Origin of the sequence: Rhizobium sp. R86522 (genome assembly GCF_042466255.1) — a bacterium.
Taxonomy (GTDB): domain Bacteria; phylum Pseudomonadota; class Alphaproteobacteria; order Rhizobiales; family Rhizobiaceae; genus Allorhizobium.
In genome coordinates, this window is the sequence record NZ_JAXHBX010000001.1 from 1,017,554 (window position 1) to 1,130,135 (window position 112,582).

The window sequence follows — 112,582 nt, forward strand, 5'->3', positions numbered from 1 at the left end:
GCCGGTCTTGTCGTTCGGGTAGCGCTGCTTGATATCCTCAGGCACGAGACCCGGAACCGTGTCGAGCAGGTAGGACTGCAGCATCGATTCCGAATGGATGATCTGCATGGCGCGGCCGCCGAGCACGTAAGACGGGCGCACGACCAGCGGGAAGCCAATTTCGGAGGCGACGAGGCGTGCCTGCTCGACCGAGTAGGCGATGCCGTTGTTCGGCTGGTTGAGGTCGAGCTTCATCAGGAGCTTCTGGAAGCGGTCGCGGTCTTCGGCGAGGTCGATCATGTCGGGCGCGGTGCCGAGGATCGGGATACCATTCTTTTCCAGCGCTTCGGCAAGCTTCAGCGGGGTCTGGCCACCGAACTGGACGATGACGCCAACGACTTCACCCTTTTCCTGCTCTGCGCGCAGGATCTCGATCACGTCTTCGGCCGTCAGCGGCTCGAAATAGAGGCGATCGGATGTGTCGTAGTCGGTCGACACGGTTTCCGGGTTGCAGTTTATCATGATTGCTTCAAAGCCGGCATCCTTCAGCGCGAAGGCGGCATGGCAGCAGCAATAGTCGAACTCGATGCCCTGGCCGATACGGTTCGGGCCGCCGCCGAGGATGACGACCTTCTTGCGGTCGGAAACCTCTGCTTCCGAGCGAAGGGCGCCGACGAAGGGCGTCTCGTAGGTCGAATACATATAGGCGGTCGGCGAGGCGAATTCGGCCGCACAGGTGTCGATGCGCTTGAAGACCGGGCGCACGCCGAGACCGTTGCGGAGTTCCGCGACTTCTTTCGGACGCTTCCCGGAGAGCGAGGCGAGGCGGGCATCGGAGAAACCCATGGCCTTCAGCATGCGCAGGTTTTCGGCATCTTCCGGCAGGCCATGCTCGCGCAAGCGGGCTTCCATGTCGGTGATTGCCTTGAACTGGGCGATGAACCAGGGATCGATCTTGCAGCCTTCGTGGACTTCTGCCTCGGTCATGCCGAGGCGGAGCGCCTGGGCGACCATCCGCAGGCGGTCGGGCGTCGGCGTGCCGATGGCGGCGCGGATGGCGTTCTTGTCGTCGGCGCTGCTGCCATTGGCGCCAAGGCCGGGGATCTCGATTTCGTCAAGGCCGGTGAGGCCCGTTTCGAGACCGCGCAGCGCCTTCTGCAGGGATTCCGCAAAGGTACGGCCGATCGCCATGACTTCGCCGACGGATTTCATCGCGGTGGTCAGGACAGGTGAGGCGCCGGGGAATTTCTCGAAGGCAAAGCGCGGGATCTTGGTGACGACGTAGTCGATCGAGGGCTCAAACGAGGCGGGCGTTGCGCCGCCGGTGATGTCGTTTTCGAGTTCGTCGAGCGTATAACCAATAGCCAGCTTGGCGGCGACCTTGGCGATCGGGAAGCCGGTCGCCTTCGAAGCGAGAGCGGACGAACGCGAGACGCGCGGGTTCATTTCGATGACGACCAGGCGGCCATCGGCCGGGTTGACGGCGAACTGGACGTTCGAGCCGCCGGTTTCAACGCCGATCTCGCGCAGAACCGCGAGCGAGGCGTTGCGCATGATCTGGTATTCCTTGTCCGTCAGCGTCAGCGCCGGGGCAACCGTGATGCTATCACCAGTGTGGACGCCCATCGGATCGATGTTCTCGATCGAGCAGACGATGATGCAGTTGTCCGCCTTGTCGCGGACGACCTCCATTTCATACTCCTTCCAGCCGAGGACCGATTCTTCGATCAGCACTTCGGTGGTGGGAGAGGCGTCGAGGCCGGAATTGATGATCTCGTAGAATTCCGAGCGGTTATAGGCGATGCCGCCGCCGGTGCCGCCCATGGTGAAGGACGGGCGGATGATGGCGGGCAGGCCGACATGGTCGAGCGCCTGGGCGGCAATCGCCATGGCATGACCCATGTAGCGCTGCTTGCGGTCGGTCTCGCCAAGGTTCCACTGGTTCTCGAGCTCGTCGAGGGCCTTGTCGAGCTCGGCGCCCGACAGCTTTGCCTTCAGCTCGTTGCGGGCGGCTTCATGCGTCTTGCGGTCGGCATCCTTGATCTCGGTCGCGTTGGCGAGCATCGACTTCGGGGTTTCGAGCCCGATGCGGGTCATGGCTTCGCGGAAGAGGGCGCGGTCTTCTGCCATGTCGATGGCAGCGGGCTTGGCGCCGATCATCTCGACATTGTACCGGTCGAGAACGCCCATGCGCTTCAAGGAGAGCGCGGTGTTCAGCGCCGTCTGGCCGCCCATGGTGGGCAGCAGCGCATCGGGGCGCTCCTTGGCGATGATCTTGGCGACGACTTCAGGCGTGATCGGCTCGACGTAAGTGGCGTCGGCGAGACCCGGATCGGTCATGATCGTGGCCGGGTTGGAATTCACCAGGATGACCCGGTATCCTTCTTCCTTCAGCGCCTTGACGGCCTGGGTGCCGGAATAGTCGAACTCGCATGCCTGGCCGATGACAATCGGCCCCGCGCCGATGATGAGGATGGACTTGATGTCTTGGCGCTTGGGCATGGGCTCTATCCGTTCTTTGACCTGCGCGAAAAACCGGCCTGGGTGAGGGAGGTCACCGGCCGGGCGCAGAGAGATGGTCTTTTCAGGCTAGAAGCGGCTTATAGGGAAATGTTGGCCGGGAAGGAACCCTATATTTGCACCGTCCGACAGGAAAGTTGGGGAGGGATCGAGAGACGGTGTCAGCCGCACTGTCAACGCCCTCGTCCCTCGATATCTATGTGACCTGATCCGCCGGTTGGGCCTCGGTCTGCTGTCGAATGATCGGCGCGCTTACTTCAGCCAGTCTTCTCACGAACCAGAGTGCCGCAACTGCAAGGATCGCTCCGGCGATCACATCGACAAGATAATGACCGCCATGAGTTAGAGTTGAAACCACCATGCCTGTGTTCAGGACCAATATTGGGTATCGCAACCAGGGTATGGTCCACAGGCTGACGGCGCAGATGACGGCAGTTGCTGTGTGCACAGATGGAAAAGTCAGAATGCCCTGGGCCTTGTCCAGTGAGAATACGAAGTGCATTTCGTCTCGAACTGCGTGGAACTGCTCAAGAAATGCAAAACCAAACTGGGGGTTGATTGCCTGCAACATCGTTCCATCGATCCCGTAGGTTACATTTGCGGCAACCGCCGGGAACCAGATCGATATCAAGCATGCAGCAAAACAGACCAGAGCGTAGCTGAGTACGAGGCCGAAACCGCGTGCTGCCTGCCCGCACATGACGAGGATCAGGGGCAACAAGATCAGCTGGAATGCAAAGGAGGCATAAGCCTGCATAAGCAGCCACGCCATCCAAGGGTGAGTGTCGATCCATAGGATAAATGCTGCCCCGTCAAAACCCAAAGCTTGATCTGCAGAGGCCAGGAGTTCATCGGCGAGCGGCAAGCTAAGCGATGTAGCTAGGTAAGAGGCAATAAGTCCGAGGATCGAAAGGGCCACGCCGATGGACAGGATTTCCATGACCAAAGACCATCGTGTGAAACCCCGCTTTGCACATATGATCGCGGTCACGATCAGGATGCCGAGACTTATTGCTGTTGGCCGGAATGAGCTGTAATCCAACACTATCTTGGACTGAGATAAGAGCGCCGCAACTGCAAGGCTGCTCGCCAGCATGACGAGCAACAGCCATCCACGAAGGTTCGCTGTCTCGCGCGTGAACATAGCCTGCCTCCGTGGCTCCAAAGGCGTACAGTGTGTGCGGAGAAAATCTTAAGATTGCGTTGGCGACATAGCGTCGGCCCGGGAAACGGTGCTGTCGTCACATCAAGTTCATGACCCATTGGTATCTGACGGCGCTTTCAACCGAGGTTATTCAACTTGCGCGCCGATCTCTCCTCTTTCCCCGCATATCTTCATTTCGCATCGCTCAGCCATAGTCCCGACCCTACCCCCCATCTCGGGCAACGCTACGACACCGCCGGCACCTTCCTTCGCGAACGCGGCAACACCGTCGTGTGCCACCTCGTCGAGGGGTCCGAAGCGGCGGCTGCGATCACCGATGCACGTTCGCGGTTCACGCAGATGCCCGGCGCCGACAAGCTCGCCTTCACGGCCGCCTCCAGCCTGCACATGACCCTCTTTCAGGGGATCATCGAGACGCGGCGGGCGCTGCCCTACTGGCCGTCAGACGTGCCGGTGGAAACGCCAGTCGACGACATGACGGGGCTCTTCATCGATCGCCTGGCGCGCTTCGAGCCAGGTGACACCTTCGCCGTGGAGGTGACGCATGCCACCCCGAATGGCCTGACGCTTGATGGTGTGACGGAACGCGACCGGGCAATCCTGAAAGACTGGCGGAACCGCCTGGCGGATCTGCTCGGCTACCGGCATCCGGATCACGAGACCTATGTCTTCCACATCACCTTCGCCTACATGATCGAGCGCTTCGACGATCAGACCATGGCGGCCTGGGTGACGTTTCTCGACGAAGTCACAACGGAGATCCGTCGGCGTGCGCCGGTGATCGAGCTTCGGGCACCGGCATTCTGTGCCTTCGACGACATGAACCACTTCGAAGAGCTTCTCGTCTTCGAGCCGAAGTGAACCGCAAAGCGGAAACGAAAATGGCGGGCCGGAGCCCGCCATCCCTTGCATCAGGACGAGCCTGCGCGATCAAAATTCTTCCCACTCGGCGCCACTCGGGGCGGGCTTCGCGCCCATGGCCGAGGCGATCTTTCCGGCCAGCGCACGCGCCGGGGATGTTACCGGACGGGCGGCTTCGCTGACAGGCGACGGACGGGCAGGAGGCGCTGAGCGGGTGTGGATCGAAGCCGGCGCGCTGTGGGGCCGTAGCGCATGAGTTGCTGCCGATGCGTGCGGGGTGGAGCCGAGATTGAACTGGGCGAGGCGGGCCGAAAGGGCCTGCACTTCCGACACGAGGGTGTGGGACGCGGCATTGGTTTCCTCGACCATGGCGGCGTTTTTCTGGGTGCCCTGGTCCATGATGTTGACGGCCGAGTTGATCTCGTGAAGGCCGGTCGACTGTTCGCGTGCGGCCTCGACGATCGCATGGACGTTGGTGTTGATCTGCTGCACTTCGGCGACGATGGCCGAGAGGGCTTCGCCGGTCTGGTCGACAAGCGAGACGCCGTGCTTGACCTGTTCGCCGGAGGCCGTGATCAGGGTCTTGATTTCCTTTGCGGCATTGGCGGAGCGTTGCGCAAGCTCGCGGACTTCCTGGGCAACGACGGCAAAACCCTTGCCGGCTTCGCCTGCGCGAGCTGCCTCGACGCCTGCATTGAGCGCCAGCAGGTTGGTCTGGAAGGCGATCTCGTCGATCACGCCGATAATGTTGGAGATCGACTGTGACGACTGTTCGATGGCGCTCATCGCATCGACCGCGGAGCGCACGACCTCACCGGAGCGTTCGGCGCTTTCCTTGGTGCGGCTGACCTGCTGGCCGGCTTCTTCGGCGCGCTGGGTCGATTCCTTGACGGAGCGGGTGATCTGCGAAAGGGCCGCGGACGTCTCCTCGACGGAAGCCGCCTGCTGTTCGGTGCGGCGCGCCAGATCGTCGGCTGCCGAGCGGATTTCGTTCGAGCCGTTCTCGATGGTGGTCGCGTTGTCGCGGAACGAGATCATCGCGGCGCGCAGCTTCTCGATCGAATCGTTGAAGTTGCCCCTGATTTCGTCGAGCGCCGGCGAGAAGGCCTTGTCGAGCCGAACCGTCATGTCGCCATCCGACAGGCGAGCGAGCCCGGCGCGCAGTTCGTCGACGACGAAGCGGATTTCCTCTTCGCGGGCCTTGTGCCCCTTGGAGCGTTCGACGCGTTCGACTTCTTCGAGCTCGTAGCGGGCTTCCGCCTCCTTCTCGAGCGCGACCTTCTTGCGATTGCTCTCCAGGAGGACGGCGAGCGAGCGGGAGAGATCCCCCAACTCGTCCTGACGGTCCTTGTCGGTCAGTTCGACGTCGAGGCGGCCGGCAGCAATGTCGGTGGTCTGGCCGATGACGCGATTGATGCGACCGATGAAGCGGCGGGCGAGCAGCCAGCCGACAACAATGAGGATGGTGGTTGCGCCGGCTATGATGAGAGCGGAGGTCCAGAGGGTCTCCGTCAGGACACCGAGCACGGTTGCGCTCGGGACGGCGACCACGACGTTCCAGATGGCGCCGGGGAAGGGTTCAATCGGGACTGCAATGGCCATGCGCTCGATGCCGTCCTTGTCGATCATGGTGCCGACCGAACCCGGTGACTTCAGCAGGCTCTCCCATGCGGTTGCGTTCAGACCGCTGTCCTTCAGCGCCTTGCCCATGGCCGCCTTGTCCGGATGGCTTACAAAGGCGTTGGCGGACGACAAGAGGGCGATGTAGCCGTCGCCAAGAGGGCGCTTTGCCCCGAGATCGGCAGCCGTCTTGTCGAGGTCGATATCGGCGCCGACATAGCCGAGTGCCTTGCCGTTCTCCATCACCGGGATCGAGATCGTGGTCATCAGGACGTCCTTGCCGTCGACCGGGTAGACGTAGGGTTCGAGCAGAACCGTTTTTCCTGTCGTAACGGGCAGGATGTAGTAGTCGCCGGCGCCTGGCTTGTCATAATCGACGAGCACGTCGCTCTTGATCGTTCCACCCGACCTGTAGATGTAGGGCATGAAGCGGCCGGTCTGATCGTGGGCCGCTTTGCCGACGAAGTCTGCATCCTTCCCGTCGAAGGCGTTCGGTTCCCAGCCGCTCGAAACGCCGATGGCGCCGGGGAAGCCTTCCAAGGTGGTCGTCATGACGGCCATGGCTGTGTCGCGGTCGGCCAGTCCCTTGGCACGCAGGGCGGCAATCGAGGCTTCCATGCCAACGACCATCTGGTGTGCGACGCTGAGCGTCTTGTTCACCTCTGCTGCGGCCTCTGACGCAGCTGTCTGCATCTTGTCGATACCGGCGCCACGGATCGTACCATAGCTGACGCCCACCACTGTCGCGGCAACGCCGATGGTCGTCACGACGCCGAGTGCCACCGTCGAGAAGATGTTCCTGCTGGTTGCAGATTTGAATAACATGGGCCGTTCCCTCATGAGCCTATGACTTCGTTGCGGCAAACAGCGTCCACCGCGCCGGTGTTGTTCCGGCCTTTCAGGGTGAGATTACCCCTGCATGGTTAAGTAGGTGTTTATATTCGGGTGGGCCGCTAGATCCGATCTTGCTTGATCGGCGTGTGGTTTGACCGGAAGGTGAGGGCCATCAAACGAGTCGGCAGTGGGGGAGTGAAAGTGTTCAGGGAGTATGCTGACTTCGACGGATTGGCGCTGGCCGACCTGATCAAGCGCAAAGAGGTTTCGGCTGGCGAGGTGCTTGAGGCGGCGGTAACGCGGATCGAGACGGTCAATCCGGAGCTGAATGCGGTTGTCCGACCGCTTTTCGATCGGGCGCGGCAGCGGGTCGCGAAGGGATTGCCGGACGGCCCGTTTTCCGGTGTTCCGTTTCTGGTGAAGGACCTCCTGGCGCAGATTGACGGTGTGCCGACGGGCAATGGCAATCGGCTCTGGGCAACGCGGGTCGCAGAGGGCAATAGCGAATTGGTGAGCCGATGGGAGACGGCCGGCCTCGTCATCGCCGGGCGCACCAACACGCCTGAGTTTGGCCTGACACCCTATACCGAACCAGGCGCCAATGGCCCGACACGCAATCCCTGGGATCTCACGCGCACCCCAGGCGGCTCATCGGGCGGATCGGGTGCGGCGGTAGCCTCCGGCATGGTGCCGATTGCGTCGGGTGGCGACGGGGGCGGGTCTATCCGCATCCCGGCGTCTGCCTGTGGCGTCTTCGGCATGAAGCCGACGCGCGGACGAACACCGGCCGGACCCTTCATCGGCGAGGCCTGGTCCGGTTTTGCCATCGAGCATGTGCTGACGCGCTCGGTGCGCGACAGCGCCGCTGTCCTTGACGCGACGCATGGAGCGGATCGCGGTTCGCCTCATCCGCTGCCGCCGCAGGAAGGCACATTCCTTGACGCCTGCCAGCGCGCGCCCGGAAAGCTGAAGATCGCGGTGTCGCGCCAGTCGATGCTCGGCAAGGCCGTGGCGCCGGAGGTGGTGGCTGCCTTCAATGATACGGTGAAGCTTCTGGCTGATCTCGGTCACGAGGTGATCGAGGCGGCGCCTCCTGTGGAGCGCGACGCCTTTTCCATGGCCTTCCTGACGGCTCTTGCCGGGGAGCTGCGCGCCGACATCGAGTTCACGGCGAAGACCTTCGGGGTAAAGATCCGTCCCGGCGACTACGATGCATCCTCCTTTGGCACGGGGCTCCTGGGCGAGGGTTTCACCGCGTCCGACCTGATCACCGCGCATCGCTATCTCACGCTGTCGGCCCGCTCCATCCTCGGTTTCTTCGAGGATTTCGATGTGCTGATGACGCCGGTGCTTTCGACCTTGCCGGTCAAGATCGGCGCCCTGCAGCCGAGCGCCATCGAGAAGAAGCTCTTGACGGTACTCGGATATGTCGGCGGCGGCAGGCTGTTGAAGAAGCTCGGGATTGCCGAGCAGCTGGCTGCCCAGACCTTCGAGTTTATTCCCTGGACACCTGTCTTCAACGTCACCGGCCAGCCGGCCATGTCGGTTCCAACAGGCTGGTCGCCCGAGGGCTTGCCGATCGGGATGCAGTTCGTCGGTCGTTTCGCCGACGAAGGCACGCTGTTTGCGCTTGCCGGCCAGCTCGAGCAGGCGGCACCCTGGAAGGACAGACGCCCGCCGCTCTGACCGCCCCGCTTACAGGCCGGGCACGACGAGCACCTTGACCTCGCCCGGTTGCGGCGGATTGCTGACCACATCGGGCGCATCGTCGAGCGAGACCTTGCGCGAGATCAGCTTCTCGACCTCGATTTTGCCCGAGGCGATCAGGTCGGCTGCGCGGCGGTGGGTGAAGGGGTTCAAGAAGGAGGTGACCAGCTTGACCTCGCGGAAGAGCAGGTCGAAGGGCTCGATCGCCACTTTTTCCCCTTGCGCCATCACACCGAGGATGACGGCGGTGCCCCCCGGACGGACGAGCTTCGTCGCCTGAATGACCGTTTCGCCGACGCCTGCGCATTCGAGGACAACGTCCACGCCGCCGGGAACGAGACCGGTCTCGCCGGAGATCTGCATGACGACATCGCCTGCGGCAGGGTCGACGCTGGCGGTTGCGCCGAGCTCTTCGGCGAGCTTGCGGCGGGCGGCCTGACGGGTCACGAGGATGACCGTGGCTGCGCCTGCCAAGCGGGCGAGCTGTACCGTGAGGAGGCCGATGACGCCACCGCCGAGCACGACAACAGAAGAGCCGGCCTTGATCTCGGCGAGATCGATGCCGTGCAGGCAGCATGCAAGCGGTTCACAAAAGGCGCCGTGCATCGGGTCGAGGTCTGGCGGCAGGAGAAAGGCCTGACGGTGTGGAACGACCACATAGTCGGCGAAACCGCCGTCGCGGTGAATGCCGATGGCTCTGAGGTTCCGGCAGAGATTTACCCGGCCGTTGACGCAGTGGCTGCAGCGACCGCAGGCGATGTTCGGGTCCCCCGTGATGCGATCACCGAGTTTGAAGCCGGTGACGGCGCTGCCGATCTCTTCGACAATGCCGCTGAATTCGTGGCCGAGGGTGACCGGTGGCGTGCAGGGGAATTCACCGTGGTAGAGATGCCGGTCGGTGCCGCAGACGCCGCAGGCTTCGACGCGCACCAAGATATCGTCCGGTCCGGCCTTTGGCTTTTCCACCTCCCGTGTGAAAAGCTGGCCCGTCGCCTCCAGTCGCATCGCCTTCATCAGTCACTCCTCCCAAAGCATTGTCTGCCTTTGCAGATTTGCATGCAGGATCAGGGCTGCCAAGCCGTCAGCGCGTGCGATCTGTCTTCCCATCACCGACAAAGTTGAGCTGTCAGCCTCGACGGCGGTCGGGCTGGTCGCTAGACAGTTCAAGCAACGACAATCAAAGGGCCGTCTCTGATGATCACCGTCCACTATCTCGACAACTCGCGCGCCCACCGCATTCTCTGGCTGCTCGAGGAGCTTGGCCTCGACTATCAGGTCAAGGTCTATCATCGGACGAAGGAATACCTCGCGCCGAAGGAGCTGAAGGCGGTGCATCCGCTCGGCAAGTCGCCGGTCATCGAGGATGGGGGGCGCGTTGTCGCGGAAAGCGGTGCGATCATGGAATATCTGATCGAGACCTATGGCGGGGAGGGGTTGCGGCCTGCCGCCGGCACCGAGGAGCGGCTGCGCTATCGATACTGGATGCATTATGCCGAAGGATCGGCCATGCCGCTTCTGGTGATGAAGCTGATCTTTGCGCGCATTCCGGGGCAGGTGCCCTTCTTCATCCGGCCTGTGGCCAAAATGATCAGCCAGGGCGTGTCGCGCAAACTGCTCGACCCGCAGCTCTCCGACCATCTAGACCTCTGGATCAACGAAGTCGGCAAGGACGGCTGGTTCGCGGGTCGGGAATTTTCGGCCGCTGATATCGCCATGAGCTTTCCGGTCGAGGCCGGTCTGACCCGAATCGCCGGGGGCAAGGATGTGAGCGTGCTGAAAGGCTGGATCGAGCGGATCCGCGCGCGACCTGCCTATCAACGCGCGCTGTCGCGGGGTGGGGACTACGGTTACGCCAAGAGCTGAAACGGCTCAGGTTCCGCCGAAACGCTTGCGTACCCTTTCGGCGAAGCTGCGGCTGACAGGCACCGTGGCGCCAGAGGTCAACCGCAGGAAAAGACGGCTGCCGTCTCTTTTCAGGCCGATGACATGGTTCGCCGCGACCCAATGGGATCGATGGGTTTGAACGCCATCGGTCGTGCCGATTTCGCGCAAGGCATCGGAAAAGCGCAAGAGAAGAAGCTGCCGGCCACGGGTTGTCGTGACGACGGTGTAGTGATCCTCCACGGTCAAATGCAGAAGCGGACCGCGCATTTCCGGCTTGAGGCGAGCAGTCAGCGGCGCTGGCTCGGCCGCGTCATTCGGCGGTTTGAGCGCAGCCGTTGCGTCGCTACCTGATTTTGGTTCGGGAGTGGTGGCCGACAGCGTCAGATGCGTGAGGAGACTGAAGAGCACCGAGAGTGGAAGGCAGACGACGAGCTGGTGGCCATAGGCTGGAAGGCTTGGCGCAGAGCCTAGCCATGACCAACGGATCAGCTCCACCGCAGCAGCGACGAAGGGTGCGGCGATCAGGGCATTGATGGCGAGCAGCTGGGGGGTGCTGTGCAGTCGTCCGGCAAACGAAATCTCCGCCAGCGTGATGACCACAATCGCGATCGTCCATGCGGCTCCATGCAACAGCGTCCAGAAGGCGGCGCGTTCGAGGACGCCCATGTCCTCCATCGTGCCCGATGGGCCGATCGCCACGAAGACCGAAACCACGATGGCGAATGTTGCCCAGAGGCGCGGCGCGCTGATGAGCATGGTCCATTCACGAAGCGCAGACTGCAGGGTGGTGCTGTTCACGAATTTCTCTCGACATCGACGGCAAAGCATTTGTCTCGCGGCGCCTTGCGAACGAACAGCGGGACACGAACCATTGAAACCGCGATCTTCTCCAAGGCAAGCCCCATGTCGATTTCTCTGCTGACGCAGTCTTCCCTCGCTATCCCGATCCATGTCGCCTCAGCCGTCTTTGCCCTTCTCCTGGGCGCTACCCTGCTGGTCGGCCGCAAGGGAACTGGCCCGCACCGGCTTCTCGGCCGGATCTGGATCGGGATGATGGTGATCACTGCACTCTCCAGCTTCTTCATTCAGTCACTGCGGCTCTATTTTGGCTTCAGTCCCATCCACATCTTGTCTGTCTTCACACTGATCGGCAGCTGGCAGGCGGTGGCGGCAGCACGTGCGGGGCGCATCGCCGAACACCGCCGGCATGTGGGCAACCTCTACAGTTTTGCACTGCTGACAGCCGGGGCCTTCACTCTGCTTCCCGGACGGCTGATGCACAAGTTGTTGTTCGGCGAAGGACAAGGGCAGGGGCATCTGTTTGCGATCGGTTTGCTACTCTTCCTCGTGGCGGCGCTTCAGTGGTGGTTGCGCAAGTCCCCCCGGCATTTCAGGCCGGGAACCTGAAACACGCGACTTGCCGCTGGTGTCGTGGAACAGTTCGGCTATCTTCTCATTGTCAGGGGCAGATGCGTGGAGGGACAACATCATGGAATGGCGAGGCCGGCGACAGTCGAACAATGTCGAGGACCGGCGTGGGCAGTCCTCCGGTGGCCTTGGCCGCAACCCGTTCGGGCGCTCCGGCATTCAACTCCCGATGGGCGGGCGGCGCGGCGGTGGCTTGAGCTTCGGCACCATCATTTTCCTTGTTGTCATCTACTTCGTGTTGAAGGCCATGGGCATCGACATGCTGCAGGTTCTTGGTGAGGGCAATGTCGGGGGCGCCGGATCGGGTTACGAGCAATCGATCGGCCAGGGTCCTCAGGGGCAGTCCAGTGATGACACCACGGCCTTCGTGCGGACGGTTCTGGCGGAGACCGAGACCACCTGGAATGCAATCTTTACGGCCTCCGGCGAACGCTATCGGGAGCCGACCCTTGTGCTCTTTGCTGGCTCGACGTCATCACCCTGCGGCCAGGCGTCCTCAGCCACCGGTCCGTTTTATTGCCCTGCCGATAGCAAGGTCTATCTCGACACGGAGTTCTTCGACCAGCTTGAGCAGCAGTTCGATGCGGCCGGCGACTTCGCCCAGGCTTATGTGATCGCGCATGAGGTCGGGCATCATGTGCAGAACCTCACCGGTGTTCTGCCGGAGTTCAACCGCCAGCGCCGCTCGATGGGGCAGCGCGAGGCAAACCAGATGTCGGTGCGGGTCGAGCTGCAGGCCGATTGCTATGCCGGGATCTGGGCCAAATCCGCCGACAAGGAGGGCATCCTTTCGGACGGCGATCTCGAGGAGGCGCTGAATGCCGCACAGCAGATCGGCGACGATACACTGCAGAAGCGCAGCCAGGGCTATGTCGTGCCCGACGCCTTCAATCACGGCACGTCTGCGCAGCGGATGAAGTGGTTCAAGCGTGGCTATGACAGCGGCAATGTCGGTGCCTGCGACACCTTCTCCGGCGCGATCTGACGCGCCGGTTCTTTCAGCGGATCAGCAGTGCGGTCAGCCACAGGCCGAGACCGAAGGCGGTATGGGCCAAGAGATTGAGGGCGCGGACCTTGTTCGGGTTCGGCGTCTTCGAGGCGGCCCAGCCGAGCCCAAGGCCCGGCTGCAGCAGGAACCAGCCGGCCGCAACAGTGGCAATCGCCCAGATCCAGGCCGGCAGCAGGGTTGGTCCGGCAAGCCAGCTTGAGCCGAGCGCGAGGACGAGGATGATCCCGTAGGCAATGCCGACGGCATAATGCGCGATCCAGCCAAGTGCCTGTTCGTGGCGGTAGGGTGCAGCATCTGCGATCGTTTGATGAAACACCGTGCCGAATTTAAGGTGATAGAACCAACGTCCGACGGGAGCCCAGTTGGCCTTCGGCTGGCGGAAGGCGAGCGTCAGAAACATGGCCCAGAGGTCCATGGCAAGTGTTGCGCCGATCCCGATGATGGAGCCGCGCCAGATCAGTTCCCACATGCTTCATCCGTCCTGGTGATCGAGAAATAGAGAGTTGACCCTATGGGCGGTTTGCGGCCGTAAGAAAGGCCGTTTTGCGCGGCAACAGGCAGGTTCCCCTGTTTTTCGAGAGGATTTCGGTTCGGATCTGATGTTTAAGCCCTGATTTTCATCAATCTTGCTGATGTATCGCGCAATAATTTTGCAGGTTGTCGATTTCACCTTGCTGGATTGCAGGTTGCCGCTTATCCCGATGTGACATGCCGCTCACCAGTACGCTCTGGAAGCGGCTTTTTTCGTTGGAATAAAGCCATGCACACCGATGCTGTCACGATCGAAACCTCAAGCCATGCGCCTGTCGGCGCCGGCTCCTGGATGTCGCATATCCGGGCGACACTGTCGCTCGGTATTCCCCTGATCGGCGCGCAGCTGGCGCAACTTGGCATTCACACCACGGATGTGGTCATCGTCGGTCAGCTTGGAGCGGTACCGCTTGCAGCCATGGTGCTGGCCGGGCAGTTCTTCTTCACGATCTTCATCTTCGGATCCGGTTTCTCCATGGCTGTCATGCCCATGGTCGCTCAGGCCTATGGACGCGGTGACGTCGTCTCTGTCCGTCGCTCGATCCGCATGGGCATGTGGGTCTCTATCCTCTACGTGATCCTGACGATGCCGCTGTTCTTCAATGCGGAGGCGATCCTGCTCGCTTTGGGGCAAAAGCCCGAGGTGGCAAGCCTTGCTGCAAACTATGTCTTCATCATCCAGCTCGGCCTGCTTCCGGCCCTGCTCTTTGCCGTCTTGCGTGCGCTGGTCAGTGCGACGGGCCGGGCCCGGATCGTGCTGTGGGTGACGCTCGGCATCCTGGTCCTCAATGCGATCCTCGCCTATGCGCTGGTGCTCGGGCACTTCGGGCTGCCGGCGCTCGGCATGACCGGGGCGGCGATCGTTGCGGTCATCGTGCAGTGGGTGAGCTTCGTCGCCATGGTGATCTACATCCAGACCCGGGACGAGACGCGGCGTTACGAGCTCTTCGTGCGCTTCTGGCGGCCGGACTGGCAGGCGTTTCGCGAAGTGCTGCATCTCGGGATGCCGATCAGCGTCACAGTGCTTGCGGAAGTCAGCCTGTTCAGCGCTGCCTCGCTTTTGATGGGGCGGATCGGCACGATCGAACTGGCCGCCCATGGCATCGCACTGCAGCTCGCCTCGATCGCCTTCATGCTGCCGCTTGGATTGGCGCAAGCCGCAACCGTTCGGATCGGCCTTGCGCATGGACGGGGCAATTATCCGGAGCTGGTGCGGGCATCGATCACGGTGCTTGGCATTGCCGGTCTGATGTCCCTTTCGGGCGCAATCCTGTTCCTGCTCGTGCCAAATCAACTGTCTGCCGCGTTTATCAACGAGAATGCCCCGGCCGCCGCCGAGGTGCTGGCCTATGCGGGGCCGCTCGTCATGGTCGCGGGGCTTTTCCAGCTGGTCGACGGGTTGCAGGCAATTGCGGCTGGGCTCTTGCGCGGGCTGAAAGATGCGCGCGTACCGATGATCCTGGCGCTCGTTTCCTACTGGCCGATCGGCTTCTTCCTCGCCTGGCTCATGGCCTTCCCGCTCGGGATTGGTGGTATCGGCATCTGGTACGGCTTCTGCCTTGGGCTTGCGAGCGCTGCCGTCATGCTGAGCCTTCGTTTCTACCTGAAGGTCCGGCATGAAATGCAAACGGCCCGGGCATGAACCCGGGCCGCCAATATCCAGTCTGATTGAAGCGTCTCAGCGTTCGGCGAGTGCCGGTTCGCCCTTCGTTTCGCGCACCATGTTGATGAAGCGGCGGAAAAGGTAGTGGCTGTCCTGCGGGCCGGGTGAGGCTTCCGGGTGGTGCTGCACGGAGAAGACCGGCTTGCCCTTGAGGCGCAGGCCGCAATTGGTGCCGTCAAACAGCGAAACGTGAGTTTCTTCAACGCTTTCCGGCAGCGACTTCGAGTCGACCGCGAAGCCGTGGTTCATCGAGACGATTTCGACCTTGCCGGTGGTGAAGTCCTTCACCGGATGGTTTGCGCCGTGATGGCCCTGGTGCATCTTCTCGGTCTGGCCGCCGAGTGCCAGACCCAGCATCTGGTGGCCGAGGCAGATGCCGAAGACCGGCTTGTCGGTCTTGATGAGTTTCTGGATGACAGGCACGGCATATTCGCCGGTTGCTGCCGGATCTCCCGGACCATTCGACAGGAAGACGCCATCCGGGTTCAGCGCCATGATGTCTTCGGCCGAGGTGGTGGCGGGCACGACCGTGACCTTGCAGTCGAGGCCGGCGAAGAGACGCAGGATGTTGCGCTTCACGCCGAAGTCGACGCAGACGATGTGGTACTTGGCGTCGTCCGCATCGAGAGTTGTGTGGCCTTCGGTCCAGGACCAGACTTTCTCGTTCCAGACGGAGGACTGGCCGGAGGTCGCAACCTTGGCGAGATCGAGGCCTTCGAGACCGCTCCAGGCCTTGGCTTCGGCCTTCAGCGCCTCGATGTCGAAGACGCCGTTCGGGTCATGGGCGATGACGGCATTCGGGGCGCCATTCTCACGGATCCAGGCGGTGAGGGCGCGGGTGTCGATGCCCGAGAGGCCGATGATGCCGCGGGCCTTCAGCCAGGCGTCGAGATGGCTTGCGGCACGATAATTTGAAGGCTCCGTGATATCGGCCTTGAAGATCGTGCCGACCGCGCCGTGGCGGGCTGCCGGCGTCAGGTCTTCGATGTCTTCGTCATTGGTGCCGACATTGCCGATATGCGGGAAGGTAAAGGTGACGATCTGGCCGAGATAGGAGGGATCGGTGAGGATTTCCTCGTATCCGGTGAGTGCCGTGTTGAAGCAGACCTCGGCCTGGACCTTGCCGGTCGCGCCGATTCCGTGGCCTTCGATGACGGTGCCGTCGGCGAGAACGAGGAGGGCGGTCGGCTTGCGGGTCGTCCAGGGGGCTGTCGCGGTCATGGTTGTTCCTTGTTCGCCCGCGTACCGGCCCCTTGTCGGAGCGGTTTCGCAGGACCATTTATGTTGTAGATCGAGGGCGCGCGAAGTCGCGCGTTTTCGGCCCTGATGACAATTTGCGTGCAGGTGCCGAGCAATAGACGCATCGCAGGGAGAGGTCAATTCCGGAGTTGTTTCCGGGACGGATTTCTCCCAAGCCGTTTCAAGGGTTTGCTCAATTCGTTTGCGCCGCAGCAAATGTCTGGCTATGAGAACCACTCAACAAACACGGAAAAGCCACAATCACTGCGGGTGAGGCGGCCTTTCCCCGGAGAAGAAAATGATACGCGACACGCTCGCCAACTCGCTGAAAGAAGCCCTGAAGGCCAAGGATGTCCGTCGGACGTCGACCGTGCGTCTGATCCAGACCGCGATCAAGGACCGGGACATTGCGCATCGCGGTGCCGGCAAGGATCCGGTCAGCGACGACGAGATCATGCAGATCCTGATGAAGATGATCAAGCAGCGTGACGAATCCGCCAAGATCTATGCCGACAACGACCGCCCGGAACTCGCTGCCCAGGAGCGCGAGGAAATCGTCATCATCAAGTCCTTCATGCCCGAGCAGCTCTCGGAAGAGAAAGTGCGTGAACTCTGCGCTGCGGTGATCAACGAAACCGGGGCGCAAGGCCTGCGCGACATGGGCAAGTGCATCAATGCGCTTAAGGAACGTTATGCCGGCCAGATGGATTTCGGCAAGGCCTCGGGCGTGGTCAAGGACCTCCTGAAGTAACTGCCTGGCCTCATTCACGGATGTTCGACGCCGCCTCCGGGCGGCGTCTTGCATTTCAGGGTTTCGAGCGCTTCTGCTCGTCGACGAAGTGGCGCAGGACCGCGTTGATGCGGGTCTGGTAGCCCTTTCCGGTCGCCTGGAAGAAATCGATGATGTCGGGATCGAGGCGGATCGAGATCGGCTTCTTCTTGTCCGGGATCACCATCCTGGCCTTGGACCAGTCGATGTCCATGTGATCCTTCCAGTCCGGATCATCGCGCATGGCGCGCTCGATATCCTCATCGGTCATGGCATCGACGCGGGCCCAGTCGGTCTGGCTTTTTTCACCCCGCGCCCGTTTTTCCAGAATCTCAGAGATGGTAGTGCGCGTGATATTCTCTTCGCTCATTTCTTCTCGCAACGCGGGCGGATATGATCCGACAGACGTTTCCTCTCATGGTGTAGACGGCGGTAATCAATCGGCCGCTTTCCGGGCAAGTCGCAAGAATCCGCAATTCACCGTTGGTCAGGGTCTGTGTTTCAAGGCGAGGTTCGGCCAGTGCCAAGACAACGTCATCGAAGTCGATTCCATGCTTGTGGCGATTGCTGATCCGTTTAACCTCGTCCCACTCGAAGGCCCATTCTTCCTGCGGAATGTCGTCCAGGCTTCGCATGGCAGCGGCTCTCGTATCCGTCGGCTACAAGTGTATATACAAACGTCATGATGTTCAACCTCTGTGAATAACGGGCACTCCGCGCGAAAGCCTTGGCGCTCTGGCCAGTGGGTGCCTATATGGAGGATCAGCTTCCCAAGGACACCGATGCGTTTTTCCAGCGACTTCCTCGACGAGATCCGTGACCGCGTGCCGATTTCGGCCGTGGTGGGCCGCCGCGTGACCTGGGATCGCAAGAAGACCAATGTGTCGCGGCAGGACTACTGGGCGTGCTGCCCCTTCCATGGCGAGAAGAGCCCAAGCTTTCACTGCGAAGATCGCAAGGGCCGCTATCATTGCTTCGGCTGCGGCGTGTCCGGCGATCACTTCCGTTTCCTGACAGATCTTGAAGGACTGAGCTTCGTTGAGGCGGTGCAGCAGGTGGCCGATATGGCCGGGATTGCGATGCCGCAGCCAGATCCGCAAGCGGAGCGGCGAGAGCGGGAACGCACGACGCTGCAGGACGTCATGGAGATGGCGACGCAGTTCTTCCAGGACCAGTTGCAGACGGCGAGTGGCGCGCGAGCGAGGGCTTACTTACGAGAGCGTGGTCTCTCGGGGCGGACCATCGAGACGTTCAGGCTCGGCTACGCGCCGGAAAGCCGCAATGCGCTGAAGGAGTATCTGGCCGCCAAGGGGGTGCCGAAGGAGCAGATCGAAGCCTGCGGGCTCGTCGTGCATGGCCCTGATATCCCGGTCTCCTATGATCGCTTCCGCGATCGTATCATGTTCCCGATCCTGTCGTCGCGTGACAAGGTCATCGCCTTTGGCGGTCGCGCCATGGCGGCGGATGCTATGGCGAAATATCTCAATTCCAATGAGACCGAGCTCTTTCACAAGGGCAATGTTCTCTACAATTTCTCCCGCGCTCGGCGGGCGATGCAGGGAGCGGATGGCGCCGATACCCTGATTGCTGTCGAAGGCTACATGGACGTGATCGCCCTGTATCAGGCCGGGATCGAAAATGCTGTCGCGCCGCTCGGCACGGCGCTGACCGAAAACCAGTTGCAGCTGATGTGGAAGACGACCCCGGTGCCGGTCCTCTGCTTCGATGGTGACGGCGCGGGCCAGCGGGCAGCGTTTCGCGCCGTCGATCTGGCTTTGCCACACATCAAGCCGGGCCAGTCGCTCCGGTTTGCAATGCTTCCCGACGGCAAGGATCCGGATGATCTCGTCAAGCGCGACGGGCGCCAGCCGTTCGACCGTGTGCTGACGGAGGCGCGGCCGCTCGCCGAAATGGTCTGGATACGCGAAACGCAGGCCGGTGGCTTCGATACACCGGAAAAGCGCGCCGAACTTGAAGCGAAGCTCAAGCAGATCGTCAACGTCATTGCCGACGAAAACGTCCGTCGCCACTATCAGCAGGATGTGCGTGACCGCCTCTACGGCTTCTTCCAGGGCAGTCAGCCCGGCCGCGGAGAGCGTGGCAATTTCCAGGGCGGCAGCCGCGGGCAGGGGCAGGGTGCCCGAAATGGCGGCGGGCGTCCTCCCGGTCCCGTTGCCTCAAGCCGTGGCACGATTTCGGACCGTTTGGCGCGATCCGGCCTCGTGCGCGGTGCGCTGGATCAGCCGACGCTCAGGGAAAGCGTGCTGGCGCTGACCATCGTCAATCATCCCCAGCTTCTCGAGGGCGAGTATGATGAGGTCGCCGCGATCGATTACGAGCATGCGGGATTGCAGAAACTGTGGTCGTCGCTGCTGACGGCCGTCGCGGAAGCCGGTCCGTTGCTCAGCCGCGAAATCCTGATCCAGAAGCTTGAGGCCCATGGTCACGGCACGCTGCTGCGTAGTCTCGACCAGCAGATCCGCAATGCGCGGCTCTGGATCGCCACGGAAATTGCTGCGTCCGAGGATGCCCGTGAGGGCTATCGCCAGGCGCTCGCGCTTTACAAGCGGGCAAGGGCCTTGAAACGTCAGCGCATGGAGTTGGAGCGGGAGATTGCGGAAGCGACCGAAACTGACGATGGCGCGCGCATCGAGCAGGTGATCAGCGCCTTGCATGAGGTGCAGCTCGAGGTGACGCGCATGGAAAACCAGGAAGCGATCATCGATGGCTTTGGCGTGATGTCTGGACGCGTCAAGGGGCCGGCGACCGGACACGGCTGATGTAATCGTTTGCATAAACCTGTTGCACGGCGGCGGCAAATGGGGGATTCAGGTCCTGTTCCATTGTTACCGGAAACAAGAGTGGCGCAGCACGAGTTCGATTTCATAGCCCGCAACGGGCGCAAGCTCCGCTCGTTCTGGCGCCTGCCGAATGCCGTCTGGTGGGTGGCAAGGATCGGAACCGCCGGTTATCCGCCGCGTATTCGTCGCAGGCTCGCCGTCACCAACATCATCGCAGCGATGGTCAGCTTGATGACCATTCCCTACGTGCTGCTCTACGTGGCCTATGACTGGTATGGCCTTCTGCCGGCGATCATCGCCTTTTCTCCGCAGGTGATCTTCTACGCGCTGACCCCCTATTTTCACCGCTACGGACCGATTTCTGGGGCGCTTTACCTGTGCACGATCTGGCTGATCTTCGGGATCGGCTACTGCATGTTCTTCGGCCGGGACTCGGGGCTGCATTTCTATTTTCTGCCCGGCGCGGCGGCTTCCATGCTCGTTTTCGGGGCAGAGCGGCTATTGCTTTCCGCCTTTGTCACCATTGTCGGACTGGCTGCCTTCCTTGCGACCGAAATCCTCTTCGTAGCGCCGCTCGACTTCATCCGGGTCGAGCCGATTTTTCTGAATACGCTCTACTACCTGACGGTCCCCTTTGCCTTCCTGCTGATCTTTACCACCTCCTTCTTTGCCTTCAAGGAAGCCGCCCAGGCGGAGATGGCGCTGGAATCAGAACACGAATTCTCGGAGAGGCTGCTGCAGAATATTCTGCCGCAGGCAGTGGCAAGTCGGCTTCGCGATCATCGGACGCAGGTTGTGGCCGACCAGATCCCGTCCGCCACCATCCTGTTTGCCGATATCGTCGACTTCACACCACGGGCGGCACGCTGGCAGCCGCAACAGGTCATTGCCTTCCTCGGGCGTGTCTTCTCGCAATTCGATGCGATTGCCAACGCGCATGGCCTGGAGAAAATCAAGACGATTGGCGATGCCTACATGGTGGCCGGCGGTCTTCCCGAACCGAAGCCGGATCACGAGACAGCCGTCGCCCTGATGGCGCTCGATATCATCGCCTGCTGCCGCAAGATTTCGGAGCAGGTGGGAGAGGTGGTGGAGGTTCGCATCGGCCTTGATGCGGGGCCGGTGGTGGCCGGCGTGATCGGGACTAACAAGCTTCTCTACGATGTCTGGGGCGATACGGTGAATACGGCGGCGCATATGGAATCCCATGGCGTTGCCGGTCGTATCCAGGTTGCCGACTGCCTGAAGCAGCGCCTGGAGAGCCGTTTCGATTTCGAGCTGCGTGGTGAGGTCGATGTCAAGGGCAAGGGGTTGATGCGGGTCTGGTTCTTGACGGGTGTCAAGAGTGAGTCTCTCACCGCGACATGACTCGGCTCTTGCGGGTTTTGCCTCTTGTTTCTCGGGCGTGACGTCCTACATCTGCGAAGATCGGTGATAAAGACGCCGTTGAACGGCTTGTTTTGTTGATTTTCCCTGTCGAGCCGCCGGAAAGGCTTGACGTCAGGAAAAATTGTGGGAATCACCAATCCAAGCACACAAGGGTGAAGTGGGTTCGGACGGATCTCTGGTATGGTGACCGGTCATGCAGACAAACGAGTTTTCGGCGCTGCGACCGCAATGCCCATAGTTAAGCAGGAATTAAGCAACACTCCGTTAGGTCAGTGACAGCTATCCGCCCGGGTGAGTGGTTCGTCTCCCATTCCTCCGGCGGCAAGCCGCATGATCAGACGTCAGGGAAAGCGACAAGATAAATGGCATCGAAAGTCAAAGAAAACGAAGAAGCCGACAGCGAACGCGACGGCGCGCCGGACGGTCCGCTTCTCGATCTTTCCGATGACGCGGTCAAAAAGATGATCAAGGCCGCGAAAAAACGCGGCTATGTGACCATGGACGAGTTGAACTCGGTTCTGCCGTCGGAGGAAGTGACCTCCGAGCAGATCGAGGACACCATGGCCATGCTTTCCGACATGGGCATCAACGTCATCGAAGACGAAGACGTCGATGAAGCCCAGAGTGGGGAAGACGACGCCGAGGAAGAAGGCGAGAGCGAAGGCGGCGAACTGGCCCCGACGGCTGGCACTGCTGTGGCGACCGCCAAGAAGAAAGAGCCGACCGACCGTACCGACGATCCGGTGCGCATGTATCTGCGCGAAATGGGCTCCGTCGAGCTTCTGTCGCGCGAAGGCGAAATCGCGATCGCCAAGCGCATCGAGGCTGGCCGCGAGACGATGATCTCCGGCCTCTGTGAGAGCCCGCTGACCTTCCAGGCGCTGATCATCTGGCGCGACGAACTCAACGAAGGCACGACGCTTCTGCGCGAGATCATCGATCTCGAAACCACCTATTCCGGTCCGGAAGCCAAGGCGGCCCCGCAGTTCCAGAGCCCGGAAAAGATCGAGGCCGACCGCAAGGCCGCCGAAGAGAAGGAAAAGGAACGCGCCAAGCGCCGTCCGCAGGCCGCCTCCGGTGACGACGACGACATCACGGCCATCGGTGGCGAAGGCATGCCGCCGGAAGAAGAGGAAGAGGACGAGGACGAATTGAACCTGTCGCTTGCCGCGATGGAATCGGAACTGCGTCCGCAGGTCATGGAGACCCTCGACCTGATCGCCGACACCTACAAGAAGCTGCGCAAGCTGCAGGACCAGCAGGTGGAGGCGCGTCTTGCCTGTGCCGGCACGCTGTCATCAGGCCAGGAGCGCCGCTACAAGGAGCTGAAGGATCAGCTGGTCACGGCCGTCAAGTCGCTGTCGCTCAACCAGAACCGCATCGACAGCCTCGTTGAGCAGCTCTACGACATCTCCAAGCGCCTGATGCAGAACGAGGGCCGCCTGCTGCGTCTCGCTGAAAGCTACGGCGTCAAGCGTGATTCGTTCCTCGAACAGTATCAGGGTGCTGAACTCGACCCGAACTGGATGAAGTCGATCGCCAATCTTTCGGCGCGTGGCTGGAAGGATTTCGCGCGCGAGGAAAACCAGACGATCCGCGATATCCGTGGCGAAATCCAGAACCTCGCCACCGAAACCGGTATCTCGATCGCCGAGTTCCGTCGCATCGTGTCCATGGTGCAGAAGGGCGAGCGTGAAGCGCGTATCGCCAAGAAGGAAATGGTCGAGGCGAACCTGCGTCTCGTCATTTCGATCGCCAAGAAGTACACGAACCGCGGCCTGCAGTTCCTCGACCTCATTCAGGAAGGCAATATCGGCCTGATGAAGGCGGTCGACAAGTTCGAGTATCGCCGCGGCTACAAGTTCTCGACCTATGCGACCTGGTGGATTCGTCAGGCGATCACCCGCTCGATCGCCGACCAGGCCCGCACGATCCGTATTCCGGTGCATATGATCGAAACGATCAACAAGATCGTTCGCACATCGCGCCAGATGCTGCACGAAATCGGTCGCGAGCCGACGCCGGAAGAACTGGCCGAAAAGCTCGCAATGCCGCTCGAAAAGGTCCGCAAGGTTCTGAAGATTGCCAAGGAGCCGATCTCGCTCGAAACCCCCGTGGGTGACGAGGAGGATTTACACCTTGGCGACTTCATCGAAGACAAGAACGCGCTTCTGCCGATCGACGCCGCCATCCAGGCGAACCTGCGCGAAACAACAACCCGCGTTCTCGCCTCGCTGACGCCGCGTGAAGAACGCGTCCTGCGCATGCGCTTCGGCATCGGCATGAACACCGACCATACGCTCGAAGAAGTCGGCCAGCAGTTCTCGGTCACCCGCGAACGTATCCGTCAGATCGAAGCCAAGGCGCTCAGAAAGCTGAAGCATCCGAGCCGCTCGCGGAAGCTCCGGAGCTTCCTGGACAGCTAAGCTGCACATGGATGTTTGACATCAGGACCCGTCGGAGCGATCCGGCGGGTTTTTTGTTTGTGTCAGATCGCAATGACCGGATGGGCAATCGTGCTGCAGGCCGTGGCCATGACCTTGTCGAGCGTGGCCACCGTGAGACCATTGCTGACAGCGATGGCAATGTGGAGACTGTCGCCGGCCCTCAGGCCCAATTCGGTCCGATCGCAGAGCCGGGCGGCGGCATGATAGTCGGACGAGGAGACTGGCAAGATGATCAGCGAACGGGTGACGAGTTGATTGAAGGCGGCGAGAGCTTGTGCCTTCTGCATCATGTCGATTTGCCCTGTGCGCAGTTTAAGAGACAGGGCTTACGAGAATTAAGTCATGGCTCAACCGCTTATATGGCGTGACCCCGATTCCTGATCCCGTAGCCACGCATATACACGGTCCGCTGCTGGCTCGTTCGTTAGAAGCGCGACTAAAACAGAAGTGTCGACATAGGCAATCAATAGCGGTCTTCGTCGCGCAGACGGCGGATGCCGCTATCGTCTGTCTGCGGCATCTGCCTGATCACACTGTCTAGCCAGACGAAATCGATCGCTTCGCGAGTCGGATCGGCAGGCACGAGTTGGGCAACCGCCTTCCCATGACGCTCGATCTCGATCGTCTCGCCCTGTTCGGCTTTTGCGATGAGATCGCTCAGACACTCTTTAGCGGTCGCAATGCTTACGGTTGTCATGCGGGCCGCTCCCAAACACGGATTACTGGAACTATCTTCATCATCATCCTATCTGCAGCCGGAGAAAAGAACTCGTGTCGCTAAGTTCTGCACGGGGATTGGATTAAACCTCTCTTTTTGCCGCAATCGTCGCTATGGATCGGATCATGACGGATACCAAGACGACAGGTTGGCGGCGCTTCGGGGGAGGGCTGACCCTTTCTCTGCTGCTGCACGGGCTTGCAGTGGCCGTTTTCCTGTTGAGTTTCGATAGTCCTGTCGAGCTTTCGCCTGAAGAACAGGCGGTCGAGGTGACGCTGGTTGCGCCGCCGACTGAACCGGAGCCGGAGCCTGCACCGGAGCCGGAGCCAGAGCCCGAGCCCGAGGCGACGGAGCCTCCGCCCGAGGAGACGGCTGAGGCCGAGCCGCTGCCGCCCGAGCCGGAGCCGCCGGCACCGGAGCCGGAAGCGGAAGCCGAACCTGAGGTGCAGCCAGAACCCATAGAGCAGCCACCGGTGCCCGAGCCGGAACCGGACTTGCCCGACGCAGCATCTGCCCCCATTCCCGTGCTGCGGCCGGTGGTGCGCTTTGGCGAGACAGACAGCGGACCGGAACTCTCTCGCGGGACTGAAGCCGAGGCAGAGCCTGCCGAGGAGGCTCAGACGCAGGAAGAGGCGGATGAAGTTGCCGATGCCGCGCTGACGCTGGCACAGCCCGAGCTCACGCTGCCGGAAGCTCCGCCACTCGATGGGGCCCTGCCGGAGGCCGCGGCGGAGACGGTTACAGGGGAAGGCGAGGCCGAGGCCAGCACCCAGGACGAAGCGACCGACCCTGCAGTGGTTGCGGCAATCTCCGAGGCGCAGCTTGAGCCGCGGGATGTAACCGAACTTTTTTCCTCGGCGATTTCAGGGGATCGGGCGGCGATGACGGCCATGGCCGGGCTGACGCGTCAGGAGCGCGGGGATCAGCTGTGCGGGACCGAACTCAGCCAGCAGCTTCGCAACGGCACACCGGCCTATGTGCCCTATTTCCTGCCGATCCTGCGCCTGCGGGAGGGCAATGTGGTCGACGTGCCGCTCGCGGCCTTCCGCGATGTCAACGGGTCCTGGATCAACATTGCCGTGCGCTGCGAGGTTGACGACGATGCGACCGAGGTCGTGCGCTTCTCGCTGTCGGTGGGCAAGGCTGTTCCGCGCGCGGAATGGGCGGAGCGCGGCTTTCCGGACAGCTGAGGCCGGAGCGTTTAGCCGAGCGCCTTGCGGATGACCGCCATGAACACGCGCGCGCCGATGGCGGTCAGGTCATCCGGATAGTCATAGTCGGGATTGTGCAGGGCAGGGTGGTTCTCGCCGGCGCCGAGGAAGAACATGGCCGAGGGGCAGACGGCGCGCAGACGGCCGAAATCTTCTGACGCCCGCATCGGCAGGTTGCCTTCATCGAAGCGGATCCCCTCCGCCTGCAGTGCCGCTTCCAGATGCGCTACGGCTTCCGGAGCATTCTCGCAGTGGAAGAAGATGTCGTGATAGCTGATGCCGTGCTGGAGCCCGGCGGTCTGTGAAGCCTCGGCGACCAGATGTTCGGCCTTGGCGCAGAGATTCGCCATTCGTTCGTCGACCAGGGTTCTCAGTGTGACCCAGATCTCGGCATCGCCCGGCGCAATCCCGAAGGCCTGTTCGCCAAGTGATGCGTGGGTGACTGTTGCCAGCGTGAAGTCCGTCGATGGCGGTGCTCCATGCGAGAGTGCTGTGAGCTCCGGCATCAGACGGGACATGGCCGCCATCGGCGAGATGCCGGTTTCCGGCTGGGAGGCGTGAGCGGTCTTGCCGGATAGCTTGATCTTCATGCCGCGTGAGGCGCAGTTCACCGGACCGCTCTTCAGCGCCACGGTGCCGAAGGCAAGGCCCGGCATGTTGTGAAGCGAATAGGCGAAATCAGGCCGGATTTCCTCAAAACGCGGATCTGCGAGCACGGCAGCGGCCCCGCATCCGTCTTCTTCTGCCGGCTGCCAGAGCAGTACCACGCGTCCCTTGCCGACGGCCTGCCGGGACAGGCCCCGCGCCAGCGCCAGAAGGATGGTCGAGTGACCGTCGTGGCCGCAGAGATGGCCTTTGCCGGCAATCGTCGAACGGTGGGAGGCTTGCGACTTCTCCTCGATCGGCAAGGCATCGAGCTCGGCGCGGACGAGAAGCGTGGGGCCGGTCAGCCCGCTGTCGAAGACGGCCGCAACGCCATGGCCGCCGAGATCCGTGACGATCCGGCAGGGTGCGAGTGGCTGCAAGGCTTCAACCACGCGGCGGGCGGTCTCCCGTTCTTCGCCTGACACTTCCGGATGGCGGTGCAGCTCGTGCCGAAAAGCCTGAAGCTCGATCACATCGCGGTTGGTCAGAAACATCGGTCCCTCCTCATGACACTGCGCGTCCGGTCTATACCATCGCGGGCCGTCGCCCAAGTCGAAGCGGGCACAAGGTTACAGGATCAGCTTGAGCGCGATGGCTGCCATGACAAAGGCGATCAAACCGTCGAGAACACGCCAGGCGACGGGCCTGGCGAACAAGGGGGCAAGCAGGCGCGCGCCATAACCCAGGCTGAAGAAGAAGGTGAAGGACGCGGTCATCGCGCCGAGCGCAAAGGCGGTCTCCTGTCCGGCGTAGCGGGTCGAGATCGAGCCCAGCAGCACGACCGTATCGAGATAGACATGCGGATTGAGCCAGGTGAAGGCGAGGCAGGTGAGAAAGGCTGCCTTCATGCTCATCGCAGGTGTTTCTCCCGCCCTGAGGCTCGCACCCCCGGCCCAGGCGGAATGGGCGCTGCGCAGCGCATAGACGATCAGGAAGGCGGCCCCGCCATAGCGCATTACCGGTTCCAGCCAGTCGAGGCGCGACAGAACCGTTGCAAAACCCGCGACACCCAGCGCGATCAGGATCGCATCGGAGATTGCGCAGGTGAGGACGAGCGGCAGCACATGCTCCCGCCGCAGACCCTGACGCAAGATGAATGCGTTCTGCGCGCCGATCGCGACAATGAGGCTGAGACCGAGCAGGAACCCGGCGGTGGCGGCAGTGAACATGGTGAACTCCCGTTGGCGATGCTGCTTTGACTAGTCGCCTCCGGCAAATTAGAACAGCTAATAAGTCTAATGCAGGATAAGCGTTTCTGATGTTTGATCCGTCCCAGCTTGCCGCTCTGTCTGCCGTTCTTCGGGCGGGCAGTTTCGAGCGTGCCGCCCAGATGCTGCATGTGACCCAATCGGCAATTTCCCAGCGTCTGCGGCAGCTCGAGGAGCAGGTCGGCACGTCGCTCGTCATTCGCTCGCAGCCATGCCGGGCGACAGAGGCCGGCGAACGCCTGTTTCGCCATGCCGAAGAGGTGCGTCTCCTGGAACATGGAGTGGGCCGCGATCTCGGGCTTTCTACTCGCACAGGCGGCGACGCCGCCGGCTTCCCAACGCTGCGGCTTGCCGTCAATGCCGATAGCCTTGCGACCTGGTTCGTGGCAGCCATGCAGGATATCGAGGGCGTCTTGTTCGATCTCGTCATCGACGATCAGGATCACAGTGCCGACTGGTTGAAGCGCGGCGAGGTGCGGGCTGCGATCAGCGGCTCGGCCAAACCGGTCCAGGGATGCGATTGCCGACCGCTCGGAACGCTGCGCTATCTGGCGACCGCAAGCCCTCGGTTCATGGCGCAATGGTTCGAGGGTGACAGCGTGACCTCGGCCAGCCTCGGCCGGGCTCCCGTCATCACCTTCAACTCCAAGGACCGGCTCCAGGTCCGCTGGGCGGAGGAGGCGCTGGGTGTCGCAACAACTGGTCCCTCGCATTGGCTGCCCTCCAGCCACGCGTTTGTCGATGCGGCCATTGCCGGCCTCGGCTGGGGCATGAACCCCGAACTGCTTGCCGGCGCCGCTCTTGCCGACGGACGTTTACGTGAAGTTGTGCCGGGAAAGCCGCTTGACGTGCCGCTCTACTGGCACGTCAGCCGCTCCGTGGCCGGGGCGATGACACCGGTCACCGAAGCCGTGATCCGCGCGTCCGCCCGTGTCTTGCGCCCAATCCGGTGACGCCGGGCCGCCCGGGGCGGCATCTTGCTTCCCGCGCTGACAGGCCTATCTTGTTTGAGAAGAAGGAGAGGCCCATGTCCCTGAAAGAACAGACACTTGCCGTCATCGATGCCCTCAATCGGCATGACTTCGATCGGCTTCTCTCGATGTTCGAGGAGGAGGCGGTGCTCGATCTGCCGGATGGCATCCGGGTGATCGGCCACGCATCCTTTCGGGACACGCTGGCGGCCTATGTTCTGCGCCACGGCATCACGCTGTCGGATCATGTGGTGATGGCGGATGCCGCGGGCTTTCGCGTTGCGGTGGAATGTACGCTGAACGGCTCGGACCGCCGCGACGCCGACGGCGGGGTGGACGGCGACGAGGGCCCCTATGCCCTGCCAGCCGTCCTCGTGCTTGAGCGCGAGAGCGATCTGTTCCTGCGGCTCAGCCTCTATGCGGGAACGCGCCCTTAAGCGAGGCTCTCTTCAGCCGGTGCCGAGATAGGCTTCCAAGACCGTCACGATCATCGCATGGTCCTCTTCCGACTTCAGACCGGAAACGGTGATTGCGGCGACGACGCCGGTGCCTTCCACCCGGACCGGAAAGCTGCCGCCGTGATCGGCATAGTCCATGGGATCCAGGCCGATCTCCGCCGATACAATGCGGCCACGGGCGCGATTGAGCTCGCCGACCCGAAGCGATGCCTTGTGCATGCGCAGCGTCACATTGCTCTTGCGACGTGCCCAATGATCATTGTCCGGCGAGGCGCCAGGCAGGGCGGCGTGAAACAGCGTGCGGTCGGGCGTTCGGATGTCGATGACCACCGGCGCCTTCTGCGACAGGGCCAAGTCTACGATGCGCTGGCCGACATCGAGCGACACCCTTTCATCGAAGCTCTTGAAAACGAGCAGGCTTTCCTGTCTCTCGATGGTTTCGATCAGGCTCATCTCGGTGCTCCTCCGTTTGTCGGCGCGAGACTATAGAGGGTGGTCCGGATAGGCTAGGGGCCGACGTCGGTTCTCCCCGCCGAAGCACGAAAGGATGGGCATGACCATACAGAGACTGATGATCGCCACGCGCGGGCAGGGCCTTTACGAGTTCACCGAGGCGGTGCATTCGTTCCTTGCTGACAGCGGCCTGGAAGAGGGCGTCATGACCGTCTTCGTGCGTCACACCTCCTGTTCGCTGCTGATCCAGGAGAATGCCGATCCCTCGGTGCAGGTGGACCTCAAGGCCTTTTTCCGCCGCCTCGTGCCACCAACGACGCATCCGTCGATGGACTACATCACTCATCGCGACGAAGGGCCGGATGATATGCCGGCGCACATCAAGGCTGCGCTTCTGCCGGTGTCGCTCTCCATCCCGTATTGCGACGGGCGCCTGCTGCTCGGGACATGGCAGGGTATCTATCTCTTCGAACACCGCGACAACCCGCATCGGCGTGAGGTCGTCTTGCATGTCTGAGACGTCGGAGTGGCTCTGCCCCGCAAGGTGAACAGTCGCTGAATGACGGATTAGGACTGCATTCAGCCAGCCGAATCTATTCTCTCCTCAATCGCTCGAAACGGCGGGATGGAAACCAAGGCGCCTGGATGCGCCAGTCCTAGGAGAGAGAAAATGATCGGCATGCTTCGGAAAATCGGTCTCGCAGCCATCGTCTCGGTCATGGCGACCACTGGCCTTGCCAGCACGGCTTCGGCCGACAGCTTCGGCTGGGGCGTCTATATCGAAGGTCCACGCCATGGCGGCCCCGGCTGGGATCGCCCGGGGCACCGCCCGGATTGGGATCGTCCCGGTTGGGATCGGCCCCGTCGCGGTGAATGCCGTCCGCATCAGGCCGTGGAAAAGGCGCGCTGGAACGGTCTGCGCCGGGCCTTCATCGCCGATGTCACGCCGCGGCGCGTGGTGGTCGCCGGTGTCCGTCACGGTGGTCGCGACCGGATGGTCTTCGCCAATGTCCGCGGCTGCCCGGTCATTCGCCACTGACGCCATGGCTGCGGAGCCGATCGGCTTTCGCCCGAACGCTTGAGCCTTGATCGCCCGCTGCCCGGGCCATGCAACAAGGGGCCAGACAAGACCCCGGCTGCATGGCCCGACTTTTTCATGTCGGTTGATCCCGATGCCTTGAAGACGCCCGAATCGATTGCCATATCAGCATCAACCCGCTGGTCCGGGCCCCTCTGGCAAGAGCCTCCGGCGCTCTTGCGATGTCGGACCTTTTTCGACACCGCTGCCGGTCCAAGGACCAATCCATGAGACACCACCACTCCATCCTGATTTCACCGGGTCGTTTCCCGGCACATGACGCCGCTCATCCGCGCCCGGGCATGCCGAAGCCGCGCATTGCTCTGCCGAGCCCTCTTGCTCAGTCGTCGGCAAGGTCGGAGACCGCCCGATGATCGGCGAATGGATTGCAGCGCTTTTTGCCGCCTTCGTCATCGATCCTGTCGAGGCAGATATTCGCCAGAGGCTCGAGGAGATGCAGGCGCCCGTGCAGGTCGTCGCCCAGGTGGGTGACTGTCTTCGCACCACCGGTCCCATGCTTGTCGACCGCGCGAGCGGGGACCTGTGGTGGGCTGCCACGACGGCGATATCGGTGACAACCGGCCTTACAAGCCCGGCGGAATTGCTCGATGCCGACAACCCGGCTTGCGCGCCCATTGCCGGCTATCTCATCTCCGCGGACGCGGAAGCCTGATTCATGACCGAGGAGGAAAATCGATCCATGCCGCTCACCATTGTTAAAGCCGCCGCCCAGTCCGCTCACCCGCATGAAGAGGACGGGCTTGGCAGCATCCGTGCCCGGCGCAATCTGCTCGCCGGGTACTGGGCGGGCTCGCTGATCGGTTTTACCGGCGACGACCTCGGGCGCTACGCCCGGGATCTGCACGCCGTCGATCATGTCGTGGCAGGTGACAGCGACGTGATCGCGCGGCTGTCGCGGGATCTGGCGACCGCCGGACACCAGACCAGCAAGGCCGATATCGAGGCGGCGCTGCGCCGCTTTCATGCCCAGGCACTGAAGGACACCGGCTGCACCGAATAGCAGCCGGCACTCTTCTTACACTGATCCTCCGATCTTGCGTTGTGTCCGGCGCAAGACGCGCTACACTCCCCTTGTCACCATAGACGGGCTTTGGGAGGAGCAAATCAATGAGACGCATGTGGCCGGAGGAGTTCAGTTCGTTGCTCGACGGTGCGGAGGAGGTCACGCTGACCAGTCCCGCCCGAACCCGTGAGGACGGCTCGCACAGCGAAGCGATCCGTCGTCAGGCCCTCAAGGTGCGCCTGGCGCAGGCCGACTTCGAGCGCATCTGGCCACTTGCGGAAGCGCGCTATCGCCTGCAGGGCCAATATGCAGGCAAGGCGATCACACTCATCGTCAACAATCCCCACTACAGCCAGTGGCATCCCGCAGACGGCGGTGAAGTCGATAGCGTCTCCGACAGTGGTCGCAGCTATTCGACGCGTCATTTCATCGTGCATTTCCTGCTCGACGATGTGCGGGAGACGGCAGACGCCTGAGGACGTCCCTGGCTGATGGGAGATTTGGTGGGCCCGGAGGGCCTGCCAAATCTTGATGATTTCAACCTGTTATGTGTGCATGGGCAAATTCCGGGTGTGAGGAAAATCAGTGGCTTAATCGAATATGGCGGCTGATATGAAGCCCATCCGATCAGAAGTGGACTACGACGCAGCTCTTGCCGAGGTCGAAACCTTGTGGGGAGCAAAAGCTGGCACTGCAGAAGGAGCCGGTTGGATATTCTGGCGACCCTCATCGACGCCTACGAAGCAAAGATTTATCCCATGGATCCCCCCGATCCGGTGGAAGCAATCCGTTTTCTGATGGAGCAGCAAGGTTTGACCCGCAAGGATCTCGAACCGATCATTGGACCGCGTAACCGTGTAGCAGATGTCCTGAACCGCAAGCGAAGCCTGTCCATCGACATGATCCGCAAACTTCACGCTCGATTGGGTATATCTGCAGAAGTCCTGATCAAGCCGAGTAGGTGGCAAGGTCGCCTGAGCGGGTTCCGTTTCGCCAACGGTTTCTTCTCGGCGTGAACGAACACATAAGTCCCACTGATTGACGTGTAGGAAGCCGGGAAGGGCCCATGTGATAATGGGGGTCGCCCTTGCCGTTCAGGACAGTTGCACGAAATGCCCCTCGCTGACTTCGCGGTACTCGCGGCGGGGCGGTGTGTAGCCGGTTGGCCGAACCGGGCTTTTCAATTCATCGATGGCCGCGCTGCGTCTCAGGCCACGGCGCTCGGGATCGGGAACCGGCACGGCTGCCAACAGCTTTTTTGTGTAGTCATGCTGCGGGTTGTCGAAGATCGCGGCGCGGGGGCCGATCTCGACGATTTCGCCTAAATACATGACGGAAACCCGGTGGCTGATCCGCTCGACCACAGCCATGTCATGGCTAATGAACAGGAAGGCGAGATTGAATTCTTCCTGCAGGTCCATCAGCAAGTTGCACACCTGCGCCTTGATCGAGACATCAAGCGCTGACACGCTTTCGTCGGCCACGATGACTTTCGGATTAAGCGATAGAGCGCGGGCGATCGCGATGCGCTGGCGCGTGCCGCATCCGACCTCGGCTATGGCGTGACTGTCGTCCATGATGCCATCGCAACCCGTGATCTGGAGCTTGGCGGCGGGACGGTCTCCGCAGCCGACGTCCATGCGTCTTTCATGGCGGCGCTTGCATTTGCCTATACGAATGTCGTGAGCGCGGATGAGTATCTCAACAGCTGAAACATGAACAAGGCCGGGGAGTTCCCCGGCCTTGTGGTATTCTGCGATCCGTTGCGGATGACGACATTTGGTATGAGATGGCCTGCGGGCTCTCAATAGCCCAGAGCAATCCCATCCTTGCGGGGTTCAGATGCGCCCAACAGGGTGCCATTCTCCCAATCGATCCGCACGACCTGCGCGCCGCCGATCGGATCTTCAGCCGGCACGATCTCGAAGCCACGGCGGGTCAGCTCGGCCTTGGTCTCCGAGGGAACGGTGTGCTCGGCCTCGACGCGCGGGACCTTGCCGCCAACCGGGATCAGGCGCGGCAGGTCGATCGCATCCTGCATGTCCATGTCGTAGTCGACCACCTTCGAAATCAGATGGGCATGGCCCATGGCCTGGTAGTAGCCGCCCATGACGCCGAAGGACATTTCCGTGCGGCCGTCGCGTGTCACCATGCCGGGAATGATGGTGTGCAGCGGACGCTTTTCCGGCGCGATCATGTTGGGATGGCCGCGCTTGAGCGAGAAGCTTTGACCGCGGTTGTGGAGGATGACGCCCGAGCCCGGCGCGACGAGGCCGGTGCCGAAGCTGTCGAAGATCGAGTTGATGAAACTGACCGCATTGCGGTCTTCGTCGACGATCGAAATATAGACGGTGTCGCGATGCAGCGGCATCTCGAAATCCGGCAGTTCGGTCAGTGCCCGGGTCAGGTCTATCTTTTCGGCCAGTCCCCGCGCGAAGTCGGCCGAAAGGAGTTCATCGATTGGCACATTTGCCTTGGCCGGATCGGCGATCCAGGCGTCGCGCGCGGCATAGGCGAGGCGGGTAGCCTCGATTTCCAGATGCAGCCGGTCGGGTGACTGGGGGGCGAGCGAATTGTCGAAGCAGGAAAGGATATTGAGGATCAGCAGCGCGATGATGCCCTGGCCGTTCGGCGGGCATTCGTGCACGGTGTAGCCGCGGAAGTCGGTCGTCACAGGGTTCACGTATTCGCCCTGGGCTGCCGCAAAATCCTCTAGGGTGTGGAGGCCGCCATGGGCGTTGAGATGCGCCACCATGTCTTCGGCGACGGATCCCTTGTAGAAGCCGTCGCGGCCTTCGGCAGCAATCTTGCGGAGCGTTGCGGCAAGCTTCGGCTGGCGGTGCGTTTCTGCGATGCGCGGTGCGCTGCCGCCGGGCAAGAAGATCTCGGCTGCTGCCTTGTCTGCGGCGAGAAGCTTCTCTTCTTTCTTCCAGTCGCGATGGACGCGCGGCGAAATGGCATAGCCCTCTTCGGCATAGCGAATGGCGGGTGCAAGAACCTCGGCGAAGGATAAGCGCCCGTGGTCGGCATGCAGTCGGGTCCAGGCGTCAATGGCGCCGGGGATGGTGACGGCGGATGGGGACTGGCGCGTGACTTCGGTCAAGCCGCGCTCTTCGAACCAGTCGATCGTCAGCGCTTTCGGCGTGCGGCCGGAGCCGTTGTAGGCGATGACCTCTGCGCCGCCTTTCGGAGCGTACAACGCAAAACAATCGCCACCGATGCCGGTGGAGCCCGGTTCGACCACGCATTGCACGGCGCAGGCGGCAATCGCTGCATCCATGGCATTGCCACCGGCCTGCAGAATGTTGATGGCCGTTAATGTGGCATAGGGGTGGGAGGTCGCGGCCATGGCCTTGGCCGAGACGGCCACCGATCGCGTCGGTTTCTCGAAATTGCGCATCCTTGTCAGTCTCCTCGTATTTTCTCGTGCCACGACTTCAGCCGCGGGATCTGTATGGTGTCATGCGGATCTCCAGGAAGGCTAGTGCCCGGACGATCAGGAAGTTGATGAAAAGATAGATGGCGCCAGCCGCAATGAACACTTCGATTGCACGGTAGCTCTGTGAAATGAGCCCCTGGGCAATGCCGGTCACCTCCATCAACGTGATGATCGAGGCAAGCGAAGTGCCCTTCACCATCAGGATGATTTCATTGCCATAGGCAGGGATCGCCTGACGCAGCGCGATCGGCAGGATCACGAGACGAAGGGTCAGAAGGCGCGACATTCCGAGCGCCTGGGCGGCTTCGCCGAGGCCACGCGGGACGTTCTTGATGGCGCCGCGCAGGATCTCGCTGCCATAGGCGGCCGTGTTCAGCGTGAGCGCAAGGATTGCGCACCAGTAGGGTTCACGAAACAACCCCCACAGCCCGATCGCCTGCAGCGAGGGGCGGAACTGACCGAGCCCGTAATAGATCAGGAAGATCTGTACGAGCAGCGGCGTGCCGCGAAAGACGGCGACGAAGGTTCTGATGGGCCAGACGACGAGCCGGTGTTCACCCTGCTGGGCAAGCGCCAGCAACAGCGCCAGCGCGAAGCCGAGCAGGATCGCGGTGCCGGCAAGCTGCAGGGTCAGGGGTACGCCTGAGAGAAGCTTCGGGATGATCTCAAGGAAAAAGCCGATATCGAGCATCAGTGCATGATCCCCCGGGAGGCGCGGGTCTCGGCGGCGCGGAAGACTTGACCGGTAAGGCCGGCGATGACGAAGTAGAGGCCGGCGGCGGCGAGATAGAACAGGAAGGGTTCACGCGTCGAGCCGGCACCGATTTGTGCCTGACGCATCAGTTCGACGAGACCGATGACGGAGATCAGGGCGGAATCCTTGAGGACAAGCTGCCAGACATTGCTGAGGCCCGGGATCGCGTGGCGCAAGAGTTGTGGGATGATGACGAGGCGCAGCATCTGCAGGCGCGACAGGGCCAAGGCTTTCGCGGCGTCGAACTGTCCGCGTTCGACAGCCTGATAGGCGCCGCGATAGACCTCGGCCTGGTAGGCGCCGGAGATGATGCCGATCGCGATGACACCTGTTGCAAGCGAGGGCAGACCGACGAAGCCTTCGGAACCGAAGCTCTTGGCGATCGCGGTGAGGGCAACGCTGCCGCCATAGTAGAAGAGGTAGATCGTCAGCAGATCCGGAATGCCACGAAAGACGGTGCCATAGGCTGCGGCAAGGGATCTCGGGATACGTTTCGCCGATAGAGCGCCGCTGGCGCCAAGCGCGCCAAAGACGGCTCCAAGCATAAAGCCCAGCACCGACAGCAGCAGGGTCATGGCGGCTGCGCCGAGAAGTGCCGCACCCCAGCCACCTTCGGCGAAACCGAGCAGATGCATTTTTTCAAGCATGCGGGCGAACCCCTTTATGTCACTCCTGCGGCCGGAATTGCGAGAACTCCGGCTGCAGTCGGTCCGCCTTGGTTACTTGACCGGGGTGACGTCGGTGCCGACCCATTTCTCTGAGATACGCTTGATCGTCCCATCCGCGATGGCGGAGTCGATCGCCGCATTCAGCATGTCCTTCAACTTGGTGTCTTCCTTGCGCAAACCAGCGCCGGTGCCGAGGCCGAAAACGCCGCCGACGAAGCCCGGGCCAGCGATCGTGTAGTCGCCAAATTCCGGCTTGGCGAGCGTGGCGGCCAGTGCCGTCTGCTGGGCAAAGAGCGCGTCGATGCGGCCCGCAGCAAGGTCAAGATCGTGCTGTTCGGTGGTCTTGTATTCGCGGATCTCGACGATGTCGCCGAAGTACTTCTTGACGAAGTCGAGGTTGGTGGTGGCAGCCTGCACACCGACGATTTTGCCCTTGAGCAGCGGCTTCAGCTTGTCGATGGCCGCGATCGCTGCGGCTTCATCCTCCAGCTTGAACTTTTCGGTGGAGACGCCGAGCTTGCCGAGGTCGCTGTCCCTGGCGACCGCAAAGCCTGAGGGATCGACGGCGTAAGGCTGGGTGAAGTCGATGGTTTCCAGGCGCTTCGGCGTGATGAACATGCTCGCCATGATGACATCGAACTTGCCAACGGTGAGCGAGGGAATGAGGCCGTCCCAATCCTGCGCGACGATCTCGCAGGTGATCTTCATGCGGGCGCAAAGATCGTTTGCCAACTCGACTTCGAGGCCGTCGAGCTTACCGTCCGCCGTTGTGAAGTTCCACGGCGCGTAGGCGCCTTCGGTCGCGATCTTGATGGATTTCGGCGCATCCTGTGCCAGAGCCGCCTGGCCGAATGCAAGTGTGGTGAAGACAGCCGTAAGCGCTGCCATGCGATGGATCGTCATGACTTTTCCTCTTCGTTGTTGTGCCGTGGATAACGGCGGTTCCCCATCCGTGCCGGATGTTCCCCCGGCTACGGACATATCTTCAGGCTGGGCTCAGGGCCGCCCGGGACTGGCGTAATCGGCAAGCATGGATGCCGTTTCTATGATGTGGTCCTGCATGACCGCCTCGGCATGGCGGGCATCACCAGACCGCAGCGCGTCAATCAGCCTCTGGTGCTCCTCACGGGCCGAGAGCGGCTTGTCGACATAGTCGAACCAGATGCGCATGTAGGGCTCGATCGCCACATGCAGCGCGGTAATCTGTCGGATCAACTTCGGGCGACCACTCAGATTATAGATGAGCGCGTGGAATTCCTGATGGCGGAGGACCCAGTCGCTGCTGCCCGACTGTCCGGCGCGTTCCATGCGCTCCAGCAGCCGATCCAGTTCCTCGAATGTCTCCGAATTCATGCGCGGTGTCGCGAGACGAACGGCAAGGCCTTCAAGCACGGAGCGAATTTCGAAGGTTTCATGGATTTCGTCGAGCGTCAGGCCAGCGACGACACAGCCGCGATTGGGGCGCAGCGTCACCAAACCATCGGCCGCGAGCCGCCGAAAGGCTTCGCGAACCGGCATGCGGCTCATGCCGATCTCGGTTGCGATCTCTTCCGGGATCAACCGCTCGCCCGGCTTGTAGCGACCGATCCGCAAGGCGCGCTGCAGGTGGAGATAGGCCTCCTGCTCGGCCGTCGAGGCAAGATGCGCCGTGGCGGTGGTCGATATCGGCATGTTTGGCTCACTGGATTTTTGTATCCACTTATCCAAACATCGCGACCGAGAGCCGTCAAGCGCTTTTTGATCAAAAGCTGACGAGGGGCTTAGCGGGCGGGATGGAGGCCGTTTGCCACTCTTTCCCGGACGAGCCGGGTGAAGGCTGCGATCGTGTTTCGGTCTGCGCCGGGAGACGCCACAAGGATGAATTCGACATCCTCGATCGTTGGCAGGGCGGACGGCGGAAGTTCCCGCAGTCCCGATGGAGCAAGGTTGCGCGGCTGGACAAGGACGCCCATTCCGGCTCGCGCTGCAGCGGTCAGGCCGCTCAGGCTCTGACAGGAACAGACGATCCGCCAGGGTTGTCCTGCGCGTTCCAGCGCCTCCATCAGGAGCGTTCTTGTCAGGCTTGGTGGTGGAAAGACGATCAGCGGCAGGATGGGTTTTGCAAGAACCGCTTCCGGATCTGCGGCGAGCCAGACGAGCGGTTCGCGCAGGATCGGTTCACCCCGTCGATCGCCTAATCGCCGTTTTGCGAAGACCAGATCAAGTTCGCCGTTGTCCTGCATGTCTGCGAGATCCTTGGAAAGCGCGACCGTCAGATGGAGTTCGACGGCGGGATAATCGGCAATGAAGTCCTGCAGGAGTGCCGGAAGCTGGCCGGAGACCAGATCTTCGGAGATGCCGAGCCGCAACCGACCGCGAGGCTGGGCAGCCTCGAAGAGGGACGCCGTCTGCCGTTCCAGCGATAGCAGCTGGCGGGCATGCGGGAGAAGGGCTTCGCCGTCAGCCGTCAGGCGCACGCCGTGGGTGTCGCGGTCGAGCAGCCGACGGCCGAGTACCTGTTCCAGTCGCTGAAGGTGCTGGCTGACGGTCGACTGTCGCAGGCCCAGTTTCTGGCTGGCAAGGGTGAAGCTGCCAAGCTGGGCAATCGACACGAAGCTGCGCAGATGAACGAGATCTAGCATATCACATTTTCCGATGACTGTTATTGCTTGCATCGAATTTAATGATAACTAGTCTCAAGACTCTGTCCAGCTGGATCCCTCAGATGAAACGCTTTCTTCCCGATACCTTTACCCTGCTGCTCATAGCCATGGTCGTGCTTGCGACGTTATTGCCGATTTCCGGCAAGCCTGCGGAATGGTTTGGGCTAGCGACCAGTTTGGCGATTGCGCTGCTTTTCTTCCTGCATGGTGCACGCCTTTCGACCGATGTGGTCGTGGCGGGCTTCCTGCACTGGCGGCTCCAGAGCTTCATTCTTGCGGTCACCTTCGTGGTCTTTCCACTGCTCGGTCTCTTGATGGGGTTCCTATCGCCGTGGTTGATCCCGCCGGCGCTCTATCTTGGCCTTCTCTATGTCTGCGTTTTGCCATCGACAGTGCAATCCTCCATCGCCTTCACATCGATCGCCGGAGGCAATGTGCCTGCCGCGATCTGTGCTGCTTCTGCGTCGAACATTCTAGGCATGTTCCTGACGCCGGCGCTTGTTGCGGTACTCTTTTCAGCGGGAGGTCTTGTCGGGGTGTCGCTGGACATGATCTGGAAGATCATGCTGCAACTGTTTCTACCCTTCGTCCTTGGCCAGTTGTTGCAGCCCTTCATCGGCAACTGGATCCGGGCGCGCAAGTCCCTGCTTGCGCCCGTCGATCGCGGTTCGATCCTGATGGTCGTCTATCTCGCCTTCTCCAATGCCGTAATCGAGGGCATCTGGACTGAATTCTCCACCGCGGACCTGGCCTTGGTGATCGGTCTCGATGTCGCCCTGCTTGTCGCCGTGCTGTTGATTACGGCGTTCGGATCGAAGCTGTTCGGCTTCAGCCGGGAGGACCGGATCACCGCGATCTTCTGTGGATCGAAGAAGAGCCTGGCAAGTGGTGTGCCGATGGCCGGCGTCATTTTCGCTGGCCAGTCGGTTGGCGCAATCGTGCTGCCGCTGATGCTCTTTCACCAGATCCAGTTGATGCTCTGTGCGTGGCTGGCGCGGCGGTTCATCCTTGCCGCGCCGGAGCCGGTGCTCACGTCCTCTCAGCAGACGCCTGGAAAATAGGTTCAGCAGCCGGTCCGGTCAGGCTTCCTTCGGCAAAGAGCCAGATGAAACCCGGCGATCAGGTGTAGGTTGCTGCAAGACCGCCATCGATCGGCAGGTTCACCCCATTCACCCACCGGGCATCTTCCGAGCAGAGGAAGAGGACGGGCCCTGCGATTTCATCGGCCAGCGCCGGGCGTTTCATTCGGTGGGCGTCTGCCTGGACACGTTCCTGGCCAAGCATGGTCACGAAGTCGCCGAGGATCGGGGTGAACACGGGACCGGGGGCCACCGAATTCATCCTGATGTCGTGCTCCATGAACAGGGCCTGGCTGCGCTTCATCGTCCAGACGATCAGGGCCTCCTTGAAATACTGGTAGCAGGTTTCCTGAGCGACCGGGTTCGCTGCAAGCCAAGCTTGGCCTTCGGCGAAGCTCTTGGTGTCGGCGAGCACCTTATGCTGCTCGACGCGCTTGGGCCATTCTGCACCGAGGATCGAGGCGAAGTTGACGATGGAGGAACCTTTTGGCATGCGCTCGATCAAGGCTTCGGTCAGATGCCGAAGACCGAGATAGTTGACACGGGCGACGAGGTCTTTGTCGGCGGTGCCGGGAACGCCCGCAGCATTGACGAGCGCGTCGATGCGGGCGGGGAACTGGGCAAGCACTGCGTCGATGGCGGCCGGATCTGCGAGATCGATCTTGATGAAGCCGTCGAGTGTCAGCATGGCGTCGTTGCGATCGACACCGATGACGGTTGCGCCGCGAAAGCGGGCGAGGCGGGCGACTTCACCGCCGATGCCCGACGAGACGCCAGTGATGACAATTGTTTTTCCTGCAAGGGTCATGGTCTTTTTCCCTGGGTTTTGTGTGAATGAAATCCGTCCGCCATCAAGGCGGACGGTGATCCGATGCTCGGTTGGGGAGCGAGGTGATCAGAACGGATAGGGTGTCGCGGTTTTCTTCACCGAGACCCACTGCCACTGGGTGAACTCTTCGATGTCTGCCGGGCCGCCGACACGGGTGCCGTTGCCGGACTTTCCACGACCGCCGAAGGGCGCATAGGGACCGCCATTGACCGTCTGGTCGTTGATGTGGAGCTGTCCGACATTCAACTCGTCTCCGACGGCCATGGCGCGTCCGAGATTGTTCGAGATGACGCCAGCCGCCAGCCCATAGTCCGACCGATTGGCGAGCTCTACCGCTTCCTCATCCGTCTTGAACGAGACGATGCAGGCGACTGGTCCGAAGATCTCTTCCTCAAAGGCCAGCATGCCCGGCTTGACGCCCGAGAGCACGGTTGCGGCATAGAAGCGACCGTCATGGGTGCCACCGGCGAGCAGCTTCGCCCCCTTAGCCACGGCATCGTCAACGATCTTCTGGATCGCTTCGACCTGGCTGTCGGAGATGATCGGGCCGAGCGCCACCTGCTTGGTCGAGGGATCGCCGGCTGGCAGGTGTTGTGCCTTGCTGACAAGCCGCTCGGTGATAGCAGTCTCGATCTTTTCATCAACCAGGATCAGCCCGGTTGCCATGCAGATCTGGCCCTGGTGCAGGAAGGTGCCCCAGGCGGCATTGGAGGCTGCCACATCAAGATCGGCGTCATCGAGAATGACGAGTGCATTCTTGCCGCCGAGTTCGAGCTGGACGCGCTTGAGGTGACGGCCGCAGATCTCACCCACTTTGGAGCCACCACGTGCCGAGCCGGTGAAGGAGACCATGGCAATGTTCGGATCGCTGCAGAGGGCTTCACCGGCATCCGCGCCGCCGGGCACGACATGCAGGACGCCCTTGGGAAGGCCAGCCTCTTCGAAGATGCGGGCGATGATGATGCCGCCGGAGATCGGCGTTCGCGGATCCGGCTTGTGCACCACAGTATTTCCAAGCGCGATTGCGGCCGCGATCGAGCGTACGGACAGAACGAGCGGGAAATTGAACGGAGAGATGACGCCGACCACGCCATGCGGCACGCGCCGGGCGTAGTTAGTCCGATCATCCATGCCAGGCAAAAACATGCCGGACGGCTGGGTTGCCAGCGATGCGGCATGGCGGATGAAGAGTGCTCCGTGTTCGATCTCGATCATCGCTTTCGGATGGATGGAGCCGGATTCCTGCATGATCCAGGCCGCCAGTTCCTGACCGTTTTGCTCCAAAAGGTCAGCGGCACGATTGAGGATCGCCGCACGCTCAGCCGGCAAGGTCTTGGCCCATGCCTTCTGTGCGGCTTTGGCCTGTTTTGCCGCGCGGGCGACATCGGCCGGGCCGCAGAGGCCGACGGCTGCCAGGACATTGCCATTGGCGGGATCGGTCACATTGAGCGTTCCTGCCATGGTCTCCTGCCACTCGGAGATATAGGCCAGCCCGCCCCAGCGAGCGGTGTCCAGAAAATTGGGCGCATGCATGTTCATTGCTTCAGGGCCTCCAGTTCCCTTGGTTGGGGAGGTCCGCGCACAGCTTCGCCGTCATGAGGTCGGCCCGTGTTGAGCCGCTCATCCCATCTCAGCTGATCGATGCGTCCTCCGTGCCACCTCCTCAAGTGGCTCGAACAAATCATCGCAAGGGATGTGCCAGTTGCTGCCTTGGCAGTTGCATGTCACTTCTGGGCTTCGAAAAATCTCGAAACTACAATGGAATAGCTGGCATTCATTCGAAACTGCTTCCAGCGTCGACTTGGATTGCAGATTTCATCAAATGGTGAAATCATGGGAAAAACCTGAAAACGCATGAAGTCGATATGACCCCTACCAAACCGCCTAAGCTCGTTTCTCTGGCCGATGTGTCGAAGTCGACGGGCAAGATGTTGTCCAAGGGGGCGTTCAGCGAGCTCGATACAGGTGCCTCGCCGACACTGTCGGAACTGACCGAGGCACTGCATTTTGCCCTGGGCGATGGCCGGATCTGGCTCAACGACCAGCGCATGGTACTGATGCAGAGCCAGGTTCTCGGTCGATTGCGTCAGGAGATCATCGAGGCCTTCGGCATGGAGGCGGCAAAGGGCATCTTCATGCGTGTTGGCTACATGCAGGGCGTCCGGGATGCCGAGCTGATCCTGAAACGCTTTCCGCATCAGGATCTCACTCATGCTCTCGCCGCAGGACCGCGCGTCCATACGTTGGAGGGTTTCGTCAAGGTCGAGACCAAGCAGTTCGAATTCGACAGCGATAAGGGACGCTATTTCGGCGAGTTCTATTGGTACGATTCCTCCGAAGCGGGCGAACACATCGTTCATCATGGCCTGGCAAGCGAGCCCGTCTGCTGGATGCAGACCGGCTATCCCAGCGGCTACACCAGCACGCTCTTCGGCCGGCCTGTGATTTTTCGCGAGATGGAGTGCTCGGGCATGGGGGCGTCACGCTGTTATGTCGTTGGCCAGAACGCCGAAGAATGGGGAGAGGACGCACCCGAACGAGCGTATCTCGGCCTCGAATGGCCACGATCGCGGCGCACTTCGCGCAGCCGCTCGGAGAAAACGCAACGAAGCGGTGATCCCGCCTCGGCGAACCCGACGGCGAGCACCGGTGGCGACCCGGTCGTGGGCGTTTCCGCCAGTTTCCTGCGTGCGCGGCTGATGGTGGAGAAGGTGGCCGACACGGAGGCTACAGTTCTGCTGGTCGGGGAATCCGGTGTCGGCAAAGAACTGTTTTCCCAGCAGTTGCATCGGCTCAGCCAGCGCTCGACCAAGCCCTTTGTCGCACTCAACTGCGCGGCCATTCCCGACACATTGGTAGAATCGGAACTCTTTGGCGTCGAGAGGGGCGCTTTCACCGGCGCTGTAGCGTCCCGACCGGGCTATTTCGAGCGCGCGGCGGGCGGAACGCTCTTCCTCGACGAGATCGCATCACTGGCGTATGCCGCGCAGGGCAAGTTGCTTCGTGCCATCCAGGAGCGGGTCATCGAGCGTGTCGGCGGTTTGAAAACGGTTGCGGCGGATGTCAGGATTATCGCCGCCTCGAACGTCGATCTAGCCGACGAGGTGCGGACGGGGCGCTTCCGCCAGGACCTCTATTTCCGTCTTTGCGTCTTCCCGATTTCCATTCCGCCGCTTCGGGAGCGGCGGGACGACATTCCCCTGCTCGTCGACCATTTCCTGCGTCTGTTCCGCGAGCGGCACCGCCGCCAAGTGGTAGGCCTGACCCGCCGCGCCATGGATGCGCTGCTCGCCTATGATTTTCCGGGCAATATCCGCGAACTGCAAAATCTGATCGAGCGCGGCGTGATCTTTGCCGATCCGGGCGGGTTTATCGATCTGCAGCACATATTCACAGCCAATGAACCACTGGCCCCGTCCCATCCGTCGCTGACGCGTGAAGGACGCTTGACCTATGGCCAGGTCACCCTGTCACCTGCAGCAGTTACTCCGGATTTTCTGCAATCTTCTTCACACATCAAAGCGGCCGAGCTCGATCTCTACCGTCAGGCCCTCACCACGCATCGTGGCAATGTCTCTGCCGCCGCCCGCAGCCTTGGAATCTCCCGTGCGAAGCTCGAGTACCGACTCCGAAAGAACGGCCTCCACTAACGCGCCGGCCTGGCTAGCAGCAGCCATTATAGGCTTGGTTCCACTCAGCTAGCGCCGTCTCGATGAGGGGCCAGTCCCGACGCAATGTCTCAAATCGTCGGACAGATTGTCGGTAGCTGCTGCGCAATTCGTTTTCCAGGGCATCGAGGTCCATGCCGGGTAAACGTCCCTGCGCGACGATGGTCTTTCCCGCCACGATCACCTGCAGCACATGTCGTGCATTTGCGCGTGCAAAGAACAGGTCGACAGGCTCAAGCTCCATGATCCTGTCCCGATCGAGGCGGTCATAGTCGAGCTCAAGAAAATCGGCCGGTTCTCCGACTGCAATCTTGCCGGTCCCGGACATGCCGATCGCTTGCCGTCCATGAGCGATGCTTTGCAACAGGAAGTCCTGCCGCGACCAGCTCTGCGTAAAGCCCATCCCGCCGTGCAGGGCATTGGCGAGACGGATCTCGCGGATCATGTCGTCGTCCTCGTCGAAGGCCTGACCATCCACACCGATCGCGACATGACAGCCTCGCTGCCAAGCGCTGGCGACGGGTCCGAGCCCTGAACGGAGATGCAGATTGGATCCGGGGTTCGTGACGATGCGGCAACCTGCCTCCGCAATCATGTCCAGTTCGTGCGGGCGGGCGTGGACGCAATGCACAAGGGTCAGTCGCGGCGAGAGCAAGCCGATTTCCTTCAGATAGGTGACGATCCCTTGCTGAAACGTGAGATCCGACCACCGCCTCTGATAGGGTGTCTCGAGGAGATGCATATGAACTCTGCGGCCGGTTTCGGCAGACCGTCGCGCGATCGCCTGGAGCAGTTCATCGCTACACCATTGCACGCCAGCCGGTCCAAACTGCACGTCGACCATCGGTCCCTGGATGGCTTCGGCGATCTGTTCCGTCGTTTCGATCAGGCGCTCGGGAGATTGGGGTGGCCGGCAAAAGGTCTCCCGCAGCAGAGCCGCGGTGCTGGCCGGAAGCTTGTCGAGCAGGGCCGTTTCGTCACCATAGACGAGCGGATTTTTGTCTCTCAGCGCCGGGGCAAAGGCAATCCTGACACCGACGTCCCGTGCGGCCCTTGCAACTTCGCAGGCTTCCTCGATTGGATCGAGCTTGCCGCTTGGCCGCGTATAGTGGACCATGACCGCGCCGCAGCCAGACAGTGCTGCGCGCGCGAGCGGTGCCACGGCGGCCTTGTAGGCATCCGACGGCGTGGCAAGGATCGTGCGCGGCAGCCACGCCTCCAGGGGCAGGAAGGCGGTCCCGAAGGATGACATTGGCAGTGGCCGCGCATGATCATGGGCATTGGCCAGTGCCGGGATTACCAGCGTGCGCTGGTCCCCCGCCGTTGCAGGGCTGGCGTCTTCCACAGCCGTAATGACCCCGTCTTTCCAGCGGATGCGACGATTTTGTTGCGGGCCCCGAGGCTCGCCGATCGTGTGGGTCGCGTATAGCTCTCCTGAATGGGTCATCGGTTCTGATCCGGAGGCAAGGCAACACTCGCCGCTGAGCCGTTGCCGCGTGGATCATGGGCACCTTCCACACTGCCATTTTCAGACAGCCGGATCACGCCTGCCTGTCCGAAAATCGGGGATAGGGCGGGGAGCTTTGCAACTTCATGGCCGAGGGCCGAAAGTGCTTCGGCCTCTTCAGGGAGCAGCGATCCCTCGATCTTCAGGCTGTCACGGCTGTCGGAGAAGGTTCGTCCCAGGAGGAAGCGTGGCTGGGCCAGCGCCTGCTCGGGTGTCATGTCGTCGTCGAGCAGGCTGGTCAGCAGCACGGACAGCGTCTGCGGCTGACCATCGGCGCCCTGCGTGCCGTAGAGCAGATAGGGTTCGCCGTCCCGGATCGCGATCCCCGGGTTGAGGGTGTAGAAGGGCCGCTTGCCGGGCGCCAGGCAATTCGGGTGGCCGGGTTCAGTCGAAAAGGCTGCGCCGCGATTTTGCCAGAGGATGCCGGTCCCGGGAACGGTGACGCCACTGCCCCAATCGAAATAGGTGCTCTGAAGCAGGCTGGCGCAACGTCCCTGAGGGTCCGTGACGGCAAAGAAGACGGTATCTGCGCTGTTGATCGGATGAGGCCACGCCATGGCGGATGCTGGATCGATCCTGCGAGCGGCGGCGTCCAGCGTGCATGCTTCGAGCATGGCTGCGGCCGGGTCATGCTTTCCAGTATCGAAATCCGGATCGGCGATCGATGAACGCTTCAGGAAAGCCTGTTTGGTCGCCTCGACAAGCAGATGCATCCGGGCAGCAGTTCGTGGGGTCGTCTCTACGAGATCAAACCGGGAGAGAACGCCCATGATGGCAAGCGTCGAGCAGCCCTGCGTTGGGGGCGGCGGCGCCAGCAGCAGCGTTCCGCGATAATCCAGCGCCAGCGGATCGACCTCACGCGTGCGGGTGGCTGCCAGATCCGCTGTGTTGAGCGGCGAGCCTACTTTCGCCAGGCCGTCGGCGATCGCTTCCGATAGTGAGCCCTCATAGAAGCTCCGGTATCCTTCGATCGCAAGGGACCGCAGGCTTGCAGCCAGCTGAGGCTGGCGCAACAGTCCTGCGTCGCTGCGATGGTCGAAGATTGCTGCAAATCCGGGCCATACGGGGTGCTCTTGCCCGCGAAAATCGAGCCAAAAATCCTGGGAGGCGCTTGGTATATAGCCGCCATCGGCCAGTCCGATCGCGGGAGACATCAGGTCCGTGAAGCATTCCCGACCGGCCCAGTTCGCAGCGCTGAAGGTGAGGGCATGGCCCCAGCTGTCGACAGCGCAGGCGGAGGTCAGCATGGAGGATGGGCCGCGCGTTGGAATAGCGTCTTTCGGAACGGTGACCCCGGCAGCAGCCTGGCCTATTCCGAGGAAGCAGCGGCGGCGCCCCTCCCGGTCGCAGACCAACCAGACGGCATCGCCGCCCAGGCCGCAAAAATGGGGCATGACCACCGCGAGCACCGCGGCAACTGCGACTGCCGCTTCGATCGCGTTGCCTCCGCGTGCCAGCACGGCCCTGCCGGCTTCCGTTGCGAGCGGGTGAGGGCTCACAACCATCCCTGATTCCAGTCGGTGGGCACGTGTTGGCTGCATGTATCTTGCTCGCGCGGGATTTGTGGCCGGCGGCAGGATGCCGCCGGCCGGGCCATTGGATCAGTTGATCGTGTAGGTGAGCTTGCGCTCTTCGAGCGGCGGCAGGAACTGGCGGTCAAAGACCTGCTCGGCCGTCGGCTTGGACGGCAGCTGATAGCCTTCGGCCACGATGTCGATGGAGCGAGAAAGGCGGCTGTCATCGAGATCGCCCAGTCCGAGCTTTTCGACTTCCGGGGAGACGATCAGGTTCTCGTAGGAGAATTTGAGGCGGTCGTGCTCCAGGTCACGCTTGACGAGGTTGTCGTAAGCGACGACGGAATCCATGCCCTTTTCGGTGTCGAGCCCGATTTCGATTGCAGCCTTGTTGACCGCGCGGACCAGACCGGCAACCGCCTGCGGGTTCTCGGCGATCAGCTTCTGCGACACCATGAGGCCGTTCGAGTAGAGGTCGAGGCCGTGATCACCGAACAGCAGCCAGTTATAGTCCTTTGCCGGATCCTGGCGGTTGTTGATGAGGTTGAACCAGCTGGTGATGTTGAACACCAGTGCGCCGTCGATATCGCCCTTGATCAGCATGGGTTCCTGCAGGTTCGGACCCATGTTGTCGATCTTGACCTGAGCCAGATCGACTTTGTTGAGCGTGGCGAGGACCGTCACCAGGCGCGTGGTCGGTGTTCCCTGTGCGCCGCCGAGCGTCTTGCCGACGAGGTCTGCCGGCGTAGTGATATTGGTCTCCTTCTTGCTGACGATCGCGAAGGGCGGCTTGTTCCAGAGCTGGTAGACCATGACCGGGGCTTCATCGGGGCGGGTCGCGGCATTCTGGATGATGGCGTTGATGTCGCCGAAGCCGGCATCATAGGTACCCGACATGATGCGCGTGACGGTGGCCGCCGAGCCCTCGCCTTGGTCAATGGTCACGTCGAGACCTTCCGCTTCAAAGTAGCCTGCTTCCTTGGCGAGCAGAAAGGCAGCGTCCGATCCTTGCGTCTTCCAACCCAGCGTAAACTTGATGGCGGTGTCGGCAAGCGCCGCGCTGTTGAGGCAAAGGCCAAGAGCGACGGTGGAGAGAAATGTCTTCAGCATGTTGAGCTCCGATTGTTCGAGGGGTCAGGCGGTGGTGGTGAGATCGTTGCGGCGGTTCGCCCAGCCGGCGACACGCATTTCGACGAGAGAGAAGGCGGCGTAGAGAAGCACGCCGAGCACTGCGAGAATGAACAGTCCCGCAAAGACCAGCGGCACGTCGAAATTCGAGGATGCCGTCATCATCACATTGCCGATGCCGCGATTGGAGGCGACAGTCTCGGACAGGACGGAGCCGACGAAGGCAAAGGTCGCGGCGATTTTCAGAGAGGCAAAGAAGAAGGGCATGGTGCGCGGCAGGCCGACGTTCCACAGGATGTCCAGCTTGCTGGCGCCCATCGACTTCAGTACGTCCTCAAGTTCCGGCTCGGTCGTGGCCAGTCCCGTCGCGATGTTGACGACGATCGGGAAGAAGCACATGGCCAGCGCCGTCAGGATCGCCGGCACGGAACCGGATCCGAACCAGAGAACGAAGATCGGAACGACGGCCACCTTGGGGATCGAGGAAAAGCCGATCAGCAGGGGATAGGCCGTATCATAGGCAATCCTGGAGGTGCCGATACAAGCCCCGATCAGCAGGCCGACCGTGACGCCGAGGAGGAAGCCCACCATCGTCGTCCACAGTGTCTGCAGGATATGCGGCCAGAGGACATCGAAACGGTCCACCAGCGTCGTCATGACCTGCGAGGGGCGTGGCAGGACGAGGTCGGAAACCTGCAGCGCGATGCAGAGGATTTCCCAGAGGCCGAAGAAGGCAAGGATCAGGAAGGCTGCCCAGAAGCGGCGGCGAATGGTGTAGGACATCTCAGGCCTCCTCAGCGACGTCGGTGCGGGCATCGATGATCAGCTCGCGCAGGCGCTGGTTAAGCGCCGTGAATTCCGGCTCGAAGGTCATCGGGACCGTGCGGGGGCGGGCGAAGTCGACGGTGCTGTCGTCGATGATCCTGCCGGGGCGGGCGCTCATCACGCAGATGCGCGATGCCAGAAAGCCGGCTTCCTTGAGGTCATGCGTCACCAGCAGAACCGTCGGTTTGCGCTTCATCCAGAGCGACTGCATCGTCGCCCAGAGCTCCTCGCGGGTGAACTGGTCGAGCGCTCCGAAGGGTTCGTCGAGCAGGAGAAGGCTCGGTTCATGGACTAGGGCACGACAAAGATTGGCGCGCTGCAACATGCCCCCGGACAGCTGCCAGGGGTAGTGGTTTGCGAAGCGCTGTAGCCCGACGTCTGCCAGAAGGGTGTGGACGCGATCGCGGTACTCCGTATTCTTCTTGGAACGGTACTGCGAGCGGAACGGGCGCACGATCTTCAAAGGCAGCATGACGTTGCGTTCGATGGTCAGCCAGGGAAGGAGCGTTGGGTTCTGGAAGGCCATGCCGATGCGCAGAGCCTTGGCGCTGACTTCCTTGCCGCCGACGATCACCGCACCGCTGCTCGGCTGCAAAAGGCCGGAGGCCAGTTTCAGGATTGTAGACTTGCCGCAGCCGGACGGGCCGACGAGTGCGAGAAACTCGCCCTCGGCAATCTTGAGGCTCGTTTCCTGCAGGGCCGCGACTGCTCTTTCTCCTCGGCCAAAGGATACGGCCGCCTGCGACAGCTCCACCGCCACGGGATGCCTATCTCTCGTGTCTGAAAAATCGATCATGCACCTCACCTTCAGTTGTTGCGAAACTGTATGCAACAGGCGTGCCAAATCGGCTCACTGAAGGCGAAGTCCGGAAATCATAGCAGTTTCATTTTCGTAAAATGTCCATGCGAAAAGTGCATGCAATTAAATTGTGCAATTTGCTTGCTATGGCAGCATCAGGGCGAGTTGAAAAAGCGGATTGGGTGGATTATCCAGAGCAGCATGAAGGGAGCCCGTCATGGCATCTGAAAAGCGTCAGCCGCGGAGCGAAATCGATCGCGTGCAGGGCATTTGTCATGCTCTGCGCACGGCGATTATCGAGCGCGCGCTCTTGCCGGGCGACCGGCTGCCCGAAGATGCACTTGGTGAACGTTTTGGCGTCAGCCGCACGATCGCCAGGCACGCGCTTGGTCAGCTGGCAGCCGAAGGTCTGGTGGATCTGAGGCGCAATCGGATCGCCGTCGTGGCGACGCCTTCCTTCGAGGATGCCAGAGATATTTTCGACATCCGGGTCGACCTTGAGCGTCAGGTGGTGCGTCATCTCGCGGGTAAGCTGACGGACACCCAAGTCAAGCAGTTGAAGGCCATTGTCGAGGCAGAGCACGAAGCGCGCCATGGCGCAGAAGGCACGTCAATTCGGCTGGCGACGGAATTCCATGTCCGGCTTGCGGAGATGACTGGCAAGCCCATACTCATTCGCTACGTGACAGAGATCTGCTACCGCGCCGGCCTGTCCCTGTCCGCCTTTGCGCGTCCTCATTCCTCCGACTGCGCCGTCAGCGAGCATTTGGAGTTGATCGACGCCATCCAGCAGGGACCCGCCGAGCGGGCCTGCATGTTGATGGATGAGCATCTGGAGGCTGTCGCATCTCGGGCGCTGTTGCAAAGCTCAGGCGCCAGAAGCAGGGATCTGATGAATATCCTTGCTCCCTACGCCGATTGAAACTGTCCACACCTGCATCTCATTGCCGTGCACAGGAGGGGTCGAGGATCCATTCGGCACTGTCGTTCCATACGTCGGTCTCGACGATGAGCCCGTTGCGCACGACGAAGCGGTCGACATAGCGATTGTTGTCGAAGCGTTGGCCATCCGGCCATTCGCCGTATAGGTAGCCGAGGCTGTAGACGATCGTCTCGCCGTCGCCTGGCACGACGTCATAGCGCTCGATGCGCTTCTTGACCCATTTGTAGCGAGTGGCGTTGAAGCCAGTGGGACCGCTTGGGCTATCGAACACCCGGTTGCCTGTGAACCTGCAGACGAAGCTTGCATCCACATATCGGGCTGCCCGTACGGGGTCCGGCGCCATGGAGGCCTCCAGGTAATCTTTGACTGCCTGAAGGTCGCGCTGCGCAAGGTCGTTCATTTTTTATCCCCGTCTGTTGCCATGATCGACATTAAACTGCATACAGTTTCTCTATTCAATTCCTATTTTGGCTTCAAGTATGAGTTCCATTCCCGCCTTCGATACCCTTATCCGGAACGCCGCCCTGCAGGGGAGCGTGGCCCTGACGGACATCGGCATCCGTGATGGGCGCATTGCCGCGATCATTCCTGTTGCGCAGCGCGGGGAAGATAAAGCTCATGTCGTAGAGGACGTCGGTGGCCGTCTCGTTTTGCCGGGTTTCGTCGATACTCATGTCCATCTGGACAAATCCTGTCTTCTTGCATGCTGCAGGGGTGTTGGGGGAGGGTTGAAAGGCGCAGTTGCTGCAGTGTCGCGGCTGAAGCAGGAATTCACGGAAGAAGATGTCTATCGCCGTGGTGCCCGAACCATCGAAATGGCTATCCTGCAAGGCACCATGCACATGCGCACGCATGTGGAGGTCGATCCGCGTGTCGGTCTGCGAAGCCTTGCTGCTATCCAGCGGCTGAAACGCGACTATGCCTTCGCCATCGACCTCTCTATCTGCGTCTTTCCCCAGGAGGGCCTGTTTAACGATCCCGGCACCGAGGCGTTGCTGGAGCAGGCGCTAGACAGTGGCGCGGATCTTCTCGGCGGCTGCCCCTATACCGACAGCGATCCTAGAGCGCATATGGAGCGTCTGTTTGACATGGCAGAGCGCCATGATGTCGATCTCGACTTCCACCTTGATTTCGATCTTGATCCAAGCTGGACCCATATGGATGACATCTGTCGCTTGACGGAAGCCAAGGGCTGGCAGGGGCGGGTGGCGATCGGACACGTCACCAAGCTGGCTGCAATGGAGGAGGCGCTCTTCGAGCGGCATGTCACCCAGCTATTGGCCGCCGGCGTTGCGGTGACCGCCCTGCCTTCGACCGATCTCTATCTGAACGGGCGCGACAAGGGGTTTCGTGCCGTACGCGGCGTTGCACCTGTGCACCTATTGGCGGACCGAGGCATCACGACGTCGATTGCGACGAACAACGTGATGAATCCGTTCACGCCTTACGGGGATTGTTCTTTGCTTCGCATGGCCAATCTCTACGCAAACCTCATGCACATAGGACCCGAAGGTTTCTCCCAATGCCTCGATATGATCACGGGGGATGCCGCGCGCCTGATGCGTATCGACGCCTACGGCATCGCGCCGGGCCTTTTCGCAGATCTGATCGTTCTTGATGCCACTTTGGAAGATGAGGCTTTCGGCAGCATCGCGCCCGCCTTGATGGGTCTAAAGAAAGGCAGGAAAACATTCGAGCGACGGGCCGAAATTTTTCATAGTCGACGAACGCCGATCGCACAGGCTGAGATGATTGCCGAGGGGCCGTAAGCCTTCCTCGAAACAAGACTGCAGACAGATCTATCGCTCTACCAGTGCAAGGGCTGGAGCCTTCTCCACGTCAGGACGCGCTGATCCAGTTGCCGTCGGATGCCCGCGTCTCCCGCGTTTTGTGATGGTTCAGTATTGGATAGTTTGTCGATAACCGATGGGCAAAAGGACCTTTTGGTGTCATGTGTCGGCCGACTTGGACGTCGCAACCGCCTCTAATGCCTCGGCGAAAAGGCTTGTACCCATCAGAGCTCTGCAACGGGCGAAGCGCCTATCGGCATAACTGCGGAAGTCGTCTGCAGGATTGTCGTTTGCGAGCTGTATTAGGCCCCAGAGTGTCCATAGAAGGTCGCACATTGCCTTATATATGACGATGCGCCCACGCTCGGCGGCAGTGGGCTCACCGCCGAAATAAGCAAGGATCATTTCTTCCTCCTGCTCCGGCCCGAAACCGCCTTCGACGCAGAGATCGCCGAGATCCCACATGGGGTCGTTCATGCCGGAATATTCCCAGTCGACGATCCACATGCGCTCACCACTGTCGAGGAAGTTTTCGCAAAGCGGATCGCAGTGGCAGGCGACATTCGGCAGCGGATGGGCCGATAGCGCTGCCCGCACCGCCTCCGCCTCGCTTAGGACGTCATGATATCCTTCCGGCAGGTCGACATCCTTCGTGGCGAGGATGCCGAGGTAGCTGTCGATCATCGCGAAGAGTTCGAAGCGTGCAGGGAAGATGGCGCCACTGTCATGCAGTTTGCGAAAGGCCTTGCCTGCCCTGGCAGGGGCGCCGGCTCGCGACCGAAACTGCTCCGGTGTCATGGTCGCTGCCCCATCCAGGAAACGGGAGACGAAGATGCCGCTTGTCGCGTCCGCAAAGAGAATGTCCGGGCCGACACCGGCAAAGGCGACTGCCTCTGTCGCCATCATCTCGTTGGCGCGATCAATGTATTCCTCTGTGCCCTTGCCAGGGATGCGCAGGCAGTGGTCCCCGACGCGGAATACCAGATTGGTGAGGCCGCCCAGGCGTTCGATCGGGCCGTCATGACCGGCCAGCAGGGGGATCGTCTTCACTGTTTCCCGGGCGAGCGCGATCTCGGTCTCTTCGTTCATGCCTTCAGCCTCTCCATCTTCGCATCATAGAGGGTGCGGGCGCCCCGGCGGGCTTCATAGGTCCTGCCGAAGGCCTCGATCTGGAAGTGCTCGCCTGTGGCAATCTCAGTTGGCAGGTAACCGAAGGCAATGGTCTTGCCGAGCGTATATCCGTAACCGGTGCTGGCCGTGGAGCCCACGACCTTGCCATCGAGTAGAACCGCCTCGCCGCCGTGGAAGGGGGCGAAGCCGTCGACGGTGTAGGAAACGAGCCTGCGCTTCACGCCGTCCGCCTTGATCGTCGCCAGGGCCTCCCGGCCGATGAAGTCGCCTTTGTCGAGCGCGACGCAGAAGCCGAGACCAGCCTCATACGGATTGTAGTCGGGCGTGATGTCGCCGGACCAGTAGAGATAGCCCTTTTCCATGCGGGCCGCATCGATGGCCCGGTATCCGGCATCGGCGATGCCTGAGGCTTGTCCGGCCGTTTTCAGGGTATCGTAGACATGGGAGGCGTATTCCTGGTCGATATAAAGTTCATAGCCGAGTTCGCCAACATAACCGATGCGGACCGCAAGCGCCGAGGCTGAGCCTATGTCGATGCGTCTTGCGGCGAGGAAGGGCAGCGCATCATTGCAGAGGTCGTCGTCGGAGATGCTTTGCAGGACGTCACGCGCCCGCGGTCCGCAGATGTTGAGGGTGGCGAAGCGATTTGTGACGTCGCGCAGGCAGACGCCTGCCGGCAGGTGGCGGGAAACCCAGTTGCCGTCTCGGACGCCGAAGCCGGATCCGGTGATCAGGTAGAGGAGGTCGTCGGCGAGATGGACGATCGTCACATCAGCCTCGATGCCGCCGCGCTCGTTGCAGAGCTGGGTGTACACGGCCTTGCCCGGCGGGCCGGACAGATCATTGGCCGCGATCCGCTGCATGGCAGCCCATGCGCCGGGCCCGCTGATCTCGAACTTGGAGAAGGAGGACTGATCGATGAGCGCCACGCGTTCGCGGATCGCCTTCACCTCGCCGCCGACGGTGTCGAACCAGTTCGGCTTGCCCTCGAAAGAGGGGATGTCCCTGGCTTCCGGCCCCGCTTGCGAAAACCAGTTGGGCCGTTCCCAACCAAATTTCGAGCCGAAGACGGCGCCATTTCTCGCCAGGACATCGTGCAGCGGCGATCGGCGCAGACCTCGGACGGCCTGCGCTTCCTCGCCTGGCCAATGGACCTTGTAGTAGGCGCCGTAAGCCTCGATGGCGCGTTCTTCCAGATAACGTCCCTGGGCATGGACAGCGCCGAAGCGACGGACGTCGAAAGGCCAGAGATCCATGCCGGCATCGCCGTGCAGGATGAGGTTGGAAAGCGCAACGCCGGCTCCGCCTGAAGCGGCGATGCCGGCGGTGAAGCCGCAGGCGACGTAGAAATTGTCGAGGCCCGGGGCAAGCCCCATGATCGGCTCGCCGTCGAAGGAGACGGGGATCGGGCCGTTGATCACCGTCTGGATGCCGATCTCGTTGAGGGCGGGAATGCGGGTCGCGGTCGGCAGGGCAAAGAGCTCCAACCGGTCCCAGTTCGGCTCGAACAGTTCGCGACCGAAATCGAGCGGCGCCTTGCCACGCCAGCAACCCTTCGTGCCATCCTCCCAGCCGCCGATGGCGAAGGAGCCGGTGTCCGGCTTCAGATAGAAATTGTTGTCGGGATCGCGCAGGGTGGTGAGATCCGGGGGTGGAGTGAGCTTTTTTTCGGTGAGGAAATACTGGTGCTCCACGACGCCTGCCGCGAGCGGGACGCCGGCCATCTCACCGACGCGTTTCGCCCAGAGGCCGGCACAATTGACGAGAATATCGCAGGAGATCGTCCCGCCATTCGTCACCACGCCGACGGCCCGGCGGTTCTCGATGACAATCTCCTCGACCGTCACCCCTTCCTCGATCTTCACGCCGTTCATCCGCGCGCCCTTGGCATAGGCCATGGTCAGGGAATAGGGATCGATATAGCCGTCGCCGGGTATGAAGGCGGCACCCTCGATGCCCTCCTTGACGATGTAAGGGAAACGGTTCGCTGCCTCTTCAGCGGAGAGGGAGTAGCATTCGACGCCGAAGCTTTTTGCCTGGGTCATCGAACGGCGAATTTCGCTCCAGCGCTCAGGACTTCCGGCAAGCCTGAGCGAGCCCACCTTCTTCCAGGCAATGTGCTGGCCCGTTTCCTGTTCCAGGCGATCGAAGACCGCGACGGAATTTTGCATCAGCCGGGTCAGATTGCGCTTGCCGCGAAGCTGGCCGACGAGGCCTGCCGCATGCCAGGTGCAGCCATGGGTGAGCATGGCCTTTTCGACCAGCAGGACATCCTTCGCCCCGTCGCGGGCGAGGTGATAGGCGACGGAGGTGCCGATTGCGCCGCCGCCGATGATGAGAATGTGGACATGACGATCAGCGCGGAATGGCATTGGGAAACCTTAGGCCTTGATCTTGTCCATGGCCGGGTCGACCATCGGCCCGAAGTGAAGGGTGGCCGGCGTCTTTTCCGCCGCGACCACGAGCTCGTAAGTTCCGCTCTTCAGATAGTCGTCGCTAACGCCCTCAGTGTTGCGAACATAGCCGTAGCCAATGTTTCGGCCGAGCGTGTAGCCATAGCCGCCGCTGGTCAGGTAGCCGACGGCCTCGCCGTTCCTGAGGATCGTCTCGCGTCCCGCGATCACGATCGATGGGTCGTCGACGGTGAAGCCCATGAACCGTTTCTTGAGCGGCTGACCGGCAAGGCCTTCCAGCGCTCGGCGACCAAGGAAATCGGTGTTCTTGCGGAGTTTCACCGCCCAGCCTAGTCCAGCCTCGAAGGGCGTGTCGTTCGGCGTGATGTCGGAGCTCCAGGCACGGTAAGCTTTTTCGAGGCGCAGGGATTCCAGTGCGCGATAACCGATGGGGCGGATGTCATGGGTTTTGCCCGCTGCCATCAGGACATCATAAACTTCTCCGAGTGCGGCGATCGGTATGTGCAGTTCCCAGCCGAGTTCGCCGACATAGGTGACCCGGAGCGCCCGAACGGTGGCGCCGGCAATCCCGATTTCTCGCACATGGCCGAAGGGGAATGCCGCATTCGACACATCTGCGGCGGTGACGCCGGCGAGTACTTCGCGGGCCCTTGGTCCCATCAGCGACAGCGTGCCCCAGTCTTCGGTAATGTCGGAGAGCGTGCAGTCCAGACCGGCAGGAATATGGTCTGATATCCAACCGAAGTCGTGGGTGCGGAAGCCGGTGCCGGTGACGATGTAGAATTTGTCTTCGGCGAAGCGCGCGACGGTCAAGTCCGCCTCGATGCCCCCCCGAGTGTTCAGAAGCTGTGTGTAGGTCAGGCGACCGACGGGCTTGTTCACATCGTTGGCGCATATCCAGTCGAGTGCTTTGAGGGCATCGGGACCTGAAAGCTCGTATTTCGCAAAGGACGACTGGTCGAAGACCCCGACCGCCTCGCGCACGTGGCGATGCTCTTCGCCAACAGGCCCGAACCAGTTCTGCCGGCCCATGGAGTAAACGTCCTTCGGTACCACGCCTGATGGTGCGAACCAGTTGGGGCGCTCCCAGCCGAGCTTTGAGCCGAAGACGGCGCCTGATGCCTTCAAGCGGTCGTAGAGCGGAGAGACAAGACGCGGGCGGCCGCTTTCATATTCCTCGTGCGGGAAGGCAATTGTGTAATGTTTGCCATAGGCTTCCAGCGTGCGGTCGCAGACCCATTGGCGGTCGCGATGCATGCCGGCGAAACGCCTGATGTCGACGACCCAGAGATCGAGCGGCGCTTCGCCGTCGACAACCCATTGCGCCAGCACCCAGCCGGCGCCTCCGCCGGACGCGATGCCGAAGGCGTTGAACCCGGCGCCGACGAACATGTTCTTGCATTCGGGGGCTGCGCCGAGGATGAAGTTGCCGTCGGGCGTGAAGCTCTCCGGACCATTGATCATCTGCTTGACGCCCACCGTCTCCAGAGCTGGTACGCGCTCGACGGCCTGGATCATGTGCTGTTCGAAATGGTCGTAATCGTCGTCGAAGAGGCGGAAAGCCCAGTCATTCGGCAAGTCGCCTGTGAGCCAGGGTTGCGGATTGGGCTCATAGCCGCCCATCACCAGGCCGCCAACCTCTTCCTTGTAGTAGGTCCGCCTGTCAGGGTCGCGGATGGTCGGGGCATCGGTCGAAAGACCGTCGATCTTCTCGGTGATGATATACTGGTGCTTGACCGCCTGTAGAGGCACGTTGATGCCGGCCATGTCGCCGATCTGGCGCGCCCATTGGCCTGCGCAGTTCACCACCTTTTCGCAGGCGACGTCGCCCAGCGTGGTTTTCACAGCGGTGATCCGGCCGTCCTTCAACTCGAAGCCGATGACCCGAACGTTTTCGACGATCTTCGCGCCATGCATGCGGGCGCCTTTTGCCAGCGACTGGGTGATGTCAGAAGGGCTCGCCTGACCGTCCGTCGGCAGCCAGCTCGCACCGACGAGATCATCGACATTCATCAGCGGCCACATCCGCTTCACCTCTTGGGGAGAAACGAGATGCATCTCCATACCGAAGCTCCCGGCCGTCGTGGCGAGGCGCTTGAATTCGGTCCAGCGATCCTGATTGGTGGCCAGCCGCAGGCAGCCCGTCATCTTCCAGCCCGTTGCGAGCCCGGTTTCGGCTTCCAGCCCTTTGTAGAGCTCAACCGAATATTTCAGCACGCGGGTGATCGAGGCGGACGAACGCAGCTGGCCGACGAGACCGGCCGCATGCCAGGTCGAACCCGATGTGAGGGCGCCCTGTTCGAGGAGCAGAACGTCTGCCTTGTGATCCTTGGCGAGATGATAGGCGGTGGAGCAGCCGATGATGCCACCGCCAATGACGACAATCTGGGCGTGGGAGGGCAGGGTCATGACGCATGGTTCCCGTAGACTGAGTTGTAGTGGTCCAGCGCTTCTTGGAGGCGCGTGAGGTTTTCGGCCGTGTAGCCGACATAGTCGGCCCCCGGCGCATCGAGGTAGAGTTCGGAGGTCATGCTCCACATCGCCTCGCGCAACAGGGAGGCGCATTGCATGGCGGCGAGCGAGTGGCGGATCTCGGTCGAGGGCACACCACCGAAATAGGCGGTGAGGAACTCTTCCGACTGGTCGGGTGTCAGGCCGGCATTGGAGGTCGCACCGGCGAGGTCGAACATGGGCGTCGAGAAACCGGCATATTCGAAATCGATCAGCCAGAGCCTTTTGCCATCGTCGAGAATGTTGGAGGGCAGGAGGTCGTTATGGGCAAAAACGATGGGAAGCGGCGCCTGCACGGATTCCAGCTCCTGCGCCAGCACGAGAAATTGGGCCAGCTCCGGGATCATCCGGCTGTTGCCTGCCTCGAGCGTGCGGGCATAGTCGCGCACCACGTGGAAGGGCCAGAACATGAAGCCCGCACCGGTTACGTGGCGTGGCATTTCCTTGTGAAACCGGTGGAGAAGGAGCGCCACGCGCTCGCGTTCGGCCGCGACGTCGTTTGCCGAAAACGTCTTCGCGTCGAGGAAGGCAGAAACCATAACGCCCGATTCTGCATACTCCACCTTCGGAGCGAAGCCGGCCGCGTGGGCAGCGCGGGCCGTCATGAGTTCGCGGGTCCTGGAAACGTGATGGAAGGGATAATCTGTCCCGAAGCGCACGACGTGGCGGCCAGAGGCATCGGCCACCAGGAAGCTCTCATTGCTGAGGCCGCCCTTGAGCACGGAGATCTCCAGCGCTCCATTCCAGCAGGGCAGGGACGCGATGCGATCTTCGAGTACTGGGTTCGGGGCGATGTCGGTCATGCCATCCGCTCCCTCAGACGAGCAGCGCCGGCAGAGATCAACCGGTCGGCGATGATGGCGATGAAGGCAACGGCGAGGCCTGCGACAATGCCGCGGCCGGTATCGGCCTTGGTCAAAGCGATATAGACCTCCTGGCCGAGATCGCGGGTGCCGACCAAGGCCGTAATCACGAGCATTGAGAGGGCGAACATGATCGTCTGGTTCAGGCCGAGCATGAGTTCGGGAAGTGCGAGCTTCAACTTGATCTTGGTGAGGATCTGAAAGGGCGTGCACCCCATGGCGCGTCCGGCTTCGACGACCTTCGGATCGACGCGCTGGACCCCGAGTGCCGTGTAGCGGATCGCTGGTGCCACGGCGTAGGCAACGATGGCGATCAGAGCTGTGAAGTCGCCGACCCGGAAGAGCATTACGGCCGGCATCAGATAAACGAAGGAAGGTAGCGTCTGCAGCGTGTCGATCACCACCTGCAGCCAGCGCCAGAGCCGCTCACGCTCTGCTGCGAGAATGCCGATTGGAATACCGATCAGGCAGGCGATGATCACCGCGATGCCACAGAGATAGACCGTCACCATCGCCTTTTCCCATTGGCCAGTCGCGGCGATCAGGAAGGAGAGCGTGGCGGCCAGGACAGCGAGCCGCAGCCCGCCGAGGCGGTAGCCGGCGATGGCCAACACGGCGACGACACCCAGCCAGGGCAACTCGGCCAGGAAGCGCTTGATCGGTACCAGAAGGTGGATGAGGAGGGTGGTGCGGATCGCCTCGAGCGCGTCGAAGAAGTTGATGTTGATCCATTTCACCACCTCGTTCCAGAAGGTGCCGGTCGACAGGATGAGGCTGTCGGGCAGGGTGGCGAAAGCAGGCGAGATCAGGCTTGCGACGAAGCTGAAGACGATCACGGCAAGGCCTGCGGTCAGATACGGGTGGCGCTGCATCAGGTTGTGGTCGCTGGTCGCTATGACGGACGGGACGCCGGCCTTTCGCGCGAAGGCCTGGCTCAAGCGGTCGAGGGCGACGGCGAGTGCGACGATTGCGAAACCCGCCTCGAAGCCGGCGCCGATGTCGAGACGACGGAGCGCTGCCAGCACATCGAAGCCCAGGCCGCCAGCGCCGATCATCGATGCGATGATCACCATGTTGAGAGAGAGCATGATGACCTGGTTGACGCCGACCATCAGCGCGTCGGCGGCCGAGGGCACCATGACCTTCCAGGTCATCTGTCTGCGCGAGCAGCCGACCATTTGGCCAAGATCGCGGATTTCCGACGGAACGGCTCTCAGGCCCAGTAGGGTGATGCGCACCATGGGCGGCATGGCGTAGACAATGGTCCCGACGATGGCTGCCGTCGGCCCGAAACCGAAGAGGAAAAGGATCGGCACGAGATAGGCGAAGATCGGGATGGTCTGCATCAGGTCGAGAAGTGGCGAGATCGCCCGTTCTATCCACGGAAAGCGGTAGCCGGCGAGCCCGAGTAAAAGGCCGAGAATGACACCGATCGGAACAGCGACCAGGATGGAGGAGAGCGTCACCATGGCGCTCGACCATTGGCCGAATGCGGCGAGGAATCCGAAGCAGGTGACGACCAGTGCCGCCAACTTGGCGCCGCCAGCATAAAATCCCATCAGACCGACGAGCACGATGACACCCAGGTAGGATATCGGCGGCACGATCTGGACTGCGGCGGATCCCTGGCCCGAGAGGAAGCCGGTCGAGAGCAGGCTGAGCGCAAACGTGTAGGGAATGTCGATTAGGTCTGCGATGAAGCGCGTGAGATCAGTGAAGGAGAAGAGGCCGAAGCTCGCTTCGTTGACCAGCCATTTCATCCAGCCGCTGATGTGTCGAGCCGCGGGGATTTGCCAGGCGCGTGGATAGTCGAAGGCCCATTTTCCGATCGACGGGCCGAGCCACCAGGCCATGAGCATGGCAAAGGCGGCAAGCGCCAGGGCGATATCCACGAAGCGTTTGCCAGACGGCGCGCTTCCGGTCTCGTCGGCGTGGAATGGCGGGGCGGATAGCGCGCTCATCGGCTCAGCCCTGCATCATGACGTCGACGACATCGCTGCGTCGCAGGAGACCAACCGGCCGGCCGTCTGCATCGACGATGCCGAGCGTGTCACCGGCTGTGGAGAACAGGGGGGCGGCTTCCGAGATGGAAGCCGATGGCGAGGTGGTGACCGCGGGCAGGGGCCCGGTTGCGGCCTTCATCAGCGAGGCGACCTTGACGACCTTGGAACGGGCGACGTTGCGGGTGAATTCGGCGACGTAATCGGTGGCGGGCGCCAGAACGAGTTCTTCGGGGGTGCCGGCCTGCACGATCTCGCCATCCTTCATGATCGCGATGCGGTCGGCGAGCCGGATCGCTTCGTCGAAGTCGTGGGTGATGAAGACAATGGTCTTCTTCAGCACCGATTGCAGGCGCAGGAATTCGTCCTGCATTTCGCGTCGGATCAGCGGATCGAGCGCCGAGAAAGGTTCGTCCAGGAACCAGAGTTCGGGTTCGACCGCGAGCGAGCGGGCAATGCCGACGCGTTGCTGCTGGCCACCGGAGAGTTGGCGCGGGAAGGAGGTCTCCTTGCCGGCGAGACCGACCAGTTCGACCATGCGTCTGGCGCGACCCTCCCGCGTCGGCCGGTCTATGCCCTGGACTTCCAGGGGGAAGGCGACATTGTCGAGCACCGTCAGATGCGGCAGTAGCGCAAAATGCTGGAAGACCATGCCCATCTGATGGCGCCTGATCTCGATCATCCGCGCTTCGCTGGCTGAGAGCAGGTTTTCCCCGTTGAAAAGTATTTCGCCAGATGTCGGCTCGATCAGCCGTGACAGGCAGCGCACCAGTGTTGATTTGCCAGAGCCTGAGAGCCCCATGATCACGAAGATTTCGCCGGCTCTCACCGCAAGATTGACGTCCCTGACTGCGCCGACCAGGCCGGAATTTAACAGCGTCTCGGCGTCAGGCTTGCCATCGTTGGAGGACATGGCATCGCGGGCGCCCGCACCGAATATCTTCCAGACATTGCGGCAGACGAGTTTGGCTTCAGTCGACATGGCAGTTCCGCTGGATCGCAGGACGGATAGCCCGCAGGGGCCGCTCGAAAGAACGGTCACCCGCGCCGAGGGAGTGCGCGGGCGACCTAAGCCAGTCCGGCTATTTCTTGATCCATTCCGACCATTTGGCCTCGTTGGCGCCGACCCATTCGGCCACGACTTCCTCGACCTTCTTGCCTTCGAGATCGACCTTGGTGATCATCGCGCCCATTTCGTCGTTGCCGACGTTGAAGGCCTTGATAGCCTCATGGGCGCCGGGCCACTTGTCCTTCAAACCGGACCAGGCGACCTTCCAGATCGGACCGAAGGGCTTGCCACAATCATAGGCCATGTCCGGGTTAGAGCCCGAGGCGGCGTCGGTGTAGCATTCCTTGGTGTATTGCGGGAATTCGACCCATTCGCCCTTGTATTTGGCTGGGGCCCAATGCGGCGCGTAGATCCAGAGGAGGATCGGTGCCTGACGCTGATAGGCGCTTTCAAGCTCTGCGAAGAGTGCCGCATCGGTTCCGGCATGCACGACCTCGAAGGGCAGGTCGAGCGCTTCGACACGTTCGTCATCAAATCCGCCCCAGGTGACCGGACCGCCGAGATAGCGGCCTTTCGGCGCTGTTTCCGCCGTCGAGAAGGCTTCGGCACAGGCTTCAGTCTTCAGAGCTTCCCAGTTCGGCAGGCCGGGGCATTTCTCCTTCATGTATTCGGGAAACCACCATTCTTCCTTGGCTTGCATGCCGGTTTCGCCGAGGTTTTCGACCTTGCCCGTTGCCGTGGCTGCGTCCATCGCCTCGCGGCCGGTCGTTTCCCAGATTTCCATGGCAACATGGAGGTCTCCGGATTCGAGACCGGCAAACTGGGCCAGATAGTCGGCCTGAACAAACTCGACGGAATAGCCCCCCTTCTTCAACACCTCGCCCATGATCTGGGTGGTGATCAACTGGCCTGTCCAGTCATGTAATGTCAGTTTGATCGGATCGGTGGATTCCTGCGCTGATGTCGGTGTGACGAAGAATGCGGCAGTCATCAGCAATGCGGCTGCGATAGTTCTCGGCATGCGGTCATGGTGAAGCATTCGAGTTCTCCCAGTAGAGCCCGTTGAGATTGCTTAAATCTGGCAAGGCACCCGGTCGCCGTTCCCCGTACTTTTCGTATCTGATGACGACCGCGTGTATGTCCGCAGTCTCGGGTCAAGCGAGAGAGCTTGTCAATCCGAATCTGTGGCATTTTGTGATTTTCTGACCGATTATGTGGTGCCTACTTGAAGCGGGTGTTGCCGCGAGCTAACGATGCGGTGACGAGCAGGATGGAGATGGTCATGCCCCCTTCAACACGGCAGCGAGAGATCTTGCGTGTTCTGGATCGCGAGGGAACTGTGGCCCTTTCGGCCCTTGCGCGCAAACTCGGTGTATCGCTGGAGACCATCCGGCGGGACCTTAAGCCGTTGGCAAACGGTGGCAGTCTGATCAGGATGCATGGCGCAGTGAGCCTGACTTCCATGGTCGGCGAGGCGCCGTTCGAACGCCGGATGCGTGAAAACAGCGAGGCCAAGCGGGCCATCGCGGCCTCTGTTGCAGCGACCATACGTGACGGGGACTCGATCATGATGGACACAGGCACGACAACGAGCTTCCTTGCGCGGGAACTCCTGGGTCACCGGCGTCTGACCGTCGTGACAAACTCTTCCGACATCGCGCGCACGCTTGCTACGCTGAATGACAACAAAGTTTACATGGCAGGCGGGGAGTTGCGCAGCGACAACGGGGCGGCGTTCGGGAGTACGGCTATCGATTTCATCAGTCGATTTTCCGTAACCCACGCGATCATCTCGACGGGTGCCGTGAATTCAGAGGGGATGATGGATTACGATCTGGATGAGGCGGAATTTGCCCGCACGGTTATCACGCGCGGACGACGCACGCTGGTTGTGACGGACCGGAGTAAATTCGGTCGCGAGGGTCTGGTCCGTGTCTGTGGCTTCGAGGCGATCGCTGAGCTTGCGACCGATGTCCAGCCTCCACCGGACATTGCCGAGGCTATGGCTGCAGCCGGTACCAGTGTGTTGCTTGCCTGAACTCTGAGGCTATGTGTTCTTCGGCCGGTAGCCGAACTTCCCGATCGGGACGCACGTTTTGCGCGCCTAGAAGACCACGTTTGTTGGAAACGTTGAGGCCATGATCGATCGTCACGTCGCTTTGACAGTCAGGGTCCCGCGATGTCTCGGTTGGTCTGCGCGTTCGAGCCTGAAGTCCCGGTCCGAAGACAGTTTTAAATTGGCGCGTCAGAGACGGTGCGGATGCACGGCATCCACCGCACCCGTCCTTGGTTCAGTGCATCACTCAGCTGCCTTGCCCTGAGAGCCGCCATGGCGTCGCGCCAGGAACTCGAAGAGACGCGCGACAGCCTCTGCACCTGGATCGATGTGTCCTTCGAGCTGCTGAGCATTGATATAGGCGGCCCGCCCGGCTCGGGCCTTGACGTAGGTTGCGGTGAGGTTGGCACCTGCGCGTGCAGCACTTGCTGCTGCCGCGAAACCCTTGTCATAGGCATCAAGCGCAGGCGAAAGTGCGTCGATCATGGTTCGGTCGCCGAGCGCAGCGCCGCCGATTTCCTGCATGCGGGCAAGCCCGGCCTTCAACGCGTCGCGCATGCCGAGCCCACTTGAGGCTCCATCGCCTGCCGCAGCAAAGAAGATGGCGAGCAGCACTCCGGACGAACCGCCCATGGTCTGGCTAAGCTCCTGACCCATGGCGCGCAGTAACTGGGTATGGTCAGCAAGCGGCAGGCGGTCCAGAGCCTCGATCAGGGCCCGTGCGGCGCTTGCAAGGGTCGAGCCGGTATCGCCGTCACCGGATTTTGCATCAAGTGCATTGAGGTCCTTTTCAGCCTCGATCAGAAGCTTGCAGCACTCGGTGAGAAATTGACGGGTCGGCAAATGCTGCGAGGCAAGTGGCGCGATCGGGGTCAATCCGTCGGGCAGGGCGATGAGGTTGACCGGCCGGATAGCCGTTACGCCTGGCCATGCTGCAAGATCGACTGGCTTGGCAAGCAGGTCGAGGTCGGCTTTTTCCGCCGGCATGACCGAGATCGAAAAGCCCTGCATGTCGAGCGAGGTCATCAATGGGGCAGGACCAACGATATGCGAAATCCGTTCGCCGATCGCTGACTGGACAAGTTCGTTGAGGACCACGGCCATTTCGAGCACGGAGGTGCCGCCAAGATTATTGATCAGTACGACATGCGGCTTGTCTTCCATGCCCACGGCAAGGCGGTCCACCATCGCTGCCACCGCGCCACGCACGCCGTCATACTCGATCTGCTCCACGCCCGCCTCACCATGGATGCCAAGGCCGAGTTCAGCGCGGCCTTCGGGAATTCGCGCCTCCTTGGGCGAGCCCGGTACGGTGCAGGTGTCTAGCGAAATCCCGATCGAGCGAATATTGGCGATCACGCGGCGTGCAGTGTCGATGACGGCATCGAGGCTTGCGCCGTTTTCGGCCATCGCACCGGCGATCTTGTGCACGAAGAGCGTGCCCGCGACTCCGCGGGACTGCGGCAGGTCGGGAAGCGCAATGTCATCATCTACGATCACCATCCCGACATTGAGCCCGAAGGCGCGCGCGCGCTCGGCCGCCAAGCCGAAGTTCAGCCGGTCGCCAGTATAATTCTTGACGATCAGCAGGCAACCGAGCGGGCCGGTCACAGCAAGGATTGCAGCCAGAATGGCGTCGACGCTCGGGGAGGCGAAGACATCACCACATACAGCGGCCGTCAGCATGCCGCGTCCGACAAAGCCTGCATGGGCCGGCTCATGGCCGGATCCGCCGCCCGACACGATCGCCACCTTCGACTTGTCCCAGTCGGACCGCACCACGACGCGAATATGCGGAAAGCCATCCAGGCGGCTCAAGGCTCCGGCTGAGGCCATGAGTACGCCGTCGATTGCTTCGGTGACGGCATTTTCCCTGCTGTTGAGGAATTGTGGCATGAGACCCTCCCTTAGACGAGACGCATTCCGGCCGCATCGAAATAAAGCGGCTTGTGCGGCTGGATTTTGATGATGTCGCCGCCCTTGAGAGCGGTATGGGCATCGGTGACGGTGATGATCGGGTGTTCCCCGAGCATGAGATGAAGGCGCGTCTGATCGCCGAGATGTTCGACCCGGGTGACCTGAGCTTCCTGGCCTTCTCCCGCAAGAATATGCTCGGGCCTCAGCCCAATGGAATGGGCCCTGACAGGTGCGCCGGGGAAGAGGCTTGCGGGGAGCACGTTGATGCGCGGCTGACCAAGCCGGGTTGCTGCATAGATGCTGACCGGCGTTTCATAGATCTCGCGCGGCGATCCGAACTGCGCGAGTTGACCCTCCTTGAGTACACCGACATGGGTCGCCATGGTCATCGCCTCGATCTGGTCATGCGTCACATAGAGGAACGTGGCGCCCGACTGAGCCTGGATGTTCTTCAGTTCAACGCGGAGATCCGCGCGGAGTTTCGCGTCGAGCGAGCTGAGTGGCTCGTCCATCAGATAAATCTGCGGATTGCGGACCAGCGCGCGACCGATCGATACGCGCTGCATCTCTCCCCCCGAAAGGGCTGTCGCCTTGTTGTCGAGCTTGTGGGAGATCTGCAGGACCTCGGCAATTGCCTTGACCTTCTGGTCGATCTCCGCCTGCGGCGTGCGCAGCAGCGGCGACTTCAGCGGAAATTCGAGGTTCTGCCGCACCGTCATGTGCGGGTAGAGGGAATACTGCTGAAAGACCATCGCGACATTGCGCTGTGCTGGTGTCAGTCCTGCCATGGAGCGTCCGCCAATCCTGACGTCGCCTTTGTCTTGTGTGTCGAGGCCGGACACCGTGCGCAGAAGGGTGGTTTTTCCGGCTCCGGTGGGCCCCAGGAGTACCACGAACGAGCCATGCGGAACGGTCATCGTCACGTCATCGAGCGCACGGGTGGCGCCGAACGACTTGCTGATGCTGGAAAGGACGACGTCAGCCACGAGCAAGTACTCCTTCATTCGCTTCGGACACCAGTGCCCTCCCGCTTTTCGCATCAAAAAGGGTGAGCGAGCGGCGATCCAATTCAAGCCCAACGGAAGCCCCCGTTCGGATCACATCGCTTGATGCTGTCCGCGCCTTGATCTCTCCGTGGTTGGTCTCGATCGTGAGGATCTGTGTGGTGCCGAGATATTCAACGGCGGCCACCCGTCCGCGAAGGTCGGCCGCGTCCGACAGGCGGACATGTTCCGGCCTCACCCCGAGTGTCAGCGCACCCCTGCAGCCTTCCCTGGATGTGGGAAGCTCGATGCGCGATCCACCGATCTCCACTGCATTGCCGCCTTCTTCAATCGCGCCTTCGAACTCAAGGAAGGACATAGGCGGCGAGCCGATAAACTTTGCCACGAACTTGGTTGCCGGCCAGTCGTAGATCTGTTGGGGTTTGCCGAATTGCTCGATCACGCCATGGTTCATGACGACGATCTTGTCGCCCATCTGCATGGCTTCCAGCTGATCGTGGGTGACATATACGGTGGTCGCCCCCATGCGGTCATGAAGGGCACGCAGCTCCTCGGCCATATGTTCGCGGAATTCCGCATCGAGTGCGCCGAGGGGCTCGTCCATGAAGAAGGCTTTCGGCTGGCGTACGATCGCACGGCCAAGCGCCACGCGCTGCCGGTCGCCGCCCGAAAGCCCGCCGACGGGTTTGTCGAGGATCGATGAGATCTGCAGGATGCGGGCGACTTCGGCGACACGGCGATCGACTTCTGCGCGCGCCACGCCCTGGCTCACCAGGGGATAGGAGATGTTCTTGCGCACATTCATATGCGGATAAAGCGCAAACATCTGAAAGACGAAGGCGATGTCGCGCTCGCTCGCGCGCTTCATGCCGACCTCGTCGCCGCCGATATAGATCTCGCCACTGGTCGGCAGTTCAAGGCCAGCCATCATCCGCAGCGTCGTCGTCTTGCCGCAACCTGACGGGCCGAGCAGCATGAAGAACTCACCGTCCTCGACGGTGAAGGTCGACGACTTCACCGCATTGAAGGCTCCGAAGTCTTTACGCAGGTTTTGAACGCGGATCTGAGCCATCACTTACTCCGGGAAATGACTGACGACGATGAACATGACGGTTCCGATCAGCGTCACCGGAAAGGAGAAGGTAAAGAGCGTCAGCGAAAGCGGCTGCATGAGCATGACCACGCCGAGCGCAATCAAGGCCGAGGCGATCATTTCCCATTCGGACCGGCGAAACCGGCTGAGGCGGGTAAGGAAGTTCATCATTTGCGCACGGCTCCGAATGTGATGCCGCGCAGCAGATGCTTGCGCAACAAAACGGTGAAGACGACCACGGGTAGCAAGAACAGCGTCGCAGCCGCTGCAACGGCTGGCCAGTCGATTCCGCCGCCGACTGAGAGGATGGTTGGAATGAAGGGAGGTGCCGTCTGGGCATTGCCGCTCGTCAGCAGGACCGCGAAGGCATATTCATTCCAGGCGAAGATCAGGCAGAAGATCGCGGTCGAGGCGATGCCAGTTGCGGCCTGCGGTAGCACGACCTTGTAGAAGGCCTGGAAGCGGGTATAGCCATCGATCAGTGCCGCTTCCTCGTATTCGCGCGGGATTTCATCGATGAAGCCCTTGAGCAGCCAGACCGACAGCGACAGGTTGACCGCCGTATAGAGCAGGATCATGCCGAGGTGGGTGTCGGAAAGGCCGAGCTGGCGGAACATCAGATAGATCGGGATCGCGACCGCAATCGGCGGCATCATGCGGGTCGACAGGATGAAGAACAGGAGGTCATCCTTGAGCGGCACCTTGAAGCGGCTGAAGGCATAAGCGGCAAGCGTTCCGAGGAAGATTGAAAGGAATGTCGAGCCGAAGCCGATGATGACCGAATTCAGGAACCTCTGACCGAAGCGCGACGGACCCGAGATGATCATGCCTCTGTCTCGGGTGATCTTGTCATACCAGGTGGTGGGCGGTGGCAGTTTGGCAAGGTCCTGTGCCGATGGGCGTGACTGTGTTGTAAAGAGGTTCACATAGCCTTCAAGCGTCGGCTGGAAGACCACTTTCGGCGGATAGCTGATCGAGTCCGGGCCGGACTTGAAGCTCGTCGAAATGATCCACAGCAACGGGATCAGCGTGATTACCGCGTAAAGTCCGACAAGGATGCCTGCAATCCACTTGGAGGCAGGCGACGGTTCGGTGACGGAATGTGCGCTCATCGTTCCTTAACCTTGTTCAGTGCCTTGACGTAAATGGAGGCGAGGCCGAATACCGTGACGAACAGGATGATTGCATAGGCACTGGAATAGCCGGTCCGCCATTTTTCGAAGGCCTCTCGCTTCAGATCGATCGAGGCGAGCAGTGTCTCGTCCCCCGGTCCGCCACCGGTCAGAAGGACCACGAGGTCGAACATCCGGAAATTTTCGATGCCGCGGAACAGGACCGCAAGCATCAGGAACGGTAGCGCCATCGGCAGGGTGATCGTCCAGAACTGCCGCCACTTCGATGCGCGGTCGACCTCCGCTGCCTCATAGATGTAGTCGGGTATGGAACGCAGGCCCGCCAGGCAGATCAGCATGACGAAGGGCGTCCACATCCAGGTGTCGACAATGACGATCGCCCAGCGTGCCCAGCCGCCGGGGCCAAGCATCGAGAAGCTGTCGGCCGGAATGCCGGTCAGGAATTCGACGGCGTAGTTCACGAGGCCGATTTGCGGCTGGTAGAGAAAGGTCCAGAAATTGCCGACCACAGCGGGCGAGAGCATCATCGGGATGACGATCAATGTCGTGACCAGGTCATTGCCCTTGAACTTGCGGTTGATCAGCCATGCCAGGGAGAAGCCGATCAGCACCTGGAAGGTGATTGTCCAGATGAGGAAGTGGGCGGTTGTCTGCATGTTCGCCCAGGTGTCGGCGTCTGTCAGGATGCGCATGTAATTGCGCAACCCGACCCACTGCACTTCCGCATTCGGCTTGTTGGCGGCGAAGTTCGTGAAGGACAGGCGGATGGTCCAGATCAGCGGAAATATGTTGACCGACAGAAGCAGGAAGATCGTCGGCGCGACAAAAATCCAGGCAATGGCTCTATCGCTCAGTCCCCGGATACGTTTTGCAACCGGTTCGGGTGTTGCGCGGGCGAGGCGGTCTGCAGTTTTGTCGGTCATCGTCCCGATCCGTGTGACGTTTCCAAATGGGCAGCCGGGTCCTTGTGCCTTGTCGCAAAGAGGCAAGGTTCAGCTTCAGCCGGCAGGCTTCAAGGGTTTTAAAGATTGGTGCCGGCGGCAGCGCTGGCTCTGTGTCTCTCCCTCGGCATCGCCGAGGGAGAGAGTAGGGGGCTTACCCGGGTCCGGGCATCAAGCTCGTCCTATGTCAGAGCTTACCTTCGTCCTCGAAGGTTTCCGTCCAGTCGGCGATCAGCCCGTCAAGCGCTTCCTTGGCGGTGCCATTGCCAGCGACGACATAATCGTGGAAGCGCTTCTGCGATGCCTGAAGGAGCGACGCATAGGACGGCTCGGCCCAGAAGTCCTTCACGATTGCCATGCTGTCGAGGAAGGTCTGTGCATAGGGCTGGCTCTTGGCGAAGTTCGGGTCTTCGACCACGGCGCGAAGGCACGAGAAGCCGCCCATGGACCACCATTTGTCCTGCACATCCTTCTGGGCGAACCACTTGATGTAGGCCAGCGCGCCGTCCATGTTGTCGGTATTGGCGACGACCGAAATGCCCTGGCCGCCGAGCTGGGCGAACTTCTCGCCGCCTGGGCCCGCGGGATTGACGAGATAACCGGTCTTGCCGCCGCCGACATTCGGATCCGCCTCGAACCCCGGCCAGGTGAAGGCGAAGTTCATCTGCATGGCGACCTGGCCCGACTTGTACGCGTCAATGCCTTCGCCCATGTAGGTGTTCGACGTGCCCGGCGCGACGCAGCAATCATAGAGCGACTTGTAGAATTCGAGGCCCTTCACGGCGCCTTCCGAATTCACGAAGCCTTCCATCTCATAGGGCTTTTCGGGGTTGTCGTACTTGAAGCCATAGCTGTAGAGCACGTCCATCACGCCCATCGTGATGCCTTCCGAGCCGCGCTCGGTATAGATCGAGGCGCCGTAGACGGTCTTGCCATCGATCTCCCGGCCCTGGAAGAATTCGGTGACCTGCTTGAGTTCGTCGAAGGTTGCCGGTGGCGTCAGGTCGCGACCGAACTTTTCCTTGAAGGCTGTCTGGATTTCCGGGCGTTCGAACCAGTCCTTGCGATAGGTCCAGCCGACCACGTCACCAAAGGCCGGTAGCGACCAGTAGTTCGGGGTATTCTTCGGCCATTCCGAATAGCCTGTGACGGTTGCCGGCACGAAGGCATCCATGCTGATGCCTTCCTTGTCGAAGAAATCGTTGAGCTTCACATACCAGCCGTTTTCGGCGGCACCGCCGATCCACTGGCTGTCGCCGATCATCAGGTCGCAGAGCTTGCCGCCGGAGTTGAGCTCGTTGAGCATGCGGTCGGCGAAGTTCGGCCACGGCACGAACTCGAATTTCATCTTGATGCCGGACGAGGCCTCAAAATCCTTGCTGAGTTCGACCAGCGCATTCGCCGGATCCCAGGCGGCCCAGCAGAGTGTCAGTTCCTTTTCATCGGCATGCGCCACGACAGCGCCGAAACTCATTGAAGATCCGACTGTCGCGGCAGCAAGCAGGCCTTTCACATAAAGGGATTTCATCATGTCATCCTCCCAGCGCCGTCCGGTCTCCAACGGATGGCGAAACGCCCTTTCGGGCCAAATGCCGGCTCCGGACCCTCATCCTGGCCGGCCTCCTCCAGCGGAACGGGCGGCGTTGCTTGCGCCGACCTGAGCCACGTACAAGGCTAATTGATGTGCGCACCTCAAAGCAAGTCGTTTTTGAGGTGCGCACATCATTTCTTGCGTTTTGCCGCGATTTGAAGGAAAGCTCTGCCAGGGGGAAATCAGCAGGAAGTCTTTATGCGTCCTACAGCGAAGGATCTGGCCGAGGCTGCGGGCGTCAGCCTTGCGACTGTCGACCGTGTCTTGAATGACCGGCCCAATGTGAGCCCGAAGGCTGCTCGGCTGGTGAACGACGCGATCGAGCGGATCGGCTTTGTGCGCAACCCGGCAGCCGTCAGCCTGGCCCGCAGCAAACTATATCGCTTCCTGTTTCTGCTGCCGGTTAGCGGCGATATGTACCTCACTGAACTCCTACGCCATGTGGAGGAGCTGACCGTTGCGTTGAAAGGCGACCTCACTGAAATCACCTGCCGTCAGATCGCGACCGACGATGCACATGGCATCGCAAAGCTCCTCTCCGGTCTGGACAGGGAGACCGTTGACGGTGTTGCCTTAATGGCGCCCGAGTCCCCGCAGGTGCGTGACGCCATGGCCCGGTTGCTTGAGCGCAATATCAAGGTTGTGCAGTTTCTTTCCGGTCAGGAGAAACTGCCTGAGGCTGATTTCGTCGGCATTGATAACTTTGCGGCTGGAGCAACCGCTGGCAAGCTGATGGGCATGCTGGCAGGTTCACAGCCTGGGAAAGTCTTGGTGATTGCAGAAACCATGCAATCGCTCGATAGCATCCAGCGCCGCCTCGGCTTTGACCAGGTCATCAACCAGATGTTTCCGCATCTGACCTGCCTGCCTTCGATCGAAACCCATGCCGATGAGGCACGCACGCGGCAGGTGGTTGGCCGCGTGCTGGCTGGCAATCGCGACGTAGCTGGCATCTACGTGCTGAGCGCAGAGGCTCGCTTGCCGATCCTGGCAGCTTCTGGAAATGTTGAGCTGAGTAGAATTGCGGTGGTTGTACACGAGCGAACGCCTTTTACCGAACAGGCGCTTCGCGACGAGGTGATCGATGCCGTCATCGCACAAGATCCGGGCCATGCTGTGCGCAGCGCAATTCGTATCATGCGCGCCCGATCGGATGCCCGCGAGCCGCTGGCTGCACAGGAAAAGATCCGTATCGAGATCCTGCTCAAGGAAAACCTCTAAGCGCGACGTCTGAGCGGAGCCGTAGGCGTCAGGTCAGTCGTGTGGCTTGCCGATCATTGCCTCACCTTGCGGAGATGCGAGTGCGGCGCAACCAGCAGTCCAAGAGGCAGGGCAACAGAGGGCCGCCTGGTTCAAGTCGATGCCATGGGGGAGGCCGTGTCCCGGCGATACTTTTCGATGAAGGCGTCGATCGCGAGTGCACGGATGTCAGGCAGGCGGCCGCGCAGCGTGTCATGGTGCCAGTCCCACCAAGCGATATCGAGCAGTGCGTCGGCCTGCTTTTCGCTGAAGCGCCGCTTGATGAGCCTTGCGGGAACGCCGCCGACGATCGTGTAAGGCTCGACATCCTTCGAGACGACCGCACCGGCGCCGATCACTGCGCCGGTGCCGATTGTCACGCCTGCAAGTACTGTGACGCCGTGGCCGATCCACACGTCGTGGCCGATGGTCACCCAGTGATCCTTGCGCCACTGGAAGAAGTCGGTGTCGTCTTCGCCCAGCCCGTATTGTGCAGCTCGGTAGGTGAAGTGGTGCTGGCTTGCGCGCCAAGTGGCGTGGTTGCCGGGATTGATGCGCGCGCCTTCGGCAATCGAGCAAAACTTGCCAATCGTCGACCATACAACGTTGCCGCCCTTGACGATGTAGGAATAGTCACCGAACTGACTTTCCCGCATGCTCACATGGGCCTGGATCTCGGTCCATTTGCCGAGTTCGCAGCCGACGACCGTCGCCGTTTCATGGATGGTCGGAGCTTCCGACAGCATTTTCATTTCGCGTGTTCCCATTTGCCGATGAACCGCTCGCGGATTGCGCCGGAGATGGCGTCGATGACATAGACCATGGCGATGATCAGGAAGATGATCGACCAGGCCTCGTCCCATCGATAGGCGCCGATGCGGTCGGAGAGGATGAAGCCGATGCCGCCGGCGCCGACAATGCCGAGAATGGTCCCTGAGCGGACATTGGATTCGAAGTTGTAGAGGGTGATTGAAAGAAGCACCGGCCAGACCTGTGGCAGCATCCCGAAGCGGATGGCCTGGGAGCGAGACCCTCCGGAGGCAACAACGCCCTCAACGGGCTTCTTGGAGATGTTCTCGATCGCCTCGGCGTAGAGCTTGGCAAGAACACCTATTTCGCCCACCGCGATCGCGAGCACTCCGGGAAGTGGGCCGAGGCCGAATGCGCGGATGAAGACGAGCGCCAGGATCAGCGTCTCGAAGGCGCGGATGATGTCAAAACCGCGCCGAACGCCGAAGCGAAAGAAGGCGAAGCGGTTGATGTTCTTGGCGCCGAGAAAGGAAAGCGGAAAGGCGAAGACGGCGCCGAGTAGCGTGCCGAGAAAGGCCATGGCCAGCGTTTCGCCGAGGCCCGTCAGGATGTCGCTCAACGGATCCCATTCCGTCCAGATATGCGGTGGGAACATGAACGAGAGAACACGGCCGAGGCGGCTAAGGCCGTTGACGATGCGTTCCGGCGTAAAGCCGAAATCATAGAGGCACCAGGCAAACAGCGCGGTAAAGCCGAGCATCAAACTCCAGCGCTTCAGCCGCGTCTGCATGGACGGACGGAAGGCGAGCGGCATGGACTGGCGCAGCGCCAAGATTTCCGCGCGGGTAACGGTTGTCATCAGTGGATCCTTTCCATGCCGATGATCCGGTGGCGCAGCTTTTCCGAGCCCCAATCGATCACAAAGACGGTGACGAAGACGATGATGAAGAGCGCCGACAAATCGGTGTATTCCTGCAACGATACGGCAGTGCGAAGCTCCTGACCCAGGCCGCCGGCGCCGACATAGCCGATGATCGAGGACGAACGCACATTGATCTCGAAACGCAGCAGCGTGTAGCTGATGATGTTCGGCAGGATCTGCGGCACCGCGCCATAGCGTATCTGGTCAGCCCAGCTGCCGCCCGCCGATTTGACGCCCTCCAGCGGGCGCATGTCGATGTTCTCGTTAACTTCCGAATAGAGCTTGCCGAGTGCCCCGCAGGTATGGAGCGCGATCGCCAGCACGCCCGCCATCGGGCCGACGCCGAAACAGAAGACGAAGATCAGCGCGAATACCAGCTCCGGCACCGTGCGGGCTATCTCGAGATAGCGACGCGACAGCCAGAGCAGCCACCTGCTGGGGGAGAGATTGCGCGCTGCCGGGAAGGACATAACGAAGCCGCCCGCGACCCCAAGCGCGGTTGCCATGAAGGCAATGAGCACGGTTTCGAGGAGGAGCCAGCCCCAGACCTTCCACCGCCAGAACCAAGCAGCGAGATCTGCGCCAAGCGTTTCCCACGACAGCTGAGGAATAGTCTTGGCAAGATATTCGCCGAGCCGTGGCAAGCCTGCGAGCAGGATCCAGCGTTCGGCTCTGCTGCCGTCAGAAAGCGTGATCTGGCTGACCTTCAGGAGATTGGAGAAATCGGCTGTCACAACAAAGGCGATTAGTAGCGCCGCCGTCACGACGAGGAAGGTAAGCCGGCCGCGGGCGCGCTGGCGGGCGTAGGCGCGTTCGAAATCCAGCACCGCCTCGGAAGGGGATGCGGCAGGGGCGAAGGTCATGGCGTTTCCCTGTAAAAAAAGGGGCGATCCCTATCGAGATCGCCCCATCTGCGTTTGCGTGGGATCAGCTCTTGCGCTGGGCCTTCAGCCAGGCGCGCATGTCGACGATCCACTGGTAGCGGTCATGGTCGACCTCGACATAGCCTTTGGCCGTCGAGTTTTCCGCGCCGGTCATTTCCTTGTGGGCTGCCGGATCGGCTTCCGGAACAGCCTTTACGGCGGCCTGCATGTCGGCGATCAGTTCAGCCGGCAGGTTGGCACGGGCGGTGAACGGACCGGAAGTAATCTCGGGCGACTTCCAGATGTTGCAGACCTCGCCTTCCTTGATCATGCCCTTGGTGACCATGCGCTGCGGAATGCCGCTCTTCTCGTTGTTGATATAGGTGGCGGCGGCATCGAACTGTCCGTTGACGACGCCTTGAACGCCGGCCTCGTGGCTGCCGGAGAAGGGCGTGGCCGAGAAATAGGTCGAGGGTTCGAAGCCCTGCTGCACGAGGTTGTAGTTCGGAACAGCATAGCCGCTGGTGGAATCCGGATCGGCGAAGGCCAGGACCTTGCCCTTCAGGTCCTCGATCTTCTTGTAGGGGCTGTCGCAGCGCACCGTGATGACCGAGAAATAGCCGGTGGAATCGTCTTCCTGAACCGCGGTCAGGAGCGGAACGATGCCGCCATCGGTCTCGGTATAGGCCGCAGCATAGGCGGAGGAGCCGAGGAAGGCGAATTCGATCTGGTCAGCGGCGAGCGCCTGGACGACACCGTCGTAATTGCCAGCGGTGAAGAGTTCGACGTCGATGCCGAGGGTCTTTTCAAGATAGGCCTCGAAAGGCTTGTAGCGAGCAACGCGATCCTTCTCGTTCTCGCCGGACAGGACGCCGAAGCGGACGACCTTGTAGTCGGACTTCCAGTCAGCAGCGATGGCCGGCAGGGAAGAAAGCGTGAGGAGGGCTGTGGCGGCGATGAGACGCATTGGTATTCTCCCAGAGGTTGATCAGGCCGGAATCGCCGACCGGATGGAGGTCGAGGTGATGGATTCGTTGAACTCGGTGAGGCCGGAACCGCCGTAGATGTCACGAACGACATCGTCGGTAAGATTGCGGGCGCTGCCGTCGAACATGACGATGCCGGAGCGCATGGCGATGATCCGGTCGCAATAGGCACGCGCGGTGTCGAGCGTGTGCAGGTTGACGATAACGGTGATGCCGTCCTCGGTGTTGATGGTGCGCAGCGCTTCCATGACGCGCATGGCGTTGCCGGGATCGAGGCTGGCGATGGGTTCGTCGGCAAGCAGGATGCGCGGCTCCTGCAGGAGGGCGCGGGCGATCGCGACGCGCTGCTGCTGTCCGCCTGAAAGCGTGCCGGCGCGCTGAAGGGCCTGGGGCGCGAGATCGAGCCGGTCGAGCGCGCGGATCGCCAGCGCCCGTTCGGCGTCGGAAAAACGCATCGCCATGGAACTCGCAAAACCATGCGACGAGATGCGGCCGACCAGCACGTTGGTCAAAACGTCAAGGCGCTCAATCAGGTTGAACTGCTGAAAGATCATCGCACATTCACGTCGCCACTGGCGCAGCGCCCGTCCATTGAGCGACGTGATCTCGCGGTCACCAAAATGGACGCTGCCGTCGGTTGGATCGATCAGCCGATTGATGAGGCGCAGCAGCGTGGACTTGCCGGCGCCAGAGCGGCCTATGACACCGACGAACTCTCCGGCGGCGATGTCGAGACTGACACCGCCGACGGCTCTGGTCTGGCCAAAGGTGCGGCCGAGCTTGCGAAGGGAGAGTGTGTTCTTTTCCATGAAGCGATCATGGAGCGCCTCTGTGACAGCGACATATCATCCGAATGAATTTAATTTGGAGGATTTGCGACAGTTCTGTAGCAGCCTCAGCGGCGCTCCAAGCCCTGTAGACAAGGGCGAAAGAGAAACGGGCCGTGCAATGCACGGCCCGTCAGACTGCGACAGGTTCTTTAGCGATCTCACGCCGCTTGAGCGAAGGTGAGCGAACCGTCGGAATAGATTTTGCGGCCACCCCGGAAGACGCAGCGGACATGGCCGATGCCATTATCGTCGGCGACAAGAAGGTCTGCTTTTTTTCCGACCGCGATCTCGCCGCGATCGGAAAGCCCGAGCGCCTGGGCTGGATTGGACGTCGCCAGCCGGCAGGCACCGGAAAGTCCGTGCTTGTCGGTCTTTGCCAGTTCCAGCACCGCCGGCAGGATGGCCGAGGGATGATAATCGGCGGCCAGGATATCCAGCAGTCCGGCGGCATGAGCGTCGCGCGCCGAAAGATTGCCCGAGTAAGACTGTCCGCGCAGTGCGTTTGGCGCGCCCATGGCGTTCATCAGGCCGAGCCTCTTCGCCTCGGCGGCGGCCTCGATGGTGACCGGGAACTCGCTGATCAGGACACCAAGCGAATGCATCAGTTGAACCTTGGCGACGGTGTCGTCGTCATGGCTTGCGATCGCCACACCATGGGCGTAGCAGGCCTTCGAGATCGCATCCAGCGTATGCGTCATTACGTCAGCCGGCTGGGTGCGTTCCTCGATGCGCCGCGCGATCGACTGCGCGGCCTCTTCGAGGCTCATACCCTTTTCGCGAGCGAGCTTTTCGATGTGGCGCTCGACATCGCGATACTGCCCCTGTCCCGGCGTATGATCGTTGAGCGAGATCAGATCTACGGAACCCTCGGCGATCAGCTCCTCGATCACGGCGAGCGCCTTGGGGAAGGTGATTTCGAAGCGGGCATGGACTTTGTGATCGACCAGGAGCTTGCCGCGCATGGTCTTGATCGCGCGGATGACGCTGCTGGTGTGCTCGTAGCTGCGCAGGTGCCCGTAGGTCGAGGCAGGACTGAAGGATAGCGCGGCATAGGCGGTCGTGACGCCAGAAACAGCAAGCCGGCGGTCGAGATCGCGCAGACCGAGCTCAAGCGGCATGCGCACATTCGGCCGTGGTTCCACCTCGCGTTCCACCATGTCGCCGTGCATGTCGATGAAGCCCGGCATAAGGATCAGGCCTTGCGCCGACATATCGGCATTGGCGACAGGTCTTTCCGAAATTTCGGCGATCATGCCGTCTTCGATGCGCACAGCACCGTTCGGCAGCACGCGGTCTAGCAGCACCACCCGGCAATCAGAGATCCACATTGGCAAGTTCCTCAAAGGCTTGAAGTTCGATTTCCCGGTCGATGAGACCCGCTACATCGCCCGGGTGGTGAAAGACGCCGATCATGGCGACACCCTGCGCCTTGAGGTCGGCGAGACGGTCGACCAGCGCCTTTCGGGCGCCGGCATCGAGGGAGGCCGTTGGCTCGTCGAGCAGCAGCAGCCGCTGCGGCAGGATGAGCGCCCGGGCGAGGTTCACCTTCTGCTGTTCGCCGCCGGAAAAGGTGGTGGGAAAGGCTTTCCAGAGATTGCGCTTGACGCCGAAGGCCTCCAGCCAGCGCCGTGCCTCGACGAGCGCTTCCTCGCGCGGCATGCCCGCTTGGCGCAAGGGTTCTGCGACAATATCCTCGGCCGGAACCCGCGGACGGGCGATCAGGAATTGCGTGACGAAGCCGATCTCGCGCCGGCGCAGAAACGCGATATCGACATCGGCTGCCCTGGCAAGGTCGATGCGGCCCTCGGCTGTATGGTACCAGATATGCCCCGCGCGCGGCAGATAGCTGCGATAGAGGGTGCGCAGAAGCGTCGATTTGCCGACGCCATTCGGCCCTCTCAAAAGCAGGAACTCGCCGGGGTTCAGCGTAAACCCTATGCCTGAAAATGCGTGAAGGTTCTGGTCGAGATGGTGCATGTGGAAGGTTTTCGAGAGGCCTTCCACCTCCAGGACGGGCTGCATGGCGGCCTCACAATTTGGCGTGAACGAGTTGCTGGGTGTATTCGTGCTGCGGATCCTGAAAGATCTGGTCGACCAGGCCTTGCTCGACCACGCGACCGCGCCGCATGACCATGACCCGGTCTGCCATGGTACGGATCACGCCGAGATCGTGGCTGACGATGACCATGGTGATCGCGCGGTCCCGCTGCAGCCGTTTCAAGGTGTCGAGCACCAGCGCCTGAACGGAGACGTCGAGGCCGGTGGTCGGCTCGTCCAGCAGCAGCAGTGCCGGTTCGAGCGCAATTGCCTTGGCGAGCTGCACGCGCTGCTGCATGCCGCCGGACAGTTCGATTGGCCGCGTATCCATGCGCTCTAACGGGAACTCGGAGGCATCGAGCGCCTCTCGTGCCTTTGAGCGCAGTTCGGCGAAACTCCGCTCGCCAGCGATTAACAGTCGCTCCGCCACGTTGCCGGAACTGGTATGACCCATCAGCAGGCCGAGATGCGGGTTCTGGTAAACGATGCCGATATGGCGCGCGCAAAGCATGCGGCGGGAGAAGCGGTCGAGATCGAACAGGTTGCCGTCGAGCTCCGGCAGGGCCAGGCGATAGTCACCGCTGTCGGGTGTGTCCTCAAGGTTCATCATCCTCAGAAGCGTGGACTTGCCCGAGCCGCTTTCGCCGACGATGCCGAGTACCTCGCCGGGATAGACGGTGGCGGAAACGTCCTGAAGTGCGACCACCTTGCCGAAGCGTTTGCTGACGTCGGTAATTGTCAGAAGCGGTGGGGTTGTCATCAGTTGCGGCGCGTTCTGCAGCCGCTCAGCCAGAAGTTCTCCGATCATGGGCGGAATTCTCCGTTCTTGTACCAAGTCTCGCCCTGTTCCACGTTCAGCCCCTCGGTGCGGCGGATCGCCTTGATGCCGAAATTGCTGTCGGACAGCTCGAATTGCGAGCCGCCGTCGTTCTGTGGGATCTCGTTCATGAAATAGCCGCTGACGCCCGAGCGGTGGCAGGTGAGGGCGGAATGGTCCTCGACCTTGTAGGGCACGTCGGAGAAGACCAGCGGCTCGACCCGCGTGAAAGGTGGCACGGCGTAGAGCCGCTTTTCGCGCCCAGCCGAGAGAAAGGTCAGGTGCCTTGCCATGTCGAGCTTCGGCACGTCCCAGCGCGGGATCGGCGAGGGGGTCATGACATGGCGGCCGTTGACCAGCGAAGGATAGGCCGCGCCCTGCATGATGCGGCCCGAACGCACGATCTGCTCATAGAGCGTCAGCCACAGCCGGCCGTAATCGGCGTCGGCATGCATCTGGCGGGCGATCGACATGTTGGGCTCGACCGGGCGCAGCGGTTCGGGATTTGGCACCTGCAGCACGAGGATCTGATCCTCGCGCAATTTTTCCTCAGGGATACGGTGCCGGCTCTGAATGATCGTTGCCTCCTGCGTGTCCCAGGTCTCACCGGCGCCGGATACGCGCGAAAGGAATTGGCGGATCGAGGCGGCGTTGACGCTGTCGTCGGCGCCCTGGTCGATCACCTTGATCACGGAGGAGGGCTTGATCAGGGTCAGCGTCACTTGCAGGCCGCCGGTGCCCCAGCCGCGCGCAATCGGCACCTCGCGGCTGGCATAGGGCATCTGGCAGCCGGGCACAGCTATCGCCTTCAGCATCTTGCGGCGCAGCTCGCGCTTGGCCGAGGCATCAAGGAAGCCGTAGCTGAAGGCTTCCCATGGCTTTGTGAGTGCTGAAAGGCTCATGCCGGCTCCTTCACGAGCTTGGTGGTTTTCGTGGCGTCATCGGCAGGGGGCGCCGTCTTCTTTGCGTCGCGCAGGGCGTCGAGCGAAGACTGGAAGGTGACGTAGTGCGGCAGCTTGAAATGGATGCAGAAGCCCGAGGCTTCCACGGGTTCGGTGTGGTAGAGGAAGAATTCCTCGTTGACGGGTGAATTCTGATCCGCCGCTGCCGAATTCAGATCCAGCGTCGCGCCAGCGATGGTCTTGATTTCGTTCCAGCCGAGTGTCGCGCAGAAGCCGAGCTGAAGCTGGCCGCCTTTTCCTTTGCTCGTGACTTCCGCCTGCGAGACGCGAACGCGACCAGCCGAGAAAACCGTGCCCGCCGGATGGCGCACACGCACCTCCGCTTCTGCAAGTCGCAGCTCGTTGACGGTCGGATGCGCATTGCCATAGCCGCGCATCGCCGAATAGCCGAGTGCCAGCACACCGCCGGTGTCGGCGCGAGCCAGGCTTTGCAGCGTATGGGCACGCTTGGCCGGAAACAGAAGCGGCTCGCGGGTGAGGTCTGGAATGTCGTCAGGGGCGACTTCGTCGGCGGCGGCGTCGGCGACCAGCCCTTGCGCCTTTTGCCAGGCGGCAAGCGACGGCTGGCGTGCCGGCGCAGGTTTTGCCGCAGGTTCGACCGGGGTCGGCTCGAATGCCTGGCCTTCCAGCACGCCGGTCGCCAGCAATCGGTGTGAATAGTCGAGCGTCGGGCCGAGCACCTGACCGCCGGGAATATCCTTGAAGGCAGCGGAAATTCGGCGGTGCGTGAAAAGGCTTTCCTGCGTCACCGGTTCGGCGATCGCAAGGCGCGGCTGGGTGGTGCGCCAGGCACGCAGAAGGAGCACCGCCTCGTAAAGGTCGCCGCCGGCCTGGGCGAGCGCAAGTGCTGCCAGATCACGGTCGTAGAGCGAGGCCTCGCCCATCACGCGGTCGATCAGGTAAGGCAGGCTTTCGCGGACGTCCGCGACGCGCTCCATGTCAATCGTCCCCATTTCGGCGCGGTAAAGCCTTTCAGACTGTTCAATGGCGCGTTCACCGCCTCGAGTTGCCACATAGGCCATCAGAGCACCTCCACCGTGGTTGAGCGTGGCAGACCGACAACACGGTCTTCATCGACGAAGAAGAGTTCGAACCCGGTCGGGTAGAGGCAACGCGTCGCGCGAAGCGTCCAAACATCAGGCCTGAGGCCGCCGAGGCGGATATCCTCATAAGTTTCGATGCCGGGGCCACGCAGGCGAAGCCCTTGTCCCTCGCCAATTCTCGCCCTTGAAAACACGGTGGCGCCATCATCGGGATAGAGATGCGACCCCGCGGGCACGACGGCCAGATCGCGCAGGCCCGCCTCAGTTTCCAGATCGATAAAGGCGTGGTCGGCGTCGCGTGCGCCGGTAATCGCCGCTCCGGTCGAGGCGATCAGCGGCAGGAGCGTCTTGTGGCCCGAAAAGACCCGGCATTCGCGGTCAATCAGCGTTTCGACGATGGCCTCCAGGCCCGGCTGTGGCAGTGTCTGGACAGTGCCGGGGCGGGCGAGCGCCCACATCAGGGCGTCGTAGGTGGCATTGTGAAGCCGCTCCAGGTCGTTTGGAACGGGGACAGCAATCAGGGCGGAGGCATCCATCAGAAGGTCTCCATGTCTACACGGGTCGCCTCGACCGCGCGAAGGCGCTCTGTGTCTGCGCCCATGATCTTCAGGGCCTCATCTTCCACGAAGTCACTGATGCGCGCGGCGAGGGTTTCGATCGATCCGGCTGCATCCACGATCGCCATTGCCATGGCGCGCTCGAGGTCGCGGCCAACGATCATGCCATAGCCTTCAGTGCCGTTGGACCGGAGCCGGATATGCGCCTCTGCCACCAACACCTCGCCGAGATGAAAATCTGTGCCCTTTACCGTGTCGCGCATCGGCAGCATCGCGAGCCCTGTGCGGCTCTGAATGACGTCGATCGCGCCGAGCGGTGCAAGAAGCTCTTCCGCGAAGGCCTTCAGCGCGGCTGTATTGGCGCGCGCAAGGGTTTCGAGCCGGCGGGCGTGGGCGTCGCCCGGCGCACTGGCATGCTGGAACTGTGTTGTCATGGGGCCTTGCCCTCCTCGCCCACGAAGGGGTCGTCGAGACTGTCGAAAGAAAACTGGACGCGGTCGCCTGCCCAGACCGCCTCGGAGTAACCAAGCGCGGTGCCCTTGGCATCGACGTCGATCTTTGTGACGACCATGACCGGATGATCTGGGTGTTGCCGCAGCAGTCTGGATTCCTCCGGCTCGGCGCGGCGGGTGAAGATGGTGGTGCTCTTGCGGAAATAGTCGGTGACCCCGTGGTCACGATAGATTTCGGTCACGGAAACGCCGGCCTCACGGCGCACGCCTAGGTCCGGAAAGAGCGCTATCGGATGAAAGGCGATGCCGAGATTGATCGGCATGTCGTCGGCCAGACCCCGCCTCATGATCCGATGGACCTCGGCCCCGCGTGCGATCCTTAGCGCCTCCGCTACACGGTCGGGTGCCGGCACGATTGTTGAGGAGAGGTGCTCGGCGGAGGGCTTGTAACCCTGTCCGGTCAGGTTCTCGCGGAAACGCGTCCTGCGCCCGATCTGGTAGTTTATCAGCCGGGTCGCCTCGACGAAGGTGCCGCGCCCCTGTTCAACCCTGAGCTTGCCCTCGACCGCGAGCGCCGATACTGCACGCCGGACAGAGTGGCGGCCAACGCCGAAGACCTCGCACAGCTCGGGCTCCGTCGGCAGCCGCGTGCCGGGAGCAAGTTTGCCTGAGGCGATGTCACTGGCCAGATGGTCTTTGACGATTTGCCAAGTGTCTCTTTGCATGCGCTATCCATGATTCATTCGAATGAATCATGGATAGCGTACGCGTATGACGCGGCGATGACGCGGCCTTGATGCTCAGGACAGGAAATTGGGTTTGGGTTAGCGAGGTACGATCAGTGCGGCTGCATGCACGAGCGAGGAGGGCGGACTGCGAATCTTAGCGTCTAGATGGCAATTCCACCAACAGAGAATTCTGTATAGATGCGCATCTATAATATCTGGAGAACATAAATTGCTTTATTTGCAAACAATCCGTTGGTGGTTCTGGTGTGAAATTTCGTTTTTGATAATGTTTAACCATCAAATTGCAGTCGCTGCAGTCTCATTTATGCAAACTACGAAATGGTTAGTGGTAATCTCCCGTTTTAACGGGGTTCTGCAGTAGAATTCACGCAGCCATTTTCAGTTTCTGTGCGGGTGTGATGCCGCCGATGCTCAATTGGGCCGTTCGTTGTTTTAGGTCCATAGCCATTGTGTGGCGAATTCCTGTGCCTCTCGTGGGTCACGGGTCTGTAGAGAAAGCTTGAGTGTCGATGCCTTTTTTTGTGGATGTAGCTGCTTTGGTAGTGGCCAACGCAGATAGAACACACCGCATCGCGACTTCACGAGATAGGACGGATTGAACAAACAAATGTTCCTCTTGGATGTCTCCCCCAAGAAATCCAATATCTAAGGCATTGATTTTAAACGAAATGGTGGGCCCGGAGGGACTCGAACCCCCAACCAAGCGGTTATGAGCCGCCGGCTCTAACCATTGAGCTACAGGCCCAGCCCGGCGTGATGCCGTCGGGCGGGTTATGGTCACCCCGCACCGGTCACGGGCTCTAACGCAATTTCAGGTATGCGACAAGCCTCTGCCGCATTGGCTTCACAATCACGCGTCATCACAGATGTCGGAAGGGCATCTGTGCCGGGTGAGACGAAGAGGTCCGCCGGCACTGCGGGACAAAGGACATATTCCATGCTGAAAATTACACGCGCGCTCGTCATGGCCACGGCTCTGTCGGGTTCGGTTCTCTCGACCGGCTTTGTTGCCCAAGCCGTGGCTGCCGAGGGCGAGCGTCGCGAGGCGACGATCATGGTCTCGGGTGAGGGTGAGGCTGCGATCGCGCCCGATATGGCCGTCATTTCGCTTTCCGTCGTTCGCGACGCAGAGACTGCTGGCGAGGCGCTCTCGGCCAATAGTGCTGCCATGAGCGAGGTGCTGGCAGATCTCAAGGCGCAAGGGATTGCCGAGAAGGACCTGCAGACCACGGATTTCTCGATCCAGCCTAAATACAAGCAGGAAACCAGAACCGATGGCACCTACGAGGCGCCCGTGATCGTCGGCTATACCGTCAGCAACGGTTTGACCGTTCGGGTGCGTGACCTTGCCAAGCTCGGTGAGATCATCGATCGGTCGGTAAAGCTCGGCGTCAACCAGGGTGGCGGCATCACCTTCACCAATGATGATCCGGAGACGGCGATCGAGGTGGCGCGCAAGCAGGCGGTCGAGAAGGCCGCCGCCAAGGCGAAGACGCTGACGGAGGCCGCCGGCGTCAAACTCGGCCGTGTCGTTGAGATCTCGGAGAATTTCGCCCGACCGATGCCGCAGATGTATGCCGCAGCGCCGATGGCGAAGATGGCGGACGAGTCAGTGCCGATCGCATCCGGCGAGAACCTTTATACGGTGACCGTCAACGTCACCTATGCGATCGAGCAGTAAGCGCCAACGCTGTTGCGAGAAATGAAAGAGGGCCGGTCTTCCGGCCCTTTTGTCTTTGCTGCATTCGCCGACGGTCAGACGTCGAGCGGGTGTTCCGAAATCATCTTGGTCAGGCTGCCTTCTGCCGGGAAAAGCGGGATCAGGCAGGCCTGCAGGGCGTGGTAGATGTCGCCCTTGCCGGGGAAGAGGCTGTTGCACGGCTTGCCGTCCTCGGTCAGTTCCTCGTGCCAACCGCCGAACTCGCGGTCGAGGCTGTTGCCGGCGATGTAGTTCCAGATCTTTCGGTAGCTCTCCTCGTGGAAGTCGCTTTCCTGATGCTGGTTGAGGAAGTGCGCAGCCGCTGCCCCTTCGCAGAGCGGCCACCAGAGCTTTGCGCGCTTGTCGGGGGCATTTTCCCAGTCGAGCGTATAGAAAAAGCCGCCCTTGTCCTTGTCCCAGCCGAGCGCCATGGACTGGAAGAACAGGCCGCGTGCCGCCTCCGGCATCCAGGCCTGTCGCTTGCCGCCGAGTACCCAGAGCTGCAGGATGAGGCGGGCCCATTCCAGCCAGTGGCCGGGCGTGGTGCCGGCCGGGCGGAACATTTCGTTCGGATGATAGTAGTTGCGGTCGACCACCCAGTTTTTATCGAAATGCTCAGCGACGCGGAAGGCTTCTTCGCGGGCGCGGCGGTTGATGATCAGGTCGGCTATGCGCTCGGCCTTTTCGAGGTAATGCCGCTCGCCGGTCGCCTCAAAGGCAGCCATCAGGCTTTCGGTCAGATGCATGTTGGAGTTCTGGCCGCGATAGCCGGGCACAGGTTGCCAATCGGCGGAAAATTCTTCCGCGATCGCGCCGTGCTCGTCTTCCCAGAATTTCTCGTCGATCACCTGGGTGATGTCCGCCAGCATGGTGTCGGCCAACGGATGGCCTGCGCATTTGGCCGAGGTGGCCGCGAGCAGGACGAAGGCGTGGCCGTAGCCCTGCTTCGTGTCGTCGGCAGCGCCTGTGTCATCAGCCTGCCAGAAGTAACCACCATTCTTTTCATCGCGGTGGCGTTCCCAGAGATAGCGCATGCCGTGGTCGACGATGTCGGCCGAACCCGGGCGACCAAGCAGATGGCCAATCGCGTAGCAATGCACCATGCGGGCGCTGGCATGGATACCACGCGCCGGATTGTCGGTTGAGAGAGGCTTGCCGTCACGCGACAGGTCGTAGAAGCCGCCCTTCGGGTTGAGGGCCGTGCCGGAGAAGAAATCGAACAGACCGTCTGCCTGTGCCAGCAGCCATTTGCGGTGGTAGGGGCGGGCGCTCCAGGGGGTAGATGGCAGCTGCTGTGATTGATTTTCCGACATTTCTTCCTCCCTGGACGTATCGTTGAGCTTTCTATAGCCGATCGCCGACGCCGCTTCCACCGCCTGACCTTTGTCACGCACAAGTGGATCAATTGTTGACATAAAGATATCTTTATGTGATTTGGGCGTGTCGCATACGCAATAGGAGAGTTCGCAGATGCTCGATCAACTGTTCGGCCGCGAGGGCGCAAACCGTGACGGGGCGGAGATCCTGAAGGCGCTGCAAGAGGCAGCGCGCGAACGCATCCTGATCCTTGACGGCGCCATGGGGACTGAGATCCAGGGCCTGGGGCTGACGGAAGACGACTTTCGCGGCGAACGCTTCCTCGGCTGTGCCTGCCATCAGCAGGGCAATAACGACCTCCTGATCCTCACCCAGCCTGATGCCATCGAAGACATCCATTTCCGCTATGCGATGGCGGGTGCGGATATTCTTGAAACCAACACCTTTTCGTCGACGCGTATTGCTCAGGCCGACTACGAGATGGAAGGGGCGGTCTACGACCTTAACCGCCATGGTGCGGAACTCGTGCGCCGGGCGGCTTGGCGCGCCGAGCGGGAGGACGGCAAGCGGCGTTTCGTGGCCGGTGCCATCGGGCCGACCAATCGTACGGCGTCGATCTCGCCCGACGTAAACAATCCCGGCTACCGTGCCGTCTCCTTCGACGATCTTCGCCTTGCCTATGGCGAGCAGATCGACGGCTTGATCGATGGTGGTGCCGATCTCATCCTGATCGAGACGATCTTCGATACGCTGAACGCCAAGGCTGCGATCTTTGCCTGCGAGGAGCGCTTCCTCGCCAAGGGCATTCGCCTGCCTGTGATGATCTCGGGCACGATCACCGATCTTTCAGGCCGGACGCTCTCCGGCCAGACGCCGACGGCCTTCTGGAATTCCGTACGCCATGCCAAGCCCTTTGCCGTCGGCTTGAACTGCGCGCTCGGGGCAGACGCCATGCGGCCGCATCTGCAGGAATTGTCCGGTGTCGCCGATACCTTCATCTCGGCCTATCCGAATGCCGGTCTGCCGAATGAGTTCGGCCAATATGACCAGAGCCCGGAAGAGATGGCGGAGCTCGTTGCCGGTTTTGCCGAGGAAGCCATCGTTAACGTGGTCGGCGGCTGCTGTGGCTCGACGCCTGCGCATATCGCGGCCATTGCCGAGGCCGTGAAGGGCAGGGCGCCGCGTGCGCCTGCCGAGCATCGGCCCTTCATGTCGCTCTCGGGGCTCGAGCCCTTCGAGCTGACCAAGGACATTCCCTTCGTCAATGTCGGCGAGCGGACGAATGTCACCGGTTCTGCCAAGTTCCGCAAGCTGATCACGGCTGGTGATTATTCCGCAGCGCTCGTCGTCGCGCGCGATCAGGTGGAGAATGGCGCGCAGATCATCGACATCAACATGGATGAGGGCCTGATCGATTCGGAAAAGGCCATGGTCGAGTTCCTCAACCTGATCGCGGCCGAGCCTGATATCGCCCGCGTGCCCGTGATGATCGACTCGTCGAAATTCGCGATCATCGAAGCTGGCCTCAAATGCGTGCAGGGCAAGGCGGTGGTGAATTCCATCTCGCTCAAGGAGGGCGAGGAGAATTTCGTCGCCCAGGGCAAGCTCATCCGCAATTATGGCGCCGCCGTCGTCGTCATGGCCTTCGACGAGAAGGGCCAGGCGGATACCTATGATCGCAAGGTGGAGATCTGCCGGCGCGCCTACAAGATCCTGACGGAAGAGGCGGGCTTTGCGCCTGAAGACATCATCTTCGACCCGAACGTCTTTGCCGTCGCGACCGGCATCGAGGAACACGACAATTACGGCGTCGACTTCATCGAGGCGACGCGGACGATCCGGCAGGAAATGCCGCTGGTGCATATCTCGGGCGGCGTGTCGAACCTCTCCTTCTCCTTCCGTGGCAACGAGCCGGTGCGCGAGGCTATGCATGCGGTGTTCCTCTACCACGCCATTCAGGCGGGCATGGACATGGGCATCGTCAATGCCGGCCAGCTCGCGGTCTATGAGAGCATCGACAAGGATCTGCGCGAGGCCTGCGAAGACGTGGTGCTGAACCGCCGAAAGGACGGGACCGAGCGGCTGCTGGAGATTGCCGAACGCTATCGCGGCACCGGCGAGGCGAAGGTGCGTGTGCAGGACATGACATGGCGTGAGTGGCCGGTCGAAAAGCGGCTGGAGCATGCGCTGGTCAACGGCATCACCGAATTCATCGAGATCGACACGGAAGAGGCACGGCAACAGGCCGAGCGTCCGCTGCATGTCATCGAGGGGCCGCTGATGGCGGGCATGAATGTCGTTGGCGACCTTTTCGGGGCCGGCAAGATGTTCCTGCCGCAGGTGGTGAAATCTGCGCGGGTGATGAAGCAGGCGGTGGCCGTGCTCTTGCCTTACATGGAAGAGGAAAAGCGCCTGAATGGCGGCACTGGTGAGCGCCAGGCGGCCGGCAAGGTGCTGATGGCGACCGTGAAGGGCGATGTGCATGACATCGGGAAGAACATCGTCGGCGTCGTTCTCGCCTGCAACAATTACGAGATCATCGATCTTGGCGTCATGGTGCCGGCCACCAAGATCCTCGAAGTGGCGAAAGCCGAGAATGTCGATGTCATCGGTCTCTCCGGCCTGATCACGCCCTCGCTCGACGAGATGGTGCATGTGGCGGCCGAGATGCAGCGTCAGGGCTTTACGGTGCCGCTTCTCATCGGTGGTGCAACGACGAGCCGGGTGCACACGGCGGTGAAGATCCATCCGCAATACAAGGCGGGCCAGGCGATCTATGTCACCGATGCCAGCCGTGCCGTGGGCGTGGTTTCGGCGCTTCTTGCCGAGGACGGCAACGAGACCTATGTAGACGGTATCAAGGGCGAATATGCCAAGGTGGCCGAGGCCCATGCGCGGGCGGAAGCCGAGAAGCAGCGCCAGCCGCTGGCGTCTGCCCGGGAGAATGCGGTCAAGGTCGACTGGAGCGCTTACAAGCCGACCAAGCCGAGCTTTACGGGCACCAAGGTGTTCGAGACCTATGACCTCGCCGAACTCGCCCGCTATATCGACTGGACGCCCTTCTTCCAGACCTGGGAGCTGAAGGGGCGCTATCCTGCGATCCTCGAGGACGAGAAGCAGGGCGAGGCGGCGCGACAGCTGTTTGCCGATGCGCAGGCGATGCTCAAGAAGATCATTGCGGAAAACTGGTTCCGGCCGCGTGCGGTCATCGGCTTCTGGCCGGCCAATGCTGTTGGTGATGATATCCGGCTGTTCAAGGACGACAGCCGGGCGGACGAGCTCGCGACCTTTTTCACGCTGCGTCAGCAGATCGCCAAGCGCGAAGGCCGGGCCAATGTGGCGCTCAGCGATTTCGTCGCACCTCTGGAGACCGGCGTTCCGGATTATGTCGGCGGCTTCGTCGTCACCGCTGGCATCGAGGAAGTGGCGATTGCCGAGCGTTTCGAGCGGGCCAACGACGATTATTCCTCGATCCTGGTCAAAGCGCTGGCCGACCGGTTTGCGGAAGCCTTTGCGGAGCGCATGCACGAACAGGTGCGCCGCGAGTTCTGGGGCTATGCGCCCGACGAGGCCTTCGCGCCGGAGGAGCTGATCTCAGAGACCTATGCCGGTATTCGCCCGGCGCCGGGTTATCCGGCCCAGCCCGATCATACGGAAAAGCTGACGCTGTTTTCGCTGCTCGATGCCACCGCTGCGACCGGCGTGACGCTCACCGAGAGCTATGCCATGTGGCCTGGCTCCTCCGTCTCCGGCCTCTATATTGGCCATCCCGACAGCTATTATTTCGGTGTCGCCAAGGTCGAGCGTGATCAGGTCGAGGACTATGCGGCGCGCAAGGGCATGGATGTGCGCGAGGTCGAGCGCTGGTTGGGGCCGGTGTTGAATTATGTGCCGAAGGCGGTGGCTGCAGAGTGATTGCGGGCGTCCGCTCAGAAGTGGAAGGCTGGAGAGCGCAGAGCGTTCAAGGGATTGAGATTGTCCATGGCATGAAGTGCGGATTGCATGACCTCTCTGGAGCTACCGGCAGCTAGCTCGTCGGTGGCCTGCAGGTCGTTCTCCCGGATGAGGTCCTCCAAGGACAGATCCAGTAGCGCCCATGCTTGGTATATTGCCGAGCGGAAGGTATCGAGGGTGTCCTGGTCGCGCTCCGTCAGAGTAGCGATGGAGGCGTTTTCAACAGGCGATGCCGTTGACGGAGGCTCTGAACTCACAATGCCATTGGTGACGGTAGTGGAACCTGGATCTCTCTGCGCGGTCTCCATGCTGTCGCGAACGAGCTCGGTATAGTCTGTCGCTGCGTTTCCAAGCTCCTTCCCGATGGCCGCTGCACGTTGCGCCAGAAAGGCCGGCGAGACGGAGAACTGACGGAGGATCCGCATTTCCTCTTTAGCCCGATCGAGGCGGTCTTCCGCGATCTTGCGACGTGTCTCGGTCAGCGCTTCTTCCAGGCCGGAAAGCAGATTGTGATCAGGCTCGGAGCCTGTTGCGTGGACGGCAACCTCGCCCCCGCCGGTCTTCAGCTCTTGTGTCTGAACGCGATCCGTTTTTCTGGCTTCCAACCGGCTTGCCGAGGCACTTTCAATGCTGATCACCGGGGCGGCCTCACTCGATTTCCTCAACACGTTCGAAAATTCAAGCGAAGTATGCACGCAGAAGATTGATTTAGCTTTACCGTTAGTTGCCTGCGTGCGGCCGTCTCTTTGTGGCTGCGTCTTCTTCTCCTCGCTTGCGGGGAGAAGGAGCCCGAAGGGTGAGGCGCAACTCGTTGCGCCGGGGATGAAGGGCTCATCCTTTCCTTCACCTTCCTCACAAACCGATTCCGAATTCGGCGGTAAGTTATTGAGGCAGATTCCTAATTGCCTTCGCGCCTGCTGCCTTTAGCCTGCCTGAGAGCAAAGGCTTCTTTACGGCTGATGTAGACGAGATTTCTCTCTTCAGTCCCGGATGCCTGGGGGACCGCTCCAATCCTTTTCGCGACCGCGATGGAGGCGAGGTTCTCAGGGTGAATGACGTGGATTGCTTCGGTCCAGCCAAGTTCCTCAAACGCCCAGATAAGGCAGGCTGTCGCAGCCTCCGTCGCATATCCTCTTCCCCAGACGGTGCGATGAAACGCCCATCCGATTTCTCGCCCGGGCCAGCCGGGCGGGTACCATGCACCAGCGCGACCGACCCATCGGCCAGACGCTTTCTCGATGACGGAGAAATTACTGTATCCTTGGATGCTCCAGGCACCTGCAAAGAGGCACAGATTGCGCCAAGCTCCAGCCTCATCCTGCGGTCCGCCAATGAAACGCGTCACTTTCGGATCAGAGAGGAATGCTGTCCATGCCGAGCGATCCGAAGTGTTGGGCGCGCGCAGAAGAAGGCGTTCGGTTTCTATCATGTGGCGCCTCCTCGTTCCGGCCCGGACGTGCGTTTAGCTTTCCTTTGTCACAACAGGATGACCGTTCATTGCCTTTACGCGTCCAGCCTCAGCAGGATCGCCGTCGTGTCGTCGCTCTGCTTGTAACGCGGATATTTCAATCCGTCCGGGTCCACCTCACGCTCCATATGCCGCAGTTCTGACACCAGCGATTTCAGCCCGGCTGTCGCGGCGCGCTGGATGAGCGTGGCGGGGTCGTAGAGCTTGTAGAGAGCCACAAGATCGGCGAGGCCGTCGGAGCAGAGGAGGGCGGTGGCGCCGCCGCCGTAAACGGGGACGTCGACCAGAGCGAGGTGATCGGCGGCTTCGGGGACCACGCCGAAGGTCCAGGTCGAGCCACTTGGCGTGTTCTGCAAGGCGCGACCACGACGCAGGTCTTCCAGCGTCTGCGGGTCGTCATTGGCGACGCCGGCCGCGCCGATGCCGCCGAGGCGGGCGATGTGCTCTGCCGCCCGATGTTGCTCCCATTCATAGGCACCGGGGATCGGGATGACGAAGTCGGATTGTCCGTTGTCATGCAGGATGTACATGCAGCTGTCGCCGAGGCCAAACCAGCGGAAAACGGTGCTGGTCGTCTGCAGGGCGGTCAGGCTGCAGAGCGGCCAGGCGTAGCGCGGCTGTTCGCCTGCCATTGCCATGAACGTGTCGCGGGCCTCTTCTGAGACCTCTCGCAGAACAGCTTTCGGATCAGCGCCGCCATCGAGGCGTTCGGCGAAGCGGAGTGCTGCGAATTCCGCGATCCAGGCGGCGTCCGAGCCGAAGCCATCCATGAACTGGCGGTCGCCAAGGCCTGTCGCGCCGTCGATGACGAAAGCGGCATGCCTGTTGTAGCCGAGGCGATCCTCGTTAGGTCTCGTGTCTTTGCCGGGGTCTGAAATGGTGTCGATGATGGAAATCTGTGGCATGAAGGCCTCGCGCTGAAAACGTCGTGCCGGAGGTATCCGGCGCGTTTCGTGCCTAGCATGGCAGGAGGTTGGCGTCAGCCGCGGGCGGCGCGAAAGCGGCTCATGATCTCGGCGCGGGTCGGGTCCGTCATTGCGACGGCCAATCCGAATTCGAGCGGTGAAAGTCTCGCTTCATCCGGATAGATGATCTCGTCCGCGAGGACCTCTTCCGGCAGAAGCGCACGGACGCGTCGATCGGTTACCGTGCCGCCGTGGACGATGTGCTCGCGGGCTGCGATCTCCGGGTCGAGCAGGTGGTTGATCAGGGCATGGGCGCCCGGCTTGTTATGTGCCTTGGCCGGGATCGCGTAATAGTCCGTCCAGATCTCGCCGCCATCGGTCGCGATGGAATAGGCGATCTCTGGCACGTCACGGTGCATCTGCGAGGCGTCATTGCTCCAGCACATGGTCATCCAGGCCTCGCCGGTGCGCATGGCAGGCTGATAATCACTGTCGACCGCCAGCAGATGCGGCCTGACCTCAATAAGCAGCTTTTCAGCGCTTTGCAGTTCAACGGGGTCAAGTGAGTTGAAGTTGTGGCCGAGGGCGACCAGAGCATTGCCTATGGCGGTCAGCTGGTAGTCATGCACGATGGTCCTGCCCGAAGCCTCCGTCATGGCTATATCGAAGAAATCGCGCCAGGTCTGCACCGGCTCAAGTTCACGGCTGTTGTAGGCAATGCCAGTCGTACCGGCGTTCTTTGGCACGCCATAGATCGCGCCTGCCCGGACGCCGGGCTTCATGAAGCGGTCGGCATGCGCGGCCAGATCAAAATTCGGAAGGCGCCGGAGTTCAAGGGGCTCGAGCATGTCTCGTTGCACATAGGGCGCGATCGCATACTGGGTGGGTACGATGATGTCCCAGACCCTTCCTCTTTCAAGGGCCAGCAAGGTGCCCTCGTTGGAACCGATGATCGAAACGTCGACCTCGACGCCGTAGCGGGACGTGAAGTTCTCGAAGGTCGTGGGATCATGGTAGTTCGGCCAGGTCGCGAGCGAAACCTTCTTGCCGAGCGGCGACCCTTCCGACGTTGCCACGCTGGTCCTGCGGCTTCCTCCAATGACGAGGGCGGCCATTCCGAGCCCGGTGACAGCAAGAAAATGACGACGCGTGACGGAGCCACGTTTCAGGCGCATGAACTCGGCCATGAAACCCTTGGCGTCAATCTCCATCGATGTCTTCTTGGCGGCCATGGCTGCTCTCGATCCGTTGCCGGTTTCGTGCCGCCGAATTTCACCACAAACGGGTTAACGCTATCACACCATAAGATGAAAACTGCCTGCGCGCCTGGGTTCTTACACCATGCGATCGATGATGCTGATGCCGTTTTCGCGGAAGCTGTCCATGGTGGCGAGCGCCGGGGCCGCTTCCGAAAGGGTGATGCGACGGCCGATCAGGCGATCGGGTGAGAGCTTGCCGGAGAGGATCATGCGCAGCATGGCATCATAGCGCCAGGACTGCATTCCGTGGCTGCCATAGATCTCGAGTTCGTGGGCAATGACGCGCGCCATCGGGATTGCCGGTGTCGCGTGATCTGCCAGCATCAGCCCGACCTGAACATGGCGACCGCGTCGGCGAAGGTTGAGGATCGAGTTGCAGCAGGTCTGGGGATGGCCGAGCGCATCGACCGAGACATGTGCACCGCCGCCGGTCACATCACGCACTGCTTCGGAGACATCGGCAACCGAGCGGCTGTCGATGGTGACGGATGCGCCGAGCGCCTTGGCGAGTGCCAGCTTGTCCTCGGCGATGTCGATGGCGACGACATTGGCGCCAAGCGCTGCACCGATCATGATGGCCGAGAGGCCAACACCGCCGCAACCATGGACCGCCAGCCACTCACCACCCTGGAGCCGGCCCTGGTCGACCACGGCCCGGAAAGAGGTGGCAAAGCGGCAGCCGAGGCTTGCCGCCGTCTCGTAGCTGATCTCTTCCGGCAGATGCGCCAGGTTCTGGTCGGCATAGTCGATTGCCACATATTCGGCAAACGAGCCCCAATGGGTGAAGCCCGGCTGGAACTGTTCCTCGCAAACCTGCTGGTTGCCGGAGCGGCATTCCATGCAGTGGCCGCAACCGGAGACAAAGGGCACTGTCACGCGGTCGCCGACCTTGAACCGGCGCACGTCACGGCCGACAGCCGAGATCGTGCCAGCCAGTTCGTGGCCGGGGACATGGGGAAGGCGGATATCGGGATCGTGGCCCATCCAGCCGTGCCAGTCGCTGCGGCAGAGGCCTGTCGCCTTGACGGAGATGACCACACCGGCATTGGTCGGCGTCGGATCGGGCAGGGTGCGGATTTCGGGTGCTGCACCGAATGCTTCAAAATACATCGCCCGCATGGGATATCCTCCAGATGCGAATGCCGCCCTTGCGGACGGCATTCCGACACAATTGCCCTTGGACGTCGTTTGCCTTAGTCGGCGAGCAGGATCAAGGCAGTCGGGTCGATCTTCACGCCCACGGTATCGCCAACGGTCGGCGGTCTGGTGCCGGGGTCGTTGAAGGTGTCGAAGGACAGTGTCTTGCCACCAACATCGATGCGTGTGCGGATAACCGAGCCGAGGAACTGGCTCGATGTAACCTGGCCCCGCACCGTGGCTTCATCCGCTCCTGCGAGCGTGCCGGCCTCCGGTCGCATGGCGAGCTGGATGGTTTGGCCGTTCGCCGTGGGGATCGTCTCCTTGATCGCCAGCGTCTTGTCCCCGATCTGCACGATGCCGGCGCCCTGATCGGCGACGACGGCATCCAGCACGTTGAGCGTGCCGACGAAGGAGGCGACGAAGCGGGTCGTCGGGCGGTTGTAGATCTCGAAGGGCGTGCCGATCTGGTCGGCCTTGCCGGCATTCATGACGACGATGCGGTCAGATATCGACAGCGCCTCTTCCTGGTCATGGGTAACGAAGACAGTGGTGATGCCGAGCTTCTGCTGGATCTGGCGGATTTCTTCGCGCAGCGACACGCGGATCTTTGCGTCGAGCGCCGAAAGCGGTTCGTCCAGGAGCAGGACCTGGGGTTTGGGGGCAAGCGCGCGGGCGAGTGCCACGCGCTGCTGCTGTCCGCCCGACAGCTGGTAGGGGTAGCGCTCGGCCAGATGTTCGAGGTGAATGAGGGAGAGCATTTCCTTCACGCGCGCCTCGATATCGGCTTTCGGCATGCCGGCGATCTTCAGGCCAAAGGCGACGTTGTCGAAGACGTTCATGTTGGGAAACAGCGCATAGGCCTGGAAGACCATGCCGATGTTGCGCTGGTTTGGCTTCAGGTTCGTCTGGTCCTTGCCATCGACGACGATGGAGCCGGCCGACGGGGTCTCGAAACCGGCCACCATCCGCAGCACGGTGGTCTTGCCGCAGCCCGACGGGCCAAGGAAGGAGACGAATTCGCCTTTGTCGATCGCCATGTTGAAGTCGTGCACGACCTGCGTTGCACCGAAGGATTTCTTGAGGTTGTTTAGGGTCAGAAAGATCATGAATTGATGTCCTCAAGCCTGGCGGGGGGCTGTTTTCTGGAGGCGGGAGACGAGCTGCATCAGGCCGAGGCAGCCCCAAGTGATGCAAAACGCTATCACGGCGAGAGCCGCCGGCTCATAGGCCCTGTTGGCGCCGAGCAGCTGCATGTAGGGGCCAAAGGCCGGCTTGTTCAGAAGGGCGGCCATCGTGAATTCGCCCATGACGATGGCGAAGGTGACGAATGCGCCCGACATGACGGCGACGGAGACATTCGGCAGGATGATGCGGCCGATGATCGTCGCCCAACCCGCTCCGAGGCTCTGGGCTGCCTCCGTCAGGGTGGCGACGTCGATGGTTCTCAAGCCCGTATCAACCGCGCGGTACATGTAGGGCAGGCCGAGCGTCGCATAACCGAACATAAGCAGCATGTTCGTACCGGTGGAGGAGCCGGTTAGCGGCAGCCAGCTCGAGGTGTTATAGAGGCGGATATAGCCGAACACGACGACGATCGCCGGGATGACGAGCGGCAGCAGCGTGACGAATTCGATGTACGGGCGAAGGCCCGGCATCTTCAGCCGCACCCAATAGGCCGTGGGTACGATCAGGAATACGCCGAAGATGATGGTCGTCAGAGCCATCGTCACAGAATAGCTGAAGGTTTCCTGGAAGCGCGGATCGGCCAGAACCTTGGCATAGGCATCGAAGGAATACTCGCCGCGGCGCATTTTCAGCGAGAAGTTCGTCATGCCGATCAGCGGCAGGATGAAATAGAGAAGGCCGAAGATCAGCGCGGCCCAAGCCCAGAGACGTTTCATTTCATCCACCTTTCGCTGCGGGCGCGCAGCCAGATGTAGAGGCCATTGGCAATTCCGGTGACGACGATCATGCCAAAGGCGAGCGCGTAGCCGAGATGGGGGTCGCCCAGGACGTCGCCGCGGATCTGGGCGAACAGCAGGATCGGCACGATATTCAGCGAAGAGCCGGTCAGTGCGATCGCGGTTGCGACAGCGCCGAACGCATTTGCGAAGAGCAGCGCCATGGTGCCGAGGATCGAGGGCAAAAGAATCGGGAAGGCCACGAGCCGCCAGTATTGCGCATTGGTCGCGCCGAGGATCGAGGCCGCCTCGCGCCATTCGCGCTTCAGGCCGTCGAGTGCCGGCGCGATGATCAGGATCATCAGCGGGATCTGGAAGAAGAGATAGGTGATCGTCAGTCCCCAGAAGGACAGGAGATTGAAGCCGAGAAGGCGCAGATCGATGCCAAGCTGGGTCTTGAGGAAGACGGTCAACATACCGACAGGGCCGAGCGTCGCGAGGAAGGCGAAGGCGAGCGGCACGCCGGCGAAGTTCGAGGCAACGCCGGAAAATGTCAGCAGCGGGCTGCGGATCCAGGCAGGCAGTCCGCCGAGAATGACCGCGGCGGCCACGCCGAATCCGATCAGGCAGCCGAGAATTGCCGAGGCGAGACTGATCTTGATGGAGATCCAGTAGGCGGCCATGATCGAGGGGGTGAACAGGCCAAGCACATTGTCGAAGGTGAACGAGCCGTCCGGACGCTGAAATGCGCCGATGACGATCTTCATCGTCGGCATGATCAGGAAGAGAATCACGAAAGCTGCAAAGGGCAAGACCCCGAGCCAGTGAAGTGGAAGTTTCGTTCGTGGCCGTGCCTGATGGCCCGGGCTCACCGCCTCTGTCGACATTCGATCTGCCCCTCTGTCCGTGTTTCGACGGATCTTCTTAAAATGCGAGCGCCGCCCCGACCTTAGAAAAGATCGGGGCGGCACATCAAGGTCTCGACTTACTGAACGTTGGCGCCGACGACGCTGTCCCAGCCCGCCGTAACGGCAGCCTTGTTGGCGTCGACTTCTTCGAGCGTCGGGAAGTAGGCCTTTTCGTAGGACTCAGCCGGCGGCAGGGCGTCGAGAAGGTCCTGCGGAACCTTGCCAGCCTTGACCATGGCGTTGAAGCGGGCCGGGTGGCAGTAACCCTTCAGCCAGCCGAGCTGACCTTCGTCGGAATACAGGTGTTCCATCCACAGCTTGGCTGCATTCGGGTGCGGTGCATAGGCAGAGATGCCCTGAACGTAGACGCCAGCGAGAACGCCCTTGTCCGGAACGACGACTTCTACCGGCGGGTTGCCGGCCAGCGTGTCACGAGCGGCGAGCGCGTTGTAGTCCCACATGACGACGATCGGGGTCGCGCCCTGGGCGAGCGTGCCGGACTTGCCGATGACAGGCACGAAGTTGCCGGCCTTGTTCATTTCGGCAAAGTAGTTCAGGCCTGCTTCACCGGCGTCCTTGCCGGCAGCTGCACCGGTTGCCATGCCGGCGGCGAGAACGCCGAGGATAGCCTGGTTGGAGGCGCGCGGGTCACCGGCGAGAGCGACCTGGCCTGCATATTCCGGCTTCAGAAGATCGGCCCAGTCCTTCGGCGTGTTGGCGACGAGGTCCTTGTTCACCAGGAGCGACATGACGCCGTAGTAGTCGCCGTACCAGTAGCCTTCAGCGTCCTTGATGTTATCAGGGATTTCGTCCCAGGTGGAGACCTTGTACGGCTGAAGCAGGCCTTCGGCCTTCATCTGCGGGCCGAAGGCGAGACCGACGTCAACGACGTCAGGAGCCTGCGGGCCCTTGTTGTCCTTGTTTGCCTTGATGGCTTCGACTTCGTCGGCCGAGCCGGCATCCGGGTTCAGTTCGTTGACGGTGATTTCCGGATACTTCGCCTTGAAGGCGGCGATGACTTCGCCGTAGCCGCACCAGTCGTGGGGCAGGGCGATGGTGGTCAGCATGCCTTCCTTCTTGGCAGCTTCGATGAGCTCGGCGCTCGGCTCGGCATAGGCGACGGCCGAGCTCGTCATGACCAGCGCGGTCGTGAGCGACAGGAATTTGCGAAGATTGGTTGTCACTGTAGTTCTCCTCTTGTGTTGGAAGCGATGCGGTTCACTTATGTGGCCTTTGTTATGGTTATGTGACGGATATCGGCCTTGCCTGGTCTATCGATATTGGCCCGTATCCTGAACGATCCTCCGGTTTCTTCTCTCAGCCATGTCGGGGCTTTCGGAACAGGCGTGCCTGTTCGAATAGTCCTTCGAGGGTGTTCATTCGCTCGCGCGTCTCGTCCCAGGACGAGCTCTGCACGGCCTCGATCAGGGCTTCGACGACAAACAGCGTCACGACGGAGCTGTCCCATGCCGACGGCGCCTCGATATGGAGCTTGAAACAGTGGCGGGCATGCTGTGCCACCGGCGACATCCACTGGTCTGTAAACACGATGATCTGCACGCCGTTGGCGCGCGCGACCTCCGCGAGCGTCGTCAGATCCGCCTCGTAGCGCCTGATGTCGAAGATCACGAGCACGTCGCCATCCTGCATATTGAGGACGTGCTGCGGCCATGAACTGGCATTCGATGACATCAAGGTCGTCCGGGGACGGATAACCTGCATATGGGTGAAGAAGTATTCGGCAAGCGCCCCCGTGATGCGTCCGCCGACGAAATAGATGCTGCGATGGCGGTCGCCGATCAGACGAGCGGCTTCATCGAAGGTCGCCGTGCGCAGTTCTCCCAGTGAGTTGCGCAGATTGGCCATCACGGCTTCTGCAAAGCGATTGAGGATATGGCGATTGGGGGCGTTGGCGGCCCAGCGGTCGTGCTTGGCTATCGGGTTTGAGATCGTCGCCTCAAGCTCCTGGTGGAGATGCGCCTGGAATTCCGGATAACCCTTGTAGCCGAGCTTCTGCACCATGCGGGCGACTGTCGGGGTCGAGACGCCGGCATTCTCGGCAACGGTGGTGATGCTGCCCAGTCCGGAGACGGGGTAGTTCTGCAGCAGGCTTTCTGCCAGCTGCCGTTCGGCACGTGTCAGCCCGTCGAAATGGGCATGGATCACGTCCGACACCGTGGTCGACGCATTCATCAAGAACCGATTGACTCCCCTCAAGCCAGTCTGTCGCCAGCTTTTTTCGGATTAAGCCTCGCTGTCACAATTGAGTCAACTGGCCATTGAAGAGAATTTTTCAGTAGCGGATTGACAGACGCTTAACCGTGAAGAATTCTCTTCGAAAATAAGTTGGGCCAACGAGCCCTGGGGAACAATCAGCATGCTCTTGAGGTCGGGGATCCTGACAGCGTCGGACGGTGAGGTAGTTGCAGTCGATAATGCGACGGCGACGAGCGGTCTCGTTTTCGTCTGCGAGCACGCATCTGCCGTGTTGCCGCCATCGGCAGGTGATCTTGGTCTTTCACCGGAGGCACTGTCCAGCCATATCGCCTGGGATCCGGGCGCTCTGGAGATCGCCCAGCGCCTGTCGACATCGCTCAACGGGCTGCTGGTCCACCAGCGTTTCTCGCGACTGATCTATGACTGCAATCGTCCGCCGGAATCGCCGGCGGCCATGCCGGAAAAGAGCGAGATCTACGCGATCCCGGGAAATCTGAACCTCAGCCCGGCGGAGCGTTATGCGCGGACGGCGGCGCTCTACGTCCCCTTCCACGACCGGATTGCTGCCGAGATTGCGCGGGTCGCCGGGGAGGGCGGCAAGCCCGTCATCGTAACCGTGCATACGTTTACGCCGGTCTATTTCGGCAAACCGCGCGAGGTCGAGATCGGCATACTCCACGATACGGACAGTCGTCTGGCGGATGCCATGCTTGAGGCCGCGGCCGGTGGTCCTTACCGTGTTGAGCGCAACTCGCCATACGGACCCGAAGACGGCGTGACCCATACGCTGCGTCTGCATGCGCTGCCGCAAGGCTTCGCCAATGTGATGATCGAGGTGCGCAACGACCTGGTTCGCGATGAAGCAGGCCCCAAGGCCATCTCCACCTATCTCGCGGACTTGATTTCAGGAGCGCTCGAAAGGGTCGCATAACTATTCAAAACGCTGAGCAAACCAAAAATCAATGAGGGAACGGATGCCGGCATACGAGATCATGAGACGAAGACCGCTGATGCGGTCCGGGCAGGCGGTAGACTGATGCCGCAAGCCCTGAAAACCTACGTGCGTATCGTCGATGCCTTCAATCGCCGCGTCGGCCGGATCGTCATGTATGGCGTCTTCGTCATGATGGGCATCCTGCTCTATTCGTCCATCTCCAAAGGCCTGTTCCTGCCAGCGCACTGGACGCTGGAAATGGCGCAGTTCGTCATGGCAGGCTATTATCTCTTGGGTGGCGCCTATTCGCTGCAACTCGACAGCCATGTGCGTATGGACCTGCTCTACGGTCGCTGGTCGCCGAAGACCAAGGCGATCGTCGACGTGATCACGATCATGATGCTGTTCGTCTACCTGTTCTTCCTGCTCTGGGGCGGTGTCTCGAGCACCACCTATGCACTGCAATATGGTGAAACCAGCTATTCTTCCTGGTCGCCCTACATGGCTCCCGTGAAGATTGTCATGGTTGTCGGTATCTTCCTCACCTTCCTGCAGGCGACCTCGATCTTCATCAAGGACCTTGCCATTGCTATGGGGAGGCCGCTTGCATGACTGAGTTCCTCAGCTACGAAATGATCGCGCTCCTGATGTTCTCATCGATGATGATGTCGATGCTGACAGGGCAGCGTGTGTTTGCGACCATCGGCTTCGTCGGCGTCGTGGCGGCTGCCGTGCTCTGGGGCAATGGCGGCTTCGAGATGGGCTTCTCGGCCGGCATGAAGCTGATGAAGTGGTATCCGCTGCTGACGCTGCCGCTCTTCATCTACATGGGCTATATGCTGTCGGAATCCGGCATCGCAGAGGACCTCTACAAGGCCTTCCATGTCTGGTTCGGTGGCATGCCGGGCGGTCTGGCGGTCGGCACGATCGGGTTGATGGTCGTGATCTCGGCGATGAACGGCCTATCCGTCGCGGGCATGGCGATCGGGGCGTCTATCGCGCTGCCCGAACTGCTGCGCCGCGGCTACGACAAGATCATGGTCTCCGGCGTCATCCAGGCCGGCAGTTCGCTCGGCATTCTGATCCCACCGAGTGTGGTGCTGGTGCTTTACGGCATGATTGCCCGCCAGCCGGTGAGCCAGCTCTGGCTTGCGGGCGTCTTCCCCGGGCTGATGCTTGCGACGATGTTCTGCCTCTACATCATCATCCGCTGCCGTCTCAATCCGGCGCTCGGTCCCGCCCTTCCCAAGGAAGAGCGTGACATGCCGATGCGCGAGAAGCTCAAGCTCTTGCAGGCGGGCATCCTGCCGTTCCTCATCTTCTTCCTGATGATGGGTCTCTTCCTGATGGGCATCACCAGCCTCGTCGAGAGTTCGGCGGTCGGTGCGCTCGGTGCTCTCTTTGCGGCCTGGTACAAGGGACGGCTCACCAAGGCGGTCTGGAACCGGGTGCTTGAACAGACGCTCGGCATTTCCTGCATGTTCATGTGGATCATTCTGGCAGCCCTCTGCTTCGGCGCCGTCTTCGACGGACTGGGTGCGGTCAGGGCGATCGAAAAGCTACTGGTCAATGACATCGGTCTGACCCCTTGGCAGATCCTGATCATGATGCAGCTGTCGTTCCTGGTGATGGGGGCCTTCCTCGACGATACGGCCATGCTGGTCATCGTCGCGCCGCTTTACATTCCGCTCGTCGGCAAGCTGGATCTGGGCATCGAAAACCCGCTGATCTGGTATGGCGTGCTCTACACGATCACCTGCCAGATTGCCTATATGACACCGCCCTTCGGGTATAATCTTTTCCTGATGAAGGCGATGGCGCCACCCGATTTCAGGCTGATAGATATCTATCGGTCGGTGATCCCGTTCGTCCTGATCATGATGCTCGGCATGGTGATCATCATGATCTTTCCACAGATCGCGACATGGCTGCCGAGCCAGATCTATCTCAGAGGTTAGCGTTCGAATGAAAAGAGGCCCGACAAACGGGCCCGGCACCAGGACTACCCGCCGGACCTCAGGTCCTGCGGGCTTCAAAAGAAACGAAGAACAGAGGGAAACAACATGACCAACAGCAGACGTTCATTCCTGAAGACGGCCGCCATGGCGACCCCTGCCGTTCTGGCAGCCCCTTACGTCAAGGCACAGAACGCCAAGATCACCTGGCGCCTGCAGACCTATGCCGGTGCAGCACTCGCCGAATTCGTCATCCGGCCATCGGTTGACGCCTTCAACAAGGCGGCAAACGGCGAGATGGAAATCCAGCTCTTCACGGCAGACCAGCTGGTACCGACCGGCGAACTCTTCCGCGCCATGCAGGCCGGCACGATCGACGCTGTCCAGTCCGACGACAATTCGATGAACTCGCCTGTCGATATCAAGGTGTTCGGCGGCTACTTCCCGTTCGCCTCGCGCTACAGCCTCGACGTGCCGACACTGTTCTACGAATACGGCCTCGCCGAGATCTGGGATGAAGCCTACACGGAAGTCGGCGTGAAGTGGCTTTCGGCCGGGGCCTGGGATCCGTGCAACTTCGCCACCAACAAGCCGATCACCAAGCTCGATGATCTCAAGGGCCTGCGCGTCTTCACCTTCCCGACGGCCGGCCAGTTCCTGTCGCAGTTCGGCGTCGTGCCGGTCACCATTCCGTTCGAAGACGTACCGGTTGCCATGCAGACGGGCGAAATCGACGCGATCGCCTGGTCCGGCATCACCGAGGTCTTCACCTCGGGCTGGGTTGATGTCACCAAGTACTTCCTGACCAACAATGTCTCCGGCGGCTGGGCAGGCTCGTTCTTTGCCAATGCCGACCGCTGGAACGAAGTCCCGCCGCACCTGCAGACCCTGTGGCAGATGTGCATGGATAGTTCCCACTACAAGCGCCTGCACTGGTACTGGGGCGGCGAAGCCCGTCTGCGTGCCGAAGGCGGTCGCCTCGAGCTCACCAGCATTCCGGATGCCGAATGGAAGACGGTCGAGGATGCGGCTCGCGTGTTCTGGGAAGAGGTTGCCAAGCAGACACCGCGCACCGGCAAGGTCGTCGAGATCCTGAAGAAGTATAATGGCGATATGGAAAAGGCCGGCAAGCCTTACCGTTACGGCTGATTGAACCGACATGGCGATCCGGCTTCGGCCGGGTCGCCTCCACAAAACAAGACGGCATGAGCCAATCGCTGCCCTGGGAACACCGAGATGACCACGTACACATTCGAAGAGTTGAAAAAAGACGTCGCAGAAGGGCGCATCGACACGGTTCTGGCGTGTCAGGTGGACATGCAGGGCCGTTTGATGGGCAAGCGCTTTCAGGCGGAGTTCTTCGTCGAAAGCGCCTGGAAGGAAACGCATAGCTGCAACTATCTGCTCGCCACCGACATGGAGATGGAAACCGTCTCCGGTTACAAGGCGACGAGCTGGGAGAAAGGCTACGGCGACTACACAATGAAGCCCGATCTTTCGACGCTGCGTCGGATCCCCTGGCTCGAAGGTACGGCTCTCGTTCTCTGCGACATGCTTGACCACGCCACCCATGCCGAAGTGCCGCATTCGCCGCGCGCTATCCTGAAGAAGCAGGTCGCCCGGCTTGAGGCCATGGGCATGAAGGCCTTCATGGCGACCGAACTCGAATTCTTCCTCTTCGACCAGACCTATGACGAGGCGCGGCTTTCGGGCTATCGCGATCTGAAAATGGTCTCGGGCTATAACGAGGACTATCACATCTTCCAGACGACCAAGGAAGAAGGCGTGATGCGCGCGATCCGCAAGGGGCTGCAGGGGGCGGGCATCCCTGTTGAGAATTCCAAGGGCGAGGCATCCGCCGGCCAGGAAGAGATCAATGTCCGCTATGCGGACGTGCTGACCATGGCCGACCGCCACGTGATCATCAAGAACGGCTGCAAGGAGATTGCCTGGTCGAAGGGCAAGGCCATCACCTTCCTTGCCAAGTGGCATTACAATGCCGCAGGCTCCTCATCGCATATCCATCAGTCGCTGTGGTCAGCCGATGGCCAGACGCCGCTGTTCTTCGACAAAGACGGCGAATACGGCATGTCCGAGACGATGCGCCACTACATGGCCGGGCTTCTCGCCCATGCCAGCGACTTCACCTATTTCCTCGCGCCCTATATCAACTCCTACAAGCGCTTTGTCGCCGGCACGTTTGCGCCGACCAAGGCGATCTGGTCGAAGGACAATCGCACCGCCGGCTACCGCTTGTGCGGCGAGGCGAGCAAGGGCATCCGCGTCGAGTGCCGCGTCGGTGGTTCCGACCTCAATCCCTATCTCGCCATGGCGGCTCTTCTCGCAGCTGGTATCGACGGTATCGAGAAGAAGATGGCGCTCGAACCGGAATTCTCGGGCGATGCCTATGGGGCAAAAGAGGCTCGCGAAATTCCAAGGACGCTGCGGGCGGCTGCGGAAACGCTTCGCGGCTCGGCCATGCTGCGGGCTGCTTTCGGCGATGACGTCGTCGATCACTACGTTCGCGCAGCGGAGTGGGAACAAGAGGAATACGATCGCCGGATCACGGATTGGGAGGTGGCTCGCGGTTTCGAGCGGGCGTGACCAAAGGCGGCCTTGAGCCCGCCACGATCCCCGGCGTATGGGTGGAAACAAGGACAGCGGCTGCGGCCGCTGTCATCTCGTTCTAGAACAACAGGAAGACGATCATGACCATGATCCAATGCATTTCGCCGATCGACGGATCGGTTTACGCCGAGCGACCGGCCATGTCCCTGGAAGCGGCGACCGAGGCTGTGGCCCGCGCCCGTAAGGCGCAGAAGGCCTGGGCGCGCCGGCCGCTTGAAGACCGCGTTCAGCTGGTGCTGAAGGGCGTTGCCCGCCTCAACGAGATGGCGGACGAAGTGGTGCCGGAACTGGCCCATATGATGGGTCGTCCCGTGCGCTACGGCGGCGAATACAAGGGCTTCAACGAGCGCTCCAACTATGTCGCGGCGATTGCAGCCAACTCGCTTGCGCCACTGGTCGTGGAAGCAAGTGACAGTTTCGAGCGCCGCATCGAGCGCGAGCCACATGGCGTGGTCTTCGTCATCGCGCCGTGGAACTACCCTTACATGACCGCGATCAACACGATCGCGCCGGCGCTGATGGCGGGCAACACCGTCGTGATCAAGCATGCGACCCAGACGCTTCTGGTCGGCGAGCGCATGGTGCGGGCGTTTGTCGAGGCTGGTGTGCCTGACGATGTCTTTATCAACCTCTTCCTCGATCACCAGACGACGTCCGCGCTGATTGCGGCGGGCAATTTCAACTTCATCAACTTCACCGGTTCGGTCGAAGGCGGGCGTTCCATCGAGCGGGCCGCTGCCGGCACCTTTGCAGGTCTCGGGCTCGAGCTCGGCGGCAAGGACCCGGGTTACGTCATGGAAGACGCCGACCTGGAGGCCGCCGTCGATACGCTGATGGATGGCGCTACCTACAATTCCGGCCAGTGCTGCTGCGGCATCGAGCGCATCTATGTGCATGAAAGCCTCTACGACGCCTTTGTCGAGAAGTCGGTCGCCTGGGTGTCGAACTACAAGCTCGGCAATCCGCTGGATGCCGAAACGACGCTCGGGCCGATGGCCAACAAGCGCTTCGCCAAGGTGGTGCGCGAGCAGATCGCCGATGCCGTGTCGAAGGGTGCCAAGGCGCTGGTCGATCCAAAGCTTTTCCCGGCCGATGACGGCGGCGCCTATATCATGCCGCAGATCCTCGTGAACGTTGATCATTCCATGGCCTTCATGAAGGACGAGACCTTTGGTCCGGCCGTCGGCATCATGAAGGTGAAGAGCGACGACGAGGCGCTCGGTCTGATGAACGACAGCCCCTATGGTCTGACCGCCTCGCTCTGGACGCAGGATCCCGAGCGCGCCGCCCGCATCGGCCGCGAGATCGAGACCGGTACGGTGTTCATGAACCGCGCCGATTACCTCGACCCGGCGCTTTGCTGGACCGGCGTCAAGGAAACCGGCAAGGGCGGCTCGCTCTCCGTGCTCGGCTTCCAGAACCTTACCCGTCCGAAATCCTACCACCTGAAGAAAGTCACGAAATGAACATCGTCGCCAATTGGAGCTATCCCACCGCCATCAAGATGGGACGTGGCCGCATCAAGGAACTGGCGGACGCCTGCAAATCGCTCGGCATGAAGAAGCCGTTGCTGATCACCGACCGGGGGCTTGCCCCGATGGCGATCACCCAGACTGCGCTCGACGTGCTGGAAGAAGCCGGCCTCGGTCGCGCGCTCTTTGCCGATGTCGATCCGAACCCGAATGAGAAGAATCTCGAAGCCGGCATCAAGGCTTACAAGGATGGCGGTCACGACGGCGTTGTCGCCTTTGGCGGCGGCTCGGGCCTCGACCTTGGCAAGTGCGTGGCGTTCATGGCCGGCCAGACACGGCCGGTCTGGGACTTCGAGGATATCGGCGACTGGTGGACCCGTGCGAATTCCGATGCGATCGCCCCGATCGTCGCCGTGCCGACCACGGCCGGCACCGGTTCGGAAGTCGGTCGTGCCTCGGTCATCACCAATTCCGTGACGCATGTGAAGAAGATCATCTTCCATCCGAAGTTCCTGCCCGGCGTCGTCATCTGCGACCCGGAACTGACCGTCGGCATGCCGAAGATGATCACGGCCGGCACCGGCATGGACGCATTCGCGCATTGCCTGGAAGCCTATTCCTCGCCCTTCTATCATCCGATGAGCCAGGGCATCGCGCTCGAAGGCATGCGTCTCGTCAAGGAATTCCTGCCGCGTGCCTACAAGGACGGCACTGACCTCGAAGCCCGAACCAACATGATGTCGGCGGCTGCCATGGGCGCCGTCGCCTTCCAGAAGGGGCTCGGCGCAATCCATGCGCTGTCGCATCCGATCGGGGCCGTCTACAACACCCATCACGGCATGACGAACGCCGTTGTCATGCCGCCGGTCCTGAAGTTCAACCGTCACGTCATCGAGGAGCGGATTGAGCGGGCGGCTGCCTATCTCGGCATTGCGGGAGGGTTTGATGGCTTCTACGACTATGTGCTCGCCCTGCGCGCCGAACTCAACGTCCCGGCCAACCTGACGGCCATGGGCATTGCCAATGACCGGATCGATGAGCTCTCGGCCATGGCGATCGAGGATCCCAGCGCCGGCGGCAATCCAGTCAAGATGACGCTCGAAAACACCAAGCAGCTCTTCGCCGACTGCTTCTGATCTCACGCGTCGCTCGCTTGAAAGGCCCCGGCATGTCGTGCCGGGGCCTCTGCAGCCATGCTGTCGGGCCGAGCTTCTGCCTGCCTATTCCTATCAGCGAATATACTAGGCATTTCCGTCGCTTCTCCCCAATAAGGGGGGAGGGGGACCTCGCGCGCGTTTCCAGTTTGTTAACCATGTTTGCGCCATGATGACAGCATGTGGCACCGATGACGCAGGTTGCCAAAGAGCGATGAGCCGCTCGGATCTGACCTCCCAAGGAAACAGCATGCCAGTCATTTCTTTTGCCAATGCCAAGGGTGGTGCCGGCAAGACCACCGCAGCCCTTCTTCTTGCCACCGAACTGGCCCATCAGGGATACCGCGTCGCCATCCTTGATGCCGATCCGCAACGCTGGATCACCCAGTGGCACGAGATCTCGGGTCCGCAGCGCAACATCGAGGTGGTCTCCGAGGTTACGGTCGCTTCCGTGCAAGGACATATCCGCGAGTTGTCGCGCAGCAACGACTACATCATCATGGATCTGGCCGGTGCGCGCGACGCCATGGTCACGACTGCGATCGGTCTCTCCGATCACGTGATGATCCCTGTCCAGGGTTGCGCCATGGACGCCAAGGGCGGCGCGCAGATCCTCGACCTCATCAAGCTGATGCAGGATGCCGGCAACCTCGTCATTCCACATTCGGTCGTGCTCACGCGCGTCACCTCGATGGTGACCACGCGCGCACTTCTGACGATCAAGGGGCTTCTGGCGGCTCGTGGTGTGAACGTCATCAACACGCCGATTGCTGAACGCAGTGCTTACCGCGAGATCTTCGACTGTGGTGGCACGCTGTATTCGATGGATACGGCGAAGATCAGCAATCTCGACAAGGCCCAGGACAATGCCAAGGCCTTCGCTTCCGAGGTCATGCGCCTGTTGCCGGTCAAGGTGATCCGCTCCAGCGAGCCGCGTCGCCTGTTCCGTCTGGTGCGCTCAGCCGCCTGATAACCCCAAATTCGACACTACAACCCGCGTTTGGCAAGCCAAGCGCGGGTTAACATTATGTCGCGACCTTCAGGGTCAAAGCCATGGCTGCATGCCAGCTCGTGCCATTCGACCGCAGCACCGGCGGCCCTCAGCTGGTCGACTAGCCCGACTGCGTCTAATCGTTCGCGCCTTTCGTCATCTTCTCCCGATACGAGAAGGGCTGGTGTTCCGGCAAGATCGGGAAAGCAGTTCTGGGTGACGGGCTTTTCTGGGCGAAGCAATACGGCGCCTGACACCAAGGTCGTGTGACGTGCAGTCAGGGCTGCTGCCATTATCGCGCCGCTCGAAAAGCCGATCAGCAGGGCCGGCTCTCCATGCCTCTGCCCGATGATCAAGAGCAGTTGCGACAGTTCTGCAGCCCTGTCGGTAAGGTTCACCTCATCAATCGACCTGTCCGTCCGTCTTCTGAAGAACGTGAACGACGCATCTGATGGCTCGCGACCTCGCGGACAGTACGTCGGATGAGCGGGTGCTGCCTCCCTGGCAAAGTCCAGAAGTGAGAATTCATCCTGGTTGCTGCCATGCAGAAACACTAACGGTTGGTGACGGCTCTCGCCCTCGCGGACGAGTGTCGGGAAGCCCGCAAACTCGCGAGCGCCTGAGCTGTCACTCGACAAATTCCACGGTCACGCCCGACTTGACCATCTTTGCCAGTTCCGTCGCATCCCAGTTGGTGAGGCGAATACAGCCGTGGCTCTGGGTACGGCCGATCTTGGAGGGCTCGGGGGTTCCGTGGATGCCGTAGGTCGGCTTCGACAGCGCCAGCCAGACCGTGCCGACGGGGCCGTTCGGCCCTGGCGGGATCTGCAGGACTTGGGTGTTATTGCCCTGCTGGAAATTGATCTTCGGATTGTATGTATAGCCCGGGTTGAGCGCGATGCGTTCGATCGTGACGGTGCCCGACGGGGAGGGTGTATCGGCCGAGCCGATGCTGGCCGGGTAAGCGGCGATCAGGCCGCCATCCTCGCCATAGGCGAAGACCTGCTTCAGACCCTTGTTGGCGACGATGCGTGCCACGTTACCCTTCTTGTACGGGCCGGGCTCCACCACCTTGATCGTCGTGCCCGGGATCGAGAAGTCGACGCCGGGATTCAGTTCGCGCAGATAGCCCTCATCCATGTGGAAACGCTCGGCGAGCATCTCCGCCGTCGAGGTGTAGGACAGGGCCGGAAGCTGTGCCTTGTGTGCGTAGTCGTCGGGGATCGACGCGACAAAGGGGCCGGCGGCATCGCCGGCGGTGATCGTGTAGCTCTTGATCGCGAGGCCGCCGGAGAGACGCAGGCGCTCCAGGATGTCGTCGGCATTGTTCGGGTCGAGCGTTTCGCCGGTCATTTGCTCCCAGGCGACGATCGCCTTGTTGACGTTCTGGCCCATCTTGCCGTCGATGACGCCGGGCGAAATGCCTTCACGATCGAGGAACGCCTGGAGGGCGGTGATCTCCAGGCGGGAGAGATTGCTCTTGACCGGGATTTCAGGCGTCACCGTGCGGGCAGGGGCCGTGTCGGCAGGTGCGGGCAGATCCGGGCCGCCATACGGCATGTCCTGGGGCAGACCGTCGAGCGGCAGGCTGTCACGCGGGTCGACGTCGGGGA

The 112,582-nt window shown here is 61.4% G+C and carries 104 protein-coding genes, 1 tRNA gene and 2 pseudogenes (2 of these 107 cut by a window edge); 36 read left to right on the plus strand and 71 right to left on the minus strand.

Features of this window, described 5'->3' with window-relative positions:
• Together carB and SJY08_RS04850 are read right to left on the minus strand one after the other, a co-directional pair.
• On the minus strand, positions 1-2,481 hold the 5' portion of the coding sequence (carB, locus tag SJY08_RS04845; protein WP_377274869.1) for a carbamoyl-phosphate synthase large subunit. The gene continues 1,014 nt to the left of window position 1, outside the view; only the first 2,481 of its 3,495 coding nucleotides appear in the window; the start codon lies at positions 2,479-2,481; its stop codon lies beyond the left edge, outside the window.
• Between the two features lie 214 nt (positions 2,482-2,695).
• The gene (locus SJY08_RS04850; protein ID WP_377274870.1) at positions 2,696-3,643 is read right to left on the minus strand and encodes a phosphatase PAP2 family protein; all 948 of its coding nucleotides are present in this window, start codon (positions 3,641-3,643) and stop codon (positions 2,696-2,698) included.
• Between the two features lie 156 nt (positions 3,644-3,799).
• Here SJY08_RS04850 and SJY08_RS04855 point away from each other — a divergent pair, with 156 nt between their 5' ends.
• Positions 3,800-4,525, plus strand: a complete 726-nt coding sequence (locus SJY08_RS04855; protein WP_377274871.1) for a DUF1868 domain-containing protein — start codon at positions 3,800-3,802, stop codon at positions 4,523-4,525.
• A 69-nt stretch (positions 4,526-4,594) separates the two neighbouring features.
• Here SJY08_RS04855 and SJY08_RS04860 read toward each other — a convergent pair whose 3' ends face one another.
• The gene (locus SJY08_RS04860; RefSeq protein ID WP_377274872.1) at positions 4,595-6,970 is read right to left on the minus strand and encodes a methyl-accepting chemotaxis protein; all 2,376 of its coding nucleotides are present in this window, start codon (positions 6,968-6,970) and stop codon (positions 4,595-4,597) included.
• Positions 6,971-7,180: 210 nt separating this feature from the next.
• Here SJY08_RS04860 and SJY08_RS04865 point away from each other — a divergent pair, with 210 nt between their 5' ends.
• Complete coding sequence (locus SJY08_RS04865) at positions 7,181-8,665, plus strand: amidase (RefSeq protein WP_377274873.1); 1,485 nt, start codon at positions 7,181-7,183, stop codon at positions 8,663-8,665.
• 9 nt (positions 8,666-8,674) lie between these two features.
• Here SJY08_RS04865 and SJY08_RS04870 read toward each other — a convergent pair whose 3' ends face one another.
• Complete coding sequence (locus SJY08_RS04870; protein WP_153762488.1) at positions 8,675-9,700, minus strand: zinc-dependent alcohol dehydrogenase family protein; 1,026 nt, start codon at positions 9,698-9,700, stop codon at positions 8,675-8,677.
• A gap of 180 nt (positions 9,701-9,880) precedes the next feature.
• Here SJY08_RS04870 and SJY08_RS04875 point away from each other — a divergent pair, with 180 nt between their 5' ends.
• Positions 9,881-10,549, plus strand: a complete 669-nt coding sequence (locus SJY08_RS04875) for a glutathione S-transferase family protein (RefSeq protein WP_054151558.1) — start codon at positions 9,881-9,883, stop codon at positions 10,547-10,549.
• Between the two features lie 6 nt (positions 10,550-10,555).
• Here the strand turns inward: SJY08_RS04875 and SJY08_RS04880 are convergent, their stop codons facing one another.
• Positions 10,556-11,368, minus strand: coding sequence for a LytTR family DNA-binding domain-containing protein (locus SJY08_RS04880; protein ID WP_377274874.1), 813 nt, complete (start codon positions 11,366-11,368; stop codon positions 10,556-10,558).
• Between the two features lie 105 nt (positions 11,369-11,473).
• On the opposite strand from SJY08_RS04880, the gene SJY08_RS04885 reads away from it, so the two are divergent.
• Positions 11,474-11,977 (plus strand): DUF2306 domain-containing protein, encoded by a 504-nt coding sequence (locus SJY08_RS04885; RefSeq protein ID WP_377274875.1) that lies wholly within the window; start codon positions 11,474-11,476, stop codon positions 11,975-11,977.
• An 82-nt stretch (positions 11,978-12,059) separates the two neighbouring features.
• A complete protein-coding gene (locus SJY08_RS04890; protein WP_377274876.1) occupies positions 12,060-12,983 on the plus strand; it encodes a neutral zinc metallopeptidase in 924 nt (307 codons plus the stop codon).
• A 13-nt stretch (positions 12,984-12,996) separates the two neighbouring features.
• Here the strand turns inward: SJY08_RS04890 and SJY08_RS04895 are convergent, their stop codons facing one another.
• Positions 12,997-13,476: a DUF2938 domain-containing protein gene (locus SJY08_RS04895; protein ID WP_054151562.1), complete on the minus strand. Its 480-nt coding sequence runs from the start codon at positions 13,474-13,476 to the stop codon at positions 12,997-12,999.
• A gap of 291 nt (positions 13,477-13,767) precedes the next feature.
• Here SJY08_RS04895 and SJY08_RS04900 point away from each other — a divergent pair, with 291 nt between their 5' ends.
• On the plus strand, positions 13,768-15,180 hold the full coding sequence (locus SJY08_RS04900) for an MATE family efflux transporter (RefSeq protein ID WP_069043742.1): 1,413 nt from the start codon (positions 13,768-13,770) through the stop codon (positions 15,178-15,180).
• A gap of 36 nt (positions 15,181-15,216) precedes the next feature.
• Here the strand turns inward: SJY08_RS04900 and carA are convergent, their stop codons facing one another.
• Entirely contained in the window at positions 15,217-16,422 is a 1,206-nt protein-coding gene (gene carA, locus SJY08_RS04905; protein ID WP_377274877.1) for a glutamine-hydrolyzing carbamoyl-phosphate synthase small subunit, read from the minus strand.
• A 316-nt stretch (positions 16,423-16,738) separates the two neighbouring features.
• On the opposite strand from carA, the gene SJY08_RS04910 reads away from it, so the two are divergent.
• The gene (locus tag SJY08_RS04910; protein ID WP_054151565.1) at positions 16,739-17,191 is read left to right on the plus strand and encodes a GatB/YqeY domain-containing protein; all 453 of its coding nucleotides are present in this window, start codon (positions 16,739-16,741) and stop codon (positions 17,189-17,191) included.
• 55 nt (positions 17,192-17,246) lie between these two features.
• Here the strand turns inward: SJY08_RS04910 and SJY08_RS04915 are convergent, their stop codons facing one another.
• Positions 17,247-17,579, minus strand: a complete 333-nt coding sequence (locus SJY08_RS04915) for a BrnA antitoxin family protein (protein ID WP_054151566.1) — start codon at positions 17,577-17,579, stop codon at positions 17,247-17,249.
• The gene (locus tag SJY08_RS04920) at positions 17,542-17,844 is read right to left on the minus strand and encodes a BrnT family toxin (protein ID WP_082347859.1); all 303 of its coding nucleotides are present in this window, start codon (positions 17,842-17,844) and stop codon (positions 17,542-17,544) included. The genes SJY08_RS04915 and SJY08_RS04920 overlap by 38 nt, the downstream gene beginning before the upstream one ends.
• 147 nt (positions 17,845-17,991) lie before the next feature.
• Here SJY08_RS04920 and dnaG point away from each other — a divergent pair, with 147 nt between their 5' ends.
• The 3 genes from dnaG to rpoD all read left to right on the plus strand — a co-directional run bounded on the left by dnaG (position 17,992) and on the right by rpoD (position 23,825).
• Positions 17,992-19,989: a DNA primase gene (gene dnaG / locus SJY08_RS04925; RefSeq protein WP_377274878.1), complete on the plus strand. Its 1,998-nt coding sequence runs from the start codon at positions 17,992-17,994 to the stop codon at positions 19,987-19,989.
• Between the two features lie 81 nt (positions 19,990-20,070).
• Positions 20,071-21,378 (plus strand): adenylate/guanylate cyclase domain-containing protein, encoded by a 1,308-nt coding sequence (locus SJY08_RS04930; RefSeq protein ID WP_377274879.1) that lies wholly within the window; start codon positions 20,071-20,073, stop codon positions 21,376-21,378.
• Positions 21,379-21,761: 383 nt separating this feature from the next.
• Positions 21,762-23,825 carry an RNA polymerase sigma factor RpoD gene (gene rpoD / locus SJY08_RS04935; protein WP_377274880.1) on the plus strand — a complete coding sequence of 688 codons (2,064 nt, stop codon included), beginning with the start codon at positions 21,762-21,764 and terminating at the stop codon, positions 23,823-23,825.
• A gap of 62 nt (positions 23,826-23,887) precedes the next feature.
• On the opposite strand, the gene SJY08_RS04940 is transcribed toward rpoD, so the two are convergent.
• Positions 23,888-24,136, minus strand: coding sequence for a type II toxin-antitoxin system VapC family toxin (locus SJY08_RS04940; protein WP_377274881.1), 249 nt, complete (start codon positions 24,134-24,136; stop codon positions 23,888-23,890).
• 173 nt (positions 24,137-24,309) lie between these two features.
• Complete coding sequence (locus tag SJY08_RS04945; protein ID WP_377274882.1) at positions 24,310-24,543, minus strand: type II toxin-antitoxin system Phd/YefM family antitoxin; 234 nt, start codon at positions 24,541-24,543, stop codon at positions 24,310-24,312.
• 146 nt (positions 24,544-24,689) lie between these two features.
• Here SJY08_RS04945 and SJY08_RS04950 point away from each other — a divergent pair, with 146 nt between their 5' ends.
• Positions 24,690-25,754 (plus strand): DUF930 domain-containing protein, encoded by a 1,065-nt coding sequence (locus SJY08_RS04950; RefSeq protein ID WP_377274883.1) that lies wholly within the window; start codon positions 24,690-24,692, stop codon positions 25,752-25,754.
• Positions 25,755-25,765: 11 nt separating this feature from the next.
• Here SJY08_RS04950 and SJY08_RS04955 read toward each other — a convergent pair whose 3' ends face one another.
• On the minus strand, positions 25,766-26,914 hold the full coding sequence (locus SJY08_RS04955) for an amidohydrolase (protein ID WP_377274884.1): 1,149 nt from the start codon (positions 26,912-26,914) through the stop codon (positions 25,766-25,768).
• A gap of 75 nt (positions 26,915-26,989) precedes the next feature.
• Entirely contained in the window at positions 26,990-27,589 is a 600-nt protein-coding gene (locus SJY08_RS04960) for a LysE/ArgO family amino acid transporter (RefSeq protein WP_069043749.1), read from the minus strand.
• A gap of 89 nt (positions 27,590-27,678) precedes the next feature.
• Between SJY08_RS04960 and SJY08_RS04965 the strand changes: the two genes are divergently transcribed.
• Positions 27,679-28,581: a LysR family transcriptional regulator ArgP gene (locus SJY08_RS04965; protein ID WP_377274885.1), complete on the plus strand. Its 903-nt coding sequence runs from the start codon at positions 27,679-27,681 to the stop codon at positions 28,579-28,581.
• A gap of 74 nt (positions 28,582-28,655) precedes the next feature.
• Positions 28,656-29,036 carry a YybH family protein gene (locus tag SJY08_RS04970; RefSeq protein ID WP_377274886.1) on the plus strand — a complete coding sequence of 127 codons (381 nt, stop codon included), beginning with the start codon at positions 28,656-28,658 and terminating at the stop codon, positions 29,034-29,036.
• Positions 29,037-29,048: 12 nt separating this feature from the next.
• On the opposite strand, the gene SJY08_RS04975 is transcribed toward SJY08_RS04970, so the two are convergent.
• Entirely contained in the window at positions 29,049-29,510 is a 462-nt protein-coding gene (locus SJY08_RS04975; RefSeq protein ID WP_377274887.1) for a heme-degrading domain-containing protein, read from the minus strand.
• Between the two features lie 100 nt (positions 29,511-29,610).
• Here SJY08_RS04975 and SJY08_RS04980 point away from each other — a divergent pair, with 100 nt between their 5' ends.
• The 6 genes and pseudogenes from SJY08_RS04980 to SJY08_RS05005 all read left to right on the plus strand — a co-directional run bounded on the left by SJY08_RS04980 (position 29,611) and on the right by SJY08_RS05005 (position 32,628).
• Complete coding sequence (locus SJY08_RS04980; protein WP_377274888.1) at positions 29,611-30,027, plus strand: YjbQ family protein; 417 nt, start codon at positions 29,611-29,613, stop codon at positions 30,025-30,027.
• 153 nt (positions 30,028-30,180) lie between these two features.
• Complete coding sequence (locus tag SJY08_RS04985; protein ID WP_069043754.1) at positions 30,181-30,549, plus strand: hypothetical protein; 369 nt, start codon at positions 30,181-30,183, stop codon at positions 30,547-30,549.
• Between the two features lie 409 nt (positions 30,550-30,958).
• Entirely contained in the window at positions 30,959-31,261 is a 303-nt protein-coding gene (locus SJY08_RS04990) for a hypothetical protein (RefSeq protein WP_054151579.1), read from the plus strand.
• Positions 31,262-31,264: 3 nt separating this feature from the next.
• Positions 31,265-31,609, plus strand: coding sequence for an ATPase inhibitor subunit zeta (locus tag SJY08_RS04995; RefSeq protein WP_236759293.1), 345 nt, complete (start codon positions 31,265-31,267; stop codon positions 31,607-31,609).
• Positions 31,610-31,725: 116 nt separating this feature from the next.
• Positions 31,726-32,088 carry a hypothetical protein gene (locus SJY08_RS05000; protein ID WP_377278476.1) on the plus strand — a complete coding sequence of 121 codons (363 nt, stop codon included), beginning with the start codon at positions 31,726-31,728 and terminating at the stop codon, positions 32,086-32,088.
• 124 nt (positions 32,089-32,212) lie between these two features.
• Positions 32,213-32,628 (plus strand): annotated as a pseudogene (locus tag SJY08_RS05005) (type II toxin-antitoxin system HigA family antitoxin).
• A 78-nt stretch (positions 32,629-32,706) separates the two neighbouring features.
• On the opposite strand, the pseudogene SJY08_RS05010 reads toward SJY08_RS05005, so the two are convergent.
• Positions 32,707-33,165 (minus strand): annotated as a pseudogene (locus tag SJY08_RS05010) (glutathione ABC transporter ATP-binding protein GsiA); the annotation flags it as partial.
• Positions 33,166-33,174: 9 nt separating this feature from the next.
• Between SJY08_RS05010 and SJY08_RS05015 the strand changes: the two are divergent.
• Positions 33,175-33,324, plus strand: coding sequence for a hypothetical protein (locus SJY08_RS05015; RefSeq protein ID WP_156323034.1), 150 nt, complete (start codon positions 33,175-33,177; stop codon positions 33,322-33,324).
• 92 nt (positions 33,325-33,416) lie between these two features.
• Here SJY08_RS05015 and ggt read toward each other — a convergent pair whose 3' ends face one another.
• From ggt to SJY08_RS05045, 6 genes are all read right to left on the minus strand, one after another.
• Positions 33,417-35,012 (minus strand): gamma-glutamyltransferase, encoded by a 1,596-nt coding sequence (ggt, locus tag SJY08_RS05020; protein ID WP_377274889.1) that lies wholly within the window; start codon positions 35,010-35,012, stop codon positions 33,417-33,419.
• A 37-nt stretch (positions 35,013-35,049) separates the two neighbouring features.
• A complete protein-coding gene (locus tag SJY08_RS05025; protein WP_377274890.1) occupies positions 35,050-35,742 on the minus strand; it encodes an ABC transporter permease in 693 nt (230 codons plus the stop codon).
• Complete coding sequence (locus tag SJY08_RS05030) at positions 35,742-36,452, minus strand: ABC transporter permease (protein WP_377274891.1); 711 nt, start codon at positions 36,450-36,452, stop codon at positions 35,742-35,744. Before SJY08_RS05030 ends, SJY08_RS05025 begins: the two co-directional genes overlap by 1 nt.
• Before the next feature lie 72 nt (positions 36,453-36,524).
• Positions 36,525-37,376: a transporter substrate-binding domain-containing protein gene (locus SJY08_RS05035; RefSeq protein WP_377274892.1), complete on the minus strand. Its 852-nt coding sequence runs from the start codon at positions 37,374-37,376 to the stop codon at positions 36,525-36,527.
• 93 nt (positions 37,377-37,469) lie between these two features.
• A complete protein-coding gene (locus SJY08_RS05040) occupies positions 37,470-38,144 on the minus strand; it encodes a GntR family transcriptional regulator (RefSeq protein WP_377274893.1) in 675 nt (224 codons plus the stop codon).
• 89 nt (positions 38,145-38,233) lie between these two features.
• The gene (locus tag SJY08_RS05045; RefSeq protein WP_377274894.1) at positions 38,234-39,094 is read right to left on the minus strand and encodes a LysR family transcriptional regulator; all 861 of its coding nucleotides are present in this window, start codon (positions 39,092-39,094) and stop codon (positions 38,234-38,236) included.
• Between the two features lie 83 nt (positions 39,095-39,177).
• On the opposite strand from SJY08_RS05045, the gene SJY08_RS05050 reads away from it, so the two are divergent.
• Positions 39,178-40,176: a bile acid:sodium symporter family protein gene (locus tag SJY08_RS05050; protein ID WP_377274895.1), complete on the plus strand. Its 999-nt coding sequence runs from the start codon at positions 39,178-39,180 to the stop codon at positions 40,174-40,176.
• Positions 40,177-40,234: 58 nt separating this feature from the next.
• On the opposite strand, the gene SJY08_RS05055 is transcribed toward SJY08_RS05050, so the two are convergent.
• Together SJY08_RS05055 and SJY08_RS05060 are read right to left on the minus strand one after the other, a co-directional pair.
• Complete coding sequence (locus SJY08_RS05055) at positions 40,235-41,002, minus strand: coniferyl-alcohol dehydrogenase (RefSeq protein ID WP_377274896.1); 768 nt, start codon at positions 41,000-41,002, stop codon at positions 40,235-40,237.
• An 87-nt stretch (positions 41,003-41,089) separates the two neighbouring features.
• On the minus strand, positions 41,090-42,556 hold the full coding sequence (locus SJY08_RS05060; protein WP_377274897.1) for a benzaldehyde dehydrogenase: 1,467 nt from the start codon (positions 42,554-42,556) through the stop codon (positions 41,090-41,092).
• Between the two features lie 332 nt (positions 42,557-42,888).
• On the opposite strand from SJY08_RS05060, the gene SJY08_RS05065 reads away from it, so the two are divergent.
• Positions 42,889-44,673: a sigma-54-dependent Fis family transcriptional regulator gene (locus SJY08_RS05065; RefSeq protein ID WP_082347863.1), complete on the plus strand. Its 1,785-nt coding sequence runs from the start codon at positions 42,889-42,891 to the stop codon at positions 44,671-44,673.
• A gap of 13 nt (positions 44,674-44,686) precedes the next feature.
• On the opposite strand, the gene SJY08_RS05070 is transcribed toward SJY08_RS05065, so the two are convergent.
• From SJY08_RS05070 to SJY08_RS05090, 5 genes are all read right to left on the minus strand, one after another.
• A complete protein-coding gene (locus SJY08_RS05070) occupies positions 44,687-46,138 on the minus strand; it encodes an amidohydrolase family protein (RefSeq protein WP_377274898.1) in 1,452 nt (483 codons plus the stop codon).
• Positions 46,135-47,703 carry a gamma-glutamyltransferase family protein gene (locus tag SJY08_RS05075; RefSeq protein WP_377274899.1) on the minus strand — a complete coding sequence of 523 codons (1,569 nt, stop codon included), beginning with the start codon at positions 47,701-47,703 and terminating at the stop codon, positions 46,135-46,137. The genes SJY08_RS05070 and SJY08_RS05075 overlap by 4 nt, the downstream gene beginning before the upstream one ends.
• A 96-nt stretch (positions 47,704-47,799) precedes the next feature.
• Positions 47,800-48,822 carry an ABC transporter substrate-binding protein gene (locus SJY08_RS05080; protein WP_054151592.1) on the minus strand — a complete coding sequence of 341 codons (1,023 nt, stop codon included), beginning with the start codon at positions 48,820-48,822 and terminating at the stop codon, positions 47,800-47,802.
• Positions 48,823-48,846: 24 nt separating this feature from the next.
• Positions 48,847-49,623, minus strand: a complete 777-nt coding sequence (locus tag SJY08_RS05085; RefSeq protein WP_377274900.1) for an ABC transporter permease — start codon at positions 49,621-49,623, stop codon at positions 48,847-48,849.
• A gap of 1 nt (position 49,624) precedes the next feature.
• Positions 49,625-50,461, minus strand: a complete 837-nt coding sequence (locus SJY08_RS05090) for an ABC transporter ATP-binding protein (RefSeq protein WP_153762465.1) — start codon at positions 50,459-50,461, stop codon at positions 49,625-49,627.
• A gap of 220 nt (positions 50,462-50,681) precedes the next feature.
• On the opposite strand from SJY08_RS05090, the gene SJY08_RS05095 reads away from it, so the two are divergent.
• A complete protein-coding gene (locus tag SJY08_RS05095) occupies positions 50,682-51,386 on the plus strand; it encodes a GntR family transcriptional regulator (protein ID WP_054151595.1) in 705 nt (234 codons plus the stop codon).
• Between the two features lie 19 nt (positions 51,387-51,405).
• On the opposite strand, the gene SJY08_RS05100 is transcribed toward SJY08_RS05095, so the two are convergent.
• Positions 51,406-51,807, minus strand: a complete 402-nt coding sequence (locus SJY08_RS05100) for a hypothetical protein (RefSeq protein ID WP_054151596.1) — start codon at positions 51,805-51,807, stop codon at positions 51,406-51,408.
• 79 nt (positions 51,808-51,886) lie between these two features.
• Here SJY08_RS05100 and SJY08_RS05105 point away from each other — a divergent pair, with 79 nt between their 5' ends.
• Positions 51,887-53,176: an amidohydrolase family protein gene (locus SJY08_RS05105; protein WP_377274901.1), complete on the plus strand. Its 1,290-nt coding sequence runs from the start codon at positions 51,887-51,889 to the stop codon at positions 53,174-53,176.
• Between the two features lie 180 nt (positions 53,177-53,356).
• Here SJY08_RS05105 and SJY08_RS05110 read toward each other — a convergent pair whose 3' ends face one another.
• The 7 genes from SJY08_RS05110 to SJY08_RS05140 form a co-directional block, all read right to left on the minus strand.
• Entirely contained in the window at positions 53,357-54,286 is a 930-nt protein-coding gene (locus tag SJY08_RS05110; RefSeq protein WP_377274902.1) for a phosphotransferase, read from the minus strand.
• The gene (locus tag SJY08_RS05115; protein WP_377274903.1) at positions 54,283-56,700 is read right to left on the minus strand and encodes an FAD-dependent oxidoreductase; all 2,418 of its coding nucleotides are present in this window, start codon (positions 56,698-56,700) and stop codon (positions 54,283-54,285) included. Before SJY08_RS05115 ends, SJY08_RS05110 begins: the two co-directional genes overlap by 4 nt.
• A 9-nt stretch (positions 56,701-56,709) precedes the next feature.
• Complete coding sequence (locus tag SJY08_RS05120) at positions 56,710-59,151, minus strand: FAD-dependent oxidoreductase (RefSeq protein ID WP_377274904.1); 2,442 nt, start codon at positions 59,149-59,151, stop codon at positions 56,710-56,712.
• Positions 59,148-60,056, minus strand: coding sequence for a choline kinase family protein (locus tag SJY08_RS05125; protein WP_069040983.1), 909 nt, complete (start codon positions 60,054-60,056; stop codon positions 59,148-59,150). Before SJY08_RS05125 ends, SJY08_RS05120 begins: the two co-directional genes overlap by 4 nt.
• Positions 60,053-62,077: an ABC transporter permease gene (locus SJY08_RS05130; RefSeq protein WP_377274905.1), complete on the minus strand. Its 2,025-nt coding sequence runs from the start codon at positions 62,075-62,077 to the stop codon at positions 60,053-60,055. Before SJY08_RS05130 ends, SJY08_RS05125 begins: the two co-directional genes overlap by 4 nt.
• A gap of 4 nt (positions 62,078-62,081) precedes the next feature.
• The gene (locus SJY08_RS05135; RefSeq protein ID WP_377274906.1) at positions 62,082-63,098 is read right to left on the minus strand and encodes a glycine betaine/L-proline ABC transporter ATP-binding protein; all 1,017 of its coding nucleotides are present in this window, start codon (positions 63,096-63,098) and stop codon (positions 62,082-62,084) included.
• Between the two features lie 100 nt (positions 63,099-63,198).
• A complete protein-coding gene (locus tag SJY08_RS05140) occupies positions 63,199-64,164 on the minus strand; it encodes an ABC transporter substrate-binding protein (RefSeq protein WP_377274907.1) in 966 nt (321 codons plus the stop codon).
• A gap of 243 nt (positions 64,165-64,407) precedes the next feature.
• Here SJY08_RS05140 and SJY08_RS05145 point away from each other — a divergent pair, with 243 nt between their 5' ends.
• A complete protein-coding gene (locus tag SJY08_RS05145) occupies positions 64,408-65,163 on the plus strand; it encodes a DeoR/GlpR family DNA-binding transcription regulator (RefSeq protein WP_054151604.1) in 756 nt (251 codons plus the stop codon).
• Between the two features lie 261 nt (positions 65,164-65,424).
• Here the strand turns inward: SJY08_RS05145 and SJY08_RS05150 are convergent, their stop codons facing one another.
• The 7 genes from SJY08_RS05150 to SJY08_RS05180 form a co-directional block, all read right to left on the minus strand.
• Positions 65,425-67,077 carry a dihydroxyacetone kinase subunit DhaK gene (locus SJY08_RS05150; RefSeq protein WP_153762458.1) on the minus strand — a complete coding sequence of 551 codons (1,653 nt, stop codon included), beginning with the start codon at positions 67,075-67,077 and terminating at the stop codon, positions 65,425-65,427.
• 11 nt (positions 67,078-67,088) lie between these two features.
• Positions 67,089-68,084: an ABC transporter ATP-binding protein gene (locus SJY08_RS05155; RefSeq protein WP_377274908.1), complete on the minus strand. Its 996-nt coding sequence runs from the start codon at positions 68,082-68,084 to the stop codon at positions 67,089-67,091.
• Positions 68,077-69,174 (minus strand): ABC transporter ATP-binding protein, encoded by a 1,098-nt coding sequence (locus SJY08_RS05160; RefSeq protein WP_377274909.1) that lies wholly within the window; start codon positions 69,172-69,174, stop codon positions 68,077-68,079. Before SJY08_RS05160 ends, SJY08_RS05155 begins: the two co-directional genes overlap by 8 nt.
• Positions 69,175-69,177: 3 nt before the next feature.
• A complete protein-coding gene (locus SJY08_RS05165) occupies positions 69,178-69,366 on the minus strand; it encodes a hypothetical protein (protein WP_054151607.1) in 189 nt (62 codons plus the stop codon).
• Positions 69,363-70,307, minus strand: coding sequence for a carbohydrate ABC transporter permease (locus tag SJY08_RS05170; protein ID WP_054151608.1), 945 nt, complete (start codon positions 70,305-70,307; stop codon positions 69,363-69,365). The genes SJY08_RS05165 and SJY08_RS05170 overlap by 4 nt, the downstream gene beginning before the upstream one ends.
• Positions 70,304-71,251 (minus strand): carbohydrate ABC transporter permease, encoded by a 948-nt coding sequence (locus SJY08_RS05175; RefSeq protein WP_054151609.1) that lies wholly within the window; start codon positions 71,249-71,251, stop codon positions 70,304-70,306. Before SJY08_RS05175 ends, SJY08_RS05170 begins: the two co-directional genes overlap by 4 nt.
• Positions 71,252-71,456: 205 nt before the next feature.
• Complete coding sequence (locus SJY08_RS05180; protein WP_236759398.1) at positions 71,457-72,743, minus strand: ABC transporter substrate-binding protein; 1,287 nt, start codon at positions 72,741-72,743, stop codon at positions 71,457-71,459.
• 315 nt (positions 72,744-73,058) lie between these two features.
• Between SJY08_RS05180 and SJY08_RS05185 the strand changes: the two genes are divergently transcribed.
• Positions 73,059-74,081, plus strand: a complete 1,023-nt coding sequence (locus SJY08_RS05185) for a LacI family DNA-binding transcriptional regulator (protein WP_377274910.1) — start codon at positions 73,059-73,061, stop codon at positions 74,079-74,081.
• Between the two features lie 131 nt (positions 74,082-74,212).
• On the opposite strand, the gene SJY08_RS05190 is transcribed toward SJY08_RS05185, so the two are convergent.
• The 15 genes from SJY08_RS05190 to SJY08_RS05260 form a co-directional block, all read right to left on the minus strand.
• Positions 74,213-74,851, minus strand: coding sequence for a DapH/DapD/GlmU-related protein (locus SJY08_RS05190; RefSeq protein WP_377274911.1), 639 nt, complete (start codon positions 74,849-74,851; stop codon positions 74,213-74,215).
• Positions 74,848-75,708, minus strand: a complete 861-nt coding sequence (phnE, locus tag SJY08_RS05195) for a phosphonate ABC transporter, permease protein PhnE (protein WP_377274912.1) — start codon at positions 75,706-75,708, stop codon at positions 74,848-74,850. Before phnE (SJY08_RS05195) ends, SJY08_RS05190 begins: the two co-directional genes overlap by 4 nt.
• Complete coding sequence (gene phnE / locus SJY08_RS05200) at positions 75,708-76,634, minus strand: phosphonate ABC transporter, permease protein PhnE (protein WP_377274913.1); 927 nt, start codon at positions 76,632-76,634, stop codon at positions 75,708-75,710. The genes phnE (SJY08_RS05195) and phnE (SJY08_RS05200) overlap by 1 nt, the downstream gene beginning before the upstream one ends.
• Before the next feature lie 64 nt (positions 76,635-76,698).
• A complete protein-coding gene (gene phnD, locus SJY08_RS05205) occupies positions 76,699-77,601 on the minus strand; it encodes a phosphonate ABC transporter substrate-binding protein (RefSeq protein WP_054151615.1) in 903 nt (300 codons plus the stop codon).
• A 21-nt stretch (positions 77,602-77,622) separates the two neighbouring features.
• Complete coding sequence (phnC, locus tag SJY08_RS05210; RefSeq protein WP_069040994.1) at positions 77,623-78,429, minus strand: phosphonate ABC transporter ATP-binding protein; 807 nt, start codon at positions 78,427-78,429, stop codon at positions 77,623-77,625.
• A 179-nt stretch (positions 78,430-78,608) separates the two neighbouring features.
• Positions 78,609-79,778, minus strand: coding sequence for an alpha-D-ribose 1-methylphosphonate 5-triphosphate diphosphatase (locus SJY08_RS05215; protein ID WP_377274914.1), 1,170 nt, complete (start codon positions 79,776-79,778; stop codon positions 78,609-78,611).
• Positions 79,765-80,472, minus strand: coding sequence for a phosphonate C-P lyase system protein PhnL (locus SJY08_RS05220; RefSeq protein ID WP_377274915.1), 708 nt, complete (start codon positions 80,470-80,472; stop codon positions 79,765-79,767). Before SJY08_RS05220 ends, SJY08_RS05215 begins: the two co-directional genes overlap by 14 nt.
• 7 nt (positions 80,473-80,479) lie before the next feature.
• Positions 80,480-81,295: an ATP-binding cassette domain-containing protein gene (locus tag SJY08_RS05225; RefSeq protein WP_377274916.1), complete on the minus strand. Its 816-nt coding sequence runs from the start codon at positions 81,293-81,295 to the stop codon at positions 80,480-80,482.
• Positions 81,292-82,206, minus strand: a complete 915-nt coding sequence (locus SJY08_RS05230) for an alpha-D-ribose 1-methylphosphonate 5-phosphate C-P-lyase PhnJ (RefSeq protein ID WP_377274917.1) — start codon at positions 82,204-82,206, stop codon at positions 81,292-81,294. The genes SJY08_RS05225 and SJY08_RS05230 overlap by 4 nt, the downstream gene beginning before the upstream one ends.
• Positions 82,203-83,288: a carbon-phosphorus lyase complex subunit PhnI gene (locus tag SJY08_RS05235; protein ID WP_377274918.1), complete on the minus strand. Its 1,086-nt coding sequence runs from the start codon at positions 83,286-83,288 to the stop codon at positions 82,203-82,205. The genes SJY08_RS05230 and SJY08_RS05235 overlap by 4 nt, the downstream gene beginning before the upstream one ends.
• Positions 83,288-83,845 (minus strand): phosphonate C-P lyase system protein PhnH, encoded by a 558-nt coding sequence (phnH, locus tag SJY08_RS05240; RefSeq protein ID WP_377274919.1) that lies wholly within the window; start codon positions 83,843-83,845, stop codon positions 83,288-83,290. Before phnH ends, SJY08_RS05235 begins: the two co-directional genes overlap by 1 nt.
• Positions 83,845-84,300 (minus strand): phosphonate C-P lyase system protein PhnG, encoded by a 456-nt coding sequence (phnG, locus tag SJY08_RS05245; protein WP_377274920.1) that lies wholly within the window; start codon positions 84,298-84,300, stop codon positions 83,845-83,847. The genes phnH and phnG overlap by 1 nt, the downstream gene beginning before the upstream one ends.
• Complete coding sequence (gene phnF / locus SJY08_RS05250) at positions 84,297-85,043, minus strand: phosphonate metabolism transcriptional regulator PhnF (protein ID WP_377274921.1); 747 nt, start codon at positions 85,041-85,043, stop codon at positions 84,297-84,299. The genes phnG and phnF overlap by 4 nt, the downstream gene beginning before the upstream one ends.
• A gap of 456 nt (positions 85,044-85,499) precedes the next feature.
• Positions 85,500-85,649, minus strand: coding sequence for a DUF6538 domain-containing protein (locus tag SJY08_RS05255; RefSeq protein WP_377278479.1), 150 nt, complete (start codon positions 85,647-85,649; stop codon positions 85,500-85,502).
• A gap of 87 nt (positions 85,650-85,736) precedes the next feature.
• A tRNA-Ile gene (locus SJY08_RS05260) sits at positions 85,737-85,812 on the minus strand.
• A 192-nt stretch (positions 85,813-86,004) separates the two neighbouring features.
• On the opposite strand from SJY08_RS05260, the gene SJY08_RS05265 reads away from it, so the two are divergent.
• Positions 86,005-86,748: an SIMPL domain-containing protein gene (locus SJY08_RS05265; RefSeq protein WP_377274922.1), complete on the plus strand. Its 744-nt coding sequence runs from the start codon at positions 86,005-86,007 to the stop codon at positions 86,746-86,748.
• Between the two features lie 74 nt (positions 86,749-86,822).
• Here the strand turns inward: SJY08_RS05265 and SJY08_RS05270 are convergent, their stop codons facing one another.
• The gene (locus tag SJY08_RS05270) at positions 86,823-88,079 is read right to left on the minus strand and encodes an AGE family epimerase/isomerase (RefSeq protein ID WP_054151753.1); all 1,257 of its coding nucleotides are present in this window, start codon (positions 88,077-88,079) and stop codon (positions 86,823-86,825) included.
• A gap of 157 nt (positions 88,080-88,236) precedes the next feature.
• On the opposite strand from SJY08_RS05270, the gene metH reads away from it, so the two are divergent.
• Complete coding sequence (gene metH, locus SJY08_RS05275; protein WP_377274923.1) at positions 88,237-91,998, plus strand: methionine synthase; 3,762 nt, start codon at positions 88,237-88,239, stop codon at positions 91,996-91,998.
• 14 nt (positions 91,999-92,012) lie between these two features.
• Here metH and SJY08_RS05280 read toward each other — a convergent pair whose 3' ends face one another.
• The 10 genes from SJY08_RS05280 to SJY08_RS05325 all read right to left on the minus strand — a co-directional run bounded on the left by SJY08_RS05280 (position 92,013) and on the right by SJY08_RS05325 (position 101,811).
• Complete coding sequence (locus SJY08_RS05280; protein WP_377274924.1) at positions 92,013-92,675, minus strand: hypothetical protein; 663 nt, start codon at positions 92,673-92,675, stop codon at positions 92,013-92,015.
• Between the two features lie 260 nt (positions 92,676-92,935).
• Positions 92,936-93,466, minus strand: coding sequence for a GNAT family N-acetyltransferase (locus SJY08_RS05285; RefSeq protein WP_377274925.1), 531 nt, complete (start codon positions 93,464-93,466; stop codon positions 92,936-92,938).
• Between the two features lie 74 nt (positions 93,467-93,540).
• Positions 93,541-94,410 carry a hypothetical protein gene (locus tag SJY08_RS05290; protein WP_377274926.1) on the minus strand — a complete coding sequence of 290 codons (870 nt, stop codon included), beginning with the start codon at positions 94,408-94,410 and terminating at the stop codon, positions 93,541-93,543.
• A 74-nt stretch (positions 94,411-94,484) separates the two neighbouring features.
• Positions 94,485-95,642 carry a PotD/PotF family extracellular solute-binding protein gene (locus SJY08_RS05295; protein ID WP_377274927.1) on the minus strand — a complete coding sequence of 386 codons (1,158 nt, stop codon included), beginning with the start codon at positions 95,640-95,642 and terminating at the stop codon, positions 94,485-94,487.
• A 102-nt stretch (positions 95,643-95,744) separates the two neighbouring features.
• Positions 95,745-96,788, minus strand: coding sequence for a zinc-dependent alcohol dehydrogenase family protein (locus SJY08_RS05300; protein WP_377274928.1), 1,044 nt, complete (start codon positions 96,786-96,788; stop codon positions 95,745-95,747).
• Positions 96,789-96,862: 74 nt separating this feature from the next.
• The gene (locus SJY08_RS05305; RefSeq protein WP_377274929.1) at positions 96,863-97,915 is read right to left on the minus strand and encodes an ABC transporter ATP-binding protein; all 1,053 of its coding nucleotides are present in this window, start codon (positions 97,913-97,915) and stop codon (positions 96,863-96,865) included.
• Between the two features lie 12 nt (positions 97,916-97,927).
• Complete coding sequence (locus SJY08_RS05310) at positions 97,928-98,710, minus strand: iron ABC transporter permease (RefSeq protein ID WP_054151633.1); 783 nt, start codon at positions 98,708-98,710, stop codon at positions 97,928-97,930.
• Positions 98,707-99,597, minus strand: a complete 891-nt coding sequence (locus SJY08_RS05315) for an ABC transporter permease subunit (protein WP_006728769.1) — start codon at positions 99,595-99,597, stop codon at positions 98,707-98,709. The genes SJY08_RS05310 and SJY08_RS05315 overlap by 4 nt, the downstream gene beginning before the upstream one ends.
• A 98-nt stretch (positions 99,598-99,695) precedes the next feature.
• A complete protein-coding gene (locus tag SJY08_RS05320; RefSeq protein ID WP_371418486.1) occupies positions 99,696-100,754 on the minus strand; it encodes an ABC transporter substrate-binding protein in 1,059 nt (352 codons plus the stop codon).
• Positions 100,755-100,935: 181 nt separating this feature from the next.
• Positions 100,936-101,811, minus strand: coding sequence for a MurR/RpiR family transcriptional regulator (locus SJY08_RS05325; protein ID WP_371418485.1), 876 nt, complete (start codon positions 101,809-101,811; stop codon positions 100,936-100,938).
• Positions 101,812-101,995: 184 nt separating this feature from the next.
• Here SJY08_RS05325 and SJY08_RS05330 point away from each other — a divergent pair, with 184 nt between their 5' ends.
• From SJY08_RS05330 to SJY08_RS05365, 8 genes are all read left to right on the plus strand, one after another.
• Complete coding sequence (locus SJY08_RS05330) at positions 101,996-102,766, plus strand: N-formylglutamate amidohydrolase (RefSeq protein ID WP_377274930.1); 771 nt, start codon at positions 101,996-101,998, stop codon at positions 102,764-102,766.
• Between the two features lie 105 nt (positions 102,767-102,871).
• Entirely contained in the window at positions 102,872-103,381 is a 510-nt protein-coding gene (locus SJY08_RS05335) for a TRAP transporter small permease subunit (RefSeq protein WP_054151637.1), read from the plus strand.
• Entirely contained in the window at positions 103,378-104,727 is a 1,350-nt protein-coding gene (locus SJY08_RS05340) for a TRAP transporter large permease subunit (RefSeq protein WP_069041093.1), read from the plus strand. Before SJY08_RS05335 ends, SJY08_RS05340 begins: the two co-directional genes overlap by 4 nt.
• A 105-nt stretch (positions 104,728-104,832) precedes the next feature.
• On the plus strand, positions 104,833-105,873 hold the full coding sequence (locus tag SJY08_RS05345) for a TRAP transporter substrate-binding protein (RefSeq protein ID WP_377274931.1): 1,041 nt from the start codon (positions 104,833-104,835) through the stop codon (positions 105,871-105,873).
• An 87-nt stretch (positions 105,874-105,960) separates the two neighbouring features.
• On the plus strand, positions 105,961-107,328 hold the full coding sequence (locus tag SJY08_RS05350) for a glutamine synthetase family protein (protein ID WP_377274932.1): 1,368 nt from the start codon (positions 105,961-105,963) through the stop codon (positions 107,326-107,328).
• Between the two features lie 104 nt (positions 107,329-107,432).
• Positions 107,433-108,818 carry an aldehyde dehydrogenase family protein gene (locus SJY08_RS05355; RefSeq protein WP_377274933.1) on the plus strand — a complete coding sequence of 462 codons (1,386 nt, stop codon included), beginning with the start codon at positions 107,433-107,435 and terminating at the stop codon, positions 108,816-108,818.
• Positions 108,815-109,960, plus strand: coding sequence for an iron-containing alcohol dehydrogenase (locus SJY08_RS05360; RefSeq protein ID WP_054151642.1), 1,146 nt, complete (start codon positions 108,815-108,817; stop codon positions 109,958-109,960). The genes SJY08_RS05355 and SJY08_RS05360 overlap by 4 nt, the downstream gene beginning before the upstream one ends.
• Before the next feature lie 268 nt (positions 109,961-110,228).
• Positions 110,229-110,948, plus strand: a complete 720-nt coding sequence (locus SJY08_RS05365; RefSeq protein ID WP_054151643.1) for a ParA family protein — start codon at positions 110,229-110,231, stop codon at positions 110,946-110,948.
• A 17-nt stretch (positions 110,949-110,965) separates the two neighbouring features.
• On the opposite strand, the gene SJY08_RS05370 is transcribed toward SJY08_RS05365, so the two are convergent.
• Positions 110,966-111,523 (minus strand): alpha/beta hydrolase, encoded by a 558-nt coding sequence (locus SJY08_RS05370; protein ID WP_377278482.1) that lies wholly within the window; start codon positions 111,521-111,523, stop codon positions 110,966-110,968.
• Positions 111,524-111,596: 73 nt separating this feature from the next.
• Positions 111,597-112,582: the 3' portion of a L,D-transpeptidase gene (locus SJY08_RS05375; protein ID WP_377274934.1), read on the minus strand. Its footprint extends 370 nt past the window's final position; 986 of the gene's 1,356 nt are visible here — the last part of the coding sequence; its start codon lies beyond the right edge, outside the window; it ends in the stop codon at positions 111,597-111,599.

What these genes read in the sequence shown, in the direction of transcription:
- SJY08_RS04915 (WP_054151566.1), bottom strand. Translation starts at nt 17,579, where the DNA reads ATGAGCGAAGAGAATATCACGCGCACTACCATCTCTGAGATTCTGGAA.
- SJY08_RS05150 (WP_153762458.1), bottom strand. Translation starts at nt 67,077, where the DNA reads ATGCCACAATTCCTCAACAGCAGGGAAAATGCCGTCACCGAAGCAATC.
- SJY08_RS05130 (WP_377274905.1), bottom strand. Translation starts at nt 62,077, where the DNA reads ATGAGCGCGCTATCCGCCCCGCCATTCCACGCCGACGAGACCGGAAGC.
- SJY08_RS04850 (WP_377274870.1), bottom strand. Translation starts at nt 3,643, where the DNA reads ATGTTCACGCGCGAGACAGCGAACCTTCGTGGATGGCTGTTGCTCGTC.
- SJY08_RS05180 (WP_236759398.1), bottom strand. Translation starts at nt 72,743, where the DNA reads ATGAGTTTCGGCGCTGTCGTGGCGCATGCCGATGAAAAGGAACTGACA.
- SJY08_RS04965 (WP_377274885.1), top strand. Translation starts at nt 27,679, where the DNA reads ATGTTTGATCCGTCCCAGCTTGCCGCTCTGTCTGCCGTTCTTCGGGCG.
- SJY08_RS04885 (WP_377274875.1), top strand. Translation starts at nt 11,474, where the DNA reads ATGTCGATTTCTCTGCTGACGCAGTCTTCCCTCGCTATCCCGATCCAT.
- ggt (WP_377274889.1), bottom strand. Translation starts at nt 35,012, where the DNA reads ATGCGCAATTTCGAGAAACCGACGCGATCGGTGGCCGTCTCGGCCAAG.
- SJY08_RS05365 (WP_054151643.1), top strand. Translation starts at nt 110,229, where the DNA reads ATGCCAGTCATTTCTTTTGCCAATGCCAAGGGTGGTGCCGGCAAGACC.
- SJY08_RS05090 (WP_153762465.1), bottom strand. Translation starts at nt 50,461, where the DNA reads ATGATCGATTTTTCAGACACGAGAGATAGGCATCCCGTGGCGGTGGAG.
- SJY08_RS04955 (WP_377274884.1), bottom strand. Translation starts at nt 26,914, where the DNA reads ATGTTTCTGACCAACCGCGATGTGATCGAGCTTCAGGCTTTTCGGCAC.
- SJY08_RS05060 (WP_377274897.1), bottom strand. Translation starts at nt 42,556, where the DNA reads ATGCATGCGCCCAATTTTCTGGACACCGCTCGCTGGGGCGGGCTGGCC.
- SJY08_RS05105 (WP_377274901.1), top strand. Translation starts at nt 51,887, where the DNA reads ATGAGTTCCATTCCCGCCTTCGATACCCTTATCCGGAACGCCGCCCTG.
- SJY08_RS05160 (WP_377274909.1), bottom strand. Translation starts at nt 69,174, where the DNA reads ATGGCTCAGATCCGCGTTCAAAACCTGCGTAAAGACTTCGGAGCCTTC.
- SJY08_RS05355 (WP_377274933.1), top strand. Translation starts at nt 107,433, where the DNA reads ATGACCATGATCCAATGCATTTCGCCGATCGACGGATCGGTTTACGCC.
- SJY08_RS05165 (WP_054151607.1), bottom strand. Translation starts at nt 69,366, where the DNA reads ATGATGAACTTCCTTACCCGCCTCAGCCGGTTTCGCCGGTCCGAATGG.
- SJY08_RS05190 (WP_377274911.1), bottom strand. Translation starts at nt 74,851, where the DNA reads ATGAAAATGCTGTCGGAAGCTCCGACCATCCATGAAACGGCGACGGTC.
- SJY08_RS04895 (WP_054151562.1), bottom strand. Translation starts at nt 13,476, where the DNA reads ATGTGGGAACTGATCTGGCGCGGCTCCATCATCGGGATCGGCGCAACA.
- SJY08_RS04920 (WP_082347859.1), bottom strand. Translation starts at nt 17,844, where the DNA reads ATGCGAAGCCTGGACGACATTCCGCAGGAAGAATGGGCCTTCGAGTGG.
- SJY08_RS05270 (WP_054151753.1), bottom strand. Translation starts at nt 88,079, where the DNA reads ATGTCGGAAAATCAATCACAGCAGCTGCCATCTACCCCCTGGAGCGCC.
- SJY08_RS05135 (WP_377274906.1), bottom strand. Translation starts at nt 63,098, where the DNA reads ATGTCGACTGAAGCCAAACTCGTCTGCCGCAATGTCTGGAAGATATTC.
- carA (WP_377274877.1), bottom strand. Translation starts at nt 16,422, where the DNA reads ATGACCGCGACAGCCCCCTGGACGACCCGCAAGCCGACCGCCCTCCTC.
- SJY08_RS05025 (WP_377274890.1), bottom strand. Translation starts at nt 35,742, where the DNA reads ATGCTCGATATCGGCTTTTTCCTTGAGATCATCCCGAAGCTTCTCTCA.
- SJY08_RS05215 (WP_377274914.1), bottom strand. Translation starts at nt 79,778, where the DNA reads ATGTGGATCTCTGATTGCCGGGTGGTGCTGCTAGACCGCGTGCTGCCG.
- SJY08_RS05340 (WP_069041093.1), top strand. Translation starts at nt 103,378, where the DNA reads ATGACTGAGTTCCTCAGCTACGAAATGATCGCGCTCCTGATGTTCTCA.
- phnC (WP_069040994.1), bottom strand. Translation starts at nt 78,429, where the DNA reads ATGGAAAAGAACACACTCTCCCTTCGCAAGCTCGGCCGCACCTTTGGC.
- rpoD (WP_377274880.1), top strand. Translation starts at nt 21,762, where the DNA reads ATGGCATCGAAAGTCAAAGAAAACGAAGAAGCCGACAGCGAACGCGAC.
- SJY08_RS05305 (WP_377274929.1), bottom strand. Translation starts at nt 97,915, where the DNA reads ATGATCTTTCTGACCCTAAACAACCTCAAGAAATCCTTCGGTGCAACG.
- SJY08_RS05170 (WP_054151608.1), bottom strand. Translation starts at nt 70,307, where the DNA reads ATGAGCGCACATTCCGTCACCGAACCGTCGCCTGCCTCCAAGTGGATT.
- phnE (WP_377274913.1), bottom strand. Translation starts at nt 76,634, where the DNA reads ATGACCTTCGCCCCTGCCGCATCCCCTTCCGAGGCGGTGCTGGATTTC.
- SJY08_RS05115 (WP_377274903.1), bottom strand. Translation starts at nt 56,700, where the DNA reads ATGCCATTCCGCGCTGATCGTCATGTCCACATTCTCATCATCGGCGGC.
- SJY08_RS05030 (WP_377274891.1), bottom strand. Translation starts at nt 36,452, where the DNA reads ATGCTTGAAAAAATGCATCTGCTCGGTTTCGCCGAAGGTGGCTGGGGT.
- SJY08_RS05075 (WP_377274899.1), bottom strand. Translation starts at nt 47,703, where the DNA reads ATGGTTGTGAGCCCTCACCCGCTCGCAACGGAAGCCGGCAGGGCCGTG.
- phnF (WP_377274921.1), bottom strand. Translation starts at nt 85,043, where the DNA reads ATGCAAAGAGACACTTGGCAAATCGTCAAAGACCATCTGGCCAGTGAC.
- SJY08_RS04875 (WP_054151558.1), top strand. Translation starts at nt 9,881, where the DNA reads ATGATCACCGTCCACTATCTCGACAACTCGCGCGCCCACCGCATTCTC.
- SJY08_RS04860 (WP_377274872.1), bottom strand. Translation starts at nt 6,970, where the DNA reads ATGTTATTCAAATCTGCAACCAGCAGGAACATCTTCTCGACGGTGGCA.
- SJY08_RS05295 (WP_377274927.1), bottom strand. Translation starts at nt 95,642, where the DNA reads ATGGCCGCCAAGAAGACATCGATGGAGATTGACGCCAAGGGTTTCATG.
- SJY08_RS04870 (WP_153762488.1), bottom strand. Translation starts at nt 9,700, where the DNA reads ATGAAGGCGATGCGACTGGAGGCGACGGGCCAGCTTTTCACACGGGAG.
- SJY08_RS05310 (WP_054151633.1), bottom strand. Translation starts at nt 98,710, where the DNA reads ATGAAACGTCTCTGGGCTTGGGCCGCGCTGATCTTCGGCCTTCTCTAT.
- SJY08_RS04900 (WP_069043742.1), top strand. Translation starts at nt 13,768, where the DNA reads ATGCACACCGATGCTGTCACGATCGAAACCTCAAGCCATGCGCCTGTC.
- SJY08_RS04980 (WP_377274888.1), top strand. Translation starts at nt 29,611, where the DNA reads ATGACCATACAGAGACTGATGATCGCCACGCGCGGGCAGGGCCTTTAC.
- SJY08_RS04910 (WP_054151565.1), top strand. Translation starts at nt 16,739, where the DNA reads ATGATACGCGACACGCTCGCCAACTCGCTGAAAGAAGCCCTGAAGGCC.
- SJY08_RS05140 (WP_377274907.1), bottom strand. Translation starts at nt 64,164, where the DNA reads ATGCTTCACCATGACCGCATGCCGAGAACTATCGCAGCCGCATTGCTG.
- SJY08_RS05085 (WP_377274900.1), bottom strand. Translation starts at nt 49,623, where the DNA reads ATGTCCTACACCATTCGCCGCCGCTTCTGGGCAGCCTTCCTGATCCTT.
- SJY08_RS05225 (WP_377274916.1), bottom strand. Translation starts at nt 81,295, where the DNA reads ATGATCGGAGAACTTCTGGCTGAGCGGCTGCAGAACGCGCCGCAACTG.
- SJY08_RS05285 (WP_377274925.1), bottom strand. Translation starts at nt 93,466, where the DNA reads ATGATAGAAACCGAACGCCTTCTTCTGCGCGCGCCCAACACTTCGGAT.
- SJY08_RS05320 (WP_371418486.1), bottom strand. Translation starts at nt 100,754, where the DNA reads ATGACGAGCTCGGCCGTCGCCTATGCCGAGCCGAGCGCCGAGCTCATC.
- SJY08_RS05220 (WP_377274915.1), bottom strand. Translation starts at nt 80,472, where the DNA reads ATGCAGCCCGTCCTGGAGGTGGAAGGCCTCTCGAAAACCTTCCACATG.
- SJY08_RS04940 (WP_377274881.1), bottom strand. Translation starts at nt 24,136, where the DNA reads ATGATGCAGAAGGCACAAGCTCTCGCCGCCTTCAATCAACTCGTCACC.
- phnG (WP_377274920.1), bottom strand. Translation starts at nt 84,300, where the DNA reads ATGACAACACAGTTCCAGCATGCCAGTGCGCCGGGCGACGCCCACGCC.
- SJY08_RS05235 (WP_377274918.1), bottom strand. Translation starts at nt 83,288, where the DNA reads ATGGCCTATGTGGCAACTCGAGGCGGTGAACGCGCCATTGAACAGTCT.
- phnE (WP_377274912.1), bottom strand. Translation starts at nt 75,708, where the DNA reads ATGACAACCGTTACCCGCGCGGAAATCTTGGCGCTGCGCCAGTCCATG.
- SJY08_RS05000 (WP_377278476.1), top strand. Translation starts at nt 31,726, where the DNA reads ATGTGGCCGGAGGAGTTCAGTTCGTTGCTCGACGGTGCGGAGGAGGTC.
- SJY08_RS05345 (WP_377274931.1), top strand. Translation starts at nt 104,833, where the DNA reads ATGACCAACAGCAGACGTTCATTCCTGAAGACGGCCGCCATGGCGACC.
- SJY08_RS05100 (WP_054151596.1), bottom strand. Translation starts at nt 51,807, where the DNA reads ATGAACGACCTTGCGCAGCGCGACCTTCAGGCAGTCAAAGATTACCTG.
- SJY08_RS05175 (WP_054151609.1), bottom strand. Translation starts at nt 71,251, where the DNA reads ATGACCGACAAAACTGCAGACCGCCTCGCCCGCGCAACACCCGAACCG.
- SJY08_RS04945 (WP_377274882.1), bottom strand. Translation starts at nt 24,543, where the DNA reads ATGACAACCGTAAGCATTGCGACCGCTAAAGAGTGTCTGAGCGATCTC.
- SJY08_RS05120 (WP_377274904.1), bottom strand. Translation starts at nt 59,151, where the DNA reads ATGACCCTGCCCTCCCACGCCCAGATTGTCGTCATTGGCGGTGGCATC.
- SJY08_RS04890 (WP_377274876.1), top strand. Translation starts at nt 12,060, where the DNA reads ATGGAATGGCGAGGCCGGCGACAGTCGAACAATGTCGAGGACCGGCGT.
- SJY08_RS04985 (WP_069043754.1), top strand. Translation starts at nt 30,181, where the DNA reads ATGATCGGCATGCTTCGGAAAATCGGTCTCGCAGCCATCGTCTCGGTC.
- SJY08_RS05125 (WP_069040983.1), bottom strand. Translation starts at nt 60,056, where the DNA reads ATGACCGACATCGCCCCGAACCCAGTACTCGAAGATCGCATCGCGTCC.
- SJY08_RS05040 (WP_377274893.1), bottom strand. Translation starts at nt 38,144, where the DNA reads ATGCCGATATCGACCACCGCCACGGCGCATCTTGCCTCGACGGCCGAG.
- SJY08_RS04975 (WP_377274887.1), bottom strand. Translation starts at nt 29,510, where the DNA reads ATGAGCCTGATCGAAACCATCGAGAGACAGGAAAGCCTGCTCGTTTTC.
- phnD (WP_054151615.1), bottom strand. Translation starts at nt 77,601, where the DNA reads ATGCGTCTCATCGCCGCCACAGCCCTCCTCACGCTTTCTTCCCTGCCG.
- SJY08_RS04995 (WP_236759293.1), top strand. Translation starts at nt 31,265, where the DNA reads ATGACCGAGGAGGAAAATCGATCCATGCCGCTCACCATTGTTAAAGCC.
- SJY08_RS05110 (WP_377274902.1), bottom strand. Translation starts at nt 54,286, where the DNA reads ATGAACGAAGAGACCGAGATCGCGCTCGCCCGGGAAACAGTGAAGACG.
- SJY08_RS05035 (WP_377274892.1), bottom strand. Translation starts at nt 37,376, where the DNA reads ATGACGATCCATCGCATGGCAGCGCTTACGGCTGTCTTCACCACACTT.
- SJY08_RS04950 (WP_377274883.1), top strand. Translation starts at nt 24,690, where the DNA reads ATGACGGATACCAAGACGACAGGTTGGCGGCGCTTCGGGGGAGGGCTG.
- SJY08_RS05265 (WP_377274922.1), top strand. Translation starts at nt 86,005, where the DNA reads ATGCTGAAAATTACACGCGCGCTCGTCATGGCCACGGCTCTGTCGGGT.
- SJY08_RS05050 (WP_377274895.1), top strand. Translation starts at nt 39,178, where the DNA reads ATGAAACGCTTTCTTCCCGATACCTTTACCCTGCTGCTCATAGCCATG.
- SJY08_RS04960 (WP_069043749.1), bottom strand. Translation starts at nt 27,589, where the DNA reads ATGTTCACTGCCGCCACCGCCGGGTTCCTGCTCGGTCTCAGCCTCATT.
- SJY08_RS05145 (WP_054151604.1), top strand. Translation starts at nt 64,408, where the DNA reads ATGCCCCCTTCAACACGGCAGCGAGAGATCTTGCGTGTTCTGGATCGC.
- SJY08_RS05095 (WP_054151595.1), top strand. Translation starts at nt 50,682, where the DNA reads ATGGCATCTGAAAAGCGTCAGCCGCGGAGCGAAATCGATCGCGTGCAG.
- SJY08_RS05360 (WP_054151642.1), top strand. Translation starts at nt 108,815, where the DNA reads ATGAACATCGTCGCCAATTGGAGCTATCCCACCGCCATCAAGATGGGA.
- SJY08_RS05335 (WP_054151637.1), top strand. Translation starts at nt 102,872, where the DNA reads ATGCCGCAAGCCCTGAAAACCTACGTGCGTATCGTCGATGCCTTCAAT.
- dnaG (WP_377274878.1), top strand. Translation starts at nt 17,992, where the DNA reads ATGCGTTTTTCCAGCGACTTCCTCGACGAGATCCGTGACCGCGTGCCG.
- SJY08_RS04990 (WP_054151579.1), top strand. Translation starts at nt 30,959, where the DNA reads ATGATCGGCGAATGGATTGCAGCGCTTTTTGCCGCCTTCGTCATCGAT.
- SJY08_RS05045 (WP_377274894.1), bottom strand. Translation starts at nt 39,094, where the DNA reads ATGCTAGATCTCGTTCATCTGCGCAGCTTCGTGTCGATTGCCCAGCTT.
- SJY08_RS05055 (WP_377274896.1), bottom strand. Translation starts at nt 41,002, where the DNA reads ATGACCCTTGCAGGAAAAACAATTGTCATCACTGGCGTCTCGTCGGGC.
- SJY08_RS05325 (WP_371418485.1), bottom strand. Translation starts at nt 101,811, where the DNA reads ATGAATGCGTCGACCACGGTGTCGGACGTGATCCATGCCCATTTCGAC.
- phnH (WP_377274919.1), bottom strand. Translation starts at nt 83,845, where the DNA reads ATGGATGCCTCCGCCCTGATTGCTGTCCCCGTTCCAAACGACCTGGAG.
- SJY08_RS05070 (WP_377274898.1), bottom strand. Translation starts at nt 46,138, where the DNA reads ATGACCCATTCAGGAGAGCTATACGCGACCCACACGATCGGCGAGCCT.
- SJY08_RS05230 (WP_377274917.1), bottom strand. Translation starts at nt 82,206, where the DNA reads ATGAGCCTTTCAGCACTCACAAAGCCATGGGAAGCCTTCAGCTACGGC.
- SJY08_RS05330 (WP_377274930.1), top strand. Translation starts at nt 101,996, where the DNA reads ATGCTCTTGAGGTCGGGGATCCTGACAGCGTCGGACGGTGAGGTAGTT.
- SJY08_RS05350 (WP_377274932.1), top strand. Translation starts at nt 105,961, where the DNA reads ATGACCACGTACACATTCGAAGAGTTGAAAAAAGACGTCGCAGAAGGG.
- SJY08_RS05065 (WP_082347863.1), top strand. Translation starts at nt 42,889, where the DNA reads ATGACCCCTACCAAACCGCCTAAGCTCGTTTCTCTGGCCGATGTGTCG.
- metH (WP_377274923.1), top strand. Translation starts at nt 88,237, where the DNA reads ATGCTCGATCAACTGTTCGGCCGCGAGGGCGCAAACCGTGACGGGGCG.
- SJY08_RS05185 (WP_377274910.1), top strand. Translation starts at nt 73,059, where the DNA reads ATGCGTCCTACAGCGAAGGATCTGGCCGAGGCTGCGGGCGTCAGCCTT.
- SJY08_RS05300 (WP_377274928.1), bottom strand. Translation starts at nt 96,788, where the DNA reads ATGCGGGCGATGTATTTTGAAGCATTCGGTGCAGCACCCGAAATCCGC.
- SJY08_RS04970 (WP_377274886.1), top strand. Translation starts at nt 28,656, where the DNA reads ATGTCCCTGAAAGAACAGACACTTGCCGTCATCGATGCCCTCAATCGG.
- SJY08_RS05315 (WP_006728769.1), bottom strand. Translation starts at nt 99,597, where the DNA reads ATGTCGACAGAGGCGGTGAGCCCGGGCCATCAGGCACGGCCACGAACG.
- SJY08_RS05080 (WP_054151592.1), bottom strand. Translation starts at nt 48,822, where the DNA reads ATGCTGAAGACATTTCTCTCCACCGTCGCTCTTGGCCTTTGCCTCAAC.
- SJY08_RS05290 (WP_377274926.1), bottom strand. Translation starts at nt 94,410, where the DNA reads ATGCCACAGATTTCCATCATCGACACCATTTCAGACCCCGGCAAAGAC.